This is a genomic window from Porphyromonas sp. COT-052 OH4946 (assembly GCF_000765965.1).
Classification (GTDB): domain Bacteria; phylum Bacteroidota; class Bacteroidia; order Bacteroidales; family Porphyromonadaceae; genus Porphyromonas; species Porphyromonas gulae.
The window spans coordinates 1-115,343 of the sequence record NZ_JQZY01000024.1; the positions used below are offsets into that span (position 1 = coordinate 1).

96 protein-coding genes (1 of these 96 running past the window's edge) are annotated in these 115,343 nt (G+C 48.5%); 28 read left to right on the forward strand and 68 right to left on the reverse strand.

The features are described from left to right. On the reverse strand, positions 1-2,075 hold a 2,075-nt coding region (locus HQ50_RS12215), incomplete at its 3' end, for a DNA methyltransferase (protein ID WP_039417990.1). A gap of 8 nt (positions 2,076-2,083) precedes the next feature. After that, positions 2,084-5,377, reverse strand: coding sequence for a helicase-related protein (locus HQ50_RS08210; RefSeq protein ID WP_039429647.1), 3,294 nt, complete (start codon positions 5,375-5,377; stop codon positions 2,084-2,086). A gap of 1,195 nt (positions 5,378-6,572) precedes the next feature. On the opposite strand from HQ50_RS08210, the gene mltG reads away from it, so the two are divergent. Genes mltG through HQ50_RS08235 form a run of 5 tightly spaced genes read left to right on the forward strand, consistent with a single transcriptional unit; the run spans position 6,573 to position 10,414 of the window. Beyond that, positions 6,573-7,667: an endolytic transglycosylase MltG gene (gene mltG, locus HQ50_RS08215; RefSeq protein WP_039429649.1), complete on the forward strand. Its 1,095-nt coding sequence runs from the start codon at positions 6,573-6,575 to the stop codon at positions 7,665-7,667. Further along, positions 7,664-8,413, forward strand: coding sequence for a ThiF family adenylyltransferase (locus HQ50_RS08220; RefSeq protein WP_039417994.1), 750 nt, complete (start codon positions 7,664-7,666; stop codon positions 8,411-8,413). The genes mltG and HQ50_RS08220 overlap by 4 nt, the downstream gene beginning before the upstream one ends. Next, on the forward strand, positions 8,410-9,069 hold the full coding sequence (locus HQ50_RS08225) for an ABC transporter ATP-binding protein (protein WP_081960071.1): 660 nt from the start codon (positions 8,410-8,412) through the stop codon (positions 9,067-9,069). Before HQ50_RS08220 ends, HQ50_RS08225 begins: the two co-directional genes overlap by 4 nt. Before the next feature lie 31 nt (positions 9,070-9,100). Next, on the forward strand, positions 9,101-9,805 hold the full coding sequence (locus HQ50_RS08230) for a ComEA family DNA-binding protein (protein ID WP_039429652.1): 705 nt from the start codon (positions 9,101-9,103) through the stop codon (positions 9,803-9,805). 6 nt (positions 9,806-9,811) lie between these two features. After that, positions 9,812-10,414, forward strand: a complete 603-nt coding sequence (locus tag HQ50_RS08235) for an L-threonylcarbamoyladenylate synthase (RefSeq protein WP_018965999.1) — start codon at positions 9,812-9,814, stop codon at positions 10,412-10,414. A 15-nt stretch (positions 10,415-10,429) separates the two neighbouring features. Here HQ50_RS08235 and HQ50_RS08240 read toward each other — a convergent pair whose 3' ends face one another. The 19 genes from HQ50_RS08240 to HQ50_RS08330 form a co-directional block, all read right to left on the reverse strand. Further along, entirely contained in the window at positions 10,430-12,730 is a 2,301-nt protein-coding gene (locus tag HQ50_RS08240; protein WP_039429654.1) for a GH92 family glycosyl hydrolase, read from the reverse strand. A 24-nt stretch (positions 12,731-12,754) separates the two neighbouring features. Continuing rightward, positions 12,755-15,100, reverse strand: coding sequence for a GH92 family glycosyl hydrolase (locus HQ50_RS08245; RefSeq protein ID WP_039429657.1), 2,346 nt, complete (start codon positions 15,098-15,100; stop codon positions 12,755-12,757). A gap of 89 nt (positions 15,101-15,189) precedes the next feature. After that, on the reverse strand, positions 15,190-15,594 hold the full coding sequence (locus HQ50_RS08250; RefSeq protein ID WP_033317196.1) for a rhodanese-like domain-containing protein: 405 nt from the start codon (positions 15,592-15,594) through the stop codon (positions 15,190-15,192). Positions 15,595-15,630: 36 nt separating this feature from the next. After that, entirely contained in the window at positions 15,631-16,275 is a 645-nt protein-coding gene (gene pdxH, locus HQ50_RS08255) for a pyridoxamine 5'-phosphate oxidase (RefSeq protein WP_039418002.1), read from the reverse strand. 165 nt (positions 16,276-16,440) lie between these two features. Further along, positions 16,441-17,091 (reverse strand): hypothetical protein, encoded by a 651-nt coding sequence (locus HQ50_RS11720; protein WP_052074926.1) that lies wholly within the window; start codon positions 17,089-17,091, stop codon positions 16,441-16,443. 437 nt (positions 17,092-17,528) lie between these two features. Continuing rightward, on the reverse strand, positions 17,529-18,803 hold the full coding sequence (locus HQ50_RS08265; protein ID WP_039429658.1) for a DUF4010 domain-containing protein: 1,275 nt from the start codon (positions 18,801-18,803) through the stop codon (positions 17,529-17,531). Between the two features lie 425 nt (positions 18,804-19,228). Then, the gene (locus HQ50_RS08270; RefSeq protein ID WP_039429660.1) at positions 19,229-21,376 is read right to left on the reverse strand and encodes a peptidylprolyl isomerase; all 2,148 of its coding nucleotides are present in this window, start codon (positions 21,374-21,376) and stop codon (positions 19,229-19,231) included. A gap of 106 nt (positions 21,377-21,482) precedes the next feature. After that, positions 21,483-22,736 (reverse strand): hemolysin family protein, encoded by a 1,254-nt coding sequence (locus HQ50_RS08275; RefSeq protein WP_018965821.1) that lies wholly within the window; start codon positions 22,734-22,736, stop codon positions 21,483-21,485. After that, positions 22,733-23,386: an LPS export ABC transporter periplasmic protein LptC gene (gene lptC / locus HQ50_RS08280; protein WP_230623969.1), complete on the reverse strand. Its 654-nt coding sequence runs from the start codon at positions 23,384-23,386 to the stop codon at positions 22,733-22,735. Before lptC ends, HQ50_RS08275 begins: the two co-directional genes overlap by 4 nt. Before the next feature lie 81 nt (positions 23,387-23,467). Beyond that, a complete protein-coding gene (locus HQ50_RS08285; RefSeq protein ID WP_026292329.1) occupies positions 23,468-24,820 on the reverse strand; it encodes a lipopolysaccharide assembly protein LapB in 1,353 nt (450 codons plus the stop codon). Positions 24,821-24,861: 41 nt separating this feature from the next. Next, positions 24,862-26,166, reverse strand: coding sequence for a hypothetical protein (locus HQ50_RS08290; RefSeq protein ID WP_018965824.1), 1,305 nt, complete (start codon positions 26,164-26,166; stop codon positions 24,862-24,864). Continuing rightward, positions 26,159-26,893 (reverse strand): type III pantothenate kinase, encoded by a 735-nt coding sequence (locus HQ50_RS08295; protein WP_039429663.1) that lies wholly within the window; start codon positions 26,891-26,893, stop codon positions 26,159-26,161. Before HQ50_RS08295 ends, HQ50_RS08290 begins: the two co-directional genes overlap by 8 nt. 62 nt (positions 26,894-26,955) lie before the next feature. Further along, positions 26,956-27,663 (reverse strand): HesA/MoeB/ThiF family protein, encoded by a 708-nt coding sequence (locus HQ50_RS08300; protein ID WP_052074931.1) that lies wholly within the window; start codon positions 27,661-27,663, stop codon positions 26,956-26,958. Between the two features lie 135 nt (positions 27,664-27,798). Further along, positions 27,799-29,016, reverse strand: coding sequence for a peptidase T (gene pepT / locus HQ50_RS08305; RefSeq protein WP_039429665.1), 1,218 nt, complete (start codon positions 29,014-29,016; stop codon positions 27,799-27,801). 16 nt (positions 29,017-29,032) lie between these two features. Continuing rightward, positions 29,033-31,012 carry an OPT family oligopeptide transporter gene (locus HQ50_RS08310; RefSeq protein WP_039422967.1) on the reverse strand — a complete coding sequence of 660 codons (1,980 nt, stop codon included), beginning with the start codon at positions 31,010-31,012 and terminating at the stop codon, positions 29,033-29,035. 188 nt (positions 31,013-31,200) lie between these two features. Next, positions 31,201-32,217: a DUF6261 family protein gene (locus tag HQ50_RS08315; RefSeq protein WP_039429667.1), complete on the reverse strand. Its 1,017-nt coding sequence runs from the start codon at positions 32,215-32,217 to the stop codon at positions 31,201-31,203. A gap of 598 nt (positions 32,218-32,815) precedes the next feature. Beyond that, positions 32,816-35,449, reverse strand: a complete 2,634-nt coding sequence (locus HQ50_RS08320; RefSeq protein WP_235317966.1) for a carboxypeptidase-like regulatory domain-containing protein — start codon at positions 35,447-35,449, stop codon at positions 32,816-32,818. A 3-nt stretch (positions 35,450-35,452) separates the two neighbouring features. Further along, positions 35,453-36,328, reverse strand: a complete 876-nt coding sequence (locus HQ50_RS08325; protein ID WP_081960072.1) for a GLPGLI family protein — start codon at positions 36,326-36,328, stop codon at positions 35,453-35,455. 20 nt (positions 36,329-36,348) lie between these two features. Continuing rightward, entirely contained in the window at positions 36,349-37,221 is an 873-nt protein-coding gene (locus tag HQ50_RS08330; RefSeq protein WP_080733540.1) for a GLPGLI family protein, read from the reverse strand. A 259-nt stretch (positions 37,222-37,480) separates the two neighbouring features. Between HQ50_RS08330 and HQ50_RS08335 the strand changes: the two genes are divergently transcribed. Genes HQ50_RS08335 through php1 form a run of 3 tightly spaced genes read left to right on the forward strand, consistent with a single transcriptional unit; the run spans position 37,481 to position 41,538 of the window. After that, positions 37,481-38,284 (forward strand): polysaccharide biosynthesis/export family protein, encoded by an 804-nt coding sequence (locus HQ50_RS08335; RefSeq protein WP_039418017.1) that lies wholly within the window; start codon positions 37,481-37,483, stop codon positions 38,282-38,284. An 18-nt stretch (positions 38,285-38,302) separates the two neighbouring features. Beyond that, a complete protein-coding gene (gene ptk1, locus HQ50_RS08340; protein WP_039429676.1) occupies positions 38,303-40,771 on the forward strand; it encodes a polysaccharide biosynthesis tyrosine autokinase Ptk1 in 2,469 nt (822 codons plus the stop codon). A gap of 8 nt (positions 40,772-40,779) precedes the next feature. Then, a complete protein-coding gene (gene php1 / locus HQ50_RS08345) occupies positions 40,780-41,538 on the forward strand; it encodes a polysaccharide biosynthesis protein-tyrosine phosphatase Php1 (RefSeq protein WP_039437970.1) in 759 nt (252 codons plus the stop codon). A gap of 254 nt (positions 41,539-41,792) precedes the next feature. Here the strand turns inward: php1 and HQ50_RS11490 are convergent, their stop codons facing one another. Then, positions 41,793-41,867 (reverse strand): DUF1661 domain-containing protein, encoded by a 75-nt coding sequence (locus tag HQ50_RS11490; RefSeq protein WP_152566925.1) that lies wholly within the window; start codon positions 41,865-41,867, stop codon positions 41,793-41,795. Between HQ50_RS11490 and HQ50_RS12660 the strand changes: the two genes are divergently transcribed. The 3 genes from HQ50_RS12660 to HQ50_RS08360 all read left to right on the forward strand — a co-directional run bounded on the left by HQ50_RS12660 (position 41,854) and on the right by HQ50_RS08360 (position 45,960). Beyond that, positions 41,854-41,913 carry a DUF1661 domain-containing protein gene (locus tag HQ50_RS12660; protein WP_235317537.1) on the forward strand — a complete coding sequence of 20 codons (60 nt, stop codon included), beginning with the start codon at positions 41,854-41,856 and terminating at the stop codon, positions 41,911-41,913. The genes HQ50_RS11490 and HQ50_RS12660 overlap by 14 nt on opposite strands. A gap of 342 nt (positions 41,914-42,255) precedes the next feature. Beyond that, positions 42,256-42,984 carry a nitroreductase family protein gene (locus HQ50_RS08355; RefSeq protein ID WP_039429679.1) on the forward strand — a complete coding sequence of 243 codons (729 nt, stop codon included), beginning with the start codon at positions 42,256-42,258 and terminating at the stop codon, positions 42,982-42,984. A gap of 150 nt (positions 42,985-43,134) precedes the next feature. After that, positions 43,135-45,960, forward strand: a complete 2,826-nt coding sequence (locus HQ50_RS08360) for a pitrilysin family protein (protein ID WP_039429682.1) — start codon at positions 43,135-43,137, stop codon at positions 45,958-45,960. 357 nt (positions 45,961-46,317) lie between these two features. Here the strand turns inward: HQ50_RS08360 and HQ50_RS08365 are convergent, their stop codons facing one another. From HQ50_RS08365 to HQ50_RS08410, 10 genes are all read right to left on the reverse strand, one after another. Next, complete coding sequence (locus HQ50_RS08365) at positions 46,318-46,755, reverse strand: DUF695 domain-containing protein (RefSeq protein WP_039429685.1); 438 nt, start codon at positions 46,753-46,755, stop codon at positions 46,318-46,320. Then, a complete protein-coding gene (locus HQ50_RS08370) occupies positions 46,752-47,663 on the reverse strand; it encodes a transporter (RefSeq protein ID WP_052074927.1) in 912 nt (303 codons plus the stop codon). The genes HQ50_RS08365 and HQ50_RS08370 overlap by 4 nt, the downstream gene beginning before the upstream one ends. Next, complete coding sequence (locus HQ50_RS08375) at positions 47,663-48,214, reverse strand: NUDIX domain-containing protein (protein WP_039429690.1); 552 nt, start codon at positions 48,212-48,214, stop codon at positions 47,663-47,665. Before HQ50_RS08375 ends, HQ50_RS08370 begins: the two co-directional genes overlap by 1 nt. After that, on the reverse strand, positions 48,199-49,158 hold the full coding sequence (locus tag HQ50_RS08380; protein WP_018965110.1) for an ROK family protein: 960 nt from the start codon (positions 49,156-49,158) through the stop codon (positions 48,199-48,201). The genes HQ50_RS08375 and HQ50_RS08380 overlap by 16 nt, the downstream gene beginning before the upstream one ends. A 239-nt stretch (positions 49,159-49,397) precedes the next feature. Further along, a complete protein-coding gene (locus tag HQ50_RS08385) occupies positions 49,398-52,619 on the reverse strand; it encodes a choice-of-anchor J domain-containing protein (protein ID WP_081960073.1) in 3,222 nt (1,073 codons plus the stop codon). Between the two features lie 217 nt (positions 52,620-52,836). After that, entirely contained in the window at positions 52,837-53,868 is a 1,032-nt protein-coding gene (locus HQ50_RS08390; protein WP_039429696.1) for a phosphatase PAP2 family protein, read from the reverse strand. Continuing rightward, a complete protein-coding gene (locus HQ50_RS08395) occupies positions 53,865-54,773 on the reverse strand; it encodes an exopolyphosphatase (RefSeq protein ID WP_039429698.1) in 909 nt (302 codons plus the stop codon). The genes HQ50_RS08390 and HQ50_RS08395 overlap by 4 nt, the downstream gene beginning before the upstream one ends. Before the next feature lie 146 nt (positions 54,774-54,919). Beyond that, positions 54,920-56,347 carry an aspartate ammonia-lyase gene (locus HQ50_RS08400; protein ID WP_004583923.1) on the reverse strand — a complete coding sequence of 476 codons (1,428 nt, stop codon included), beginning with the start codon at positions 56,345-56,347 and terminating at the stop codon, positions 54,920-54,922. Between the two features lie 245 nt (positions 56,348-56,592). Next, the gene (gene kdsA / locus HQ50_RS08405) at positions 56,593-57,411 is read right to left on the reverse strand and encodes a 3-deoxy-8-phosphooctulonate synthase (protein WP_039429701.1); all 819 of its coding nucleotides are present in this window, start codon (positions 57,409-57,411) and stop codon (positions 56,593-56,595) included. A 1,084-nt stretch (positions 57,412-58,495) separates the two neighbouring features. Next, positions 58,496-60,160, reverse strand: coding sequence for a nucleoside kinase (locus HQ50_RS08410; protein ID WP_081960074.1), 1,665 nt, complete (start codon positions 60,158-60,160; stop codon positions 58,496-58,498). Positions 60,161-60,250: 90 nt separating this feature from the next. On the opposite strand from HQ50_RS08410, the gene HQ50_RS08415 reads away from it, so the two are divergent. The 3 genes from HQ50_RS08415 to HQ50_RS08425 all read left to right on the forward strand — a co-directional run bounded on the left by HQ50_RS08415 (position 60,251) and on the right by HQ50_RS08425 (position 62,756). After that, positions 60,251-61,378 (forward strand): hypothetical protein, encoded by a 1,128-nt coding sequence (locus tag HQ50_RS08415; protein WP_018965103.1) that lies wholly within the window; start codon positions 60,251-60,253, stop codon positions 61,376-61,378. A gap of 137 nt (positions 61,379-61,515) precedes the next feature. Beyond that, positions 61,516-62,016, forward strand: coding sequence for a co-chaperone YbbN (locus HQ50_RS08420; protein WP_026292198.1), 501 nt, complete (start codon positions 61,516-61,518; stop codon positions 62,014-62,016). A 200-nt stretch (positions 62,017-62,216) separates the two neighbouring features. Then, entirely contained in the window at positions 62,217-62,756 is a 540-nt protein-coding gene (locus HQ50_RS08425; RefSeq protein ID WP_039429708.1) for a DUF805 domain-containing protein, read from the forward strand. Here the strand turns inward: HQ50_RS08425 and HQ50_RS08430 are convergent. The 9 genes from HQ50_RS08430 to HQ50_RS08465 form a co-directional block, all read right to left on the reverse strand. Next, positions 62,709-63,377: a TatD family hydrolase gene (locus HQ50_RS08430; RefSeq protein ID WP_018965100.1), complete on the reverse strand. Its 669-nt coding sequence runs from the start codon at positions 63,375-63,377 to the stop codon at positions 62,709-62,711. The two genes, HQ50_RS08425 and HQ50_RS08430, sit on opposite strands and share 48 nt — an antisense overlap. A 28-nt stretch (positions 63,378-63,405) precedes the next feature. Next, positions 63,406-63,636 (reverse strand): membrane protein insertion efficiency factor YidD, encoded by a 231-nt coding sequence (gene yidD / locus HQ50_RS10870; protein ID WP_021662452.1) that lies wholly within the window; start codon positions 63,634-63,636, stop codon positions 63,406-63,408. Positions 63,637-63,641: 5 nt separating this feature from the next. Next, on the reverse strand, positions 63,642-64,055 hold the full coding sequence (gene rnpA, locus HQ50_RS08435) for a ribonuclease P protein component (RefSeq protein WP_039429710.1): 414 nt from the start codon (positions 64,053-64,055) through the stop codon (positions 63,642-63,644). Then, on the reverse strand, positions 64,052-64,798 hold the full coding sequence (locus HQ50_RS08440; protein WP_026292195.1) for a uroporphyrinogen-III synthase: 747 nt from the start codon (positions 64,796-64,798) through the stop codon (positions 64,052-64,054). Before HQ50_RS08440 ends, rnpA begins: the two co-directional genes overlap by 4 nt. Then, complete coding sequence (locus HQ50_RS08445) at positions 64,789-65,496, reverse strand: DUF4271 domain-containing protein (protein WP_039429713.1); 708 nt, start codon at positions 65,494-65,496, stop codon at positions 64,789-64,791. The genes HQ50_RS08440 and HQ50_RS08445 overlap by 10 nt, the downstream gene beginning before the upstream one ends. A 50-nt stretch (positions 65,497-65,546) precedes the next feature. Further along, on the reverse strand, positions 65,547-65,765 hold the full coding sequence (locus HQ50_RS08450) for a hypothetical protein (protein WP_018965096.1): 219 nt from the start codon (positions 65,763-65,765) through the stop codon (positions 65,547-65,549). A 32-nt stretch (positions 65,766-65,797) separates the two neighbouring features. Beyond that, a complete protein-coding gene (locus tag HQ50_RS08455; protein ID WP_039426760.1) occupies positions 65,798-67,378 on the reverse strand; it encodes a peptide chain release factor 3 in 1,581 nt (526 codons plus the stop codon). Between the two features lie 201 nt (positions 67,379-67,579). Beyond that, positions 67,580-68,230, reverse strand: a complete 651-nt coding sequence (locus tag HQ50_RS08460; protein ID WP_039429715.1) for an NYN domain-containing protein — start codon at positions 68,228-68,230, stop codon at positions 67,580-67,582. A gap of 732 nt (positions 68,231-68,962) precedes the next feature. Beyond that, a complete protein-coding gene (locus HQ50_RS08465) occupies positions 68,963-69,343 on the reverse strand; it encodes a hypothetical protein (protein WP_018965093.1) in 381 nt (126 codons plus the stop codon). Between the two features lie 54 nt (positions 69,344-69,397). On the opposite strand from HQ50_RS08465, the gene HQ50_RS08470 reads away from it, so the two are divergent. After that, positions 69,398-70,183 (forward strand): formate/nitrite transporter family protein, encoded by a 786-nt coding sequence (locus tag HQ50_RS08470; protein WP_039429719.1) that lies wholly within the window; start codon positions 69,398-69,400, stop codon positions 70,181-70,183. 94 nt (positions 70,184-70,277) lie between these two features. On the opposite strand, the gene cbiD is transcribed toward HQ50_RS08470, so the two are convergent. Genes cbiD through cobJ form a run of 4 tightly spaced genes read right to left on the reverse strand, consistent with a single transcriptional unit; the run spans position 70,278 to position 76,581 of the window. After that, on the reverse strand, positions 70,278-72,086 hold the full coding sequence (cbiD, locus tag HQ50_RS08475) for a cobalt-precorrin-5B (C(1))-methyltransferase CbiD (RefSeq protein ID WP_039429722.1): 1,809 nt from the start codon (positions 72,084-72,086) through the stop codon (positions 70,278-70,280). Next, positions 72,083-73,927, reverse strand: a complete 1,845-nt coding sequence (gene cobM / locus HQ50_RS08480; RefSeq protein WP_039429725.1) for a precorrin-4 C(11)-methyltransferase — start codon at positions 73,925-73,927, stop codon at positions 72,083-72,085. Before cobM ends, cbiD begins: the two co-directional genes overlap by 4 nt. Before the next feature lie 13 nt (positions 73,928-73,940). Further along, a complete protein-coding gene (locus HQ50_RS08485; protein WP_039429727.1) occupies positions 73,941-75,182 on the reverse strand; it encodes a bifunctional cobalt-precorrin-7 (C(5))-methyltransferase/cobalt-precorrin-6B (C(15))-methyltransferase in 1,242 nt (413 codons plus the stop codon). Then, positions 75,175-76,581 (reverse strand): precorrin-3B C(17)-methyltransferase, encoded by a 1,407-nt coding sequence (cobJ, locus tag HQ50_RS08490; RefSeq protein WP_010955951.1) that lies wholly within the window; start codon positions 76,579-76,581, stop codon positions 75,175-75,177. Before cobJ ends, HQ50_RS08485 begins: the two co-directional genes overlap by 8 nt. A gap of 223 nt (positions 76,582-76,804) precedes the next feature. Here cobJ and HQ50_RS12665 point away from each other — a divergent pair, with 223 nt between their 5' ends. From HQ50_RS12665 to HQ50_RS08515, 6 genes are all read left to right on the forward strand, one after another. Beyond that, positions 76,805-76,897, forward strand: a complete 93-nt coding sequence (locus HQ50_RS12665; RefSeq protein ID WP_161781409.1) for a DUF1661 domain-containing protein — start codon at positions 76,805-76,807, stop codon at positions 76,895-76,897. Between the two features lie 233 nt (positions 76,898-77,130). After that, entirely contained in the window at positions 77,131-77,631 is a 501-nt protein-coding gene (locus HQ50_RS08495) for an RNA polymerase sigma factor (RefSeq protein WP_039418335.1), read from the forward strand. Further along, positions 77,628-78,116 (forward strand): hypothetical protein, encoded by a 489-nt coding sequence (locus HQ50_RS08500; RefSeq protein WP_039426778.1) that lies wholly within the window; start codon positions 77,628-77,630, stop codon positions 78,114-78,116. Before HQ50_RS08495 ends, HQ50_RS08500 begins: the two co-directional genes overlap by 4 nt. 54 nt (positions 78,117-78,170) lie before the next feature. Then, on the forward strand, positions 78,171-78,623 hold the full coding sequence (locus tag HQ50_RS08505; RefSeq protein WP_039429854.1) for a DUF6108 family protein: 453 nt from the start codon (positions 78,171-78,173) through the stop codon (positions 78,621-78,623). A 33-nt stretch (positions 78,624-78,656) separates the two neighbouring features. Next, positions 78,657-79,550, forward strand: coding sequence for a hypothetical protein (locus HQ50_RS08510; protein ID WP_039429728.1), 894 nt, complete (start codon positions 78,657-78,659; stop codon positions 79,548-79,550). A 13-nt stretch (positions 79,551-79,563) separates the two neighbouring features. Then, positions 79,564-80,421: a hypothetical protein gene (locus HQ50_RS08515; protein WP_039418340.1), complete on the forward strand. Its 858-nt coding sequence runs from the start codon at positions 79,564-79,566 to the stop codon at positions 80,419-80,421. Between the two features lie 127 nt (positions 80,422-80,548). On the opposite strand, the gene HQ50_RS08520 is transcribed toward HQ50_RS08515, so the two are convergent. The 9 genes from HQ50_RS08520 to HQ50_RS12670 form a co-directional block, all read right to left on the reverse strand. Next, positions 80,549-80,986, reverse strand: coding sequence for a hypothetical protein (locus tag HQ50_RS08520; protein WP_039429731.1), 438 nt, complete (start codon positions 80,984-80,986; stop codon positions 80,549-80,551). Between the two features lie 17 nt (positions 80,987-81,003). Continuing rightward, positions 81,004-81,345, reverse strand: a complete 342-nt coding sequence (locus tag HQ50_RS12230) for a DUF6122 family protein (RefSeq protein ID WP_081960075.1) — start codon at positions 81,343-81,345, stop codon at positions 81,004-81,006. A gap of 509 nt (positions 81,346-81,854) precedes the next feature. Next, the gene (locus HQ50_RS08525; RefSeq protein WP_039429734.1) at positions 81,855-82,322 is read right to left on the reverse strand and encodes an HU family DNA-binding protein; all 468 of its coding nucleotides are present in this window, start codon (positions 82,320-82,322) and stop codon (positions 81,855-81,857) included. Between the two features lie 675 nt (positions 82,323-82,997). After that, the gene (locus tag HQ50_RS08530; protein ID WP_013815458.1) at positions 82,998-83,489 is read right to left on the reverse strand and encodes a 3'-5' exonuclease; all 492 of its coding nucleotides are present in this window, start codon (positions 83,487-83,489) and stop codon (positions 82,998-83,000) included. 3 nt (positions 83,490-83,492) lie between these two features. Next, positions 83,493-84,131, reverse strand: a complete 639-nt coding sequence (locus HQ50_RS08535) for a MarC family protein (RefSeq protein WP_018965079.1) — start codon at positions 84,129-84,131, stop codon at positions 83,493-83,495. A 183-nt stretch (positions 84,132-84,314) separates the two neighbouring features. After that, the gene (locus HQ50_RS08540) at positions 84,315-87,008 is read right to left on the reverse strand and encodes a transglutaminase domain-containing protein (RefSeq protein ID WP_039429736.1); all 2,694 of its coding nucleotides are present in this window, start codon (positions 87,006-87,008) and stop codon (positions 84,315-84,317) included. Between the two features lie 60 nt (positions 87,009-87,068). Next, positions 87,069-88,454: a DNA repair protein RadA gene (radA, locus tag HQ50_RS08545; RefSeq protein ID WP_039425555.1), complete on the reverse strand. Its 1,386-nt coding sequence runs from the start codon at positions 88,452-88,454 to the stop codon at positions 87,069-87,071. A 46-nt stretch (positions 88,455-88,500) separates the two neighbouring features. Next, complete coding sequence (locus tag HQ50_RS08550) at positions 88,501-89,424, reverse strand: arginine deiminase family protein (RefSeq protein WP_039429740.1); 924 nt, start codon at positions 89,422-89,424, stop codon at positions 88,501-88,503. Between the two features lie 129 nt (positions 89,425-89,553). Continuing rightward, on the reverse strand, positions 89,554-89,703 hold the full coding sequence (locus tag HQ50_RS12670) for a DUF1661 domain-containing protein (protein ID WP_369794178.1): 150 nt from the start codon (positions 89,701-89,703) through the stop codon (positions 89,554-89,556). Between HQ50_RS12670 and HQ50_RS12675 the strand changes: the two genes are divergently transcribed. The 3 genes from HQ50_RS12675 (at position 89,672) to HQ50_RS08560 (ending at position 91,855) form a co-directional block, all read left to right on the forward strand. After that, entirely contained in the window at positions 89,672-89,767 is a 96-nt protein-coding gene (locus tag HQ50_RS12675) for a DUF1661 domain-containing protein (RefSeq protein WP_369794179.1), read from the forward strand. The genes HQ50_RS12670 and HQ50_RS12675 overlap by 32 nt on opposite strands. A 130-nt stretch (positions 89,768-89,897) precedes the next feature. Then, on the forward strand, positions 89,898-90,560 hold the full coding sequence (fsa, locus tag HQ50_RS08555) for a fructose-6-phosphate aldolase (protein WP_018965075.1): 663 nt from the start codon (positions 89,898-89,900) through the stop codon (positions 90,558-90,560). After that, positions 90,557-91,855, forward strand: coding sequence for an exo-beta-N-acetylmuramidase NamZ domain-containing protein (locus HQ50_RS08560; RefSeq protein WP_039429743.1), 1,299 nt, complete (start codon positions 90,557-90,559; stop codon positions 91,853-91,855). Before fsa ends, HQ50_RS08560 begins: the two co-directional genes overlap by 4 nt. Positions 91,856-91,934: 79 nt before the next feature. On the opposite strand, the gene HQ50_RS08565 is transcribed toward HQ50_RS08560, so the two are convergent. The 4 genes from HQ50_RS08565 to HQ50_RS10395 all read right to left on the reverse strand — a co-directional run bounded on the left by HQ50_RS08565 (position 91,935) and on the right by HQ50_RS10395 (position 97,777). After that, positions 91,935-94,400, reverse strand: a complete 2,466-nt coding sequence (locus HQ50_RS08565) for a M14 family metallopeptidase (protein ID WP_039429747.1) — start codon at positions 94,398-94,400, stop codon at positions 91,935-91,937. Positions 94,401-94,681: 281 nt separating this feature from the next. Beyond that, a complete protein-coding gene (locus tag HQ50_RS08570; RefSeq protein WP_039429750.1) occupies positions 94,682-95,542 on the reverse strand; it encodes a head GIN domain-containing protein in 861 nt (286 codons plus the stop codon). A gap of 273 nt (positions 95,543-95,815) precedes the next feature. Next, positions 95,816-96,673, reverse strand: coding sequence for a GIN domain-containing protein (locus tag HQ50_RS08575; protein WP_039429752.1), 858 nt, complete (start codon positions 96,671-96,673; stop codon positions 95,816-95,818). A gap of 282 nt (positions 96,674-96,955) precedes the next feature. Beyond that, the gene (locus HQ50_RS10395; protein ID WP_235317967.1) at positions 96,956-97,777 is read right to left on the reverse strand and encodes a leucine-rich repeat domain-containing protein; all 822 of its coding nucleotides are present in this window, start codon (positions 97,775-97,777) and stop codon (positions 96,956-96,958) included. A gap of 743 nt (positions 97,778-98,520) precedes the next feature. Here HQ50_RS10395 and HQ50_RS08585 point away from each other — a divergent pair. Further along, positions 98,521-98,865, forward strand: coding sequence for a DUF4878 domain-containing protein (locus HQ50_RS08585; protein WP_018965069.1), 345 nt, complete (start codon positions 98,521-98,523; stop codon positions 98,863-98,865). Further along, complete coding sequence (locus HQ50_RS08590; RefSeq protein ID WP_039429754.1) at positions 98,846-99,505, forward strand: YiiX/YebB-like N1pC/P60 family cysteine hydrolase; 660 nt, start codon at positions 98,846-98,848, stop codon at positions 99,503-99,505. The genes HQ50_RS08585 and HQ50_RS08590 overlap by 20 nt, the downstream gene beginning before the upstream one ends. A gap of 36 nt (positions 99,506-99,541) precedes the next feature. Here the strand turns inward: HQ50_RS08590 and HQ50_RS08595 are convergent, their stop codons facing one another. Further along, entirely contained in the window at positions 99,542-100,381 is an 840-nt protein-coding gene (locus HQ50_RS08595) for an alpha/beta hydrolase family protein (RefSeq protein WP_039429860.1), read from the reverse strand. A 165-nt stretch (positions 100,382-100,546) separates the two neighbouring features. Here HQ50_RS08595 and HQ50_RS08600 point away from each other — a divergent pair, with 165 nt between their 5' ends. Beyond that, entirely contained in the window at positions 100,547-102,925 is a 2,379-nt protein-coding gene (locus HQ50_RS08600; protein WP_039429757.1) for a TonB-dependent receptor, read from the forward strand. Here the strand turns inward: HQ50_RS08600 and HQ50_RS12680 are convergent. Then, the gene (locus HQ50_RS12680; protein ID WP_369794181.1) at positions 102,909-103,139 is read right to left on the reverse strand and encodes a DUF1661 domain-containing protein; all 231 of its coding nucleotides are present in this window, start codon (positions 103,137-103,139) and stop codon (positions 102,909-102,911) included. The two genes, HQ50_RS08600 and HQ50_RS12680, sit on opposite strands and share 17 nt — an antisense overlap. Here HQ50_RS12680 and HQ50_RS12685 point away from each other — a divergent pair. Beyond that, positions 103,120-103,194, forward strand: a complete 75-nt coding sequence (locus HQ50_RS12685) for a DUF1661 domain-containing protein (protein ID WP_235290048.1) — start codon at positions 103,120-103,122, stop codon at positions 103,192-103,194. The genes HQ50_RS12680 and HQ50_RS12685 overlap by 20 nt on opposite strands. Before the next feature lie 107 nt (positions 103,195-103,301). Here HQ50_RS12685 and HQ50_RS08610 read toward each other — a convergent pair whose 3' ends face one another. The 8 genes from HQ50_RS08610 to HQ50_RS08645 all read right to left on the reverse strand — a co-directional run. Next, complete coding sequence (locus tag HQ50_RS08610; protein WP_152566923.1) at positions 103,302-106,448, reverse strand: efflux RND transporter permease subunit; 3,147 nt, start codon at positions 106,446-106,448, stop codon at positions 103,302-103,304. 39 nt (positions 106,449-106,487) lie between these two features. Beyond that, positions 106,488-107,861 carry a TolC family protein gene (locus tag HQ50_RS08615; RefSeq protein ID WP_052074932.1) on the reverse strand — a complete coding sequence of 458 codons (1,374 nt, stop codon included), beginning with the start codon at positions 107,859-107,861 and terminating at the stop codon, positions 106,488-106,490. Between the two features lie 94 nt (positions 107,862-107,955). Next, positions 107,956-111,027, reverse strand: a complete 3,072-nt coding sequence (locus HQ50_RS08620; RefSeq protein WP_039429762.1) for an efflux RND transporter permease subunit — start codon at positions 111,025-111,027, stop codon at positions 107,956-107,958. 34 nt (positions 111,028-111,061) lie between these two features. Then, the gene (locus tag HQ50_RS08625; RefSeq protein WP_039429765.1) at positions 111,062-112,162 is read right to left on the reverse strand and encodes an efflux RND transporter periplasmic adaptor subunit; all 1,101 of its coding nucleotides are present in this window, start codon (positions 112,160-112,162) and stop codon (positions 111,062-111,064) included. Between the two features lie 19 nt (positions 112,163-112,181). After that, complete coding sequence (locus HQ50_RS08630) at positions 112,182-113,138, reverse strand: TolB-like 6-bladed beta-propeller domain-containing protein (protein ID WP_235317970.1); 957 nt, start codon at positions 113,136-113,138, stop codon at positions 112,182-112,184. 237 nt (positions 113,139-113,375) lie between these two features. Beyond that, positions 113,376-114,434 carry a BF3164 family lipoprotein gene (locus tag HQ50_RS08635; protein WP_039418405.1) on the reverse strand — a complete coding sequence of 353 codons (1,059 nt, stop codon included), beginning with the start codon at positions 114,432-114,434 and terminating at the stop codon, positions 113,376-113,378. Between the two features lie 106 nt (positions 114,435-114,540). Beyond that, complete coding sequence (locus HQ50_RS08640) at positions 114,541-114,828, reverse strand: hypothetical protein (RefSeq protein WP_039418363.1); 288 nt, start codon at positions 114,826-114,828, stop codon at positions 114,541-114,543. Continuing rightward, a protein-coding gene (locus tag HQ50_RS08645; RefSeq protein WP_039429771.1) for a DUF1573 domain-containing protein crosses the window boundary here: on the reverse strand, positions 114,825-115,343 show its 3' portion. 399 nt of this gene lie beyond the right edge of the window; only the last 519 of its 918 coding nucleotides appear in the window; its start codon lies off the right edge, out of view; it ends in the stop codon at positions 114,825-114,827. The genes HQ50_RS08640 and HQ50_RS08645 overlap by 4 nt, the downstream gene beginning before the upstream one ends.

Sequence of the window (115,343 nt, forward strand, 5' to 3'; positions counted from 1 at the left end):
GGTGGATTACCGATGACAATGTCGAAACCGTTGCGTCCTGAGGGGCGATTGAAGACATCGTCAAACCAAGTGTGCCAAAGGAAGAAGTATGGATTACCCATGATATCAATATTGGAGATATCTAAGACTTCTTGTTCTGCCACTTTTTTTCGTTTAGCCTCGACTTCTTCATGTAAAGCTCTCTGTACCCCCTTCTCTAATCTAATGTTCTCGATTTGCCGATTAATAATGTCTTTAATTTCATTTTTTAGGTGCTGCTTTTCTTTGCTATCATGGCAACCATAGTAGGCTTCGAGTTTACGACGCAGCAAAATTTGGTTTGTGCTGCTTTCATCATCGGCAAACTGTAAATATAGCTCAGCCTCTTGTGGATAGACAATATTTGAACTATCTAATATCTTGCTCAAATCATGTCCCTTGTAGCTCTCAAGGAGGGAGTTTCCCTGCATAATCTTGTAGTCGAGGTTGGGTAGAGGATGAGGCATATCCTCATCCACAACAAGAGAGAGCCAAAAGCGTAGGCGAGCTATGTCTACAGCCCCTTGCTCAATATCTACACCATAGATGTTGTTTTTGATGATTTGACTTTTGATTTCAGAGGGAGTAACAGACAACTCCTCCAAAGCTATACGACAATGGTAGAGTTCGCGTAATAATCCCATAGGGAAAGCACCTGACCCAATAGCAGGGTCGCAAATTTTAACTTCCTTAAGTCGTTCTAATACTATAGAGGAAAGATTATAGGTCTCCTGTCCGGCTTCGTATTTCAGAAGGCAATTAGCATCATTGCTACGCACAAAATCAGCAATGGCTTGGCGAGCCTCGCTCTGTTCATCTATATCTGTTTGTAGATAAGCGATGAGTGATTCTCTACACATATACTGCACAATCTCCTTAGGCGTGTAGTATGCTCCTTTCTCTTTATTGTCCTCCAGAAGACTCTCAAAGATACGCCCAAGCATCTCGGGGTCTACTCCGACTTGAGCATCATTAGGATCATTTTCATCAATGGTAAAGTTGTATTGTGAGAAGAAGTCGAGCAATCGTGCGAAATATTCACTGGGAAATTTGACGGTAAGTAAATCATTTTCATCCTGCTCAAATAATCCTCCATTGAGATAAGGGATGCGCACCGTAGTACCAATGTCGGGGAAGTTTACACCTGTGTTAAAAAGGTCACCCTCTACTGTACGGTCTGTATTGAGAGCACCATAGAATAGAGGCTCTAAGACGACTTCTACAAAGTTTTCTTTTTGCTCAGGTGTAGCAAATTCTAAGAGATGTTGCATAAACCCAGTATCACCTTCGCCCCAATTTTTACCATCAGGGACTCCCAGCCACCCCTTGCGTTGCAGATAGTGCAGGAAGACAATACGCCCAAGCAGTTTCTTAATGTAATCTCGGACACGCTTTTCATCTCCTATAAATTGGGCCATCAGTTGGACATGTGGCTCACTTATCAGTTTCTCAATCCACTTCCCTCCTTGCTTCACATAACGCTTTCCCGTAATATATTGTACAAAATCTGCGTAATGCTCTCTATACTTATCAAAGAATTCTTTGTTGAGAGCTTCTACAGAGAAGGCTTCCTTGATTGTGCTGAAACTAACTCCTGCCCCTTGAAGCTTAACAAAGCGACTAACAGCCGTATTATAGCAATTCGCAGCTTCACCAAAAACGAAGGTATATCGTTTGGGAGCAGTACTGTCTCCTTTGAGATCACTGATAAATGACAAACGCCAGTGGTTGCCATCATCGAAAACGACAAGAGCGGCATCAAATTCCCCCCAAGTTGGATTGATAAAGGACTTGACAAGATTGCGAAGCCCTACACGCTTGTTGACAACAGAACCTTTCTTGATTTTGTAATGAAACAAGCCTATACGATAACTATCAGTGGTATCGATGCTTCCCAGGTAATAACCCTCATCAGCTGAATCACCGATGATCCTTTCGGGCTTTTCTTTCAATTCACTTACGTGGAAGAAACCTTGCAGGAACGAATACCATTGTTCCAAGTTGAATGACGATTGAAACAGGATTCTTAGAGCATCGGGGGTATATGCGTTTGCCATAATAATTCTTATTTGAAGTATTCAGATATGATGATTTGTGGATTGGAAACATCTTGAGCATTGTGGCGTTGTTCCTTGTTCATTGTCTGATACCCCACGATCAACTTGTCGATTTCCATTTGCAGTTTATACTCTTCCTGCTTCATTTTGAGGCGATCATTTTTGTACTCTCGAGACAAAGATTTCAGATAACGAGGTAATTGGGAATAGATCCCCTCATTGATATATCTGATGAGAGTATCGCATTGCAACTTCAATTGGGTATCAGTCGTAATCTGCTTGATGGTACGTAGGAATTTATTGGCTTCAAGCGAAGTCTTATCAAGATCTACACGATTAATAGATGAGGTATCAGCAGCCTCTACATATTCCGTAGTGTATTGATCCAATGCACAATTGACGTGCTTGTAGTGCTCTATCTCGTTGGTGAATGGTATAGGCAATTCTTCCGGTTTTGCCTTGAGATATTTTACAGCATCCAAGAAATCAATCGCCTCTACTCCCTTGGACGTAGCCAAGTAGAACTCCATTTTCACATTCGAAGAAACAAAGATTACGGACTTGCCTCTATGCTTATCTTTTTCACGCATTACACGGCTTTTCATTGGCAATGCTTTGATTTTGTGATAAAGCTTACGATCACTATTATAGACGTCTCTTACCTCCCGAAGAAGAGCGATCTTCTTGTCGATACTATCCTTGACATTGTTGTCGAACATTTTGAACACCTTCACGATTTCCTCTTTGGAGTAGATTTGTGCATCCTCACCAAATGCAGAGTGGAAACCTTGCAGCTTAACAAGTGCATTCTTATACAACTGAATTTCCTTATCTCCCTGCTGCGAGGGGTAGAACATATAGTTGTAAATGCTGGGAGCAACTGATCCGATACGGTTTACACGACCTATACGCTGCATCAAGCGGGTGGCATTCCATGGCGAATCGTAATTGACAATTACATTGGAACGATGCAGGTTTACCCCTTCGGCAAGCACATCTGAGGTTATAATAATATTGTACTTCGTTGATTCGTTCTCGAAATTGGCGTCGAAGTTTTCTTTGATGGTTGGCATCAAACGGTTACGGTTAGCTGCTGTTACCATAAGGACGTCAGTACGGCCAATTTCTTTTGTCAGTCTTTCATAGAGATAACTCAAAGTGTCTACGCTCTCGGAGAAAAGCACCAGTTTACCTGATGGATTTATTGCTTTGTCAAAGAATTTATGAGTAAGATTTTCACGGAACTTGTCAAATTTGGGGTCGTCTTGCTCCTGTTCCCAGTCGGAATTGAGGCGTTGCAATATCTCCCTGTCGTGATGGAGCATATTTAGAAATATGGGATCGAAGCAGTCGGCGGTAAAAAGAATATCCTCTCGAACATATCCTTTTGCAACTGCATACTCGATAATCTGGTCAAGCTCCATATTTTTTGCTTGGAGGTCTTTCACTTTCAAATCGGGGGCAATGATAACCTTGTTCTCCTCAAACATCTTAATCATATCATTAGTGATACGGAGAAGAGTGCGAAGTGATCTTTTGAAAGCATAGAAGCTGCTCTCCAATCGCTTAACCATGTGCACACGATAGATACCTGCTAATGTTTGACCGATGTGCACCGCATTTTTGTATTTGCTACGGTATTCGAGTTTCAAAAACTCAACGGCACGATAACGAGCATAGTCAAGTCCTTTGCCCCGGGGATTGTTTTCAGAACGACCATCTGTGAGTTGTTTGAGAGTCTCGTAGAAACGCCCTCTTGTATCAACATCCATTTCATACTCCAGCTCATTTGGGGGTAAGATATTGGGGAATATAATACCCTGCGATTTAATATCCGCCTTATAGTCGGGATCGTTGAGAATATTGTTTCGGGTACGGCGGACAGTAATCTTATCGATTACTTTACCACGAATCTGCTCATATATTTTATCAACCTCGGAAGTGACATCACGCTGAGCACGTTCACGCATCAACTTCTTGTACTCATAGATGAGTGGGGTAAAAAAGCCTTTGAGATTGGGAATACCATCAATAGTACAGCCTTGACTGTTTTGGAACAACAGCAACTGATTCAGCAAATCATCCGGGCGATTGTTCAATGGAGTTGCTGAAAGAAGCATCACTTTCTTCTGTAAACTCTTGAGGAAACCCAGATTGGCACATGGCGACTTACATATCTTCTGCAATTCATCATACTTGCCGGAGCTATCGCTACGGAAGCCATGCGCTTCGTCTACAATAATCAAGTCGAATTCTTCCTTATCCTTATATTGGTCACGTCCTTCAAGGATCTTTGAGAGGCTGCCATTGGTAATGAATTGTGCTTTCTTGTAGATGCCGAACAGCTTCAGTGTATTCTTCCAGTTATCTTCGAGAGCCGGAGGATAGACTACAAGGATATTCGTATTTCTGCCATTTTCCTCCACAAAGCGTTTGGCTATCATTGTGGCTATCATTGTCTTTCCCAAACCCACCACATCGGCAAGGAACAAACCATTATGCTGCATCAGCATTTGATAGCCTTGGATAACAGCATCTTTCTGATACTTCAAATCCTTAACACCATCAGGCAACTGAATAGAAAAATCGTCTTCTATTTGATCACCAAAGGTGTCAATCAGTACCTTGATATATAGTTCATAGGGTGTGGGCTGATAGCCCAAGTATGTTTCCGTTGTATAACCGCCAATGTCTTCTGCTGTCAGCGGAATCGCTTCGCTCCACAAAGCCCAAAATTCATCGGAGCAATATTTGACCTCATCGAAGTCTTTCATTGCCACATTAAGCTCATATTGGGGTGGCTGCTTGATTCCCAATCCGGAGTCGGATATGTTGGAAGATCCCATAATCACCCAACCGTCACTATGCTCACTGTGGTTTTCCGGCAAACATAGATAGAACTTCGCATGCAGGTTCTTCGTAGCATGGATACGCATTTGCAAACGTCCGGAGACGAGGTCTTCACACATCTGCAAAATGCCTTCTTCCACTTCGCGTGAGTACAAAGCATTGACGATATCTTCCTTAAATCCACTGTGGTAAATCTCTTTGGCTTTTTCTTCATCGGCCAACATCAACAAAGCCTTGTTGTGCTTGCGAAAAATATCATCGATATTGATTCCTACCAGAATCTTAATCTCAGAAATATCGCCCAATTCTTTTCGTAGCTTAAAGTATCCCGAAGAACGGAAATAGCCTACTACAGCTAAAAAAGAATGGAGATTTGGCATACCCTCTGCAATACCCTTAAATTTTTCGAAGAGTGTATTACCATGATTGTTATTGAAAAACTTAGTACTCATACTGTCTTTATTTCACTAAATCCCCTGAGTTTGCATCAATCAAATCTGCCACACTGAAAAAAGTAGAGAAGCTTGCGTGCCTACGATTGCAAGCATAAATATAGGCGAGACTAAAATCCATGCTCAACCGTTTGTTGAACTGTACCTGTAGCACCTCGCTTTGCTAAAACTCCTCTTTGATAGAATTGCTGTATATCTTTTCTCTCTTCGGATTTCTGTATAGCGATTTTGCCTACAAAGATATGAAGTTATAGCAAGCGAAATAAACACATATTAGGGGAATTAAGGAATTGACATTCTATATATTAAGCGGAAATCTTGGAAAAATTTATGATAAGCTTTTGAAAGCAGCCACTAAGGAGATGCTTTTTCTGCTGTCAAGTGCGACAGATGGGATAAACAGCAGAGATTTCGGGGCATCGGGGTTGGGCTTTTTTGCTACATTTGCAGAGCGATAGGCAACTCGCAAAAGTATAAACAGAATTATATAGGAGAGGACTTATACACCGGATATAATCACCTGAATGACAGATATATGGCAATAGATATGCATACGGATTTCTCTTTTAGCAACAATCCATTGAGACGATTCATGGGGGCTGATATAAGCGTCTTTCATCGCAGTATTCGGATGAAGAGCTGATACGCCTATGATGAATAGTGAGATGTAGCTCTGCTGTAAGTCTCCAAAACATATACGACACCCGCTCGATTCAAGAAGAAATCGGGTGGGTGTCGTCGTTTTATTACCTTACGAAAAGGTTTTTAGAAGGATGGGATTTATATAGAAAACGTTTTCGATTTATATATTTATTGAAATCGTTTTATATATAAATGGAAAATGATTTATATATAAATCGAAAACGTTTTATATATAGATCAGCATTCGATCTTTTGAATAGAGGTTTTTTACTTCACAAAGGTCGATTTATGATTTTTCCGACTTCAAAATCCACTTCTTTTCAGATGCTTATTTGGAATGATTCTAAACTCAGCTTCGTTGTTGAAAACTTTTTTGGCACGTAATTTTAGAGAGGGCTTATGGTATGAAGAGAGGGCAACTAAGTTGCTCAAAGAAAGGGTATGCCTCGCATGCTTTTACACCTATATGAAGCTATGCACGCTTTGAGATTTATGGAGAGCCGTAACGATTTTGACGAAACTCCGGAGCAGGATAAATGCTTTATCTTTGGGCATGGTTCAGAAAAAACGCAAGAAAACGACCTCCGGCAGATCCGCCTCCCACAGAAAAAGAAGGAGTCGCACGCGCAGAAGAGCTTTCATCCTTTGGGTCACGGCACTGCTGCTCATACCGATTGCCCTTGTCTCGCTGGGAGCTTACCTGCTGCTGTCTCCTGCCGGCAATGCCCGGGAAAACACCTATATATACGTCCGACCAACTACGAAACTGACCGATGTAGAGCGACAGCTCCAGCAGAATACCCGACTGCGAAGGCCTTCGTTTTTTCATCTGGCAGCTCGCTATTATAAATTAGGAGAGAAGCTCCGCCCGGGCCGCTATGGGATAGCTCCGCGAATGAATACCAAGCAGATATTGGAGACTTTGGCGCACGGGAAACAGTCGGCTGTACGCTTTCACCTTCGCCACGTCCGCACACAGGAGGATCTCGTCGGAAGGATGACGGGCAGACTGATGATGAAGCCGGAAGAGCTTTCGTCCCTGTTGGCCGATTCCGCTTTCTGCGATTCGCTGGGATTCGATCCACACTCCATCCGCAGTCTTTTTCTGCCTGAGACATACGAAGTGGATTGGGACATCAGGCCGAAAGAGTTGGTGCTGAGGCTGAAGAGATACTACGATCGCTATTGGACAGCTGAGCGGCGGAGTCTGGCCGACTCATTGGGGCTGACGCCGATCCAAGTATCCGTTATCGCATCCATCGTGGAGGAAGAGTCGGGCAAAGCTGATGAATACCCGCAGATAGCCGGTCTCTATATCCGTCGCTTGCGTGAGGGAATGCTCCTGCAGGCCGATCCGACGGTGAAGTTCGCAATAGGAGATTTTTCCATCCGCAGGATCCTGCATGTCCATTTGCAGACGGACTCTCCGTACAACACTTATAAAAACAAAGGACTGCCACCGGGCCCGATCCGGCTACCGAAGACCTCGACCATGGACAGCGTGCTCCGAGCGGATCGGCACGGCTATCTGTATATGTGTGCCAAGGAGGACTTCTCCGGCCGGCACCGTTTTGCCCACACCTATGCCGAACACCAACGCAATGCGGCTCTCTACCGCAAAGCACTCGATGAAAGGGGGATCAAATGACCGAAGAGACGGAAAAGCTCCTCATGGGCGACAGTTGGGATGAGAGGACGGAGCTGCTCATAGGCACGGAAGCAGCCGACAGGCTGCGTCACTCGCATATACTGATCGTCGGCACCGGCGGAGTAGGTGGCTATGCTGCAGAGATGCTCTGCCGAGCAGGAGTGGGCAAACTTACTTTAGTAGATGCCGATGTAGTGAATCCGTCCAATATCAACAGGCAGATCATAGCCCTGCACAGCACCGTCGGCCGGCCTAAAGTAGAGGTATTGGCCGATCGTCTGCTGGATATCAATCCTCGGGTAAAGGTCTACCCCGTTGCCTCCTTTCTAAAAGATGAGGCCATGGAGGAGCTGCTGGATGCAGCCAAATACGACTTTGTGGTCGATGCCATAGATTCGCTCAGCCCGAAAGTATTCCTCATCGCCCTAAGCAAGCGGCGAGGCCTGCCGGTGATCAGTTCGATGGGAGCAGGAGCCAAACGCGATGCCTCGCTTATCGAGGTGGCGGACATAGCCCGATCGTACAACTGTACGTTGGCGCGTGCCGTCCGCAAACGGCTCCGCAAGCTAGGAATATCACGTGGCGTGCCGGTTGTATTCAGCAGCGAATTGCCGGACGAAAGTTCTGTGATGGAGATCGAAGGAGAACGCTGCAAACGCTCCACAGCCGGTACCATATCCTATATGCCGGCTATTTTCGGTTGCAGGATAGCCGCTTATGTAATAGAAAAACTGACCGAACAATGATTATAGAAGCTCGCAACATTCGCAAGAGTTTCGGCTCACTGGAAGTACTGAAAGGGGTAGACATTGCCATCGATCGCGGAGAGATAGTCTCCATCGTCGGCACAAGCGGTGCCGGAAAGACTACGCTGCTGCAAATCCTGGGTACGCTCGATCGGGCAGACAGTGGAGAATTGTGCATCGACGGCACCGATATAATGAGTATGAACAATCGGAAGCAAGCCGAATTTCGGAATAGACGGCTGGGATTCATCTTCCAATTTCATCGGTTGCTGCCCGAATATACAGCTCTGGAAAACGTGATGATACCGGCTCTGATAGCTGGAAAGAGCCGAAAAGAGGCTTCGCAAGAAGCCGAACGACTGCTTTCCGAGCTGAACCTCAGCAGCAGAGCCTCGCACAAGCCTTCGGAACTCTCCGGCGGTGAGAAGCAGCGAGTAGCCGTGGCACGTGCTTTGGTAAACCATCCGGCCATCATCCTTGCCGACGAACCGAGCGGCAGTCTGGACTCAACGCACAAGGAAGAGCTGCATGCTCTCTTCTTCCGTCTGTGCCGAGAGATGGGACAGACCTTCCTGATAGTCACCCACGATGAGAAATTGGCAGCCGGCACCGACCGCATCCTCCACATGCGCGATGGGCTGCTCTTCTCCGAATAAACCAACCACAAGACAAGCTCCCGACACGTAGATGAAAGATTTCTTCCACTTCGGCAAATCGGAAAGCATTATCAGCGCTCTACTCCTGATGATGGTCATCATCGGGCTATTCATCTTCAAAGCAAGGCCGGCCAGTGGCAGCGCACCCTTATCCGAAGCTGTTCAAACGCAGGCCGATCAGCCGATGGAAAAAGAGGAAAAGAAGGATTACGTCAGATCTTATTCCCCTTCAAAGCGATCCCCCAAGAAAGTCCGGGACAGCATCGTCACCGATGCAGACTACGTGGGGCCTCCTGTCAGAGAAGCCTATGCCCGATCGACCGACAAATTTCCCCGTGGTACAGTGATCGACCTGAATGCAGCCGACTCGGCCACACTCACACGCATACCCGGGATAGGGCCTACATTCGCTCGGCGCATCGTATCATACCGCCGACAGCTTGGTGGCTACTATACCGTGCTACAGCTACAGGAGGTTTATGGTATGGACTACGAACGGTTTTGCAATCTGAGACCGTGGTTCAAAATAGGAATCAAACCGGATCGTATCGATCTAAAAGGAGTCGTAGGGGATAGTATCCTTCGGCATCCATACATCAACTATAAGCAACGGGCCGAGATCAAACGGCTGCTGCGTAGCAGCCAATGGCAGGGTAGCTGGGTACAACTACTGAAGCTACCGACCTTCACAAAAGAAGACAGTATAAGACTTTCACCCTATTTCGATATACACTGAAATAATATGATCATCAAGATTTACCCCGACAACCCCAACAGACGAGAATTGGAGCGTGCCGTATCGGCTCTTCGCGATGGCAAAGTGATTATCTACCCCACCGAAGTAGGATATGCCTACGGATGCGATGCTCTCCAGAATCGGAGCGTAGAGCGGATATGTGAGCTGAAAGGTGTGGATCCTCGGCGCAAAAGCCTCTCGATCATGTGTTCGGATATGAGCATGGCAGCCGAATACTGCCGTATAGACAACGAGGCATTCCGCTATATGAAGGACAATCATATGCAGAAATATACCTTCGTCCTACCGGTCGGAAGTTCGCTGCCCAAGGTATTCAAGAATCGGAAGCAAGTAGGTATCCGCCTGGCTCTTCATCCGCTGACCCGTCTTCTGGCCGAATCGCTCGGCAGTCCTTTGCTGACCGGCTCGCTCCCCCTCGATCCTGAAACGCCCGAATACGCTTCGGATCCCGAGCTGATCGAAGAACGCTATGGCCTTACGGTAGAAATGGTACTCGACGGAGGGATCATCCCGTTCGAGCAGACCACCGTAGTAGACTGTACCACCTCGCCCTACACCATCCTTCGCGAAGGCGGAAGCAAGCTTTAGGGTTATAGAAACAGATCAGTCGCCCGGATAGGGATCGGCAGAAGGGGGAGGCGTATCGACTCCCCATAGTTTGTTGGGGCGCGGTCCCATCTTCAACTCCAGCGTGCCGCCTTGGGCTATGTCGCTGTGCTGGAACCATGCTTTATCCAAAGTTTTCCCGTTGAGCACAGCCTTTTGGATGTACTTGTTTTCTGCTCCGGCACCGTTGGCGATGATCGTAAGGTGGTTGCCGCCACCGAGATCGATCGTTATCTTACTGAAGAAAGGACTACCAATCACATAGACCGGTAAACCCGGCGTGACGGGATAGAACCCCATCATCGAAAAGACAGCGAATGCACTCAGTCCTCCGCCATCTTCGTCTCCGGGGACTCCCATCAGGTCGTTTCGGAACCATTCGTTTACAAGCTCATGGATCAACTTCTGCGTTCGCCATGGCTGACCGGCATAGACATATAAATAAGGTATATGCAGGCTCGGTTCATTGGCCATGGAAAACTGACCTACATTGCCTGTCTGGTCAGGCAGCTTGGAATAAAAGTTGAACTTCCACGTGCTCATCGGAGTGCGGAAAGTCTCGTCCAAGAAGCGGACAAACTGCTCCGGTCCATCCATCAAGGCGATCAGATCATGGAAGTTGTGCTGTACGTCCCAGCGATAAGTGTAGGCATTGTTCTCATCGTAATAATCACGTGCGCCGGGACCTCCATCAAATTCGTAATCGAAAGGCTGAATGAAGCGTCCCTTCTCATCTTTGGGATGAAAGAATCCCGTCTCCGAATTGTATAGATGCCGGTAGTCGTAGCTCCTACGCAGAAACTCACGCGCTTCGTACTCATGCCCTGAGAACTGCGCCAACCGGCTCAAGCACCAGTAGTCATAAGCGATAGCAAGCGTAACGGCTACAGCCTGCCGCTTTTCCCAAGAGTGTATGGTAGGGTCTGTCTCCTTTTGCCCCTGTGGCAGTGCAGGGTAGTAGCCTTTCTCATCGAAAAAACGATCGAGTGCACCTTTGGGCATACGCTGCCAGGGTGCATACGTCTTCTCGGCCATCACTTTTTTGGCTACCGTATACGCCTCATTCAGATTGAATCCCGTAAGACCTTTGGCATAGGCATCGGCAAGCATGGCTATAGCATGATTGCCATTCATACGATGACTGTCACCCGTGACTTCGGGGAAGGTAGGCAACCATTTTTCGGGGCTCAGCAAGGCCATACGAATGTAGGAATTGACCATGTGGGATTCCATCTCCGGCTCCAAAAGAATACGCAGCGGATGTACAGCCCGATAGGTGTCCCACACCCAATCGTCCGTATAGAAAGGAATGCCCCTGTCCGGATGCACAGCATGATCTTCGGCACTGTAGAAATGACCATCCTCCGAGATATTGATCATCCGTTCGTAGGTACGATAAAGACTGGTGTAGAATACCTGTCGCTGAGGAATCGTACCTCCTTCGATCCGAACTTTTCCCAAAGTTTTATTCCACTCGTTCCGTCCCATTTTAGAGACCACTTCCACATTGTAAGCCTGTATTTCCTGACGAAGATTCTTTTTGGCTTGTGCCACACTGATGTAAGAAATACCATAGCGAAGGAAAAGATCCGATCCGACCGGATCGTAGTTCAGTACGAGAGTTTTGCCCGTTGCCGTCCCCTTATTCCAGATGTACTCGCCCTTTTCCGAACGGCGGGCGTAGGCCGCAGGCTGCTGCTCCGTCTCCATGTAGAGGAATACCCGCGTACTGTCCTGAAGATACCGATAGCCGGATATGGCATTGCCTTCGGCTGTCAATTCTCCTTTCTCAGAGTGAACGACGAGGTAATGCCGGCTACTGTCGGCATTGAAGCGCAAGCGGTAAATGGCACTGCGAAAAGAAGGAGCAAAATCCACCTCTACATCCTCCTCATCGAGCAAAACAGAATAGCGGTAGGGACGTACCGATTCATTGTCATAGGTATATCTCGCAACTGTAGGGATGGAATCCGGCAGTTGATTCAACGGACTGAGGCGGAACGCATTTGCTCCACGATGGGAGGTCAGCAGCAAGGGCAGTCCGTCCATCAACTGGGAGGTATAGTCAGCCCGTGCCGGACACATGCGCAACATGCTATTGGGCAAATGTACAGTGGGGAAAGTGGGAACGAGCAGATGGCTGATATTGCCCATATAAGGATTCACATAGTCCACCGGATCCTTGAATATGTCCGTCTGGACATCGTCTTTACATCCGGCAGAGCTTAGTGTAAGAATCAAGAAGCCAAGCAGGCTCATCAGTACAGATCGAGGCGTAAATGCTTTGTTCGTATTCATAGTCCGAAGAGGGGAAATGTATGATTAATTACTGTGATTAACGTGGGTCTGTTGCTCTATAGAGAAGGAATAAGGTCTGTCGCTTTCTTTCGTACCGCGGCTATAATCGGGCTTTGCATCCATCGTCCACCGAATGGATGCAGAAGAGCGAAGCTGTTCGTGAGTCAGGTAATTGCGGGTCCATTCTTTTCCATCTACGCTGATCGACCGAACGTAAGGTGTATCGGCACTGTTGGCGGGAGCATGCAACACCGTTTTGTGTCCGTCGGGAAAAGAGAGTATTACCTTAGAAAAAATCGGTGAACCGAGTACATACTGATCCGTAGCGGGTGTAACAGGATAAAAGCCAAGAGCGGAGAAAACGTACCAAGCCGAAGTCTGTCCGTTGTCCTCATCGCCACAATACCCGTCCGGAGTAGGACGATAGAGCCGCCCCATCACTTCGCGTAGTCTCTCCTGCGCTTTCCACGGATAGCCGGCATGATTGTACAGATATATCATATGCTGTATGGGCTGATTGCCATGAGCATAATTGCCCATATCCGTTATCTGCATCTCTCTGATTTCGTGGATGACAAACCCGTAATAGCTCTCATCGAACATAGGAGGGGTATTGAATACGGAATCGAGCATAGACACGAACAGGCGATCGCCTCCCATCAGGTCGATAAGCCCCTGCACATCATGAAAGACCGACCAAGTGTAGTGCCAGGCATTGCCCTCCGTGAATACATCTCCCCATTTGAAAGGGGAAAAAGGTGTTCGGAAACTGCCATCCCGATTCCTGCCACGCATGAGTTTGGTCTCCGGATCGAACAGATGACGATAGTTCATCGAACGATGAGCCAATGTGTCCAACGTAGCTCTATCCAAACCCAATGTGCGCCCAAGTCGGAAGATGCACCAATCGTTATAAGCATATTCGAGCGTACGGGCAGCACTTTCGTTGATGCCTGCATCAGCCGGAACATAGCCTAAGGAGTTGTACCACTCCCAACCGCTACGACCCGTGGAGGAGATTTTCGGATGGACGGCTTTCGTAGCATGCAAGAGTCCGTTCATCAGCGTACGGGTATCTCCTACCCGAACGCCCTTGAGGTAGGCATCGGCGAGGACAGAAGCAGAGTTGTTGCCTATCATACAATCCCGATGGCCCGGACTGGCCCATTCGGGGAAGAAACCGCTCTCGCGATATGCATTCAGCAGACCTTCCTGAATTTTAATGTTTTCATCGGGATACAGCAGATTGAGCAGGGGGAAAAGGGCACGAAAAGTGTCCCAAAATCCGGTATCGGTATAAAGATAACCGGAAAGCACCTCTCCATTGTAGGGGCTGTAATGCCGAGGATTGCCGGAAGCATCCTCCTCATAGAAGCGACGGGGAAAAAGCAGACAGCGATAGAGGGCGGAATAGAATGTAGTACGCTCGTCCTCCGTTCCTCCCTCTACGTGTATGCGTCCGAGTACCTTATTCCAAGCTTCGCGACCGGCGAGTTTGATCCGGTCGAAACTCCGCCCTTTGACTTCTGCAAGATTTCTTTCGGCCTGCTCGGCACTGATAAAAGAAGATGCCACCCGAACGGTAACCTCTTGCGAATCGAAGCAGCAGGCTGCCCACGCCCTTGCACCCTCGCCTGTCTTGCCGGCATCTGTCTGAAGCAGGACATCGACCATAGGAGTATCGGACTGCAAGATGAAATAACAGGCGAAGTTAGCCGGCACACCTCCACTATTCTTGCGAGATATGCCCACTACGGTGTACGGATCTACGACGCTAATCTCCGAACCATCGCTAAAGGCATCGAGACGGAGCCATCGACCGGAGCTGCTCGCGGCATTGCCGGAATAACGTATGCGAAAGATAGCTGCCCGCTCGGTCGGAGCCATCTCCACACGTGTGTCGTAATCGGCCAAATAGACACTATAATAGTATGGTGTCGCCGTCTCCGCTTTGTGCGAGAACCACGAAGCCTGTTCGTCCGAAAAGAGTTGCTTGCACCACTTAGTCAGAGCCACGGAGTCACTTGAAGACGGCCTCGACGGTGCTGTAAGAGGAAGGAGAGAGAACTGGCCGTAGTCGTTGATCCACGGACTGGGTTGGTGAGTCTGTTTGAATCCGCGAATCTTGTGTGCCGAATAGGTATATTGCCAGCCGTCACCGGGTATACCGGTCATCGGAGTCCAGCTATTCATCCCCCACGGCATACCGATGACCGGATAGGTATTGCCCGCGCTCAATTCGAAAGAGCTTAACGTACCGATCAGCGGATCGACATAATCCACATAGTTCTGCGCAGACAAAGGCCTGCCGACAAATAAGCAGAGGATGGCTGCTATTCGAACGATATATGAGGACTTAGGGCAATCCATTGGCGGAGAGAAACTATAAAAGGAAAGAAACATGAGCCATGGGGCATTGCTTCGTGGCTCGCTCTTCCCCATGGTTCTCAGACGATTAATCACTTGTACGGATAGCCTTTGTATCCGCCGAGAAGGTTGTAAACAAAATAGCCTCTACGCAAAAGAATATCGGCAGCTTTGGCACTTCGTCCTCCGCTCCGGCAGTAAATGGCTACGGGACGAGCCTTGTCCAACTCCTGATCGGCCTGCTCCTTGAAGTTACTGTCCGTGACGGGCAATAGCTTGGCATTGGCAATATGACCCTGGGCATACTCTTCCGCAGTACGAACGTCGATCAATTGTATGGCGGGATCAGCCAATAATTCGCGGAAGCGATCGGCATTGACATTGTTCACGATCGACTTGTCCGCCGAGGTATCTGTCTGCGCTGCATTTTTGCAGGCACAACCAAAGAAAGAAACGAAAGACATAAACAGTATCGCAAGAGTTAGTTTTTGTTTCATTCGAATGGGATAGTTTTTGTATTGAGTGACGAAGAATTATGGAGCTAAGCGGTGAACAGACCAAGAACCATCAGGCTGGAGTTCGTACAGGAAGCGATCGTGCAAGCGACTTTCGCGCCCTTGCCAAAATTCTATTCGTATCGGTTTTACGGCAAAGCCTCCCCAAGTGTCAGGACGTGGCACAGTGCGACCGGCATATTTGAGCGACTCTTTCATGAACTCCTGTACGATGAAAGAACGTCCCGGTATGGGACGACTCTGTGGTGAAATGCGTGCCCCTACCCGACTTTTGTACGGGCGTGTGGCAAAGTAAGCATCGCTAAGCTCCGGCTCCAAAATGCGTACATCCCCCTCCACATGTATCTGACGCTCCAGTTCATGCCAGAGGAATGTGAGACAGACGTGCGGATTGGCAGCCATTTGCTGTCCCTTGCGACTCTCATAGTTGCTGTAGAAGATAAATTCGTTGTTCATAAACTCCTTCAGCAAAACGGTACGCGTACTGGGACGACCGTCAGGAGTAGCTGTCCCGACGATAACGGCTGTAGGCTCATATGTCTTGGCTTCGACCGCATCTTGCAGCCATCTGGTGACAAGGTCGAAAGGAGTAGGTGTCAGGTCGCTGGCGGAAAGGCTTCGTTTGTCGTATTCCCGCCGGATATTTTCGAAATGTAAATCCATGCTTTTGTGGTTTTTATTGTCCGGACAAAGTTATGCCATTTGAATTGTCGTTCCAAAAAAGCCATGAATCACCGACAGCAGGCCACAAGGACAAGTCCATCACCCTACTATTCTACGATAGACAAGTGGGACAGACGGCTCCCATCGGGCAAGCCTTTTTCTTGATTAGGGAATATCGACAGCAGAGGAAGAGAAGACCATTTCGAGCAATTCCTCACGTGGTCTATCCAACAAAATCTTTACCTCCTCTAAGGCAAAATTTTCTATCGATTCATCCTCAGAATAGCCTTGGGAGAGAGCTTGCAACAAGCTATCGGCTTCGGCCTGCCTTCCCAGAAGCTTCAGGTTCCCTACTCTACTCGTGACTAAAGCGATATATGTATTTGATTCGGGAGTGATCGAATCGGACATAACCCTGTATAGCCGATCCGCTTCTTCATACTTGAGCATCGCTCGCCGTATATCTTTCGAGTAGCGTTCATAGCAAGCTCCAAGCATCGTTTTGGTATAGGGATCCCGGGGTCTGATCCTTTCCATCTCTTTCATAGCAGAAAAGAGACCTTCTATCTGTCCGACCTTTCGCAAGAAAGCGGCCTTATTCCGGTACGCGATGTAGTAATCGGGATCGATAGCCGTAGCCTCGTCAAGCAGTCGAATGGCTCTCACGACTTCGATCGAATCCCCAAGCAATGCCATCCTTACGGCACTGTCGTTCAGGACAATAGCCTCTTCTCTACCCTTTCCTTCTCCTCTTTGGGTTTGACAAGCAGAGAATGGCAGGAGGAAAACAAATAACAGATAGACGAGTTTTCTCATTCTCAATGGATATATCAGAACCGAACAATCATTATATCGAGCTGAGTTTGCCTCAACTCCAGAGCACAAAACTACAGATTATCTCTTCTCAAGAGATAAGATAAAAGACTTTTTTCCAAGCACTTGTATTGTCACTCAAACGGATTCATGCCAAGAGGAAAGAAGATGAAACCATTGGAAGGGATCCACTTATTTGCGGGTTTCCGATTGAGGTCTTATAGCCTCTGTTTCAGGGATGTAGATGCTGCCGATAGCAAGGGTCTAAAGGGGGCTAAACCAAAGTATATAGTTTGGCTTTGTCAAAGTATATAGTTTGGTTCGACCAAAGTATATAGTTCGGTTGAACCAAACTATATAGTTTAGTTTGACCAAACTATATAGTTTGATCGGGGCATGTTTTTAGCTTGGGCAAACCGGGGTTTTAGGAGGCCGATGCATCACAGCATATAGAGCAGGAGGATGACGACCAGATTCAATGCTATAATAAGGCCAAACCCTCTCCACGTCCATTTGGTGGTCTCCGGCGTACTCCACACTTTCGTGTATGCAGCCTTCAGGATATTGTTGCTGGTCATGACCTGCATGGTGGCGATCAGTATCATTGTGGACGTAATCTCATAATGCCCCTGGAAGAGGTTCAGCAGGAAGGGGGTAATATCCGTGAACCCAACGATAAAGGAGAGTGTAGTCAATCCGGCCGATCCGAACTGCGTGATCATGAATTGCGTTAGTGCCGAGAAAACCAAATAAAGGATGGCAAAAACCAAAGCGACCTTAAACTCCAACGGATTATCGTTGGCAGCATCGAGCGTGTCGAGGGTTTTGGCCTTTTCCCCTTTTTTATAAAGAAGATAACCCACAGCAGCTGAGACAAGGAAGAGGAGCAAGAAATAATGCCATGAGCTGAGGGCAAGGCTTCGATTGAAGATAAAGAGCAGGATATATACGCGGAAATACATCATGGCGGAAGCGATAATGATGGATCCGGCATACATGCGAGGGCTATGCTTGCCCTCCTTGCTTTGCTTGGCCAAAATGACTGTTGTGACCATACTGCTGTAAAGGCCTCCGAGCACTCCCGAAAGGATCAGACCGGCCTTGGGAAACATATACCGGCGAAGCAGGTAACTGAAGTACGATACCGCAGAAACGACGACTACGGCCAGCCAGATTCGATAAGGAGAGACGGGAAGCAAAGCCGAAATCTCCTGATCCGGCAGCATGGGTAAGACAATAAAGGCAATGATAATGAACTTGGCCAGTGTGATAAACTCATTCTCCCCTACCTGTGCACTGAAGTTCTGGAGGGGCTTTTTGATCTCGGCGAAGATCAAAACCACGACGAAAACAAGAAGAGCTATCCAAAGAGGACAACGCTCTATGACAAGGGGGAAGGTATAGACCAAAAGTCCCAGCATCACAGTCGTCAGTCCATACTGTCCCTCTTCGCGGATTCTCATCACATAGAAGATCATCATGAAACAGGCAATGACGATAAAACCTATGAGAAACGGCCACATCTCCTCTTTCGATGGGAGCAGGAGGATATAGCCCAATAGGCCGAAAAAGGTGAAAGTGCGGTCTGTTCCGAAAATCCTCTTCTCCGTATTGGCCTTACTTTGCTTGTGCTGCTCCATCCCCATACTGAAAGAAAAAAGTATGACGAGCATGAAGTTGATAAACTCTTTCGGTATCGATTGCCAAAGTTCCATAGCGAGTGATCCAATTTTATTATTTCCAAAGGTATATAAAACCCCTTATGCTACGGCATGGCGAAGCCTAAAGACAGACACTAATCCGTGTGAATTTGGAGCGACAGAGTCCTTTCATTGCTTGTTCAGATGATGAGATCCGGAATGCGAGAGGATGAATTCTTTTCGTCAAAGGGCCATTTTGCCTTAGACTATTCTCCTCCCTCTTTATGAAAAAGGGAAGGTTCTCCTACTGTAGTACAAGGCAGATTTCTGACCGTATTATCCCTACTCTCGTAAAATAAAAGGGCTCCGGCCAGATCAATTCTTATGCGGACTACAAAGTATTATTCCTTCTCATGTAAAATAAAAAGCCCTGCTCCCAAAAGGGAACAGGGCTACAAACAGTAAGAAATACAATAAGGTATTACATCCCTATGTATGGCTTAGTAGAAACGGGCACGGTTGTCTGTGACAGGCACCTGGTCAAGCATTTTGCGGAATGCACGGTATGCTGTCTGCTGACCGAGGGCACGACGTTTTTGAGCTACCTGAGCTTCTACACTCTGACCGGCAGCTTTTTCATTTTGCGTCAAAGGCTTTACTACCATCACGTAGTTGCGAGCAGCAAAAGGTTCGGACAGCTTAGTCAGCGGCGTAGACATGGAATATCCGGCCAATTCGGCTGCTTCACCTCCACGCGGAGAGTAGCTGATTCCCGCAAGCGTGTCGATTTTTGTGTTCATCGCAGAAGCATAGGCTTCGAGATTGTCCAGTTTCTTGGCTTTCAGATCAGCCACCAGTTTCTCGCCTTGCTTTTCGACACGCAGCTGATTAGCGATTTGCTCTTTGATCTTGTCCATAGGACGATAGCCGGAGGGGATCTGCTCTTTTACGGCAGCAATCACCAAATAATCGGTACCGCAACGGAAGATCTTTTCGTTTACCTCATCCTTCTCTGCTTTGAGAGCCCAGCTAACGATCTCACGAGAGGAGGGGATATTGCCTACGTGATCCGAGAATACCGTCACTTCGGCATTTTCCTCTATACTCAAGCCCTTGCTGCGTGCCTGTTCCGCGAGTTTGGAGAAAGGATTGCCGGAGTTCAACATCTCGTTCAGCTCCGCAAACTTTTTATTGTATGTCTCATCAGAGAAGTTAGCATCTACTCCGATATAGGCAATTCTGTATTTTTCTACAGCCGGCTTGGGGTTGAACGCCTTAGCCAGGAAAACGAACTTGTCCTGATTCATTTTGATCACTCTATTTACCGGAACGCTGAAAAGAGTGTCGAGGCGCAGCTGCTGAGCCATAGCCTCAGTAATGGCACTATCCGGCATTTGGGTGAACTGATTGGGGAATGTCAATACACCCCCTACTTCGCGAGAGCTGGGATCTGCACTGAATGTACGAGCCGCAGCAGCGAAGTCACCGCCTGCATTGAGAGCATCGCAAAGGCTATCGGCCTTAGACAGATTGGCAGAGTCCAATGCTATGACAGCCATATTGAGCGACTCGAAGCCGGACTTTTTAGCCACTAATTTTACCAAAGAATAATGGTTATTCTCCAACATCGGCACATTAACCTCACCCGGTGTCGTGGTCTTGATAAATTCGGTGATGTTTGCACCAAGATTCATACGATCGAGTTCGGCAGAAGTCAGGAAGGAGGGAGAAACGAACTTATCCGAATAGTTGCGGGCAAGAGCTTCCATATCGCTTTGCTGTTGCATCTCGGTGCGTACCTTCTGCATCTCCACTTCTGCATTAGCCATGTCCTGAGCACTCGGTACTACTTGAGAACTAATATATTGGACGATGGTAGAGGGATATTTCTGCACGAAGAACTCTTTGTGCTCGTTATAGTATTTTTTGATCTCCTCGTCTGTTGCACGAATAGAAGTATCGCCAAGCACCGATATAGGAGCTTGTGCTACGGCTATTTCGCGACTGGGGACTCCCGCTTCGTATTTGGCGTCAATATCATTAATGGCATAAGATCGGGTTAGCAGGGCTCCCAACTTTTCCTGCATACGCGTATCTGCGATTTGCTTTTCCACGTTCTGCCACTCGCTTTGGATTTCGTACAAATAACCTTGCTGGTCGGCAGGGAGAGTTTTAATCTGTTTTTCGCTGATTTGATTGAGAAAATCGTTCACAGCAGCCTTGTCTGAACTATTGATGCCAAATTGAGAGAAAAACTGTTGGGCGAACATCGAGGGCTGAACACCATCGCCGATAATCAAAGCCAATAACTCCTCAGGGCTTACCGTAAGTCCCAACTTCTCAGCTTGCTGCTGGAGTACATAATCTTGTACATACTGCTGTGCCAGCTGATTGTTCAGAGAAGCACGCTGTTCGTCGGTGATCTTTGTTCCGTTGCGTTCGGCGCGTTTCTCCATCACTTTGAGACGCTGTTGATAATCGTAGATTTTGATTTTCTCTCCGTTAATGTCCAAGACTACTTCTTGACTCTGACGGAAGAAAGTAGATCCGGATCGGAGAAAGTCTCCGATAATAAAGGCAAAAAGAGCCAGACCCACCACTACGATGAGTAAACCGGCTTTACCCCTAATTTTCTCTAATGTCGCCATTTTGTTATTATGTTTTCTATTTATTATGCACTATTAAGAATGTGTTTATTAAGCCACAAAGATACAAACCGACTTCAAAATGCCAAGCCTTTCAATTGATTGTTTTTTAGTTCGATTGGTCGTCGATGGACATTTTTACCAGTTCGATCTTCGTAGAAGAGGATCTAAGAATAGTAAAAGTATAAGAGCCGATCTCCACGACTTCGTTGGTCATCGGGATGCTCTGATGGGTGTTCAGAATAAATCCGGCCACGGTAAGGTAGTCGTCAGACTCAGGCAGGGACAAGCCAAAACGCTCGTTTACATCATCTATTTCCATACGACCGCTAAACAGATAGGTATGGGGAGCGAGCTGTTTGGCTATGATCTTGCGCGTGTCATGTTCGTCCTCTATGTCACCGAAAATCTCTTCTACCAGATCTTCCAAAGTGACCATCCCGGCCGTGCCTCCCAGTTCGTCGATGACGATCGCAATGCTCTTCTTGCGCTGCATGAGTAGGCGCATCAGTTTATTGGCATACATACTTTCGGGTACGAAGACAGTAGTATTGATACGCTTCTGCCAGTCCTGCCCACGAAACATTTCGCTCGAATGAATATATCCCACTACGTCGTCGATATTCTGCCTGTAAATGATGATCTTGGAGAGACCTGTATCAATAAAAGTTTTTTTGAGTACCTCGATGTCCGTTTGAAGTTCACATGCGATCATTTCGTTGCGCGGAATCATGCAGTCACGTACCTGAATACCGGAAAAATCCAAAGCATTCTGGATGATTTTCACTTCGGTAGTCAAGTCGTTCTGTTCGTTTTCTCCGGACATATTTTCAGCCAAATAATGATCGAGGTCTACACGCCCCAACCCTACTGTTGTAGGCACATAATTCTTGTCTACCAGACGAATAAAAGAGCGAGATAAACCGGTGAAGAGTTTAGACAGAGGATAAAGCAGATAATAGATGGCCACGATAGGGAGAGCAAATACCCTCATCATCATATTGGCATTGGTCTTGAAAATGGCTTTGGGTAGAAATTCCCCGGTAAACAGTATGACGATAGTGGATAAGACAGATTGGAGAATGACGATCATAGCATCGTTATCAATCCATTGTGTCAAAGGTGCAGCCAGCAATCCTGCCATCAGCAGACCATAGACCACCAAAACGATATTATTACCTACAAGAAGGGTGGTCACCAGTTGGTCAGGATGTCGATACAGCAAGTTCAATGCTCTGCCCGTGAGATCGCCTTTATTCCTGTCCAACTCAAGACGCAGTTTGTCCGAAGAAAGGAACGCAATCTCAGCACCGGAAAAAAAGCCGGAGAGTAAAAGTGTAATCAGTATGTACAGGTAATTCATTTTTGCTCTTTGGTGGTTGGAGAGGCCGATGGTCTCGGCATGAAAGGAGAAGTGGTAGGCCTTGCCGTCCGATCTCCTCTATGAATCGGTATAGTGTCGGCAGATTTGTCCTCCTCTTCACTCACATAGTAGTCACCGGAATGATTGAATATGGTGTACTCACCCATATCTTGAGTTGCGGTGAAAGATGTTCCTCGGAGTATTTTGTCGGGGCTTTGAATGTAGACCGTATCATCGGAATAAACGATGGCGTTCTTCTTATCCCATATAAATCGGGGGGAATGGAAGTTCTCATCATTCATATTGCGGATATGTGCATGACCAATGAGAATAAAGCGATCATCATCGATCATATAATAGGCAGTATCCGCCACGATAGTGGCTAAGATGTGATTCAGGGTGTCGAAGCGTTCTACATAGATCCCATGGGGAAATAGCCAGTGAGGTTTTTCACCCCTGTCATATATGAACCAATCTTTGGTTTTCATCCTGAACTGTACCAATCCGGAATCGGATATTAACGTATTGACATCAGTCGTGTGCATCGAATAGGCCGAATCCAGATTCAGATCATGTTTGACTACTTCCGTTTTACCCCTCCGGCAAGCAGCGAAAGATAAGAAACAGAAAAACACAACGACTGCTTCCAACAGAAGCAGTGTTGTGTTCTTGATAGTTGTTATTCGTTGGCCGGGGTCCATGCGCAAACGAATTTGTGTACCGGAATGGAATTAGCGAATGACAGTAGATTCGCCGATCCATCCTCCGACAAAGAGGCTCTTACCTTTTTCCAAATCCGGATGCATAAACACATCGGCCGGTGAAGGGAAGTTGCGGCTATACTGACTGATCAGACGATTGGCTCTGGGAGCACAAGAAGGATCGATACTCTTGGCACGCTGGAGCTTGTCCACTGCCAAGAAATATACACAGCGTGCCTTGATGGCATCACCGGGGAAGACAGTATTGGCCGTTGCTGCATACATCTGGGCAATCAGGATAAGAGCATCGCCCATCGCAGGATCTTCGGCAAGAGCTTTGTTACAATACGAACGTGCCGTAGAGTAACTACCCTGCTTCATGGCCAAGAGACCCAACGTATAGTTGCAGGCTGCACGGTCTTTGGCATTCTTACTCAGTTCGATAGCCTTTTGGAGATAGTCACTGGCCTCATTATATCGATTTCCTTCCATTGCTTCTTTGGCAAGACCCATAGCTGCTATAGCTGAGGGCTGTACGGCAAAGAGGTATTTATTGGCTTGGAAATAAAGTGGGTGAGTCTCACAATCAGAAGCATGGAACATACCGAGCATATTCTTCAAGAAAGTCGTATCCGTCTTGTTCTCCTCCAGCTTATCACCATACATTTTCACCAAAGTATTACAGTCTGCAAGACCACTTTGAGCAAAGAGTTCGTCGATCTGGGTCTTGAGCGGCTGAATAAATTCTTTGCCCTGCTCATCCACTACCTCCAACTGCTTCTCCATAGCCTGGGATGCAAACGTATAATCCTTAATATAGGTTTCATGCCATGCCTCATTTCTGATAGCCTTGTTCAGAGAAGAGTAGGCATAATAGAATAGAGCACGAGGCGTAGCATTCTCTCCATGCTGATCGATGGTCGGCTTGATCCATTCATAAACCTTGTCATAATCCGTTTTATCGCCCATGTATTGCATGTAGTCCGACACCTTGCTGGCCATTATATAGTCCGTTCCGTACTTGGGATCCTCTCCGAAGTATTTGGCGCGGTCATCATACAGCTTTAGAATTTTATCGATGATCTGCTGACGTTTGGCCGGATCCTGTTCGTTTTGTAAGCGCCATTCGCTAATCTTCACACCGTAGATATAGATATTCTTCGTGGAAGCCGGGCACTCCTCATAGGCTTTCTCCCAAAAATCGTAAGCGTCCTTGTAATTACCCGTTTTCGCATAAGAGGTAAAGAGACTTATGTTTTGGCGACAGCGGATACTGTCTTCTCCACTACCGAATGGGGTATTTGTTTGGGCTCCGGTTTGAGCAAAAGCAGTGCTTGCGGTAAAAAGCAATGCTGCCGTTGCAAACAAATTTCTTGCATTCATTTTCTTCTTTATTCTTTTAATGTCCAACATTTTTCCTTCTATTAGTTCAGTTTCAGCTTTTTAAACCATGACTCGTTGAACGTGAGGCCGAAGGTCAATTTCAGAGCATTTTCTTTGATCATACCCTCCTTCGGGATCAACCGGTCATATTCAAGAGAGACATTTACGAACGAACGTCTGTCATTGAGCGGGATTCCTATACCGAATACAGCACCTACGATATGGTATCCTTGATACACACCGCCTTTAGTCGGCACTTTCAGGTAAGAATTTTCACCATGTACACCGAAGCGATAGCGAACTTTAGGCCACATCCCAACGGCATTTATATCCGGTATGATCTCTCCGCCGAGAGATACCCGTATTCTATCTTGGAATTTGCAATCGGATTTATAAAACTTCTCACCTTTCCATTTACTATATTGGACGTCTGCTCCTAAGAGAAGTTTATCTTTCTTTTCATAAGAAAAACCTATACCCAATGTGTGAGGCAGGGTATAGTAGTCCGTGCCTTTGATATATTCTTGCGTTTCGCTCTCCACTACTACACCGTTCTGAACCTGATTCTTAATCTGAGTCAGCTCGCTATGCATCTTCACCCGTGGAGAATAGACGGCACCGATAACGAGCGAACGATCTGCTTTGAGAGGAAGATGATACTGCACACCGAAGTCGAACTTGGCAGCCTTCAAATACAGTGTCGAGAGATGTACGGGATTGTAAGGAGCCTCCGTGGAGAAGATAACCTGCCTGCTGTGAGTGAATCGTCCAAAAAGGAATGAAGCATTGGCTCCTATTGAGAAGTTTTTGAACGGAGTTGCACCTATACCGACATAGAGGTCGTTCAGATTGCCTGTTCCCAGATATTTACGGGTGTACTGGACGCTACCTCCTTCTACTTGATCAACGGATCCGAACTGGTACCCGGATGCAGAGTAAGGAAGCACTCCTGCACTCATAGCAATGGATTTGGAAATAGGGAAAAGCATGGCGAAATACTCAATGTTTCCCATTTTCCTATTGTCCTTTTTTCCGTTCTCGGCATACCATGTAATTCCGGTAGATGCACCGAAATCGAAGATAAATGTCATTGAATCCACGGCCGAATATGAAGCAGGATTCACGGCATTGACATATGTGCCCTGACGCAGACCTACGCCGAGTCCTCCCATGGAATGTCCACTAATAGTCGTCCGTTCTCCGAGACGACCAAGACCAAAACGAGTGTAAGGCGACTCGGTAAAGTTGTTGTTCTGAGCCTGTATACCGTCTGCTGCAAATAGCAACCCAATGATCAGGGTACACCACCGAAGCGACGCATACAAACCCTTATAATCTTTATACATTATATTCTAAAATTCTATTTAGGCCCAAAAGTACTAAATCGGGATGAATTAGTATTCTGCTTTTTATAATCTGTGCCAAATAGTTGGCATCTCCTCCGGTCAGTATAACGGTAGACAGCCCTTCTTTAGCGTGCAGATCGTCAATATATCTGTCAATCTCCCCTGCCAGTCCATGAATTACTCCGGCTGCGATAGCTTCTTCGGTCGAGGAGCCATACTCGGCTATTTTCGGAGAGATACCGGAAGGATCGATCAAGGGAAGCCTCCCTGTAAAGTGATGAAGAGCCCTGAAGCGCAAGTGGAGACCGGGTGATATATTGCCACCGAGATAGATCCCATCAGCAGATACTCGTTCATAGGTGATAGCAGTACCGGCGTCGATCACCAGCAATTCAGCATTCGGATAGAGACTATAGGCTCCTACCACTGCAGCCAGCCGGTCGGCACCCAAAGTGCGGCGATCGTATTGCAGGCGAATGGGTACGGGTGTCTCAGCTCCCATAATTAAGGAATCAGCTGCACAGCCTCTCACAACGGCTTCGGCATCTTCGTCAGGAAACCCCACGGATGAGTAGATAGCTTTATCGAAACGGTGGGGAGCGATGAGGGGTACGAGTGCCTGTCCGGCTTTTCCCTGCAGGAAGGAAATGCTCTCTATGCTGTTATTTCGGACGAAAGCAACCTTACAAGCAGAATTGCCTTGATCGACGATCAGATTGAAGGACATGGCTTTGGGGAGGGGAATCGGAATTATTCTGACTACTCGGATTACTCAGATTACTCAGATCGCTAATAGCGGATGGTGTGCGACTCGCCATGCAATAGATCCATGAGGAGGAGACGGCCGCTGAGAGTTTCTTCGGTGGGCCGTCCTAAGAGGATTTTGATGGCTTCGGCCGCCATCATAGCCCCAACGGCACCGGGCAAGGCTCCGATAACGGCGGGAGGTACTTCCTCGGAAGCGGCTTCGCCGGAGGGAAAAAGATCCGAATAACGCACCGGATGGCCATAACCGAAGACAGTGGATTGTCCACTCCACCCGGCAATGCTGCCATACACCCAAGGGATTCCGAGTGCAAGAGAAGTACGATCTATCAAGTAGCGCGTCGCGGCGTTGTCCGAAGCATCGATAATAAGGTTGCACTCGCCGGCCAACATCTCGGCATTCAGCTCTGTAAATCTTTCGGTGAAGGCTTCCAATCGGCAATCGCTATTCATCGCCTGCAAACGAGCTACAGCCATAATGGCTTTAGGCTGTTCCAAATCGGCTTCGGAATAGAGCACTTGACGCTGGAGATTGCTGATGCCGACACGATCATCATCGACAACGCTGATATGCCCCACACCTGCAGCACAGAGATATTGCAGGACCGGGCAACCAAGGCCTCCGGCCCCTATGACAAGGACATGCGAGCTACCTAATCGCTGCTGTCCCTCGGCTCCCACTTCGAGAAGAGCCGTTTGACGAGCGTAACGTTCGGAAAAGTTTTGTTTCATAACCAAATGAATCGGACGGAGGAAACGCCGGAGGGAAAAACCATTGTGCAGGCTTTCCCTCCAAGCTTTCAAACCATTCTCTATCAATGATCGTAAGAAAGGAAAGAATAGATCGTCATTTGTTTTGTGCGACGACTATTCAGCCCAAAGAGCAGCCAAATGGCAAATCGTGTCCACCGCCCGCTGCATGGAATCGAGCGAGCAGTATTCGAACTTGCCGTGGAAGTTCATCCCACCGGCAAATATATTCGGGCACGGGAGTCCCATATAAGAGAGTCTGGCTCCGTCCGTACCGCCGCGAATAGGCTGTACCTTGGCCGTCACACCGGCAAGCTTCATGGCAGCGATGGCTTTTTCGATAATCTCAGGATGAGGCTCCACCATCTCCCGCATATTGTAATACTGGTCTTTGAGTTCGAGCGATACGACGTCCGAGCCGTACTTGCGGTTGATGTAGGCTACGGCAGCCTTGATCAGCTCTTTTTTCTCTTCAAAGAGTTTGCGATCATGATCACGGATGATATAAGACACCGACGCTTTCTCCACCGAACCGTTGATGCCGATAAGGTGGAAAAATCCTTCGTAGCCGGCAGTAGCCTCCGGTCGCATGGCCTCGGGCAGAAGAGCATGCAGATCGCATACTACTTGCAGCGAATTGATCATCTTGCCCTTGGCATATCCGGGGTGGATATTGCGGCCGTTTACGGTCAGTTTGGCCGAAGCAGCATTGAAGTTCTCATACTCCAGCTCTCCTTCTATACTGCCGTCCATCGTGTAGGCGAACTTGGCACCGAACCGCTCGACATTGAAGTGATCCACCCCCCGACCGATTTCCTCGTCGGGAGTAAATCCGATGCGAATCTTGCCATGCTTGATTTCGGGATGCGCGAGCAGATACTCCGCAGCCGTCATGATTTCGGCCACACCGGCTTTGTCATCGGCACCGAGCAGGGTGGTACCGTCCGTAGTGATCAGTGTATGTCCTTTGAAGAACGCCAACTCGGGGAAATCCGCCACACGCATTGTCAGTTCCTCGTTCAGACGGATGTCACCGCCGTGATAGTTCTCGATGATTTGTGGCTTCACGTCCTTGCCGCTCATGTCGGGAGCCGTATCCACGTGCGCAATGAATCCGATCACGGGCGCATGCTCACAGCCCGGAGTGGCAGGGATGCTGCCCATGACATAGCCGTACTCGTCCATTTCGACCTCGGACAAGCCGAGGGCTTTCATCTCTTCTGCCAAATGACGCAGCAGCACCAGCTGCTTGTCCGTGGAGGGGAAAGTGGTGGAGGATTCGTCGCTCTGCGTATCGAAGCCTACATATTGGAGAAATCTTTCTTTCAGTTTCATATTCTTTGTTTCGTTGTTATGCTTCGTGTTTCTTGCCTCTGACGCTATCGACGATGAAGTAGAGGATGATCAGCGCATACATGCCGATGGCCAACCATTCGGCACCTGCCATGGCATGCCATTCTTCGGCAAAAGCATCGAACTCCATGTATTTGAGGATAGCACTTACCACTCCCATCAAAGCTCCTCCGGCGATGAATCCGGAAGCGATGAGCGTACCGCGCTCCTTGCGGAATTTATTGACAGAGGCATCCTTCGAGCGGGTGCTGACGAACCAGCTGATGAGTCCGCCGATGAGGAGAGGCGTATTCAGTTGCAACGGGATAAACATACCCAGGGCGAAAGGCAGGGCCGGCACGCCTATACTCGTCAGGATCAAAGCCAATATAGCCCCTACGCCGTAGAGAATCCAAGGCGTTTCGCCGCCTTCCATCAGCGGCTTGATCACGGCTGCCATGGCATTGGCTTGCGGAGCCACGAGAGCCTGATCGCCGGTAAAGCCATAAGTTTTGTTCAGGATCATCATCACACCGGCTACGGTGACCGATGCCACCAGAACGCCGAGGAACTTCCACTTCTCCTGATTCTTCGGCGTGGTGCCGAGCCAATAGCCGATCTTGAGGTCGGTGATAAATCCGCCGGCCGTGGACAAGGCCGTACATACCACACCGCCGATAATCATCGCAGCCGTCATGCCCGGCTTGCCGCTTACGCCCACTCCGACGAGAACCACGGAGGTCAGCAGCAGCGTCATCAGGGTCATGCCCGATACGGGGTTGCTACCCACGATGGCGATGGCATTGGCAGCCACAGTGGTAAAGAGGAAGGTAATGACGAATACGATCAGCAGGGATACCAGCGTATGCCCCCAGTTGAACAGCACGTTGAACTGGAAGAAAAGCATCGTCACCACCAAAGCGACGATGACGCCCAGCGTGATGAACTTCATCGAGAGATCGCGCTGTGTGCGCGGCTCTTCGATGGCACTCGTTCGCTTGCCGGTCAATTCCCTGCCGGCCAGCTTGACGGCCTGACCGATAATGCCCGACGAGCGCAGGATCCCGATGATACCCGCCATGGCGATACCTCCGATACCGAGAGGACGTGCATAGACGGCAAAAATATCCTCCGGACTCATCCGGCCGATAGTCAGCGACACACCGTCGCCCACGGCCTGAGTCATACCGGGGGCGAAGTAGCCGATAAGGGGCACGATAACGAACCAAACGAGAAACGAGCCGGCACAGATGATCGTGGCATAAGGCAGACCGATGATATAGCCCAGACCGAGGACGGCAGCACCGGTATTGACCTTAAAGACCAGCTTGTACTTCTCGGCCAGTACGGCTCCCCAGCCGGCCAGCCGGGTGGAAACGTTCTCCGTCCACCAGCCGAAGGTGCCCACGATGAAGTCGTACAGACCGCCGATGAGCCCGCTGGCCACCAGCAGCTTCATCTGCTTGCCCGCGTTCTCTCCCGTGACCAGCACTTCCGTCGTAGCCGTGGCTTCGGGGAAGGGGTACTTGCCGTGCATATCCTTGACGAAGTATTTGCGGAAAGGGATCAACAGCAGGATACCGAGACAGCCGCCGATGAACGAGGAGAGGAAAATCTGCAGGAAACTGGCTTCGAGACCCAGAATGTAGAGAGCAGGAAGCGTAAAGATGGCACCGGCAACGATGACGCCCGAACAGGCTCCGATGGACTGAATGATCACATTCTGCCCCAGCATATTCCGGCGTCCCGTGATCGTGCCGATACCCACGGCCAGAATGGCGATCGGGATGGCAGCTTCGAATACCTGTCCCACTTTCAGCCCCAAATAGGCTGCCGCAGCGGAGAAGATAACCGTCATCACCAAACCCAGCAGGACGGAATAGGAAGTAATCTCACGCGGCGTACTGCCGGCAGGCATCACCGGCTTGTACTCTTCGCCCGGCTTCAGCTCCCGATATGCATTTTCGGGCAGCTTGCTCGTTGTCTGTTTGTTTTCCATATAATATATGTGTTTGATTGGATTGCTCTTTGTATCGCCCTCCCGTCGCAACAGGGAGCCGAAGGGTCGTACCGAAACGAAACGCCCAAATATATACAACTTCCGTTGAAAATCAGCCCTTTCGATCGGGCACGAAGTCCGATCTTCCTCGACTGCATATCCGTACGATGCGCTTCGGATTCGATCGACTACAGACCGCCGCCTCCGCTGCCTTGCTCACCGCCGCCTCCTGTCGTATCGTCATCGGGCTGGGACGGGGGGAGGGACGGAAGGTCGGGTAACTCGATCGCAGTATTCGAAGAAGAGGAAGAGGACGGTTTTTTCTTCGCTTTGTAAGGAACCAGCGTGATCATATCATCCTTCTTGCCGAGGCAGTACCAGCGGCGTTCGGCCGGATGGAGGATACGCGTGCCGGCAAAAAATCCATAGTCCTGCTGCCCGGCAGGTAATGGCCAACCGAGATCGGAAGCAAGACTGCGCAATACGGCTCGCTTCGCTTGGATCGACTTCGTTCCGATGGAAGCACGAAGAGCAAAGAGCGTTTTCATCTTGGCCACTCGCTCATTGTGACGACCCACAAATCCCTCTAACGGCTTATCCGGATGCAGGACAAGCAAGGCTCCTATGATTTCAAAAAGTCGGCTGTAGTGCAGCTTTATCCTATGGCGCACTTCCCGGTTGTTGATGACGGGACGCTCGCCCTCCGTATTGTCTCTCAGGTCGAACAGCTGATCGAATGCCTTATTTGCCTCATCCATCTTATCAATCCAAGCCGTTACCTTTACGGTCTGCACATCGGAAGCATATTTGTCGCTTCGCAATACCTCCACCAGCTTGTACATCAGCTCGGTTTCGTTCCGATAGCTCTTTCTATTCAGGTTGCGATAGGGTTTGAGCAGAATAATCAGACGCCTTGCCGCTTCGCGATGGCTTTCTTCAGGCCGATAGGTCTCACCCTGTATGCAGCCCATAAAATTCCGAAATGCTTCACCACGAACGGCATCGAGAGCAGCTACTTTAGCTGAGTATTCGCTTGCCTTGTTCATGGCAATACCTTTTTTGAAAACAGCCAATACCTTATCCAGCTCATCCAAAGTAGGAATAATCTCATTTTTTCCAAGAGTACGGGCATCTTTGACCTCATCAATCATAAAATTGAGAAGCTCGGCATTATGAAAGGCAGTAATCTGTATGGATTCGATCATATCTGAAAAAGTTTTTGAGAATAACAATATCGTTTACTCTGATAAAGATAGTATATATTTTTGTTACGGAAAGAAAACCAATACAAAACATACATTTTTCATCCTTTACTCTATCTGATAGTAATCGTACGGTCATGATAACGGGTGTATAGAGGCATTTTCTTGCTAATCATGTATATTGGAGTAAAGATCAATAGAGGCATATATCGACTTTTGCGTCAAATTTTCTTGTTACTGTTCGGCAATAGTCATTTTATGCACAGGGATTTATTGTTATGAGTTTATATTTGAGAATTATTCCATCGAAATTCTTTGTTGCAGGCTTGCAACATATCTATTTTACAGGAAAATTCCTTTATGCAAGATGCAGCAATGAATTTTTTCCAAGAAATCGGTATTTTCAGGTTGTAACAAAGAATTTATTCCATTAAATTCCTATTTGCAAGTCTGATTCTATGAATTTTTCCTTGTAAATTTTACTTTACATGGCTGTGACAAAGAATTTTTTCGATGAAATCACTCGCCGAAAAGAAAAACAGTATCGAAACTCAGGAAAATCTTCAATACGATCCCCGGTTCCTATACCGAATCAAGAATATCAGTAGCGAAAGAAGACTGTAGCGATCAGTTCACGACCGCGAATGGGGATACTCGTAGAAAAAGCGTTATACTCCGTCAGCTGACGGATAAGATACGTACGACGATCGAATAGATTGCGCATCGAAACGGTTATTTCCCAAACCTTATCGATACTATAGCGAGCTTCGCAGTCGAAGAATACATCCTCATGCACATGCCCCGGCTCCAATGTCGTGGCATTATATTCGCCGGCCATGCGCAGCGTCAGACGGGGGATCGGCAGGAAGGTCAGATTGGCCGCATGCCGGTAGTGGGGCAACCAACGATGGGCATTGGCTCCCGTCTCCATCCAAGAATAATTCGCCGCGAGGTTGTAGGAAGCGGAAAGTCTCCCACCCCACCGCTTGCTCAGCGTAAGCTCGGCGGAGAGGCTGTTGCCACGTCCGCCGATGAGGTGTCCGGACTGTTTCAGCAGCGATTCCGAACGGCTGTACCTCACATTCAGCACCGCATTGGCCTTGACGGGGAAGAAAAATTTGCTCAGACGCATATCGGCGAAAAAAGCATCGAGATCGTGCCAATAGCGTTCGTAACGGATGATATTACGTTCCTCTGAGTAGTCGAAATGCGGCAATTCGTTGGAGCGGCTGCGCGAATACCCCGCTTTCAGATGCAAGTAGAAGAGGTGCAGCACATCGCCATAATCGACCGAAAAGTTTGCCCCCGAATACCGCCTTTCGCTCATGAAGCCCGAAGGAAGCAGATAGGTGCGGTAGTCCCTGCGCGTATAGCCGGAGCAAAATCCCTCCAGACTGCCATACGAATGACCGTGGCGGACGGAAGCGTTCAGTTTCCATGCCGCCCCCAACTCCCAATGCAGGGAGAGAGCCGGCGAAAAGGTGGCGCGACTCGCCTGTCGCCGTCCCTCCTCGGACTCATCGTTCAAGGTGAAGAGATGCCACGCGACAGGCAGGTCCAGACGGTGATAGGTGCGGCCGAAACGATAGGAAAACGAAGGTGTCTCGCTCAGCTCCCAATGACCGGCACGGTAGCCGTAAGTGCCGCCGAAGCCCTCCACTTCGGGCTGTGAGAGCGAGGAGCGGTAATCGACCTGTCCCCCTCGGTAGCCCATCGTCGTGGTCGAATGCAGTGCCACGCGGCCGAAATGGAAATCGGATTCGAGGCCGTTGCGCGTGACCCAATCGCGCATCCGCACGTCGGGATCCATTTGCAAAGTCCCCGTTGCCGGCTCGCTCAGCAGCACATTTTCATCCCGAGCCATATACTTGCCGAAGGAAAAGAGACGATAGCTGCGCCGGTCGTCTTTCAGCACCGCCGTCAGATTGTTCTGCACGATGCGGGGGAGCGACTTGCCCGTCTGCAAGTAGTCGGCCGTATTTGTAGCCAGCCGCACCTCCTCCCGATCAGAACCGAGGGTGAGCTTCAGATCGTCTTTCAGATAGAATCGGGAAGCATTGTTCTCGAACGAGAAGTCGGCTTGCGCACTGCGAGCCTTGTTCTTCGTATAGCGATCCTCCCGAACGGATACCTCCTGCGGCGTACTCAGATTATAGGTCTGCTCCTGCAGGATCGTCTGCTCCCGTCTGTCGGTCAGCAGCGAGGCATTGGCCGTAAGGGTCATATCCGCCCCCAAAGGGATCGCCGTGCTGAAGCTCCCCGTCCCCGACCGATTCATCAGATAGCGACTTTGGCTCATGGGCAGAGAGCGAAAGCCGGCATGGGTCAGCACCTCTTCGCGATCGGATGCGTTGTACATGATGCCGTCTATATCCAAGAGCCGGATGGCCTCTTCGTTCACGGAGTGGCCCGTATTGTTGCCCTTGACCGTGAGCAGGGCTTGCACCTTCCGGCTTATTTGCATCCCGAAGAGGCGACCCGTCCACAGCTCCGAGAAGCCCCCTCCGGCCGTTACCTCTCCGAAGGGACGCACCTTGAAGCGTTCTTTGAGTTTGATGTTGAGTGCAGCCCTTTTCTCCGGCACCGTCTCCCGTAGCGTCTTGATATGCTGATGCCCCTCCAATACCTCCACGGTTTTCACCGCCTCTTGAGGCATGTTTTGGGATGCCAGATTGTAGCGACCTTGCAGCATGTCCACGCCTTCGATATACATGTGCGTGATAGGCTCGCCCTGATATTTGATGAGACCGTTGGCCGAGACCTCTATACCCGGCAACTTGCGCAGCAGATCGGCCAGATAGCGATCGTCCGGCCCCACGAAAGCCGCTGCCGAATAGGCAATCGTATCTCCCAGCTTGCGTACCGGCTCGGCACGCACCACCACTTCCTTCAGCTTGACGTCGGCCGGCACCAAAGCAAAAAGCAGGGAAGAGACAGCCGCATCGATGGCTTTGCTCATCTTCCTGTACCCCATATGCCTTACGCTCAGGAGTTTTCCACCGGCTTTTTTCTCCAGAGAGAACGAGCCGTCGGCTTTCGAAAGGACGAAGGCAAGTGGCTTGCCGGAGGCATCCAAGAGCTGGCACACAGCTCCGGCAAGAGGCTCGCGACTCTCGGCATCTATCACACGACCGGCAAGCATTTGCCCGGCCGCCCCCTGAGCAGCGACAGGCAACAAACCCGCCAAGCACAGCCACAAACCCACCAAAATCGAAGAGACGGCCCTATTCATCATTCTCTACTCCTTCTCCAAGGGATTGTACGGCAACGGTCTCACAAATGAGAAGTCTGCCGGCATGGGCGAAGAGACATTGAACGAAGAGTTTGTCAGTGCTTCCGCATAGTTTTCGTGTGCAGCACGAATAGTCTTTCGAGCATTTTGTCTTGACATCACCGTCGTATGGACTTGCTTCTTTAGGAAAAGAAAGGACGGAAAAGTTATCTCTTGCTGCCCGTTTATTTCAAAGATGTATTCCCCGTCATCCGAACGAATGTCAAGAATCAAGCCCGGCAATCCTCGAAAAATGTACGGCCCGTCCGAAAGGGCAATATCCTCGGCATACCAAGCCGTATAATCCCGTCCGCTGTGGTGGCAGGTGGCCTTTCGACAAGTGTATCCCATGATCTCTTTGGTCTCATCCCCTATATCCCATCGGAATAATGGCGATGGACAACTGTATTCGAACGTTCCGACCAAAGGGACTTCCTCTTGATGATAATCCTCTCCGACGGGATATCCCTTGAGAACAGGTCTTCTCCACTCCACCTTCCGCATATACCCGTAGCATTTGGAGAAAACCTCCATCGAGGAGCCATTCCTACGAGCGATGTCATCATTTATGGAGTCCGAAGCAAATCCATAGAAGTCTTTGAAACAGCTTCCTTTTTCTCCGACTTCCAACGCACACTGCGCTTCAGTCTTTTTATCCCGTTTTAAAGTGTCCGCCAAAAAAGTTACTTTATAGAAAAATCGTCTCTTAGCAACATCTACAATCTTTTTGGGCACAGTATCTACCGGCATTCCTTCTACACCCACCACACGTGGTTGCTGTGCCTGTATGAATGTCATGCTCATGAAAAAGCAAGATGCCAGGAAGAAAAAGGTCCTTTTCATGCTGAGTATTTTATTGGTTTTTATTCTTTCTCCAAGGGATTGTATGGCAAATTTCTGATGCGTTGAGCATCTTCCGGATTCTTAAACCTGATTCTTCCCTGATTGATAATGGTCTCGGTATAATTCTCCGAAATGTTCCGAACGATCTTGCGCACTTCTTCGCGCGAACGCCTTTGCACTTTTTTATTGTACAGATATATAGGTGAGGGGAAAGTAATCTCCTGCATGCCATTCAGTTCGAATGTATATTCCCCATCCTCCGAAGCGATGGCTACAATCAGGCCCGGCAATCCTCGAAAAATGTACGGCCCATCCGAGAGGGCAATATCCTCGGCATACCAAGCCGTATAATCCCGTCCGCTGTGGTGGCAGGTGGCCTTTCGACAGGTATATCCCATGATCTCTTCGGTCTCTTCACCGATCTGCCAATCGAAAGATGGCGACGGACATTGATACTCATACCGACCTGTCAATGGCACCTCTTGTTGATGGCGGTCCGCTCCTTCAGGATACCCTTTCAGCAGGACTATTCTCCACTTTACCTTTTTCATCAAGCCGGCACCCTCTGTGAATAGCTCCATCATCGAACCTTTTCGTCGGGTAACGGCATCGCACAAAGAATCCCAGGCCAACTGATACAAATCCATGAAGCTGCTGCCACGCCGTCCGATCTCCAATACACACTGTGCCTCGGTTTTCTTTTCTCGGTTCAGGGTATCTTCCACAAAAACCATCTTATAAAAGAACCGCCGTTGGGCATAATCCTCTATTTTCTTAGACACAGTGTCCATACGCACTCCTCTCATATCACTGATTCGTGGCATTCCCACTTGCGCCATACCGAAAGAGGATAAAACACAAAAGAGGATTACCAACGATAATATCTTTTTCATAAGCAGAGCTGTTAATGATTGAGAATGAACAAAGTTAACAAAATCCACTCGGCATTTTCCGGTATCAAACACAACGTAGTGACCACCCCCAATCCGCGCAAGATTCTCTTCCTCGAATAATCATTCAAAAAAACTATCATGAATATATATCGAGATAAAAGGAGTTTTTATGAGTCGACCAAATATTTGGATTGTGATTATCTTTGCATCGCTGTACTATAATGTACATCAACAACCCTTTTTAAACCACCTACCAATTATGCGCACTCTTGGTATTTTTTTGTTCGTTTCTTTTTTCGTTTTGCTTTTTACCTCTTGTCGTTCCCAAAGAGAAAAGGTTGTTTATTTACAAGATATCCAAACTTTTAATCGGGAGATCATTGCTAAACCATATGAGGTAAAAATAGAGAAAGACGATGTGCTGAATATCCTTGTCAGCAGTATGGATCCAGAACTTTCAACGCCTTACAATCAAGTGCTGACTACACGAGCATTGGCCAGAAACGGCTACGGAGCCAATACAAATGAGGGATTCTTAGTCGATTCGAAAGGATATATCAATTATCCGATTTTAGGACAAATCTATGTAGAGGGTCTTACTCGTACCGAACTGGAGAAAGAGATCCAGAAGAGAATTATTTCCAGTGGATTCATTAAAGACCCGACAGTGACCGTACAGCTCCAAAACTTCAAGGTATCCGTCTTAGGAGAGGTAAATCATCCAGGGTCGATGTCTGTAAAGGGAGAACGAATAACTCTTTTGGAAGCTATTGGACTAGCCGGAGACCTGACAATCTATGGCCGTCGCGATAGGGTTTTTGTGATCAGAGAAACCAATGGTCATCGCGAGGTTTTCCTGGCGGATCTCAGGAAGGCGGACTTGCTGACAAGCCCGGTGTATTATCTCCATCAAAACGATGTCATTTACGTAGAGCCGAACAGCAAGAAAACACAGATGAGCGAAATCAATCAGAACAATAATGTGAATGTATGGCTCGGGGTAACATCCACGCTCGTATCCATTTCCACGCTTACGATTACCATAATAGATAAGTCTAAATAATTTAAACCGAGAATTAGAATGAACTTGAACGAAGACCCTCAAAACACATTTACCCAGCAAGGCAGATCCTATATTTCCGATACGGAAGACTCCACAATCTTTTCTTTAGAAGAGTTTTTTCTTGGTCTCCTTGCATCTTGGAGATGGATTGTAGCGAGTGTATTGGTCTGTTTACTCATTGCCTATATATACATCCAACGCCAGCCCCCAATATACAATGCACAGGCTACAGTACTAATTAAAAGTGCTGAAAAAAGTGGGGCAACAAGCGGCCTACAGCAGTTTCAGGAACTTGGCTTGATGATGGGCAATTCTGAAGTAGAGAACGAAATTCTACTTCTCAAATCCAAGCGTTTGACCGCTATTGTAGTCGATAAACTTGACTTAGATGTATCCATATCCAAACAGGGCTTTTGGCGCAATGAATCATTGTATGGCAACAGTCCCGTAAGTATACAGATTACTGACAGGGATTCTACCGAAAGCTACTCCTTTAGGATTCGGATCAAAGATGCGCGTTCTTTTGAGCTGACCCATTTTGAGCAGAAAGAGCGCAATGGAATAGGCGATATTAAAATAGACGGTTCTTTTGGGAAGCCGATTGCGACTCCTGTTGGAGAACTAAAATTGGATACCACACTCTTCTTTGCAGATTCATGGAAGGGAGAGGTTCTATATGTAAAGAAAGAAAATACTCGTAAGGTCGCAGAGCGTTACAATCAGGACCTTCAGGTGTCTTTGGCCGACAAGAAGGCTACGATAGTCAATTTGTCGTTGAAAAACGAAGACTTGGACCGTGCAAAGAATTTTATCGATGCTCTTATCGCTTCATATAATGATGATGTCATGAACGATAAGAAGAGTGTCGCTATCAGTACCGCGTCTTTTATCGATGAGCGTTTGGCAATGATCGGTGGAGAACTTGGTTCGGTAGATACGGAGATCGAAACGTTTAAGAAAAGGAATAACATCACGGACATCTCCACCGATGTAGGTGCATATCTCAAGAGCAGTGCCGACTTACAGAAAGATCAGCTTATCGTAGAGCGAAACCTTTCTTTGGCCAAGTACATCCAGTCATTCTTGAGACAAACCAGCACCGATAATGAACTCATGCCGGCCAATTTGGGCTTGACGGAAAGAGGAATTGACAATAGTATAACGCTGTACAACGAACTTAAGCTCAAATATGAAAGATTGAAACAAAGTTCAAGTGAAAATAGTCCTGCGGTACAAGAGGTAGGTATGCAGCTCGTAGCGATGCGAAAATCGATCAATGCAGCTGTCGACAATTATATTAAGACCTTGAACTTACAACTCCGAGAGGTCAACAAAGAAATGTCTCGAACCAAAGAGCAGATCAGCGCTGTACCTACTCAGGAAAAGATCATGTCCACGATCCTGCGTCAGCAGAAAATCAAGGAAGAATTATATCTGTACCTTCTTAACAAACGAGAAGAGAATGCACTCCGGTTGGCTATCACCGAGAGCAATGCTAAGACCGTTGATTCTGCTGATGGTTCTTTGGAGCCCATCTCTCCTCGTAAGCCGATTGTCTTTTTTGCAGCCTTCCTGCTTGGATTGATTTTCCCAGCTGTCTATATCTACGCCAAAATGCAACTGAATAAGGGTGTGCGTGGGCGTAAAGACCTCGAAGGATTGTCTATCCCATTCTTGGGCGAAATACCTGCCTATCTAGGGCACCGAAACGAAGAAGACTTGGATGTGGTGGTTAGTTCCGGTAGTAGAGACTCCTCGAGTGAAGCTTTCAGAATACTGCGTTCCAATATGGAGTTTATGCGTGTAAAATCAAGCAAACTCAAGACTGTGATGTTCACCTCTGCCAATCCTGGCTCGGGGAAATCTTTTGTGACTATGAATCTGGCTATTTCGCTAGCACTTACGGGCAAAAAAGTCATAGTAGTGGATTTGGATATCAGAAAAGGATCCCTCTCCAACCGATTGACTCAGAACAATACCGGTGTCACGGATTTCTTATACAACGAGAGCGTTTCGATCGACAGGCTAATTACACATTCGCCTCATAGCGAGAATTTAGATGTAATTCTGGCCGGTCCTGTCCCACCGAATCCTTCTGAACTCTTGCTATCGGATCGTTTGGAGTATCTGATAGATGAGCTTAATCGTCGTTACGATTATGTTTTCTTGGATTCAGTTCCTGCTATGGCCGTAGCAGATGCCATGATTACCAATAGAGTTGCCGATCTGACCATCTATGTCATACGTCAAGGACTTTTAGACAGGCGCTATTTACCTGAAATAGAACGTTTGTATGTTGAAAACAAGTTTGCGAATTTGTGTCTCGTTTTGAACGGCGTCACCTACTCAAGCTCAAGCGACCGATATACTTACGGCTATAACTATGGCTATGGCTATGAAGCCTATGACAAACAGGAAAGGAAACATCATCGCCACTCTGCTTCAAAAAGGAAGATGAAGTTTAAGAGCCCGATGAAGAAGAACTAAAAGAAGGGGTGTTTTCTATTTTTAGGAGGAAAACGAAGCAAGTCAATCCCTTTGAACAGGGATGGTTCGCCGAGATGATAGATATGCACTGTCATCTGCTGCCTGCAGTGGACGACGGATCAAAATCTATCGAAGAGACCCTCTCTATAATCGATTTACTGGAAGAGATAGGCGTCAAGCGGCATATACTCACTCCCCATATTATGGAAGAGTATCCGTCGAATGATGCTCTCTTCCTTCGTGCACGCTTCGAAGACCTTCTTGCCGCAACATCTACTGATAAGGCTTCACGCCTGCGACTTGCTGCAGAGTATATGTTGGATGCCACTTTTCCTGATCGGTTGGCAGAACCACTCCTGACGTTGGGGGATCGGCACATTTTGGTCGAAACCTCCTATATGGCCCCCCCCATGGGATTGATGGGGTTACTTGCAGATTTGCGACTCAAAGGCCTTTCTCCCGTGTTGGCCCATCCCGAACGTTATGTGTACATGGAGGAGAAGGATTACGTGATGATCAAAAAGCAAGGAGTGTTGTTCCAACTGAACCTTTTTTCCCTGTTCGGGGCATACAGTTCATTTGTGTCAGAGAAAGCCTATGCACTGCTTGAGGCCGGCTATTACGATCTCATAGGGACGGACATACACCACCCGCAACCTATAGTCCGATTACTCTCCAAAGCTTCTTTGCCTCGGGATATGGAGGGAAAAATCAAGTATTTGGTCGAAAATAACGCTCGATTGTTGTCTTCCGTTGCTGTTCGATAAAAGCATTTGTGTAGGAATGAAAAATATGGGCTGATTCCGACTTCTGGAGTCAGCCTATATTTTTTATTTCTTGTAGCTCTTGAAAAGGCCATGAGAAGAGCACACATTTCATCAGACAGCCTCTTCATTATCCGGGTATCAATCAAAGGTTACGCATTACAATTCATGATCCATGCGGGGCATCTTAGGCCTAAACGATTCATCAGCTCGATAAGACTCCCGGCCCTTCAGATCATTTACGTCTGGAAAGTTCATCAATTCATGACTCGGAAAATGTGGCTTGAGATTTTTTTCGTTAAGGCGCAGGAATTTTTTATTTCTCGAGCCAAAACGAAAAAGTTGACGCGCCACTTTTTTAGGGCTGACGTGTACTGAAAAAAGTTGACACTCGAAGAGGTCTAGTTCGTGATTAAAACTACAGTGTCTCTTCTAAGGCCCATTATCAGTTTACACTCCGGCCTATACTAATAAGAGACGGCAGGGACGAAGATTCAACTTTTGGGGTACGGACTTGAATCTTGATTTCGGTTGAGATTATTTCTACCGGAAAGCATATGTTTCATTTTGTTTCTCGAACCAAGAGGCTAAGTGCATAGTTATTGAATTACAGGCGATAAGCATATACTTGGATAAGCAAAAAGACACACATCAGATGTCTTCTCTACAGGGCTTATACGTCAACTATGTAAAAAAGTGACACTTCATAAAAAACAGACGATGAATCTTCAAGATATATTGCAGTACAGACGCTCCGTGCGTCATTATGACAGTCAAAAGACGATAGATGCGGATCGGGTCAAAGAGTGTATCCGACTAGCCACTCTGGCTCCTACCAGCTCCAATATGCAGCTGTGGGAGGCCTACCATGTAGTCAACCCCCAAAAGCTGAAACTACTCGGTCAAGCCTGTCTCGAACAGAAAGCAGCTACCTCAGCTCCGCAGATGGTGGTTTTTGTGGTTCGCCCCGACTTGGTAAAGAGGCATGCCGAGGCGGTACTCTCCTTTGAGCGTGGTAATGTGGAGCATAACAGTCCGGAGGAAAAGCAGTCTAAGCGAATCAAACGGCTGGAGTCCTATTATCGGAAACTGATACCATTTTTATATGGTCGTTGCTTCGGTTTGCTGGGAAGCCTGCGCAAGATTTTGGTACAGGTGATCGGATTGTCCAAACCAGTACCGCGACAAGTATCCGAGGGAGACATGCGTACGGTGATGCACAAGAGCTGCGCATTGGCTGCACAGACCTTTATGCTGGCCATGGCAGAGACCGGCTATGACACCTGCCCGATGGAGGGCTTCGACAGCCTCCGTGTGAAGAGAATACTAGGGCTGCCGCGTGCTGCTCAGATCAATATGATCGTTTCATGCGGTATCAGAACGCCCGAAGGCATTTGGGGCGAACGTTTTCGGATTCCTTTCGAAGAGACCTACCGCCGTGTGGACTGATCTGTTTGGCAGATCCGTCCGGCTAATTCGGCTTGTCTCAGCTCCTGTCTCCTGTCTATCTTGCCAAACTGACAGGAGGCTGATTCAACGAAAAAACCGTACTTTTGGCCGGAATTACTTAACAACCAAACAAGTAACCTAAGAATACTTATGGAATTGAAAAGATTTTTATCACTTGGCCTTTTGCTTGTGGCATTCATCCCGATGAAGCTTTCAGCCCAACAGGCTCAGCCACTCCCTACTGATCCGGCTGTTCGTGTCGGTAAGTTGGACAACGGATTGACCTATTTCATCCGTCACAACGAGAACCCGAAAGATCGTGCCGATTTCTTTATCGCACAGAAAGTGGGTTCTATTCTTGAAGAAGACAGCCAGTCCGGTTTGGCTCACTTCTTGGAGCACATGGCTTTCAACGGTACGAAGAATTTCCCCGGCAAGAACTTGATCAACTATCTCGAAACGATCGGTGTACGTTTTGGCCAGAACCTGAATGCTTCTACCGGATTTGACAAGACGGAATACACGATCATGGATGTGCCGACTACACGTCAGGGAATCATCGACTCCTGCTTGCTTATCCTACATGATTGGAGTAACAATATTACCCTCGACGGGCATGAGATCGATGAAGAGCGCGGTGTGATCCACGAAGAATGGCGTGCTCGCCGCAATGCTCAGCTCCGTATGTTCGAAGCTATCCTTGCCAAAGTTCTGCCGGGCAATAAATATGCAGAACGCATGCCCATCGGTCTGATGGACGTTGTGCTCAACTTCAAGCACGATGAGCTGCGCAACTATTATAAGAAATGGTATCGTCCCGACCTGCAAGGTCTGGTGATCGTGGGAGATATCGATGTGGACTATGTGGAGAACAAGATCAAAGAACTCTTCAAGGACGTTCCTGCTCCCGTGAATCCCGCAGAGCGTATCTATACGACCGTAGAGGACAACGATGAGCCTATCGTAGCCATTGCTACCGACGCCGAGGCCACTACCACGCAGCTCTCTATCAGCTTCAAGGCCGACCCCACTCCTCAGGAAGTACGTGGTTCGGTATTCGGTCTCGTCGAGGACTACATGAAGCAGGTGATTACTACAGCCGTGAACGAGCGTCTGGCCGAGATCACTCACAAGCCTAACGCTCCTTTCCTCAGTGCCGCTGCTTTCTTCTCCAACTTCATGTACATTGCCCAGACCAAGGACGCATTCAACTTTGTTGCCACGGTTCGTGAGGGTGAAGTAGAGAAAGCGATGAACGCATTGGTAGCAGAGATCGAAAGACTTCGTCAGTTTGGTATCACCAAGGGCGAATACGATCGTGCACGCACGAACGTATTGAAGAAATACGAAAACCAATACAACGAGAGAGAGAAGCGTAAAAACAATGCTTATGCCAACGAATACTCCACTTACTTCACCGATGGTGGCTATATCCCCGGTATCGAGGTGGAATATCAGACGGTGAACGCTTTTGCTCCTCAGGTTCCTGTGGAAGCATTCAATCAGGCTATCGCTCAGATGATCGATCCCGTGAAGAATGCAGTCGTTACGCTCACGGGGCCATCAAAGGCTGAAGCCAAGATCCCGAGCGAAGCAGACTTCCTCGCTGCATTCAAAGCTGCTCGTCAGCAGAAAGTAGAAGCCAAGAAGGACGAAGTTTCCGACCAGAAATTGATGGAGAAAGCTCCCAAGGCCGGAAAGATCGTTTCCGAGAAGAAAGACCAGAAGTTCGGTGCTACAGAGCTTACGCTCAGCAATGGCATCAAGGTTTATCTCAAGAAGACCGATTTCAAATCGAACGAGATCCTGATGAGTGCTGTCAGCCCCGGTGGTATCCTCTCCGGAAAGAATGCTCCCAACCAATCTGTGATGAGTTCGTTCATGAACGTGGGTGGCTTGGGCAACTTCAATGCGATCGAGCTGGATAAGGTGCTGACAGGTCGCTCTGCTTCCGTATCTCCCTCTTTATCTCTGCTTACCGAAAGCCTTTCAGGTAAAACGACTGTAGAAGACATGGAAACTTTCTTCCAGTTGATCTATCTCCAAATGACTGCTAACCGTAAGGATCCCGAAGCATTCAAGGCTACACAGGAGAAGCTGTACAACAACCTGAAAAACCAGGAAGCCAATCCGATGGCTGCGCTTATGGACTCTATCCGTCATACTATGTATGGTGATAATATGCTCATGAAAACCCTGAAGGCTGCTGACGTGCAGAAAGTGAATTACGATCAGGTAATGGCTTTCTACAAAGAGCGATTCGCTGACGCCGGCGACTTCACGTTCTTCTTTATCGGCAATCTGGATGAAGCCAAGATGAAGCCTTTCATCGAAACTTATCTTGCTTCATTGCCCAATCTCAAGCGTGGCGATAAGATGCACAAGGCTCAGGTACCCGCTGCCCGTTCCGGAAAGATCGACTGCAAGTTCAACAAAGAAATGGATACTCCTTCGACTACTATATTCGATGTCGTGTCCGGCAATGTGGAATACACGCTCAAGAACAGTCTCCTGATGGAGGTTTTCTCAGCTGTAATGGATCAGGTGTACACGGCTACCGTTCGCGAGAAGGAAGGCGGTGCATACAGTGTGGCGGCATTCGGTAGTGTCGAGCAATATCCTCAACCCAAGGCTCTGATGCAGATCTATTTCCCCACGGATCCTACTCGTGCCGAGGAAATGAATGCTATCGTATTTGCTGAGTTGGAGAAGCTTGCCAAAGAGGGCCCCAATGTGGAGTACTTCAAGAAGACTATCGAAAACCTGAACAAGCAGCACAAAGAGAGTCTGCGCGAGAACCGTTTCTGGCTCGAAGCCATGAAATCGTCTTTCTTCGAAGGAAATGACTTCATCACAGACTACGAATCTGTACTGAACAGTCTTACTCCTGCTGAATTGCAAAAGTTTGCGGCAGACATCTTGAAGCAGAACAATCGGGTTGTTGTCATGATGGCTCCTGCTGCAAAGGCTCAATAAGCAAACATAAACGACACCCTGAAAATAAGGGTGACTAAAAAGCAGAGGGCGCGTCTTACCGATGCGCCCTCTGTGTGTTTTCAGCCGAGGAATAAGGCCAAAAAAATAGAGATAAGAACGTCACTTCAAGCAGACTTTGTGAAGACTTATTTTTCAGTGCCTCCAAACCAAATATTAGTGGCGCAAGAATCTACTAGTGGTTTTGACGAAAACTACTAGTGGTGGCACCAGAATCTACTAGTAGTTTTGAAGTAATCTAATAAATAGTAGTTTTGGCGAAATCTAATAGTAGTTTCAGACAGAAGCTCTAAAGGATCCAAGAATAGCTCCGGTCGGCACAGGGACGGGACATAATGGTTATATCGAATTTTCATCTTTCATCGAGAGCATATCGAGATACTCTTCCCAGTCGGCATCGACTTCGCATTCTATCTCCAGCGGCAATGTCTCGTAAGGAGCCAACACTTCATTGAGCCGTTCGCCGAATACTCGTTCCGTACGGGCATAATAGACCCAGTACTTGATTCCGCCTCCGGTATAATTACCGGTCATGATGGCCAGCTTATCCTTTTCCATAGCCTTGCGAACGATTTGCTCGATCTCTTCGATCTGTTTGCCTGCCGATTCCGTAGGCAGACCTTGCTCGTCGGCTTCATAAGGCCAGCGTATCTCGATTCGGATTTTCAGCTTGCCGCTTAGTCGGAATTCGTCAAGCTCCAAGCGCCCATTGACGAATACAAGGTTGCCCTTCTCATCCTCACTGATGGAAGTAAACCATTGGTCTGTTAGTTTCATTGTCGGTCGATTTTATTCTTTCGTTTATCGTATAGCCAGATTTGGATGGAATTGATTGAATTTTGCCATACCACATAGCTTGCAGGAGCGATAGAAGCTATAGGATTCAGGTAGGTGAGCGACATCCAAATGGCAAGTGACGTGTTTTTCTGTCCCAAAGCCTGACCGGCCGTCACACTTTCGTTCAAATATCGTTTGCTCAGCCACTTGCCCAATCCGAACTGCAGCAAACAGCTTAGCAGACCGCCCAATGCCAACAGCAGCTCCAAACGGATGCTGTCGGAGCCTTGTTCCATCACATAGCCTGTCGTTTTGGACATGATGATAGCCAGCGAGACGACCCACAGCCAAAAAGCTATTTGGGGAATGCGCAGGAGCCGGGCATGTGTCCGAGGAGCAGCAAAGCGTATAAGCCAAGCAGCCAGCAGAGGCACTGCCAGCAGAGGCAAGACTCCCCAAAGAATATGGATGACGGAAGACCAAAACGGCATATCGGCATGTGCCGTACTCAGCGAAGAAAACAGTAAAGGCCCCAATACCGCTACTCCCATGTGGGTCAGTAGCACATACGTAGCACCGAAGGCGATATTGCCTCCGAGCATTCCGATGATGACAGACGAAGCCGTGGCAGCAGGACAGATAAAACAGATCATAACGCCTTCTGCCACGATGGGATCGAGCAACCTAAAAGCGAAAAATCCTCCTATAGCGAGCGTAATTTGTATAAGGGCTAATAGCAGATGCAATCGGGAGAAGTGCATATCCCGAGGGGAGATCTTCAAGAAAGTAAAGAACAGCATCAGAAAGATCATGTAGGGTATCAGAAAAGCCAGTGGCGACAGCAGAGGCCATGCCAATACGCCCAAGGCCATGGCGATGGGTAGTGCCAGATTCTTCAGTGTCTTCATTAGTCTCGATTCTTTTTGTGAGCTAACCATAGCCCCATAGCCCGACGAATGGATTCCAATCCGAAGTCTTCGGGGTTTATATCCTCCGGAGCCAATAGCACCAATTCGGCTGCATCGTCGTTCGCGATGGCTGAGGAAAAATCAGAAACTTGAGCTGCAAAAAACAAATCGGCCGTATGGACACGCATCCCTCCGTAGGGATAGATATTGGGAAGCGAGAAGAGATAAGATACTGCATCGACTTCTATTCCCGTCTCCTCACGGATCTCTCTGATGATACCCTCTTCCGCTGTTTCGTCCATATCCATAAAGCCGCCGGGCAAATGGAGTGTGCCTTTGGCCGGATCTTTGGCTCGGTGCACGGCCAATAGTCTGCCCGCGCTATCGGTGATGAAGCAAGCTGTCGCAGCGGAAGGATTGGCATAATAAACCAATCCGCACTGCGGACACGATTTGGCTTTCGAGTTTCTCTCCACAAAACCATCGTATCCGCAGCGCGGACAGTATCTGAAGGGTGCGAGCGGATGCTCAGCGTTTATTTGGCCTCCCATCCCAAAGCACTTGCTCCGAGCACAGCGGCATCGCTCTCTTTGAGCTGAGAGAAGAGCAGCTTGGTCTTCCCTCGGTAGATATTCAGCACATTCTTTTCCATGTGGTGGCGGATCGGATTCATCAAGAGATCGCCTGCTTTGGTCAGGCCACCGAAGAGGATGATCGCTTCCGGACTGGAGAAAGTGACGAAGTCTGCAAAAGCCTCTCCAAGGATCGCTCCCGTAGTCTCAAATATCTCCTGTGCAAGGCCATCGCCACTGATAGCCGCATCGTATACATCTTTCGAAGTGATCAGATCGGGCTGAATGTTCCGGAGCAAACTCTTGTCCGATCGGATATCCAAATATTCGCGAGCCGTACGGGCCACTCCCGTCGCCGATGTATAAGTCTCCAGACAGCCTTGTCTGCCACAGCCGCACATGCGACCATTGCGGCGAACGATCATATGCCCCAGCTCACCGGCAAAGCCGTCATGGCCATATACAAGGGTACCATTGACCACAATACCGCTTCCTACTCCCGTGCCGAGCGTGATAACGATGAAGTCTTTCATCCCGCGTGCAGCACCGTAGGTCATCTCGCCGATTGCCGCTGCATTGGCATCATTAGTCAGTGTCGTGGGGATACCCAATGAATCGGTCAGCATTTGGGCAAAGGGTATTTTGGTCTGCTTCCAAGGCAAATTGGGCGCAAACTCGATCGATCCGGTATAATAGTTTCCATTGGGAGCACCTACACCGATACCCTTTATTTTCTCTTTCCCTCCTACCTGTTCAATCAACTGGTTGATACCGGCAGTCAGATCTTTGATATAATCGTTCAGATCGTTGTGCGCTCCGGTCTTGATGGACGAACTTATAACCAAATTGCCACGAGCGTCTACCACTCCGAATACGGTGTTGGTACCGCCCACATCCACTCCTAATACATAAGGCTTTTCCATTGAAACAGCGTGTTTTGATGTTCTACTTTTAGCGATTTCCACAAAGATATTTGTTTTTCTGTCTGTTATGTCCACAAACTGTTGTTGCGGATTTCGACGATAAGTGCATTTGGGACGACATCCATCGCACAAGTCGATCCTTCGGACAAGGAAACGATCCACCTCCTCCAACAAAAGCAGAAGCCACAACGTAAGGATAGCTCCTGACGTTGTGGCTCCCTTTCTTGGGGGGGGCGCTTTTAGCGGACGCTTATTTTTTGCCTAATGCCTCCTACCTGCACAACGTATAGGCCGGCAGCGATCGCGATCGTTGTTTCGCCCGCTATTTTTCCGGTCAGCAACATGCGTCCCTGCAAGTCGAATAAGCGCATCGTCTCAGGCTGAGAAGTCGCTATTCTGATCCGCCCCTCTTCTCCACTGATCTCTATCGTCTGTGCATCCGGCACAGCGAGGGCTGTCATCTCCACGGTCACGCACGCAGGATCGCTTTCGACGCCATCAATGACTGCGCGGACGCAGTATTCGCTCGTTTGGGCCGGAAGAGGTGTCGTAAAACTCGTTCCCTCAACATTGGCTTGAAGCAGTGAGCCGTCTTTGTAGATGTTGTAACACGGGGAAGCCTTTCCATAGACCCGGACTTGCGTTACTACCACGGCGAACATTTCCGACGAATCGTAATGACGGAATGCTACGTATTTGGTCCCTTCCGGCAGAATTAGTTCGCGCTCCTGGAATTGATACCAACGTCCATCTTTCATAACACCCTTTGAGCTTGGAGCAATAAGCATTTCGTCGAAGAGGTGGACAAAGTCCGCTGCCGATGTTCCCGCTTTAGAGATGAAGACACCATAGTGGTCCGGCCAATTATAATCGCCCGGTGTGACCAAATAGGTAATCCGGTTTGCTCCCGAGACCTCGGGCGTAATCAGGTAGTTGTCGGGATTAAGATCGGCGAGTCCATTCCATGATGAGAACGAAATGGCAACATGCAATCCGTCGTACAGATAACTATTGCCTCCCGCACGCCAACCATTCCCGTCCTCGTCAGCATCTATGGCTGTCCACCCGGTGGGTAGCAGAGAAACAGGATCGTACTCTGTAAAATCTTCTTTCACGAGTAGGATCTCCCCGTTAGTTTCCGAAGCTTCCCATTTGAGGGTCAATTGATCACCGTCAATCTCGTATGTCAGATTTTGAACGGGGGATGACTGTTCCGATTGGTCAAAATTTAGTTGTCTCTGGGATTGAGAGCCTCGAATTTCTTGACATATCTGTACGACATTCCCATCTACGATCTCACCACTATTGGTATCCTTAAGAAGAACAAGATAGTCGTACTTGTTGCCATTATTGTAACCTTCTGTAAAATTGAAGTGTAAGTGTATTTTGCTGAATGATTCAGGCGATAAGTCTAAACCTCGTAAGGTTGCATGTGGATCAATAATTCTGAATCTCCCTTGAGCATCTGGGATAGATCCCATACCTACAACCTCTACTGTTCCCTCAGATAATTGACATTGAAGATCGGGACTAAGGGTCATGGACACTTCACATTCATTTATAAGAGAGTTAACTCCTTCTTCGGAAATGAACTCTACTTGGTAATTCCTGTACTCATTTGTCATCGAATGCAAAAAAACAGTAACATCATTGATATTGGGTTCCTCTCCATTACGAAGTGTCGCGCTCGGAGGCAAACTTAGGATATTGCTCTTTTTGCAGATGAAATTATTGTTATTCTTAATCGTGTTATATAGGGCAAGATCCCCAGAATAGTTTGTTTGAGTTGAATCACGTGACGAAGTAATATTGGCAAACAATGCAAACTGCATCTTCTCTGTCGAGGAAATTTCTTCAAATAAATTAGGATTGGGAGTATTCCACTCAATAACGAGTACTACACTATCTCCAGGGTTTATCTGCGGAATAGCTATTTCTCCTATGTTTCCTCCAAAACTGCCATTCGCGGGATCTATGCCCAATGCATTAGGTGTCCAAGACAAAACGACTTTGTCTTGTCCGGAAGAGACAAGAGTCCCTCTATTATGTACCTTGACATAGACAAATGCTGGATTTTGACTATATATAGGATTCTCATGTTGTTCTACCGAATCATTTTGATTGCGTATCCATAGATCATTACTATTCCAATAATTCATTTTATGTGAAGTCTCCGGTTCTCTTCCTGTATCTTTGGGAGAATCGTGCGAGTACAGATCGTATACACCATTAATGAAAGTCCTTGTTCCTAGCATTGCCGGAATACTGGAATATTGTTGGGTTTCGCTATCCGAACCAAGAGCAAGACAATTCTGACGAGTTTCTTCCATAGAAATTACACCATCGTTATTCAGATCGGTACTAGCAAAATTCCCATAAGGAGACATTTGTGCAATACTCTCCATCCAATTATATAGAAATCCTTCGTACATATTATCTGCATTTGCGTGTGTCGCTTGGGAAGAAGAAGACGCTGTCATGATGATGCGATTTTCTCCTTGTAGGTCATCTACAAATCCTCCAGAGAAGCATTGACCCATTACGACAACCATACTTGCGACATTGATTGGAGCAAGCATTTCTTTTAATTCGTAATCTTGTAAAAAGAAAGAAGGTATATCTTCGAGTGCGGGTTCTTCATTTTCCATCCATAGGACAATAGAAGATTCTCCATCCTGATCTCCTTTATCTCCATGATCAGTCACGAAAATAATTAGGTTGTCTTTTGGACTGAGTTGTTTAGCCAAAGAGTCGAATACAGACCCAATAGCCGCTTTTGTCGCAGGATACTTGATATCAGGTATACCATCTCCATCCAAATCCAATGGAGAAGATATATAGCTATTTGGTCCAATAGCAAGGTCTTCTCCAGGATCTTGTCCATCAGACATGATTACAAATATATTTTTGTCTGGGACTTGATACTTATGCTTAAGAGTGCAATACATGTAAGAGCAATCGTTCCAATAAGTGGACCGATTTTTTTTCTTTGGACCTCCTCCGCTAATAATGACTGCATAGGTGTGGGATTGAGTGTTCGGAGGTCCGACAATGGTCCATCCACTATGCATTGTAGGAATGTTGAGAGAGCTTATATTCCCTCCTGTTTGAGACTCATAAACGAGATCAAAAACTGGAGCCATTGATTTTTCGAATCGATGAATAAGCCCACTATTACACTCAACAAAAACATATTCACAAGAGTGTGTCCAACCTTTCTTAGGCTCTTTATCCACAAAAACGAACCATGATTGGACACTTGGGGAAAGCAAAAAATCTTTCCCTGAGAACACACGAGTCTGAGGTGGGATGACATCCTCTTTGACAGCGAAATCAAAGGTTGAGCATTGCTCCCCATAAATGTTTTTCACTCGGGCGAGTGCTTCTGCTCGGGTCAGGCCTTGTGCAAGTAGAGACAGAGGCAGTACCAGCATAACGAGAAATGGAAGTAATCGTTTCATGACTATTGCATATTATATAGTGATTATGTGACTGATGCTCCCCCGAAACCAAGGGGAATCGAAGAATTGCGTGAATATAGATAAAAAAATCTTTTCGGCAAAATCGATGTAAGATTACGGATTCTGCACATTCCGGTAGTCGCAGGCGACAGGGAGAATTATCTGTACGCTGTAGACAGGTTCCTCCCTTGTTTTTGCCATTGTGAACTATCGGAAATTACACGCTTCCTGCTTGATGGTTACGACTCCATCTACCACTTATCTTGATGTCGATCCACGAATAGAGCTTATTTCCTCCGTAATAGAACAAAAGTCCCGTGGCCAATCCGGCCAATACATCGATGAAATAATGTGCCTGTATATAGACGGTCGCCAGTGTCAGGCAAATACCAATGGGCAGGAGATACCAGAATAACTTCCTGCTGCTTCGGTGGAAGAATGCGAAGATCACCGTCGTGATGCCCACATGACTACTGGGAAAAGCCGCAGTGGGGCGTTCGCCCATTTGCTGCGACATATTGACCAGACGATAGAACAGTCCCTGATGCGCCACCTCCATCTCTTGCAGCTCCGGGTGTGTGGCAAAGTACTGACCGATGGGTGGAAATCGCCCTGCCGCTACGCTATCCCAGCCGATGGCGGGGAAGTAGAATTGTGGCCCGGCTACCGGCAGGAGGGTATAGATCAGATAGTAGACATAAAAAGAGCCGAACAGCACGAAAGCCACACGTTCGGCCTGCCTGTAATTGGAGATATAGTAGAAGAGAATGACTCCGACGATAAGTGCATAATAGATGAAGTAGCCGAAGTGGAGCACTTCGCTTATTATCCAGTGAGGGAATAGCCGGCTGAACCAAATAGCCGGCTGACTGAAGCAAACGATCTGTTCGGCCCGGGCGAAGATATGATCCAGATTGTCGAAATGCTGATTGAAGAGAAAGGTCTCCGGATACCAATAGCTGAGCAGCATTAGCTGAAAGATGATACGCAGTGCCCAAGTGAATCGAGAAGGAGAGCGATAATAGAGCAGTGCGAATATGCCTGTTCCTACAAGTATTTCCGCCCGATTGAGAAGCAGTGTGTCGGCATCGGGCATGGTGGGGCGCATGATAAGGAGGATGATCCCCGTGATGATGACGTAAAGCAAAGCCAATACCTCTGTGAGGATCAGTAGCCGATTGGCATAGGCTTGCCCTACGGTGGCAGAGATTGTCCCTGCTTTCCTCCGCTGTTTCTGCTGTCGTTTCATGAGGGTCGAGACTGGTGGCGTGTATAGAGATCTTCGATGATACCATCTGCCAATCCTACGATAGGAGCAATGATGGTTTTGGCTTCGGTAATGTCCGCCACCTCAAGGAAAATCTCGGCTGCCGGGATGATTACATCCGCGCGGTCGGGTTTGAGGTGGAAGCGCACCATTCGTTCTTCTGTGGAAATAGGCTTGAGCAGGTCGTAGGTCTTGTGAAGTGCTTCTACCGGCATGATGCTATAGCGAGAAGAACCCCTGTCCGATCCGCTCAGACGGACAAGGCGATTGATATTGCCTCCCGTACCGATGATCGTAATGTCGGTATATTCTTTTGCAATGGCCATGAGTTCCGAGCGGAATGCTTCCCGGACATGGGGGCGAACCTTTTCGTTGAGCAGACGTACCGTACCGATGTCGAACGACTGCGAATGCTTGACATGAGTGTCGGAGAAAAGTGTAAGCTCGGTACTACCTCCACCGACGTCCAGATAGATGTAATTGCCTCCGTCGGAAATAATCTGTTCGATATGATTGTCCGAGACGAGGCGGGCCTCCTCATCCCCATCGATGATGTCTATATGGATACCCGTCTTCTCTCGGATCTGTGCTATCACGGCTTCGGCATTCGATGCGTCTCTCATGGCGGAGGTGGCACAGGCACGATAGTCCTTTACCCGGTATATCTGCATCATCTCATTGTATGCCCGCATGAGCCGTACCATGTTGTCTACCTTTTCCTCTCCTATGTATCCTTTGGTAAAAGAGTCTTCGCCCAGACGGATGGGGACTCGCATGATCAGCACCTTGCTGAGAGGTTCCTCCATCCCTTCGCTATTGACACATTTGATCAGCAGGCGCACGGCATTCGAGCCGACGTCTATGGCGGCATAATGTACCTTTTCCATTCCTTAATGCTTAGTCGGGCAAAGATAGTCGTTAGCGTTCATTCCCACATCCATCTCTCCGCATGGTATAAAGTCAAACGAAAAGGGCTGCGCGAACAGGAGTCTCTCCTCCTCGCACAGCCCCGTTTCATATTTCGCTAAAGGGGTCAGCGACGCGGTTTGATGTCGAGCTTGACCGGCTTGATCATATTCTCCGGTGAGAGTATCGTATCCAGATCCTCTTTCGACAGGATGTCGTGCTCCAAGACGAGGTCGTAAACGCCGCGTCCCGTTTCCATCGCTTCCTTGGCGATCTTGGTCGAATTCTTGTAGCCGATGATCGGATTCAGAGCCGTCACGATACCGATGCTGTTGCGGATATACCCGCGGCATTCGTCTTCGTTGGCCGTGATGCCATCGATACAGAGCGTACGCAGCGTATCGAATCCGTTCATGAGCAGATCCGAACTTTCGAAGCAGCACTGTGCCATCACAGGCTCCATCGCATTCAGCTCCATTTGGGCTGCATCGCCTGCCATCGTTACGGTCAGGTCGTTGCCCATCACCTTGTAGCAGATCTGATTCATTACTTCCGGAATCACAGGATTCACCTTACCCGGCATGATGGATGAACCCGGCTGCATGGCGGGCAGATTGAATTCGTGCAGACCGCAGCGAGGACCACTGGCAAGGAGACGCAGGTCGTTGCAAATCTTGTTCACCTTCACGCAGATACGGCGCAAGGCAGACGAATATCCTACCATCACGGAAGTATCGCTCGTAGCTCCCACCAGATCGGCACTGAGACGAATGTCCCAGCCGGTGACTTCGCGAAGGGCCTCTATGCAGTATTCGGCATAGTTCGGCTGAGCGCAGATACCCGTGCCGATAGCCGTAGCACCCATGTTCACGGTCAGGAACTCTTCGGCAGCAAAGTCGAGATTTTTGATTTCATCCTGCAAGATGGAAGCAAATCCGCCGAACGTCTGTCCCAGAGACATGGGCACAGCATCTTCGAGCTGAGTACGTCCCATCTTGAGTACATGGGCAAATTCGCGACTCTTGGCACGCAGCGACTCGATGAGATCCAGAAGATGGGGGCGGAACTTCAGATATGTAGCGTAAAGGCCGAGGTGGATAGCTGTCGGATAAGCATCGTTGGTACTCTGCGAGCAGTTCACGTGATCATTGGGCGAGAGGTGGGCAAACTCGCCGGCCTCGTGTCCCATGATCTGCAACGCACGGTTGCAAATCACCTCGTTGGCATTCATATTCGTGGTCGTTCCTGCACCACCTTGGATCATATCCACGGGGAAATGCTCGTGGTGCTTGCCTTCGAGAATTTCCTTGCAGGCTTTCACGATGCCGTCTTTCTGGGCATCGGTCAGCAGACCGAGGCGATGATTGGCCACTGCAGCCGCCCATTTCGTCATGGCCAAGCCATTGATAAACAGGGGATAATCGTTCAGATGAAAATTGCTGATAGGGAAGTTTTCTATACCACGCAGCGTCTGTACGCCATATAGAATATGGCCGGGTATCTCGCGTTCTCCGATAAGATCGCTTTCGATACGTGTAGTCTTTTTTAATTCCATAAAAGGGGAATAGTATTTGATTCTTTTTTATAGTTGCACAAAGATACAAGTTATTTATGTACAGCCAAGAGAGGGATGCTGCGACTCTCGCTATGGAAAGGGGAGTTCACCGGTTGGGGATATAATGTCGGGATCTCTAAGGAAGAGCGAATAAGCCTCGTTTCCTCCTCGATCATATTTCTTTTCGGTTCCCGACAGCACCTTCCTAATATGTGTGATCGGCCGATAAGAGGCTGCTTGCAGGCTCAATCCCTGATTGCTGCCCGTATGCGCATCAACTTCGTGAGCAGCCCTTCGAGCAGATCCAGTCGGAGCATGTTGGCTCCATCGCTTTTGGCCGAAGCAGGATCAGGGTGGGTCTCGATGAAGAGACCGTCCGTACCTACGGCTATGGCAGCCTTCGCGATGGTCTCTATCAACTCGGGTTTTCCCCCCGTTACGCCACTACCCTGATTGGGTTGCTGGAGCGAGTGGGTCACATCCATTACCACGGGAAAGCCCAGCGAACGCATCGTGGGAATATTCCGGTAGTCCACCACCAAATCCGTATAGCCGAAGGTATTGCCACGCTCGGTCAGAATCACTTGGCTGTTGCCGCTGTCCAGGCACTTTCGTAGCACGAAAGCCATGGCTTCGCCCGACAGGAACTGTCCTTTCTTCACATTGACGATTCGCCCTGTGCGGGCAGCCGCCACGATCAGATCCGTCTGTCGGCAGAGGAAAGCCGGTATCTGGAGTACGTCCACGTACTCGGCGGCCATAGCCGCTTCGTGAGTCTCATGTATGTCCGTGACCGTCGGAACACCGAACTCCCGGCCTACCTTGCCCAGAATGCGAAGAGCCTTTTCGTCGCCTATGCCGGTGAAGGAATCTATACGCGAGCGGTTGGCCTTGCGGTACGATCCCTTGAATATATAGGGGATGCCCAGTCGGGAAGTCACCTCTACTATTCGCTCTGCGATGTGCAGTGCCATGTCTTCGCTCTCTATGGCACAGGGTCCTGCCATCAGAAAGAATGAGTCCGCTGTCTGTAGTCTCTCGTATAAGGAGTTGGAGTTCGTCATCGTTTCGGAAGTTATAAATCGTTTCTGTCAGCCAAAAGTACAAAAAGCCCTTCCTTAATCAATAGAGAGTAGCTGATTCCGTCGATCGGCCGGCCAAGAATCAAGAGGAAAAAGTGCTCAGAACAAGTAAAAAATGACCGTCACGGCTATGGATGAATGAAGAACGGCAACCTGTTTTCTCTTTCGTTATTATGATGAGTATAAGGTAAAAGCAAAATCTTTCGGCATGGGTCATTTTCGAGACTAAAAAAACGGAATATTCACCGAAAAATATGCGCCAAAAAAGTTTTCAACAACGAAGAAATGTTTGGAATGATTCCAAATAAGCACTTCTGAGAGATCGGAATTCGAAGGAAAAGGGATCGCATGACAGCCTTTTTCAGATCGAAGAGCTCTTTTTATTAGTTCGATGAACAATCTATATACAAATCATTTTCGATTTATATATAAATCGTTTTCATTTTGTATATAAATGATTTTCAATAAATATATGAATCGAAAATGATTTGTATATAAATTGCAACTCCCCAAAGGCTTTTTCTTGAGTGGATAAAACAGAGGCACCCGTCGGATTTTCCCTTGAATCCGACGGGTGCCTTATGTATCAGGTGAGCTATCGAAAGACTATACGGCCTTACTCCTCATAGAATACCCCCCTTGTCCGCATGCTGCGATGGCATATGCTTATACAGGCAGGACACGATAGACCTACGACCAAAGGTGTAATATAGGAATCGGAGTACATATCTGTTTTCATTGGGTTGCGAGTAAAGTATTTTCGTTGATAAATTAGCTTTCTCCAATATATGGACATACATTCATGAGGTTTTTTTCATCGCTCTGCAAAAGTAGCAAAAAAGCTCCATCCCGATGAGTCCGATTCGGATACTCAATCAGGTGTACAAATAAAAATACGAACCAATGGCTTTCGCTCTTGGTTCGTATTTTAATGAATTGAGGTCGGTTATATAGCCCGACTACGTCGTTTCGTTTGCTGAAAATATGCCGAGATATGACTCAGCCGATGTCTTCAAATGTTAGCCAAGTCTCGGTTTGTTTCCTGCTATTAGGGCCTGATTCGGCATCAGTAGTGGAATGTGCTTCCTCCGAGGAATTCACGCATCAGAGAGTTGTTCGGGAGCAGACGTGCCGGTATCATGCGGAAACTGCTCAAAAAGCGTAGTAATCTGCGGGCTTCAGCATATTCCGGTTCGTTACGAGGGATTGCCTGTAAGATCGGCTCCGCATAAGCTCGCAAAACTGCCAACTCGTAGAGCATAGCACTATTGAACATGACATGTGCATTCTCTTGGAACGGGAATACCCATTTTTCCTCTCCTCGCCGGACACTCTGCCAACGACGCAATGTATCCAGACCGGAGTAATTGCGATAGCGATAGTCACGCACCAATCGCCTGATCAGTCGGTTGTCTGTACTGGGGATCCGATTGTGTGCATCCAATCCTATTGCTGTGAGAGCACTCACATAGATCTTATACGTACTTGATTCTGGCACACCGGGTATCAGTTCCGGATTCAGTGCATGAATGCCTTCGAGGATCAGGATGTCTCCGTCTTTCAGCTGTATGGTATTTCCTTTGTACACCCTCATGCCGGTTGTGAAGTCATAGGTGGGCAGACTCACTTCCTCGCCGGCGATCATCTGCTTCAGATCCTTATTGAAAAGAGGTAGATCCAATGCGTAGAGCGATTCGAAATCATAGTCTCCGGATTCATCCCGTGGCGTATCCTCGCGGTTGATGAAATAGTCATCAAGCGAAAGTCCGTAGGGGCGAATATAATTGGTCAGGAGCTGCGTTTGCAGTCTTTTGCAGAAAGTAGTTTTACCCGAGGAAGAAGGTCCCGATATCAGTACTACCCTGACGCCTTCCTTATATTTATGTGCTATATCATCAGCTATAGCGGCGATCTGCTTCTCCTGCATAGCTTCCGACACTTGTACCATCGTGGATATGTCGTTTCGGTCGATAGCCTTGTTCAGGCTGCCCACGTGGGTCACTTGCAGAATATCCAAAAGCCGATCGTGGTCGGCGAATACCTGCCTCATCATCGGTTGTGGCACGAATGGTGCCAGCTCCTCCGGCTTGTCCCGTCTCGGTATACGAAGAAGTACGCCATCCAGATAAGGCTCCAATCCGAACAACCCGATATAACCGGTCGAGGGAGTGAGGCTACCATAATAATGATCGGGGTAGCCATCCAAATCATAATAACGCGAATAAGGCATACCGCTGGTCTCCAGCAAATCGGCTTTGTCCTGATAACCCATCGAACGGAACATGGCCGCCACCTCTTCGGTGCGCTCGCAATGTGCTTGGAAGGGTATGTCTGCGGCTATAAGCGACTCCATTCGCTCCTTGATCCGCACGATCTCTCCGGGTGTGATGATGTGGGCATTTTTGATCTGACAATAGTAGCCGTTGGACAATGAATGCTCGATGAAGAGCTTACTTCCGGGCAATATGTCTGCAACAGCCTTGCTTAGTATGAAGCTGAGCGTTCGGACGTAAGTTCGCATACCCGATTCGTCCGAAAAAGAGGCGAACAGGACATCGGACGGTTCGTATAGTCTGAAGCCGAGATCTCGGGTACAATGATTGACTTGTGCATTGAAGGGACGAAAGCCCAAATCGTCTTGAAAGTGCTCTGCCACTCGCTCTAAAGATATGCCATGGGGAAACTCTTCGTAGCGATCGAGATTGTCACAGTAGATGCGGATTTTATCCATAATGATTAACTATTTCAGTTATATTTGTGCGTGAAAGGTACGAAATCTGGCGTAACCTTCGACTACTTAGGTAAACCAAACACAAGTTTTATGGCTGTAGAAATAAGAGAAGTATTGGACAAAGCCGAACTGAAGAAATTCGTTCAGTTCAATATAGATCTCTATAGAAATAATCCCTACCACGTGCCGGGGCTGATCGATGATGAGATGATGACCTTGGACAAAGATCGCAATCCGGCTTTTGAGTTCTGCGAAGCCATCTATTTCTTGGCTTATCGTGAAGGGCGGATCGTGGGACGCATCGCCGGTATGATCAATCACCGTGCGAATGAAACTTGGAATCAGAACAACGCTCGCTTCGGATTCGTCGATTTTATCAACGACAATGAGGTCGTAGATGCCCTTTTCCATGCCGTATCCGAGTGGGCGCGCTCCAAGGGAATGGATATGCTGCAAGGGCCAATGGGATTCACTGATATGGACCACCAAGGGATGCTTATCGAAGGCTTTGACCAGCTGGGTACGATGGCTACCATTTACAACTACGCTTATTACCCCAAACAGCTTGAGCGTCTGGGATTCATCAAAGATCAGGATTGGAAGGAGTATAAGATCTTCGTACCATCGGAAATTCCGGAAAAGCACCGTCGCATTTCCGAGATCGTACGCCAAAAGTACGGACTCAAGACACTCAAATTCCGGACACGCAAAGAGGTCATGCCCTATGCCCACCGCATATTCCGCACCCTCAATAAGGCTTATAGTCAGCTTTACGGCTTCTCCGAATTGTCCGAAGCTCAAATAGACTACTATGTCAATATCTATATCCCGATGGTGCGGCTCGACTTCGTGACGGTGATCGTCCGTGAAGAAGACGACGAAGTGATTGCTTTCTCCATCACCATGCCCAATCTCAGCCGAGCACTCAAGAAAGCAAAAGGAAGTCTCTGGCCTTTCGGATTCGTCCATCTTCTCAAAGCTCTCAAGGGTAGACCTCGTGTGGTCGATCTGTACTTGATCGGCGTATTGCCGGAATATCAAAACAAAGGTGTGAATGCCCTTATCTTCGATGATATGATCCCTATCTTCCAAAAGAACGGAGTGGAGTATGCAGAGAGCAATCCCGAATTGGAAACCAATATGGCCGTACAGATGCAGTGGAACTACTTCGAACGTAAACACCACAAAACGCGTCGGGCATTTATCAAACGGCTCTGAAAACACAGGCTGATATGGTGTCGGCAGTTGCCGATGGCAGTATTTTTTGAGGAAGCGGCCGGAAAGGAAATGAACTTTTTGGCTGCTTTTTCGTTTTTATAAGCAAGTAGAACAAGAACAAACTCAAACGAAACAAGATGAAAAAGAACATTTGCACAAAAGCCATCCTCTTGGCTTCTCTGCTGCTCCTCTCAGTCGGGACAATGACTGCATCCTGTACTTCCAAGAATGACACTCGTCAAGAAGAAACCGTCTCTGCCGATAGCAAGGGAGAGAAAGGAGGCAAAATCATCCATATCACGGCTGAATACATGCGCGAACATATATATGATTACACAGCCAATCCCCAAGAATGGGTCTATAAAGGTGATAAGCCTGCTATTATAGACTTCTATGCCGACTGGTGTGGCCCGTGCCGCAGCCTTTCGCCCAAATTGGAAGAGGTGGCCAAGAAATATGCCGGTAAGCTCACCGTCTATAAAATCAATGTGGACAAAGAAAAAGAGTTGGCAGGGATTTTCGGTGTCAGAAGCATTCCGATGGTTCTTTTCGTACCGGTAAAAGGAATACCGACACAAACGATGGGCAATCTGCCGATGGAGAACATCGAAGAGGCTATTGCCAAGATCATGCAATAATCAGAGTCTCACCACAAAGAGACCATAAAGACAAAAGCCTGTCCGTGTATGCCCTATCGGCAAAGCATGGACAGGCTTTTTCGTGGCTAGTCCTCAGCCACCGTTATATGAGATTTATATTCGCAGCTTCTATCTACCCGCCAAAAAGATATATTTTTGCCGATGAAATAATTGTCTCCCCTTTCTTATCTTTTACCACTATGCGTTGGTTCATACTTTGTCTCCGCAAATATGTCGACTTCAAGGGCCGTGCCCGTCGGAAAGAGTTCTGGTTCTTTACCCTGTTTTATCTCATTGCTTTGATTATACCGCTGGCAGTGGCCATCCCTCTTGCTGTCATTTTTCGTCATACGATCGATACAAATCTTGCTGTAAGAATATTCACGGTCGTGGAGGTCTTGGTGTATCTTTCCCTCTTGTTACCGGCTTATGCCGTAACGGTCAGACGTCTGCATGACACGAATAGAAGCGGTCTATGGGTACTGGCATCGATTGCCCCAAGGGTTTTAGCAGAAGGTTTAACTGCAATTTTCGGTCAGCGATGGCTTCTTCAGATTATCGATGGAGAGTTTCCGACCTTGTTGATGATCAACATGTTCCTGGGCCTTACCAATCTTTGCGTCTCTATCCTTATTCTGATCATGATGTGCGAAAAAGGTACAAAAGGTGAAAATCGCTTCGGCCCCGATCCCCTATCGGACGGAAGCGAAATGCTTATGGAGGCTGAGTCGGGGAAATAGGCCTGCCCCCAATGCAAGAGTATGGCGTTGAAGCTCTTGCAAAGAACAGCCGATACACTCAGCTGCCTCATAATACCATTCCCGAATATCCTTGATATTCTCATCGGTTTCCAGCAGAGCGATACCGGATTCATAAGAAAGACGAAGAGCCTCGGGACTGAACCGGCAACCAAAGCTCAGAAATAGACCCGCATGAATAAGCTGCCGGGCCTGTTCTTCTCCTCCCCGAAAACCATGAACGATCCACGGCTGTGAAGGCTTTACCTGCTTTTTGATCGCCAAAAGATCATCCCATGCTCGTACTATGTGCAGTAACACCGGTATGCCAAACTCTTCGCTCAGATCGATTTGATCGAGGAAAGCCTTTCGTTGCCTTTCGTACGGTGTACTGCACACCTTATCCAGCCCACATTCTCCCAGAGCAACAACCTCGCTGCAGCCCAATCCTTCACGAACAGCAACCAACTCTCCGCTATAATCCTCGGATACACTCCACGGATGAATGCCGATGGAGCAAAAAGTATTCGGAGATATGGTTTCATTCGGTTGTAGATTCCGAATTCGAATGATCTCGTTATCATTGCGAGCCGACGAATGGGTATGAATGTCGAGAAATACCATATACCAGAGATTAAGTGAAGAAAACTTTTTACGGAACGGGGTCATAGCCGCTTCCACCCCACGGATGACAGCGGAGAATACGCTTGATGCTCAGCCATAGCCCTTTGCCCGGGCCATATTTGCGTAAGGCTTCGATGGCATAGGACGAACATGAGGGGGTAAACCGGCATGAAGGCGGTGTAAGTGGCGATATAAATCGCTTGTAGAAGAAAATGGGGAGTAGTAAGAGTTGCACGAGAAAAGCCTTGATCAGTCGCATGGTATTTATTCGCTTTTCAATGCCGATGAAGGTATATTTCCGGCAATTCTGATCAGACTCTTTTGCATCGCTCTCTCCACTGTACGAAAGTCGGGAAGCTCATCCGATACTATCATAAATGCAATAGTAGCATAGATCTGTCTCTCCTGGAGGACATCGTTCAGGAGGTGTTTGTTGAGCCGATACGCCTCCCTGACCAAACGCTTGGCCCTATTGCGCTTCACGGCTCGCCTAAACCTTTTCTTCGCTACGCTTACCAGCATGGAGGAATATGCAGCCCGATGCTCCGATCCCAGGCGGTAGACTACGCGTAGGGGATAAACGACAAACGCCTTGCCTTCGCCAAAGACCGTATTGATCTCATCGCGAAGATAGAGGCGTTCGCTTTTGGATAGGCCGAATGTAGCCGGAGAGGTCATTTCCCGTTGAGGTAATCCTCCAATGCCATAGCCATAGAAGGATATTGCTCGGTCGGCGCAGACAGATCGAGCCGCAGACCTGCTTCTTCGACGGCCTTGGCTGTCGTGGGACCGAAAGCTCCGATCTTGGTCTTACCCTGCTCGAATTTGGGGAAGTTTTTCAGCAGGGCCGTAATACCCGAAGGACTGAAAAATAATATCATATCGTGATCCAATGCCTCATCCGGTCCGAAATCATTGCTGACCGTACGATACATAATGGCTGGACTGAAACTTACCTTTTTGGCCGTAAGCATATCCAGCAAGTCGTGCTTATGCTCCTCAGCCAAGGGGACGAAGTAGGTTTCTTTGTTATGTTTGCTGATAACCGTCAGGAGATCTTCCAGTTTGCCCGTTGCTCCGAAAAAAATCTTCCGTTTGCGATAGACGATATGCTTCTGCAGATATACTGCTACCGATTCGCTTACGCAGAAGTACTTCATCGTCTCAGGTACGGTGACTCTCAATTCTTCGCACAAACTGAAAAAATGGTCGATAGCTGTACGTGCAGTGAAGATGATGGCCGAATGGTCCAAAATATTCACTTTCTGATTGCGAAATTCTCTGGTACTGACGGATTCTACTTGGATGAAAGGACGAAACACGACCTCACAGCCATGTTTCTGAGCAATATCGTAATAAGGCGACCTACCCGCTACGGGTTGTGGCTGTGAAACGAGTATCTTCTTTACTTTTACTGCCATAGAGCCATTATCTCTTTATTGTTTACCGACCACTCCAATAGGGCAATCAAGTAAACCAACGGTAAAATTTCGTGGGCACAAAGGTACAAAGAAAGGTGGAAAAAACCTACTTCCCTGATCGAGAAGAATCGTATCGTTTTAGCGATAAGCACCAATCTCCACAGTATAAAAATGACTGGTAATAAGTAGCTTAGCCAGTATAATTGTGGCATATAAAGATAGATGACCGCAACGGGAAAAAGGAGCATCCCCCACATCCATTCGAGCAATGCGTAGCCCCCTCTCCAGATCATCTTAGTCTCACGATCTGCAAAGAAATAGCACCACAAGGCATAAAACATCCTCCACAGCCAAAAGAAAAAACAGAACAGGAAGAAGAGCAAAGCCAAGAAAAAAAGACTTTCCCACAAATCTAAATCGGTGAGTTGCCCCTTGTCGTCCAATATAAGGAAACAACAGATCGAGAGCAACAACGTGCTTTGGATACGGCCGATAAAGACGAAAAGTCGATAACTGATATACCGTGGCATACGAGCCAGAAAGACTCGCTCCTGACCATACAAAACGGCATTGGACAAGCGGAGGAAAAAGTGTGGAATACGGGTTGCGACCACGCCCAGAGCACTGAACAGCAAGAGTATCAGGCTGATCAATACGTCGTATATGATCTGTCCGGTCCAAAAAGGTAGTCCTGTCATTGCCTTCTCCTCATTGATTACTCTCCGGCTCAGCTGCCACTCCCTACCGGTTAGGATTCGCCCGCAGCATCGTTGCGATTGTTCCTCTTCCGGATCAGCTCTCCTATAAGACTGGCACCTACGGCTCCGATAGCGATCCAGAGAGCCTCCATCTTGCTGCTCAAAAGGCCTGCCCAAATCAGGATGAGGCCAATGAAAAAGACAAACAATCCAAGGATCAAGGATGCAATCGCATGCGCCAGTATCTTACGTCTTTTGTTCCTGTCCATCTGTTTTTCCGATTTATCCTGTCTCAATCATCCTAAAACTCGGATGTGAAGTGGAAACGTATATCGGGAAAATCCTGCTGTGCCATGTTCAGCACATAGCCCGAGTCCGCCAAATATACATCTCGTCCAGCAATATCTTTCGCCATATACTGCGATTTTCGCTTCTTGAAAGCCTCCAAAGCCTCCGGTTTGTCACTGTCTATCCAGCAGGCTTTGTACAGGCTGATCGGTTCCCAACGACACTGCGCTCCGTATTCATGCAGCAGACGGTATTGGATCACTTCGAACTGCAGCTGCCCCACGGTCCCGATAATCTTGCGTCCGTTGAACTGGTTGGTGAATAGCTGTGCCACGCCTTCGCCCATGAGCTGGTCGATCCCTTTGGCCAACTGCTTGGCTTTCATCGGATCCTGATTTTCAATGTACTTGAATAGCTCCGGCGAGAAGCTTGGCAAACCGCGGAAATGAAGCTCTTCGCCGGCTGTCAGCGTATCCCCAATCTGAAAATTGCCGGTATCGGGCAGACCGATAATATCACCGGCATAGGCTTCGTCCACTGTCTCCTTGCGCTGCGCCATAAAAGCTGTAGGACTGCTGAATCGAAATTGTTTGGCGAGACGGATGTGCTTGTAGTTCGTATTTCGTTCGAACCGACCGGAACAAATCTTCACGAAAGCAATACAGCTGCGATGGTTGGGATCCATGTTGGCATGTATCTTGAAGACAAAACCCGTAAATCCCTCCTCATGCGGATCCACTTTCCTCTCCACGGCAGTCACCGGCTGGGGGGAAGGAGCAATCTCGACGAAACAGTTCAGCAGCTCCTGTACACCGAAGTTGTTGAGTGCTGAGCCGAAGAACACCGGAGCAAGCTGTCCAGCCAGATATTCCTCTTTGTCGAAAGGTGGATAAACGCCATCGATCAATTCGATGTCCGCACGCAACTTATAGGCCTGACTCTCACCGATATATTGTTCCAACTCGGACGAACTCAGATCCTTGAAAGCCACGCTCTCCGTGATGCGCTGCTTGTCCGGGGTAAAGAGATTCAGCTCCTCCTCGTATATGTTGTACACGCCTTTGAATCGGGCACCCATATCGATAGGCCAGGAGAGGGGCCGCACACGGATCTGAAGCTCTTCCTCCACCTCGTCCAGCAGATCGAAGGGATCCTGTCCCTCACGGTCCAGCTTATTGATGAAGACGATAACGGGAGTCTTGCGCATGCGGCAAACCTCCATCAGCTTGCGCGTCTGCGTCTCGACCCCCTTGGCGCAGTCGATGACGATGATCACACTGTCCACAGCAGTAAGCGTACGGAAAGTATCTTCCGCAAAATCTTGGTGGCCGGGCGTATCGAGGATGTTGATTTTGTAGTCCTTGTAGTTGAATCCCATGACGGAAGTTGCCACCGATATACCACGCTGACGCTCTATCTCCATCCAGTCGCTGGTAGCCGTTTTCTTTATCTTGTTGCTTTTGACCGCTCCTGCCACATGGATAGCACCTCCGAAGAGCAAGAGTTTTTCCGTCAGAGTCGTTTTCCCCGCATCCGGATGACTGATAATGGCGAAAGTACGCCGAGCGTTTATTTCTTCCGAGTAAGCACTCATATTTCGGCTGATTCTATATTTAGGTCGCAAAGGTAGTCAAACTTGTCCGTAGGGCAGGAAACGGCTTTTTTATTTTCTCGCAAGGGATGATACCCAAATAGGAAGGGAGGCATCCGAATTGTTCGGTATACCTCCCTTTATTATTATTTTAGGTGTCATAGCCGGTAGTGCATAATTATTTTAGCTTCCCATTTGCGAATTTCATTGATACTCTTTCCATTCTTTCGGTATTTGCAAGTCATAGTTGGATAGTGTAAGGTGAACGGTATCAGGGAAAAGGCTGTTGCGGAACCGGCTTTCGTAGCGTTTCAATTGAGTCGGTTGTCCAATTCCCATTGAAGCTAAATTGCTTGAGTACTGATTGGGTGGAAAATAAACAAACACTTTTTGTCGCGCCTGTGTTGCAAGCTCTATAGCCAGAATCATATCACTGTCGGCGGAAACAACGATAGCCACATTGCAAATCTTTTCATAGGCATCTGCAACAATCTGTGTCGCAATTCTCACATCCGTTTCTTTCTCTTCATACGTATGAATAATGTTCCCACACTTAAAACAGGTGATCTCTTTCTTCAGATATTTACCTAAGATTAAACGGAATTTCGGATTCTCTTTATTTGCTTGAAAGAAAGCATTCTGACGGCGACTCTGTTCCAGATCATCAGGCTTGGCTGAAAAATATTTGACTGCGATCAATTCCTGATTAGGGCGCATGAAACTTTCAAATAACTTGACTATATCAAGCCAATAGTATTTCCGCCACCGTTTGGTGGATTTCAATCCATAGTAAAAGTTGAAACCGTCAATGTAGACAATAACCTTTTGTTTTTCTTCTGTTTCCACAACTATCATAAAAGATAAGCCACCCCATTACTGAGGTGGCGAGCCTTAGTATTTTCCACCTAAGGGCGATAATCTAATGCAAACTTAAACATTTCTTTTTGTTCGGCAAAACTTTACACATGCTATGCAATTTTGCGCAAGTTTAAGAGACATGAGCAAACCTCCGATCTGTTTTGGATTCCCTCGAATGGAGCTTTTTGCTACATTTGTATGCCGATAGCCACTTGCATGCAGCAAGCAGTTATATACACGAATAGAGACTTCGGCTCCCTTGTAAAACTCTTTGATAAATGATTAAATGACAATGAATATCTACACTCAACTCCCATACTCATCCATCACCGGATCCGCTTCCCTGTATAGTTCTGTACGGTCTTGTACTCCTCGTCTCTCATACTTCCAAGAAGGCGATGCTTACCCCCATGATGAATAGCATGGAATAACGTCACTATCATACTCTAAAAGCATAAGGCACGCGCCCAATTCGGCCACGAATCGGGTGCGTGCCTCTTTTATTTCAGCTCCTACATTGGCCCTTCTCAAGCTACAATTTCTATATAAATCATTTCCGATTCATATATTTATTGAAAATAATTTATATATAAAACGAAAAAGATATATATACAAAACGAAAACACTTAATATATAGATTGCTATTCGAACTAATGAAAAAGGCTTTTCGATCTGAAAAAATCTGTTTCCCTTTCTTTTTTGTCTTGCTTTCGGCTTCCTTACGGGTGCTTATTTAGAACCATTCCAAACACTTCTTCGTTGTTGAAAACTTTTTTTGCGCGTGTTTTTGGGGGCAAAACTTATGGCTTTTGAGACCGCCGGATTGTGAACGTAATCCTTGACTTTGACGCTTTTGGGCTTATTCATTATCTTTGGCGGCTCCAATTCCTCCTTATATATAGCAAAAACTGAAAGTAAGGGGGAGTCAATTGCAGAGGTCAGACCTTGCTGTACATCAGTGAAAATACGGATGAGGTAGTTGCCCCTGTCGGTTCGCAAGGCCTTTTTGATGCTTACCGCTTCGATGGGAAAGAGTTTGTCCTCTCCGATAGCAGTTTTAATTAGATACTGTATTATTTTCGTAACAGGTAGTAAAGCGTATTGCTTCATACCGAAAGAGATACTCGTTTTTTCAATACAACATCATATAAAGAGATCAGAGAGATGGTAAGGAATCCGAAAGAAGTACTCGAACAGACCTACAGCATGGCTGCAGGCAAATATGCCAAGACATGGTATCAGATATTTTGGTTGGGCATCATGGCCGGAGCATACATTGCTATCGGAGGTTTTTTGTCCCTGTTGGTAGGCAAAGGTTTTCCCGAGATGGCCGAAGCCAATCCGGGACTGGCCAAACTGCTGAGTGGGGCGATGTTCCCCGTCGGCTTGATTCTTGTGGTACTTACCGGAGCCGAGTTGTTCACCAGCAATAATGCCGTACTGATTCCTGCCGCCGTCAAAGGTCGCATCCCACGTCTCTTCCCACTCAAGCTCTGGACGGTGGTCTATGTAGCCAACTTTATCGGTGCTTTCTTTTTCACCTATTCCCTTGTCCATTTGGCCGGCTTCGTCGATGCGGATCCTTGGCATAGTGCCATTGTCCATCTGTCGGAAGACAAAACCTCTCTGCCTTTTCATGTAGCATTTCTTAGGGGAATCGGTGCTAACTGGTTAGTTTGTCTGGCCGTTTGGCTGGGGCTTTCGGCTCATGACTTTACGGGCAAAATGTTCGGTATCTGGTGGCCGGTGATGGCATTCGTGGCTATGGGATTCGAACACTCCATTGCCAATATGTTCTATATTCCACTCGGCATACTGCAAGGGGCCTCCGTCAGCTGGGGCAGCTTCGTGATCGACAATCTGCTGCCCGTCACCATCGGAAATATCGTCGGCGGTGCACTCTTTGTCGGCTTCTTCCACGTCCATATATTCGATAGAGGAGGAAAGTAGAAAAAAGGCTTTGCTCCAAGTGGCATATCAGACACCATCTTGCCTGATGTTTCAAGAGAGGATTGGCTGAAAAAAAGCTGACGGCTTACCGGAGTTATTCTCCTTTGATACGAAAACGAATCGCTCCGGACTCATCGATCAGCAGGAGTTCTAATTCGGCCGATGGTACCGATGGGCGGCAAGTCTCCCAAGATCGTTCGGCAATCTTTCGTAGCAGTCGATCGCTGTCCTCCGCACTCGGCATAGTCCATAGCTCACGAGCCAAATTCAGGCTGTCTATTATGGCATGGATGTCTTCCGAACAATCTGCCTGACGAGCCAGTTCGTGCAGGAAATCCCGATTCATCACTACCTTTTTACTGTGCGTGTCCAGATAGCCTTCGGCGAGTTTCACCGCTTTGCCGAGCATGATTCCTACCGTTACCGAACGGACGGAAGGGAAGGAAGCTACACAACTGAGTGATTCGCCGACGAAATTGCCATACTGCACAAAGGCCTGCGGAATGAGTGCCGGATAGGCTCCTTTTACATAACGCTCACTCTTGGCTCCCGAATTGAGGACGATATGATCGGCTCCCAAGGCGGTGGCAATACCTACTTGCTTACGGATGGCACCAACGAATGCTTCGGCCGAAAAAGGTTTCACTACTCCCGATGTTCCGATAATAGAGATGCCGTCCCGTATGCCGAGTCGGGGATTGAATGTCTGGGTGGCAGCCTTTCGGCCTTCGGGTACGCTAATCGTAATATCCACACCTCCCTGCGCATAGAGTCGGCGTACCTCTGCTGTCATCATTCGTCGTGGTACGAGGTTGATAGCCGGGCCTCCGACCTCCAGACCGAGGCCGGGGAGCGTCACTACCCCCACCCCTTCACCCTGCAGGAAGCGGACTTCCTCATGTTCGGGATTGAGCCTGACCGTAGTGCATACCGCCATACCATTGGTCACATCCGGATCATCACCTGCATCTTTCAGGACTGCGGATACGACAGCATCTTCTTCCTCTCGAATTTCCGCTATGGGCAGGCTGACTATTTCGCCCGAAGGCAATTCTACGGGAGCTTCGGCAAGAGAGCCAAGCCCCATCAGTCGATGCATGGCTGCTACTACTGCAGCGGTAGCTGTGGTGCCGGTAGTGAATCCGCTTCGGAGTGAAAAGAATCCCGGCACGAGGCGTTCTACCGCCCGTCTCAAACCGACAGGCCCGCCTACGGGAATGAATGAAGGAGGCAAAGAGGGACGGACGACGGCATATATGCGGATGCCCATCCGTCGGGCAGCTTCTATCTTTTCTCGGAAGTAACCGCTCTCTCCGCTTTCTTTTGTGATAATGGCATCGGGGCGAACGGCTTGCATCAGTTCCTCGTCCGCATGCGGTTCGAAGAAAACGATGCGCTCCGCAGGAAAGCCGTTCTTCTCTGCCAAAGCAACCGATTCGTCTCGCTTCAATATGCGGCAAAAGGTGGTGCGCTCTTTCCAGAAAGCAGCCAGCTTGGGGATCGTATTCACTCCCGTGAGCATCAGCAGACGCTGCACGCCATCGCCAAGCATCCGCTCGGCAGCCGTATCGTAGTTTGCACACCAGACGATACCTTCTTCGCGTGGAGGGTATTGTCTCTCGTATCTTACTACGGGGATACTTGTTTGTTCAGTGGCAGAAGCCACTGAAGCGTGCAATTCTTCGGCGAAAGGATGAGCGGCGTCCACGATCAGCCGGATCTCTTCTTTCCGACAAAACGAAACCATGTCGGCAACCGTCATGGCTCCTGTCAGACGATGGCCGTGGCTGCACCGGATCTCTTGCAGATTGCCTTTGGTGGAGTAGAAAAACGGACTTCCCGCTTCATCCAGCACGCGAGCTGCGGCACGGCCTTCCGTAGTACCGCCGAAGAGTAGGATCATGTGCGGAAGAGGTGTTTGAATTCGTCGGCATACAACCGTGACAGCCCTTCCCGATTGTCTATGGCTTCTCCCACGACTATCATCGTTGTCAGGGTCAGGTTGTTCCCTTTTACGATTTCTGCCAAATGCCGGAGCGTACCTCGGAAGATTTTTTCATCCGGCCAGGTCAGTCGATAGCAGGCCGCTACAGGCGTGTCGGGAGAGTAGTGCATCATCAGTTCGCGCTGTACATCGTCCACTATGCCGGCACTAAGGAAGATACACATGGTGCTTTGGGACTGTGCCAGCAGATGGAGTTTCTCTTTCTCCGGCATGGGAGTGCGCCCTTCGCCACGGGTGAGGATAATGGTTTGTGTACGTTCGGGAATGGTAAACTGTGAGCGCAGAGCTGCGGCCGCAGCTTGAAACGAGGAGATACCCGGCGTGATATGATAGCGCATGCCGTAGTGGTCGAAGAGTGCCATTTGCTCTTGGATAGCACCGTAGATGCAGGGATCGCCCGTATGCAGGCGTACCACTAATTTGCCTCGGCGGTAAAAGTCCGACATGATCTCGAACTGTTCTTGCAGATTCATCGCAGCCGAACTTCTGACCGTGGCACCGGCTTTGGCACAAGCAGTCAGTTCGCGAGGGACAAGGCTGCCGGCATAGAGAATCAAATCGGCCTTTTCCAAGAACTGTCTGCCTCGCACCGATACCAGATCGGGATCGCCCGGACCCGCTCCCACTATTTCGATATGGCCGGCACGGGTGGAGTCGGCTGTCTGTGCCACGGCAAAGGTAAAATCGTTACCCTCCGATAGCTGCCCTTTCTGCTTCTCTATCACAAGACTTCCCATATCCGCTGCTTTCCGTGCCGAGGCTTCGGCTACTCCGTAGCAACCCGTAACGGCAAATACCTTTTCCGAGGGGTTAGCTACTTCCACCGGCTGTAGGTCTTGTCCCGTATATATATGTAGCGGTATCCCTCCGAGACGATGTACGAGATCGGCCACAAGCGGCTCTTCGGCTTTGATGTCGATGGTGGCTATCCGGCCGATGGCTTCGGGAGCATACCCCAATCGCCGTATTTCAGAGAAGATGTGCTTCGCAATACCTTCGGGGGCGCATAGCCTGCGACAACCTACTCCGATCGTAAGAACGGGAGGATAGTAGCAGATCATCGGCAACCGGCTCTCCAAGTGCCGGGCAGAAACAACCAAAATGAGGTCGAACTCCGCCTGATCGACAGCTTCGAATGAGTAGAAAAGGCGGACATGAGGCGGACAAGACCTTTCCAAAAAATCTTCTCCTCGCCCCGAAGTCTCCAATACCAATGCCGTACGTGCTCCCCCCACGAAGAGCGAAATGGGACGATTCATGTCGCCTGTATTGGAAACGGCTTTCCATCCATAGGTCGAAGCCAGCGTATCCAATGCCCAGAGTCCTGTTCGGTCGCTTTGGGTGGTAACCACCGGTTCGCCACCGATGGCAGAGGCGATCAGGCGTGTCAGATCGTTAGCTCCACCCACATGACCGCTCAGAACGGAAACCACGTACCTGCCCGTGCTGTCTACGTTCACTACGGCCGGATCGTGATGTTTGTCCGCCACATAAGGCGCAATGCTCCTTATACAGATTCCCATGGCACCGATGAAAACCCAAGCATCGTATCGGGCAAAAGATTTGGCCATCAGCTCCGCAATGGAAGAGATGCAGGAAACATCCTCCGTGCAGTCGGTAAAATTCGTGCCGACGGCAAAAATCTCTTTCTCTCCCGATAGTTCGGATGCAATGGTCCGCGCCAATGCCAGACCGGCAGCGGATACACAGATTATAGCAGTACGATTCGGTTTCGACATGATTGGGTAGTGTCTATTCTTTTTTTCTTGCTTGGAGTATGTCGATAGGGTTGTTGCCGTCAGCCGTCAGTCGGACGGAGGAGAGCAGCTCCATCCCACAGGCTTCTATTCCGGTGAGGAAGAGGTGCCGACTCTCTTCCGATACGGAGTTGAATACCAGCAGGCCGCCTTTTGTCATAACACTGTGCACCTTAGCGATCATTTCTACAAGACGGCCTCCGTGGCCGCCGATAAAAACGGCATCGGGCGGAGTGAGGGAAGAGAGATCCTCTTCCATAAAATCTCCGATCCGGTAGGCTATGCCGGGTGCACCGAAGCGGCGGCTGTTCACGGACATCAGTTCGGCGCCTTCGGGACGGATCTCAAACGCAGTGATATGCAAATGAGGAAAGTTCAATTTGGCTTCGATGGAAACGGATCCCGTACAAAAACCTATATCCCAAAAGGATGAGGCTCGGTGCAGTTCGAGACAACTGAGCGAAACGAGTCGGAACGGCATCTTCGTAATCATCTTCGTTCGCCCGTTGAGCGGCATGAAAGCACTTTCGGACAGTCCGAGCGGAGCACGACTGCAAGCGAATGGCCGAGTAGCCGAGAGTATCAAGCAGTTGGGGCGTTCGAAGTCGCGATCGGCTGCCTCCTGCAGGGAGAACGTGTCCAAGCATTGTTCTTGGGGGTTTCCCATCCGAGTGCCTACGGACATGGTATAGTCCTCATAGCCGTAATCGAGCATTCGCATTGCGATAGCGGAGGGGGTATGCTCTTGGTCGGTCAGAATGCCGATCTTCTCTGCCCGCTCGATCAGTGCACGGTCGAACTCATGCCATGGCCTGCCCGTAAGCGATACGATACGCATATCGTGGTACGGCATGCGAAGAGCATGAGCAAGCATCTGCAAGCTGTTGAACGTGGGATAGACCGTAACCTCGGCATCGGGTAGCCGATTCATCACCGTATTGGCAAAGCCGAAGAAAAGCGGATCCCCCGAAGCGAAAACAACTATCTCCTCAAACTCCCGATAACGGGCAAATACATCATCCAGCGGTACTGTAATATCTATCCACTCGGCATTCGCAGGGAGTAGTCCGCGCACGATCTCATGATGCCGTTTGCCTCCGCTGAATATCTTGCCGGAAGCAATAGCTGTCATAGCCGCAGGAGGGAAGAAAGGATGAGGGTCATCGCTCATCCCGAGTATGACGAATCGCTGTCGCCGTATCTGAGGAGAAGCACCTCCGTAAGTAGCTTCACACATCGCGCCCCGGTCTGAGTTGTTCGGCATCGTTATAGCAGAGTATGGCATTGACCAGCGTGGCAGCCAGATTGCTGCCGCCTTTACGGCCTTCGACGATAATCTTCGGAATGGAGCGGAACGGCTTCACGGCATGTTTGGATTCCTGTACGTGGACGAATCCGACCGGTGCCGCAATGATCCCGGCCGGAGAGGCTTTGCCCCGACGGATCAGATCGGCCAGTTCCTGTAAGGCTGTGGGTGCATTGCCGAAGGCGAAAAGAGCATCGGGGTGCTCCTCTACGGCCAGGCGTATACCGGCCTGCGTTCGGGTGATGCCGTGACGAGCGGCCAGTTCTGCCACGCGCGGATCATGCAGATAGCATTTGGCCTCCACACCCAGACGCTCCAGTGCCCCCTTGCGAATACCGGAGGTAACCATGGTCACATCTGTGACAATCGTGCGCAGCCGTCCGGCTTCGATCATTTCATACAGAGAAGCCACCGCACCGGCATCCGTGTAGAGTATATTCTCCATATCGAAGTCCGCTGTGGTATGAATGGCATGGAGCAAAGCCCACTTGTGGTCTAAAGGCCAATCCTGACGGTGCAGCTCTTTCTCGATCGTGCGGAAACTCTTGATCATAATCTCCTGCCCGATACCTTTGGCTTCGATCTCTTCTTCGGGGTAGTAGCCGCGAGGGGTGATAAAGTGCCCTTCGTAGCAGTACGACTGCGAATTGCCTACGAGTACGACAGTGAACATATCCACCACTTCGGGATCGAATTCGCCGAGAGTCGTCACCGTCACCTGCTCCTCTTCCCGACCTGCCTGACGGACAAGTCCGACGGGCGTATCGGCCGAACGATACTGCATGAAGATCTCTACGAAACGATAGAGCTGCCAGTATCGGCCCTCGCTCTTAGGGTTGTATATAGCTGTGACGAAGTCTGCGGAGGCTGCTGCCACTATGCGCTTTTCGATGATCGGCCAAGGGGTCATCAGATCGCTCAGCGAGATCAGGCAGAGGTCATGACCGATGGGAGCACCCAGCAGCGAAGCCGCTTTCTGAAAAGCACTGATGCCGGGCAGCACTTCGATGTCCATCTCCACGCCTTTGGCTCGTTTCATTTCATATATAAGAGGAGCCATACCGTAGATGCCGGCATCGCCGGAGCTGATCACGCAGACCGTCTTGCCGCTGAGGGCATACCCGAATGCTTCCTCGGCACGCTGCCGCTCCTTCTTCATGCCGGTATCCACGCAGTGGGTATCCGGACGGAGATAAGGTTCGATAAAACGGAAATAGTATTTATAGCCGACGACTACGTCGGACCGGCCGATAGCCGATAGCACTGCAGGAGTAATATCCGATGCTCCTCCCGGGCCTATGCCGGCTACGATGATTCGTGCTCGATTCATTTTGCTGAAAGCGGATAAAGGTATTGGATGAATGGAGATAGCGAGCGAATGGTGTTCGCCTGCGCTCCCTACAAAAGTAAAGAAATAAGACATGCAGCCATAACGCCCCGACATCGATCCGATCGCACCCATGTCTGTAACCTGCTGGCATGGAAACACGAACCAAAAATGCTCCGATTGTGGCGCGCGTTTTCTCAGAAAATGGCGCGAGAAATTTTTCGTTGTGGCGCGAGAATTTTTCAGTTCCCGAACCAAAAGCGAAAAGTTTACGCGCCACGTTTTGAGGAACGACGAATACAAAAAATCCGGCGCGTAAACCGATCCCTGTATAAGCCGATGTGCCAATGTTTTGCAGTTTGAGTTCGATAGCGGAAGGAAGTAATAGCTGTATTGGATGAGGTGTCGCTTCGGATCGGCGATGGGTGGGTTGAAAGGATGAGATTCAGGGGAACGGCAAAAAAAATGTGCCATCGGATGACAGATTTCGGTTTGTTCTGCGTCTCGTAAATAAAGACCTTTGCAACGGAGGTTTTGTCCCGATTACTTAGCATGGAAGTAGAAGCATTCGCCCATAGCGTAGCCCCTTTGGCTCCTCGGCTCAAACGAGTGGCATATAGCATCCTCGACGACGAGGAAGCTGCGGCCGATGTGTCGCAAGAGGCTCTGATGCGTCTGTGGATCAACCGAGAGCGGCTGGGCGAATACGACAGCATCGAAGCAGTGGCTGTGACCACTGCTCGGCGAATAGCCTTGGATATGCTCCGCAAAGAAGGACGGATGGAACCGCTGCCGGACAATCTGCCTTTCTCCGATCATGCCCCTACACCCCAGGGCGTACTAGAGCAGTCCGAGACCATGCGTCTGGTGGAAGCTGCCATCGAAGCGTTGCCTCCGTTGCAGCGAATGACTTTCCGGCTGAAAGAGATCGAAGGCTACGAAAGCGAGGTAATCGCCCGGCTCGTGGGCGTGAAGGTCGAAGCCGTTTATACCAACTTGAGCCGTGCCCGACGTGCACTGCGTACAGCTCTGGCTCTCCAACTCAAACGATGATGAAACGAATAGGGTTCAACAGAAAAGCTATCCCGACCGAAGCAGAAATAGGCCGGTTGTTAGATAAGTACTTCGACGGGCTTACCTCCGGTGCAGAAGAGGATCGCCTCCGTCGCTACTTCGCGACGGCCCGGCTGCCCGAGCAGTGGGAGCACTTGCGCCCCCTCTTCGGTTATGTCAGTTGCAGGCGTGCCGTGGATGGACGTTTCCTTTCCGACACTCCGAAATCTACCGGTCGGAGCCTGTCGGCAAAGCACTTCCTATGGAGTGTGGGAGGAGCTTCCGTAGCAGCGGCTATCGCTCTGACGATCGCTCTCCGATCGCCTCATGTGGCGGATCAGCCACTGCCGACTACCGGCTCCTTCGCCATGGTGAACGGCGAGCGCGTGAACGATCCCGATCTGGTACGGCAGTATGCACAGGAAGCCTTCGAAGCCGTATCCATCGATAGAGAGGAGCTGGCACAGGAGCTTTTCGACCTTTGACGGATGTACAAGCGAACACACAATCGGAATAAAACAGTATCAGCAAAAAATACGATGAAACAGTACAAACTATATCTGCTCACCCTGCTCCTGTGCCTGACGGCTCTTGCTTCGGCATACGGACAAAGCCCGGCACAGCCGCATGTACAGGGGGTATTCGACCGCTATGGCCGAGCCAAAGATGTGACGATGGTAGTGATGAACAGGGAGATGTTGGACGAATACGACATTCATCTGTACAAGAGCCTGACCATGCGCGATCCGGGCAAACGCCTGCAGAAGATACAGGATGCGGTATCCGCTGATCGAAAGTCTGCCAAAAGTATCAAGGAGGTGATAGACTCCGGTATCCTGACTTCGGGCTACTATGAACTCTCTCCGGCCAACGGCCTGAACCGATATATACTCTATCGCTACAGTCCCAAACGCGGTATCACGCTCATCTACATCGAGGGTAAGATCGGTTCCGAGGATTTGGTATCGCTCCTGATGCAAAACAAGAATTGATAATCAACTAACACATAAAATACAGAATCACTCATGAAAAAAGCATTTCTCTTTGGCCTCGCCGGTATCTTCTTCGTGCAGATGGCTATTGCCGGCAAGCCCGCGCAGGTTTCTCTCGACACGACTGTCCGAATCGATGACAAGGTAGTCGTCATCAACGAAACCGAGGACGACATCGACATCACGCTCTACCGCTACAATGCCGACGGTACGCACGGACGGAACGAACAGGTATTCAAAGGAGTGTATCTCAAAGGGCGGAGCATCGAGCAGCGTTTCCGCAATACGATCTTCGATGTACCTCTCAACCTTACGAGAAGCAGCAAGTGCACCGGCGACAAACGGATTCGTTCCATTGGGTTGGGTTCTTTCAAACTCGGATTCGTAAACCTCACGGGCTCTGCAGGCGAGCATGTCAATGCCAGCTCTTCGCTCCGCTATACGCTGGGTTTGATGAGCGTCTCGTACCGACTCAATGACTGGCTGGTGATCGCCCCCAATCTGGACATCGAGTTCAACTCCATTCACCTGAAGAACAATCATTCATTTCAGGATGTAGAGGGGCTTACCCAAGTGCTCCAGGCTGCCGAAGGAATCACTTACGACAACAGCCGACTGCACATTACCTATATGAACGTCGCCGTACCGTTTATGATGAAGAAGTGCCGCAGCTCCTTTTCTCTCTATGCCGCTCCAGTGCTGAAGTTCAAGACGGCTTCCAGCTCTAAGGTGTGGTTGCCGGACAACAAGAGTCATCAGAAACACGGTCGCGATCTGAACCTGAATCCTATCGTCCTCGAAGCCCGTGTCGGTATCAATTACAGTGCTTTCAATCTCTATGGTTCTTATACGCTTACGCCCCTGTTCCGCAGCGGAAAAGGACCTGATACACGCATGTTCGCCATCGGCTTCGGCTTTGGCTTCTAAAAACGAAAAAGCAATGAAACGTTTCTTTTTGACCACCGCTATACTGCTGTCCTCCGTGCTTGCCTCTTACGCCGACAGCCTTCCTTCGGCCGTTCGCGATACGGTGATTCGTGCCGGGGAGAAAACCATTATGATCAAGGATGGTGAGGACGATTTCGAGGTAATTATACAGGAGTCCATGCCTTCGGGAGATACGATCCGAAACGAAAAGATATTCAGAGGTGTCTATCGCAATGGTCGCAGCATCGAACAACGCTTTCGGAATACTTTGATCAATCGGCCGAACAGGGATAAGGAAATGCCCATTTGGGGTACTTACGGTTTAGGTTCTTTCGAATGGGGAGGGTTGTTTGTCGATGACTCTCATTCCGACATAGGTCGGAGTCATTCCTACCGTATTTCGCTCCAGCTCTACGGAGATATTTACCGTCTGAACAAGTATCTGGTACTGACTTATGCCCTCGGCTGGGATGCCGATCTTTACCGTGTCACCGACTCCAAAACGCTGAAGAATATCGACGGAGTGACTACCGTAGTGGATATGCCCGGCCGAGCCGAATGTAGCCTCTCTGCCGTATATCTGAAAGCCATGCCGGCACTGGTATTCAATGGGGTCGGTTCTAACTTGGCTGTCTATATAGCTCCTGTATTGAGAGCCAAAGTATATTCTGTTGCTATGACCGATGGCCCGGATATCCGGCTGGAAAAGTTGAGGAGGGTCAATCTGAACACCTTCTCGGTCGAAGCCCGTGCCGGTATCAACCATCGTAACGTAGGGATTTTCTTTACCTATTCGCTGACACCACTTTTCCGAAGCGGTAAAGGCCCCAAGCTCCATCCCTATACATTTAGTTTGTCTTTGAGTTTGTAAATACTCACCCATATCTATTCGGACAAACCACCTCAAAAACGGATGCGGGACAGAATAAGGTTTTTAATACCTCATCTGTCCCGCATGCTATCTATTGATACACAGGTATCCAATAAAAATAGTCCATCTATATCCTAATTACTCTATCACATGTCTCCCAGTAGTAATCATCATTAAATAAGTCTGGAGCAGATCTCTTCCTAAACTCTATTTTAATACCACTTGACACTAATGTTATAATTGCAGAGAAATCATAACTGTCGTAAAGTACTCCAAATCGTCCTCTGTACGAATGTGTACCACTCGCTCTAATATTATTCTCATCTATAACAGAAAAATTTGCTATTGATAATGAATTCTGTACATATGTCCTTCCTTTGAAGCAAGAATTATAACACTCTCTGCAAAAAGCCTCAAGAAATTTATTGACATCTTGTTTTTTCACGAAGCTAGAAAGAGTATTAGTTTCTTCTACAGAAGTCTTATTGATTTGTTGTGCTTCTACTTGGATAGAAGAGAAAATTGCTAAAAAAAACATCAATAGTAATGTTTTAGTCTTTTTCATAACCTAAAAAAAATGAGTTAAAAATTCCAAAAATAATAATCTTGAAAATCAGTGAACATATGGAACAGGCATCCTATCCCTATTGGGCGTATCCACCAAGGCAGATTAAATCTTTTTAGTGGCACGACACAAAGTATCGTATAAAATCCTATTGCCCAATAAGAATGCAGCGGATGAAATCCAATACTGCATCTGTTTGGGTCGAATATGGGTGTTGCCAATAAATGATCTAAATCTACCAACATTGTGCATAGCATGATTAAATAAGCCTTTATGCGTTTACCTTTCTGAAAGAATAAGGCAAACAATAGAGGTGCAAGAAAATGGAAAGAATAGTGAACAATAAATTGGATACTCATTTGAGCTTAATAATTTTATTATACTTAAAATGATGCATATTCCACTAAATAGTCTTCATTAGTTGTCTTTTTGCAGATTAGCAATAAGAAAACAAACAATCAGAGAGCATATAGCTGTCCATAAAGGCAGCTCAGTAAGAAGACCCAAACCATTGGACTCGCTCGGATCATAACGTATTTTAGGAAAGATGACTATAATCCTATATAACAGAAATTAAGTTTCAAAAATAGCCTTTTTATTATGTGTTTTTAGTTGTTTTATTATTGCTGTATGTGGAGTCAAGGTGATTTGTTAATCTTTTAAATCAAAAGCTTTACCAAGCCCATACATTATTGGTAGAGAAAGCCAAACTAAGAATGTATGCTCCCTCTACGAGTAAAATAATAAATAATATTTGATAACAACAAGGGAAATAGCACAACTCGTTTTGCTATTTTTAAACGATCTGACATAGTAATTTAATTATTATCCGTAGGCTGTCATCAGCCTACGGATGAGAAATTTGCAATCAGAGGCCTCCGCTTCCGCCGGTTTGTTCGCCACCGCCTTCGCTCGGTGTGGAGGGAGAGGTGGTGTCATCTACTTTCTGACCGTTACGGTAGACAGCCAGACGGATGTTCTCGGCTACGGCAGAGAGCGTATTATTGATATAGAAACGGATTCTGGGCTTTTTGAGGATGGAGGCATTCACCTCTTTCTCCGTTTCCACATACTTGGAAGGAACGGACACGCGGAAGGTGCCGATCTGTCCGAGTCTGACGGTATTGCCCTCGGTGAGTTCGCGCTGGAGGTAGTAGGCGAGTCGGTCGATGGCATTGCGCACATCGCCTGTGGTCAGGGAGGACATCTCTGCAATGTCTTTGATGACGTCCTCGTACTCGATTACTCGGGGTTTGTCCACTTGGGCATAGTACATGGTCTTGTCCTTGTGCTTGCCGATCTTCATGATCTGGCTCTTGACTGATAAGTTCAGCATAAGAATAATTGTTAAAGGGTTAATATGATAATGAAATGTTGTCAGTCCAAGAAGACCCCCGAGGGATCCCTATTGAGACCCCCGAGGAGTCTCCTATGGGATCCCTAAGGAGTGTCTGGTGGGACCCCTTAGGGGTCTCAGGAGGGATCCCTGAGGGGTCTTGGAGGAGATCCCTTAGGGGTGTGGATCCCGAAAGAAAGGGGAAAGGGTATGAGGTATCCTGCAAGACTTCCCGATCGAGGCCTTGCAAAGGTTGTAACAGACTGTTTGTCAGTTGTTTATAAATGTAAAACGGGGGGGGGGGGGAAAAATGCCTTTATTCGGCATTCCGACGGCCGCTACGGGGCTATCGTCAGTAGTAAGGATTTGAGGGGATTTCAAACGGAAAAAGCGCAGGGAGCGACTTGGTATGCAGTCGCCCACGAAGGTGGTTTTCTTTGCTTTTATGTCCCGATACATGGTTCCCGATAAATGTGATTGAGAGAGTCCCAAAGGTAGAAAATATATTCATACGATTGAGTTCTTTTCGGTCTTTTTTTTGTGTAAAGTGGGAGTATCGGCTCTTTTGGATTGTGAAAAAACATGGGCACTCGCATACAAGCCGGTCTTTATATTATAGAAATGCTTGTAGCGCGCAATGGATAAAAGAGGGGCATGAGGCTTCATGCCGGTTTTCTACAAGAGCTTCAGGGCGATGGCGGCACAGGCTTCTGCATCTGCCAGGGCTTGGTGGTGTTGTGCCAATATATATCCGCAGCATTGGGCTACGGTGGGCAGACGATGATCGCTGAGGTGTCGCAGTTGGCGGCGTGCTGCTTGGAGCGTGCAGAAGAACGGGTAGTCGGGGTAGTCCATTCGGTACATCCTGAATACCGCCTTGAGGCAACCTTCGTCGAACGGCTTGTTGTGTGCCACGAGCGGAAGCCCTGCGATCAGAGGCTCCACCTCGGCCCACACGTCCGGAAAGATCCGTGCCGACTCGGTGTCGGCAGCGGTCAGTCCGTGTACGCGTGTATTGTGGTAATTGTAATAGTCCGGTTCGGGGCGAATCAGGCTGTAATAACGGTGTACGATCTCGCCACCTCGTACAACGATGATGCCCACGCTGCAGACGCTCGTCCGCTCGGCATTGGCCGTCTCGAAGTCTATGGCAGCAAAGTCCAGCATCGCTTACTTCTGCAAGGCTTCGTTCATCGTCTCGATGATCTTGACGATATTGCCGGTGAAGAACTTCACCGAGATGGCAAGCAGAATGACACCGAAGAATTTGCGCAGGATATATATACCGCCCTTGCCGAAGAAACGCTCCAGCTGGTTTACGAAACGGAGCATCAGGTAGATCATAGCCACGTTGATCAGGATGGCAATGGCGATGTTGGTCATCGCTATACCGTCGGCACGCAGCGTGAGGATGGTGGTAAACGTTGCCGCACCGGCAAAGAGAGGAAATACCAGCGGCACGATGGTGGCACTGCCGGCAGGCCCGTCGTCCTTGAATATCTGCACGCCGAATATCATCTCCACGGCCATCACGAAGAGGACGATAGCTCCTGCTACGGCGAAGGAAGAGACGTCCACACCGAAGAAGTTCAGCATAGGCTCTCCGATGAAGAGGAAAGCGAGCATCATGACGCAGGAGAAAGTGGTGGCCTTGCCGCTATGGAAGGACTGGCCTCTGTCCTTGAGGCTAAGCACCACGGGAATAGCACCGATAATATCGATCGCTACGAATAGAATCACGAAGGAGCCTATGATCTCTTTCAGGTCGATAAGGCTCAAGTCCTGTAACACTTTGTCTAAAAAATCCATCGTTTCTAATTTGTTTAAGTAGTTAAGGTTCGAAGGTCAGGTTGGTTGTCACGATCTTGACAGTCGCAAAATTAACGTTTTTCACCCTATCGAAAGATAGCCCTGGGCGAAAAAGATACTGCCGGCACAGTATCGCGAGGGATGACTGTACCGGCAGCAAACACCGAGCAATGGCGTAGAGGATCAGAGGCGGCGGATCACCTGCATCATCTGCTCGCCCAGACCGATCGTATAGCCCTGACGGACGAATACGACCCGACCGAACGAGTCGGCGATGATGACGATCGGCAGGTTGGTCGCATTGGGCAGGTTCGCAGCCTCCCGTATCATGGCAGCATTGCGGCCTTGTATATCGAGTCCGAATACGGCTGTCTCGGGCAGGGAGGGGAAGTCTGCCGGTTTGTAGCGTTTATATCCGTCGGCATCGGGGAAGAGGAGGATCAGCTTGCGTCCCCACTGCTCGAAGTCGGCTTTCACCTTCTCCAAGTCTTTCAGGGCGTGGTTGGTAGGCTCCTGACCGGCTCCGAGTATGGCCATCGCGAAGTAGCCGCGTCCTGTGGTAGAGAGGAGCGAGCGGTCTTCTGTATGGGAGAGATCGTGATAGAGCTGTTCGGCATTGATGGAGCCGATCACCTGAATGTCGGTCGAGTCGTGTAGCAGTTCGAGTGGCTGGCGAGTAGTCTTGCCTGCTTCTACCGTGAACTTCCTCATGCGGCACAATACGCTGCCGCTGGCCATACGCGTACCGGTAACGAGGAAGTAATGACCTGCATTCATCTCCTTGGGGCGGTCGAAGAGCGTCTTCAGGTCTGTCGGCTCGTTTTCATCATAATAGAGCGTGCGGATGATACCCGAGGGTTGCATCTCGGCCACTGTGAAGCGGCTGTAGTAGTTGGGGTTGGGAGCCAGTGCTGTCGGCGTATAATCCAGTGCGAGCGAACCTTGCTCCTTGAGGGCCGTCTTGCTCTCACGCAGATTCACGTCGCTCCAACGCAGTGGTATCAGCTGCTTGCTGTATTGGATCTTGCCCGTCACCTCATCGTACCGGGCCGGTATGCCCAGCGTGCGCGCCATGGCTACGAAGAAGATTCCCATCGAGCGGAGGTCTGCTCGTTTGGCTCGCCATACACCGGCCGGAGTGATGGTCGTGTACTGTGTGTTGTAGAGGGTATCCAGACGAATATTCGAGCTTACCCAGCGAACCAATTCGGCCGGATCTTGGCGCATGGATTCCTGCTCCTCTGTGGAGAGGATGCCGCGGAGTGCAGGGACGAATGAGCTGAGCATCTCCGTATAGATACGGGGCGATGCCACATAGCGCAGGTGGTGCCGGTACGCTTCACCGCTTGCCGCTTCGGGAGCCGGCTCGGCCATGTCGCGGAAGAGTGCTTTGAGGAGCGACTCCGGCGTGTCGGTCAGGTCCTTGGGCGAAACGGTCTGTAGCAGATCCATTGCTCTTTGGCGTGCTTTCCCGGCTTCTACGGAGCGCAAGAAACCTTCGATGTCGGTATGGTTGCCACGGCTCGTTTGCAAGATGCCTGTCAGTGCAGGTGCATCCACACCCAACTCGGCAGCCAGTGCTGCGGACTGCTCGGCTGTGGCGAATGTGGCTTCGTAGGCTGCGCGAATGGAATCCTCACGCAGGAGACGGGCATCGTTCGTGCTGATCTGCTGCGGAGAGCAGGTCGTGGGGATGGGATCCCCTGCCGGTGGCACGATTTTGAAATCGGCCCATTCGGGCTGTGCTTCGAAGCTGTCCAGTGCGATGGTCAGCGGTTTGCGATCGTCAGCCTTGGACAGGGCATAGCCGAAGAGTCCGTCCTTGGCAGCCCAGATGAGCATGTCGCCTTTACCTACACGGAGGGAAGCCTGCCCTTGGGCATCGGATTGCTTCGTCACCACGGGATAGAACTCCGAATAGTTGTAGATGCAGAAACGAATATCGGCCCCTTCCACCACGGCACCGGAGCGGTCGGTGACTTTGACTTCGATCATTTCCGTCGGGGCATAGTTGTCGATACAGTTGATCTCCGTGTAGTTGGCCGTGCGGAGCAATTTCTCCTCCGGACCTTCGTAGCGGCCGAAGACTCGCGTATGCGTCAGCATGGCGCGGACAACGGAGCTGTTGAACCAAGCATCGTTCAGCTCGGCTGCCGGTTCGCAGGCTCCGATGAAGTGCCATTTGCCGTCTACCCATACCTCCACCCATGCGTGGTTGTCGTCCGTATGTGCCCAACGCGGCGTATAAACCTGTCTGGCCGGAATACCTACCGATCGCAGGGCAGCCACCGTGAAAGTGGATTCCTCTCCGCAGCGTCCGAGGGCATTCTTCACCGTTGCAAGCGGAGAGCGAGTACGCGGGTCGCTGGGGCTGTAGGTAGCCTTCTCGTGGCACCAGTGGTTCACCTCCAGAGCGGCCTCCTTCATGCTCATACCTTTCACTCGCTCTTTCAGTTCGGCATAGAACACCATGCGGCTGCTGTCGAGGTTCTCATTGTTCACGCGTATAGGCAGTACGAAGTGGCGGAAGAGCAGTTCGGGCACTTCCTTACCCCACGACATTTCCTCCCTTGCGCGGAAGCTCTCGCGTACATTCTGCAAGTAGAAGTCGCCCGAGTAGTCCACGATGTCCGGCAGTGTCATGTAGGCATACAGGAACTCCAGTGCTTCGCGCTCTTCGGTACGGAGCGAATCGCGCTCCAGCACTTCGAAGAGATTGCCTTCGGATAGAGCTTCTCGTTTTACTCTCAGATCTTCCTGCACCTGTTTGCGGAAGTCTGCATCGGTGATAAAATGGGTGTCGCTCCCCTTGCATCCTGTGAGCATGAGGGCGACGATCGCAAGTATCCCGATGCGGAATAGTTTGTTCTCTTTCATTATTACTTATATGTTTTTGGAAATTGTAGCTCTCCTTGGCATGTATTCTCTCCGATCTTTCTATTCTCTTCCTTTGGAAAATAGATGGCGAAAGGCTTCCTCCACCTTTCTGACCGGCACGAGTCGAATACCGAAGCGACCGGCATCCTCCTGCCGGAAGTTATCGGCCGGCACCAATATCTCTTTGAACCCTATGCGCCGTGCTTCCGTAATGCGCTGTTCGATGCGACTCACGGGCCGTATCTCTCCGGAGAGTCCGACCTCGCCCGTCATGCATACGGCCGGTGGGATAACGATGTCCAGACTCGATGCCAACACCGCTGAGATGACGGCCAGATCGGTAGCCGGATCCGCTATTTTGATACCTCCGGCAATGTTCAGAAACACATCTTTCTGTATGAGCTTGAAGCCGGCACGTTTCTCCAGTACGGCTAAGAGCATATTCATCCGCCGAATGTCGAAGCCCGTGGCCGAACGCTGCGGATTGGCATAAATGGCCGAGCTGACCAAAGCCTGCGCCTCGATGAGTATCGGGCGAATGCCCTCCATCGCTACGGCTATGGCTATGCCACTGAGGTCTTCCCTGTTGCGTGTGATGAGGTGCTCGCTCGGATTCTCCACGCCACGCAGACCGTCTTGCCGCATCTCGTATATCCCCAGCTCGGAAGTGCTGCCATAGCGGTTCTTCTGCCCTCGAAGTATCCGGTAGAGATGGTGCTTGTCCCCATCGAAAAGGAGCACCGTATCCACTATATGCTCCAGCACCTTCGGTCCGGCTATGCTGCCTTCTTTGGTGATGTGTCCGATGACGATAACGGGGATACCCGTAGTCTTGCAGTATTTGAGCAGCAAGGCGGCACATTCACGGATCTGCCCCACGCTGCCGGCCGAGCTTTCCATTTCCTCGGTATAGACCGTCTGTATAGAGTCTATCACGAGGAGATCGGGTGTGAGTTCTTCTGCACGGGAGAGTATCCTCTCTATATTCGTTTCGCAGTATACGTAGCACTCATTCATGGCTTGCCCCAGTCGTTCGGCGCGCATCTTCAGCTGTCGGGCACTTTCTTCGCCCGACACATAGAGCGTGCGCAACCGGGGCAGACGCAGCACCGTCTGGAGGATAAGCGTGGACTTACCGATCCCCGGCTCACCGCCAAGCAGGACAAATGCTCCCTTGACGATTCCTCCTCCCAATACGCGGTCGAACTCCTCATCGCCGAGGCGGATGCGCTCTTCATCGCCGGACTCCACGTCTTGCAGGAGTCTTGGCCGGTTGTCCTGCTCCCGTGGCATGAAGCTCTTGGCTGCATGCTTGCCCGATACAGGTGCCGACACCTTTTCCTCGTCGATGCAGTTCCATTCTCCACAGGCATTGCAGTTGCCTTGCCATTTGGCGTATTTGGTTCCGCACGAACGGCAGACGTAGATCGTTTTCTCCTTAGCCATGCTTCAGTTGCTGTCGTAGGGTGTGCTATATAGAGAAGAGGTCGATTTATTCGCGCACCAGTGGCATTGTGGAGCAGCGGAGCAGTCCGCCCTGCTTGGAGATCTCCGCGTAGGGCACTTCCTCTACGGTCATCCCCCATGCCTCACGCAGGTGGTTGTTCAGACGGACGAAGTTCCGTTCGCTTATTACTGTGTCGGGACTGATGGAGAATATATTGGTATTCATCATATAGGCTTCTTCGGGCGTAATCTCGAACAGGTTGTCCCGGCCGCCGAATATCTCCGTGATCAGACCGAAGCTCTCAGGGTGCAGGAATCCTTGCCGATAGACTATGGCGCGACCACGGCTTACGGGCTGGAAGGCGCAGTCGAGGTGGAGCACGGAGCGCATAGGATCGGTGTCGTGCTTGATCAGCTCTATCGGTATGATGGTCTTGTGAGGGAAAAATTCGCGGAAGAAGTCCACAGCCCGTGCATTGGTTCGGGCCGTCTTGAAGGAAGGATAATCTTTCTGTAGATAGGTGCCAATGAAAAGGATATCATCATATAGCAGGATGTCTCCCCCTTCGGCATGAATGTCTTCGCTAAGGTGTACCAGATGGCTCTCTCCGACACAATCCCAAATGGGCGAAAAGGCTTCGGACTCGCGGGCACGATCGGCTATCAGGTTCGAGACGAAGAGTTTGTCGTCGATGGCAAAAGCCACATCGCGGGCAAATATCTGGTTGTAGTTTTCTATCGGCTCGGGACGGAGCACCTCTATGCCATGACGTACCAATACATCGAGTACGGCATCCATCTCTATCTTGATATTCTCGTCCGAAGGATAAGTGCCCCGTAGCACGGATTCATAGCTCTTGGCATCGTAAGTATCGGCGAGAGCAGGTGCTCCGCCGGTCGAATCCGGCAACCCCAGTACGACGGTGCGCAAGGGAGCCGTTTCGTTGGTAACGTGTGGTAGTATCTTCATTATTAGGATTGCCTGCAAGGATTAAAAAGGTCAGGCTTCCGACAAAGATAATAAAGAGAACAGAGTATTCCGCGCCGTAACCGGTAATAAATCCGAACCCTATTTTCCTTTTGGGCATAGCCTTTTTTCTTACAAGGGGCTACTCGAACCGATGAAAAGAGTTTCCTGCTGTCGGCAGATTACGAGCCGAAAACGGTCGGATTGTGGTGCGTGTTTTGGCGAAAACACGCGTGACAAATTTTTCGCTTTGGTTCCAAAAATTTTTACTTCTCGCTCCAAAACAAAATTTTTCTCGCGCCACGTTTTTGGGAGCCATATCCCTGTTTTTTCTCGAACGACATAGAGAAAAGCTGTATACCTGCCATCGGTAACTACAGACACATGGCGGACACCTCGGCGTGTAGGCCAAAAATGCCTACCTTTGGGGCAGTTGTAAAAACTAAATATCAATATCTAACAAAGAGGATACAGCGATGAAATTCTTTATCGACACAGCTAATTTGGATCAGATTCGCGAGGCGAACGACATGGGTGTCTTGGACGGCGTTACTACCAATCCGTCTCTGATGGCGAAAGAGGGTATTAGTGGGAAGGATAATTGCATGAGGCACTACTTGGCTATCTGTGAGATCGTCGATGGAGATGTGAGTGCCGAAGTGATAGCTACGGACTACGAAGGTATGATTCGCGAGGGCGAGGAGTTGGCCGCTCTGCATCCGCAGATCGTGGTTAAGGTGCCTTGCACGGCCGAAGGTATCAAGGCTATCAAATACTTCAGCGATAAGGGTATTCGTACCAACTGTACGCTCGTCTTTACCGTAGGCCAGGCCCTGCTCGCCGCCAAAGCCGGAGCTTCGTATGTGTCGCCGTTCGTCGGCCGATTGGACGACATCGCCAGCGATGGCGTCAAGCTGGTGGAGAATATCGTAGCGATGTTCGGATTCTATCGTTACGAGACGGAGGTACTTGCTGCCAGCATCCGCCATACGCAGCACATTATTCAGTGCCTCGAAGCCGGTGCCGATGTGGCTACCTGTCCGCTCAACGCCATCAAGGGTCTGCTCAAGCACCCTCTTACGGATAGTGGATTGAAAGCTTTCTTGGAAGATCATCGAAGAGTAAACGAAGGCAAATGATCCCTCGCTTTTCCCGGAAATATTCTATCGTATTAGCCTGCATCAGCGGGCTAATGTCGTTTTCGGCCTATACCGGTTGCCAAGTTGCAGGGGCAGCGCATTCATCGAGGAGTGAGGAGGTCGGGAGTCAGACTGCTGATTCGGAGCCGGAGATTTCAGTGCCAACTCCGGGAGAGGAGGTGCGAGTGGTTGTCGGTGCGGAGAGGACAGAGCTGCTCCTGCCTCTTCTCAGAGGCAAGCGCGTGGCATTGGTGGCTAATGCTACGAGCGTAGTGGGGATGGAACGTGAACATCTTCTTGACAATCTGCTTCGGCAGGGAGTCAATATCGTCAAGGTCTTAGGGCCTGAACACGGCTTCCGTGGAGATGCCGATGCCGGGGCAGCGGTCAAGGATGAACGGGATGTCAGGACGGGAATCCCTATCGTTTCGCTCTACGGCAAAAATAAGAAGCCTACTCCTCGAATGTTGGCCGACGTCGATGTGCTGCTATTCGATATGCAGGATGTCGGCACTCGCTTCTTTACTTATATCAGTACGCTGCACTATGTGATGGAAGCTTGTGCCGAGGAGCAGAAAAAGCTGATCGTTACCGATCGGCCTAATCCGAACGACTATGTGGATGGTCCCATCTTGCAAGATGATTGCCGTTCGTTTGTCGGAGTGGATCCGCTGCCTATTCTTCATGGACTGACGATAGGAGAGCTGGCCGATATGATCAACGGCGAGGGCTGGCTGGGCAGGAAGGGAATGAAGTGCGATCTGACAGTGGTTCCGATGCTGGGCTGGAAGCATGGACAGGAGTACACCTTGCCGGTGAAGCCGAGTCCCAATCTGCCGACGGCCAATGCCATAGCTTGGTATCCTTCGCTCTGCCTGTTCGAGGCTACGATCATGAGTGTCGGGCGAGGTACGGATTTCCCTTTTGAAGTTTTGGGTTATCCGAATAAAAGGTTCGGGTCTTTTGTTTTCGTCCCACGACCTATTCGCGGTATGGATAGTGATCCTCTCTATAAAGGAAGAAGCTGTTACGGAGTGGATCTCCGGAGTGAAAAAGCTCCGCAGGGCTTGTCTCTACAGCTGCTGATCCGTTACTATCGGACTGCTCAGCAGGAGGGGATAAAATTGGTAAACAGGAGACAGATGTTCAACCTTCTGGCCGGAACGAAAGAGTTGGCTCAGCAGATCGAAAAAGGCTGGACAGAGGAGCGGATCAGAGCCTCATGGCAACCGGATCTCGACAAATACCGCAAAATGCGAAAGAAGTATCTGCTCTACCCTACATCGGCCGAATAATGCCGGATATGTTCACACGAAGACAAAAGAAAAGGGATGCCCGGCCGGGCATCCCTTTCTCGTATGGAGGCTTTTCGGATTATCCGATATGGATCTTTTCCGTGCGAGTCGCTTTCTTCGTCTTGATGCTGATGGTGTAGATACCTTCAGACAGTGCTGACAGATCTATCGTCGAGCGAAGCTCGTTGGGGTTGGTTTTGAGCACAGTTCGTCCGTTAATATCGTAGAGAACAATCGCTTTGATAGGAGTGTTAGCCTCTATGACGATTTGCTTCGTTCCGTTTTGCGGACGGATGATGATACCGGTTTTCGCCACTACGTCCTGAATGGCGTCGTTAACGATAACCTCGATGTAGTCTTCTGCTTTCTTTACATTGCTTCCGCCCTCGTTGGTAGCCGTCAGCTGTACATCGTACTTACCTGTTTCATTGTAGGTGATCACCGGATTTTGCTCTGTACTGGTGGCAGGAGAACCGCCTTCGAACACCCAAAGCCACGATGTGGGATTGTTCGTGGAAAGGTCTTTGAAAGAAACTGTCTCTCCTTTCTTTATTTTTCGAGGCGTTCCTTCGAAGTTGGCTACCGGAGCAGGGACCGGAGCTTTCTTGACCTTGATGTATTTGGGCTTCTTCTTCACTGTTTCACCGGAAGGATTGATGGCCTTGAGGGTTACATCATATTGGCCGGCTTTGCTGTAAAGCACAGTCGGGTTTTCTTCTTCACTGGTAGCGGGAGTGCCGCCATCGAATATCCATACGTAGTTGGTAGCATTGGTGGATTGGTTTTGGAAAGATACCGTCTGACCCTCTTCTATTTCCGTCGGGGTACCGACGAATTCAGCTACAGGCATAACGACATTGACAGTAATGAATTTTTCTTTCGTAATCGTGTTGGAACCACTTGTATTCCACACTTTGAGCGTAACATCGTACTGACCGGGATGATTATAGGACACGAGCGGATTCTGCTCTGTACTCATGGCAGGCTGTCCGCCTTCAAACGTCCACTCCCAATTCGTGGGGTTATTTGTCGTTAGATCCTGGAATTGGACGGTTTCGCCTACCGAGATGGTCATAGGAGAAGCAGTGAAATCAGGTACGGGCAGAGGAGCCGAGTTACCCAATGCAACGTCCATGATGACGGTCTCTTTGTCTTTGATAGTAATGGTACGGGTCGCTTCAGGATAACCCTCGGCTTTGTATTTCACCGTATAAGTACCGGCTTTGATAGGACGTGCGTAGTAGCCCGTGGTAGCGTCCGAATATACATCGGAGTTGCGCTTGTCATGGTTTTCTATCATGATCTGGCATTTGAGAGGCTGTCCGTTCGCGGCGGAAGTCACTGTACCATGTATCCCGTACATAGCCTCTTCGATCAATGCGAGCAGTGCTTCCTTGTTGTAGTTCCAATACTTTGGAAGTTGAGAGGCCGGCACCAATTTGGTGTCACTGATTTCAAGGGTAATTTCTCGCAGGCGATGGAAATAGTTCGCATTGTCCTGACGGCTTCCTCGAATCATATACCAGTCTGAACCGTTGATGATTCCCGAATTGGTTTCGGAGGTCATGTAGCCGGGGGAAATACTCTGACAAGCGGCTGCGTAGTTGCGACTGATCAGTTTGTACCACTCATCGTCTGCATGTCTTTCTTTTTTATTATCCCATGGATAGTTTACCACCTCAGTACCGCCATGTATATTGGTGCCAAGAACAAAAGGAACCCTCGCTTCCAAATCCATGAATGCGATTGCCTCCGGCTGCCAGGGTTTTCCATCGGGGTGATCGCCGGCTACATCATCCTTGAAGTTACGGTTCAAATCGACATTGTTTGCATTGTAGCGAGTAGCACCCTGGACTGTATGATTTCCTTTTCTGTATGCTCCGTCGGGGTTGGTCAAAGGGCAGATCCATACTTCCGTTTTATCCAGAATGTTCTTAATCCTCGGATCGGATTCGTAGTTCGACAGCAGATGGTCTATGAGTCGGAGCAGTACCACATATCCGGTCGTTTCGTCTCCGTGCATCGTAGAAGTATAGAGCACGCGAGGCTTTTTCCCTGTATTGGCAGAGGACGTCAGCTTGCAAATCATCAGTTTACGATCCTTCACGGACTTGCCAATGACGGAAGTAGTACAAAGTGATGGATACTTTGTTTGGAACTCTTCCATCATGCTGATATAGGCTTCATAGGTGGGGTAAGCATTCCATTCGTATTTTTCTCCTGAGCGGTAGTCGAACATCTCGACAGCGCGCTGCATGGATGGAGGAGTCAAGAATGTAGGCTTGAGCCCATAGCGCAGGAATGCCTCGAACTCCTCTTCGCTGGCATAGGCAATGGCTTCATTGGTTACGGGGTCAAACTCGTCGATGGACATGATCAGAGCCAGCTCTTGTAGAACGGCCCTATCAGACACTTTGAATGAGAAGTAGGCTTCGCCCCGTTCTTCAAAATTGAAATAATCTTTGGCCTGTTGTGCATGCATGCTGCCGATGAAAGTCAGCAAGGCAACAAAAATGCCAAGAAACAAAAAGTTCTTTTTCTTCATAAATAGGATAATTATAGTTGTTGTTTATATGCTCCCGGTATCCTTTTGCGGGAAAAAGGTGCTTATATTTAGCACAAAGCTATGGCATTGCGGAGCATTTTTTCTGGCTAAGTTGAGTCGCAAAGATAAAAATATTCTTATCCCATTATCCTTTTAAGTCCTAAAATCGATCGCTATCCTATCCGAATGAAGCAAGGGCGAGAATACTCTCCGAAGGAGTACCTCGCCCTATTGCTGCTCGCGTCTATGAAAAGTTCTAAACTATGGTGCTATTATTTCCTTCAAGGGACTGTGCTAAAAGAGGAAGAGCGACTGACCCGGTACACACCGATCGCAGGCCGACCATAGCATACGAAACCGGCCGATCCTGACAGGTTGATATCCAATTTTTCGGCAACTGCGAGTTTACCATCGCCACTACCATGGATCCTCACGTCGGCTTGGCGAGCAAGGAGATGGCGACACTCGAGGTCTCCGCTTCCATTGCATTGGAGTGCAGCATAAGCCGTCTCCCCTTTTATCTTGACATCTCCGCTTCCGCTGAGATTGGCCCGAACACTTTGAGGAAGGCCCAGCGAAACGTCTATGTCACCCGAACCGGTCAGAGAAAGGACAGCATTCATACCGGTAAAGATTTTGCCCCGCACATCGCCGCTTCCCCTAAGACTGATGTCTAGATCGTTAGCTATCGTAGCATTGGCAAAAGTGATGTCGCCGCTTCCGAACAGTCCGATTCGCAGGGATGGCTGGCGGAACAAACCGGAGAAAATAATGTCGCCGCTTCCGTGCAACTCTGCTTCTGTGAGATGTGGAGTAGTCACTCTGATTCGGACACCCTTATTAATGGAGATAGATGCCGTCGATTTCATTTTGATGATGAGCACACCATCTTCTACCGCGGTCACTACCAGCGGTAGGATGTTGGACTCTGCTTCTACTGTCAGGGGCTGCGCCGATGGCCCTTGCTGTACCTTTACCTCCATGCTACCCTTGACAATAAGCCGATCGAATCGGTCTATATGTCGCTCTTCTATCTGTACTTTTTTATTACCCTTGATGCGTTTCCATGACAGGAACTGAGCAGAAGCAAAGCTGAAGCTTGCTGCCGTCATCAGAAGAAAGAGAAGTCTTTTTGTCCACATGATCAATTAGTTTTTAGTTAGTCGTTCTATGAGTAAGACGAACAAGTCCTCGAAATGTTACATCCCGGGCCGCTTTTTCTCAATCTCTCATCCGAACACAAGCAAAAAGATTACGTCCAAAAGGGGAAAATCATTCCTTCTTCATTCTCATCATGAACTAAACACAAAAAGAAGAGTCAGGAAGCAAAAACTGCAACCTGACTCTTTCCGGCTCTTCGTCCTTACCCTAATCTAGCGAGGGCGTAAGTAGCTATTGGGCTAAGAGGTAACGACTTACGATTGCATCCTGAATGAAGAGGAGCGCCCGATTTTGTAAGAGCCAATCTTGGCCTTTCCATGGCAGGTGAAGCCGGCGGATCCTGATAGATTGACGCTGATTTTCTTGGTCACACTAAGGCGGCCACCGCCGCTTCCGCTCATTTTTATATCGGCATGGTCTGTCGTCAGGCTCTGGCAGTCGAACATTCCGCTTCCTGAACTCCTAAGCGTCGTGTTCGAAGCTTTTCCGGTGAGCTGAATACCTCCGCTACCTTTCATATTAGCCCGAATCGTCTTGGTGTCACCGACGGAAAGGATGATATTACCGGATCCTTTCAGGTTCATGCGTATGTCCTTATAGGCAAAAATGCTGCCGCGAAGGTCGCCACTGCCATTGACCGTGATGTCCAACTGCTCCACTTTTGTGTCGATGAAGTTTATGCTTCCGCTTCCATTAAGGGTCGCTTCGAGGGAGGATTGGTCAAAGCCCGATCCGAAAATCAAATTGCCGCTACCGTCCAGCGTAATCGTTTTTAGCTCCGGCACGCTGATAATGACCCGTACTGGTCCATTGGGCGATATGGAACGTCTTTTCTCGAATTCGATGTATAGGATCCCTTTCTTTACACTCGTTTTGATCAGGGGAACGATATTCGATTCGGCTTCTATGCGGAGGGGTGCTTGTATCGAAGAGTATTTGATCTGAATGTCGATACTGCCCGATGCGAAAAGGCCGTTGAAAGCTTCTGCCAAACGATCTTCCGTTACGACTTGCTCGTTCCCTTTGACACGCTTTTGAAGGTCAAGTCCCAGCGAGGCCTGCATGGCGCATAGCGCAATGATCGCCAATAGAAAAAATCTTTTTGTCTTCATAATTGACTGTTTTAAGTTGATGATTCTGTTCGATCGGCACACATATGATTGCATATTCGCACCATCCGACAGGTTCTCGTCTCTTGTGTTTAAACAGAATTCACTTGGTTAAGTTCCTATTGTGAAAATTTAGGCTATAGAGCTTATAAACTCCTGATTGAATTGGCCAAATAAATCTACGGAATGAAAATTAAAAGACAAAATCAAACGCCAGAAATAGAAAGAAATCATCTAGATATTCTCAAAATAAGCGTATCACTTATTTCTGTGTTATGTTTTGTATTAATGTATCGCCACCTTTTTTAAGACCTTATCTGTTTTCAACAGATAGGTCCCAGAGGGGAGAAAACTCACATCAATACTTGTACACAAGCTGTTAAGGTCTATTTCCAGTAGCAACTTACCAGTCATATCATATAGAAAAACCGTTTTCCCTATAAATTCTTCTGCGACCTCTACCTTCAATGTACCTTTAGCAGGAATTGGATAAACTTCAAATAAGCTTGCAGGCAAATCAGATAAACTGGAAGCAGGCAGAGGTTCAATTGTCTTGAATTTACTCCATGGTTCTGTTGTTTTGTATGCATGAAGGCTTTTTTCCGGAACCCTCAGAGGGGCTGTTTGGAGAGTATGCCAATAAAAAAAATAAATTTTTGCCTCTGGGGGCACAAGTGCATATGATTCTACCTCCTGAATAGGACACATTGCAAAAGCACTTTCTTCTATTAGTTTTAATGATTCAGGAAGTGTAACGGAGGTTAAGCCAGTCCCATAGAAAGCCATTTTGCCAATTTTTGTTAATGATTTTGGCAGATCAACCCTTGTTAGATCTGAACAAAAATGGAAAGCAGACGCTCCAATCGTCGTAATAGAGTTAGGTAAATCAATGTCTGTTAGTTCGGAGCAAAGAAAAAATGACCTATCTCCTATTGTTTGCAGAGCAGGAGGAAAGGCAACACTTTTCAAATTACTACACATGTTAAAAGCATACTCTTGAATTGATATCAGAGAAAGGGATAGAGTTATGCTTGTTAGACTGTTTTTTAGATTGAATGCTCTATCTCCTATTATCTGAACTCTTGAGAGTTTGGGATCCGCTGTCATATCAATACTTGTCTCTGAGCCAAGCCACTTAATAAGGATAGTGCCATCTTCAGAGAGTTTGTAACTGTTACTAGGATAGGGTTGGGCGGAAAGTCTGCAAATGGATAAAAGTACTACAGATGCCATTAGCCATGCAGATCTGAAAGAACGTAATTGTGTAAATCTCATTGTTAAATCATTATTAAAGAGCTAAATAATATTTGTGTCCCACAAAGGTAAAAAATGAATTTATTCAATTGCATTGACAGAGAATTTTAGTCAACAATTCTGTTTTAGTTAACTGCTCATAATTGCATATTTATATCATTCGACTCTGCCACCAAGTAGTTTAAACAAAACCAAAGTGATTAATTTCTCTATTCGGATACGTCCGATACGAAAGCTCTACGCCCCTTCGGTGTCGTCCGGGAGACGAAAAAGAGCAAAGGGGAAAGGGAACAGTTCATTTTTCCTTTTCATGCGCCGAAAAACAATCGAAATACATCCCTAAAAATATGGCTTGGTAGTTTTTTGAAAGTCGCGCCAAAAGGAAAAAATTCCCGAGCGTAAACGTTTTTGTTTTGGTTCGATTTTTCAGATTTTTTGGAACCATATTTCACTTGATTTTGCCTCCACTTTCTAGCTGCCTCATCTTGCCTTCCGGACTTTTCCGGACGATCATTAAGTTCCACCTCGAGTACGGAGATAGGGATATTTCCTACCTTTGTTAGGAAACTAACACTAAGAACATAGCGTATTAGAATATGAAAACTTGGAAAATCGGAGCGGCATTACTTGCCGCTGCCCTCATGGCCGGCTGTTCTTCCTCCGGCCCGAAAGATGCTGTAAAGAACTTTTCGGAGAACATGGCCAAACAGAAATATGAAGAGGCCAAGAAGTATTGTACGGAACGCACAAATAAACTTGTCGATCTGTATAGTGCTTTGGGCGGAGAAGCCAAACCGAACTACAAATTCACCTTCATCAAGGATAGCATTGTTAACAAGGAAGCTTGGGTCACCTATCTGGATTTCGAAGATGATACAACCACGGTGCATGTGGTGAATATCGACAACAAATGGCTTGTCGATGAAGCGATCGGGAAATAAGCCTCCCTTCGGATTTACAGTTTTGCATCTTAACGCATTCGTTACCCGATGCATTCTCTCCCTTTCTTTCCTGCTCTGTCTGAGTGCATGCTCACAGGGCAGGAAGGAAAGGCTTTTTGTACCTGCCTTCCCCGAGGAAACGGATTTGCGCGATGGCGACCTCATTTGTCGCTTAGGCACTTCGTGGTATTCTGGTCTTTTCAGGAAAAAGGCTTCTTCGGCACAAGAATATAGCCATATCGGCATCATTCTTTATACCGGTACGGATAGTTGTTCGGTAATCCATACCGAAGAAGATCCGAGCAGTGGACATGGGGGAGTCGCCTTGGAATCCCTTTCGTCATTCCTTGCACATTCGCGGCGTGCAGGTATCTATCGTCTCCATCTTCCTGATTCCGTCCTGTCGCACTTTGTCAGAGCTGCTCTCGACTATCGCGAACGTCAAGTTCCTTTCGATTTTGCTTTTGACTCGGCCTCCGATGCCGAGCTGTACTGTAGCGAATTAGTGGCTGCCGCTTTGCTCAAAGCGGATTCTCTGCTGCCGATTCGTCCTTCCACCTCTGTAGCAGGGCGGCGTGTCTATTCTTTGGACGATCTTCTTCTGTTCCCCGGTACGGAGTGCATTGCTCTCACGAATTGAGAGGCAGTGGGCTTTGCCAATATCCTTTTTTTGACCTTATTCTACCTGCTGTTCGCTGTACCGGCGGAAGTATTTTTCGAAAAATAAGATCTGATAATCTATGGCATTGTGCCAATAGGCTCTGTTGTGCCCTCCCGGGCGGATGGTAAAATCATGATCGATTTGCCTTGTCAAAAGCGAAGCATGCAGCTCTTTGTTGACATCCAGAAAGAAATCCTCCACTCCGCAATCTATTAGGATAGCAAGTGCTTCGCTTCTCAAACTGTCGAGGTTGTTGATCACAGTGTACTCATCCCATAGCTTCGGATTCTCGGCCAAAGAGCCAAGCCGTCTGCTTATCTCCCAGTTTTTCGGGAAAGGACGAATATCTGCACATCCGCTCATGCTGCCACAGGCTCCGAACGTCTCCTGATGCCGAAAGGCAATCCATAAGGCTCCGTGCCCACCCATGCTGAGTCCGGTGATGGCACGACCCTCTCTGTCGGTAACGGTCTTGTAATGGAGGTCTACATATTCGACCAGCTCGGAAGCGACAAACGTCTCGTAACGGAATGCCGGATCGATCGGACTATCCCAATACCAGCTGTTCCAGGCATCGGGGCATACGAAGATGATACCTTTTTGGTCTGCTATCTGAGGGAGATCGGGCTTTATATTGATCCACGTTTCGGCATTTCCTCCATAACCATGCAGCAGGTACACCACGGGGCAATCTCCCCCCTCGCTCGCCAAGGCTATATCCGGAAGTATTACGAGTACCGGAATCTCCTTATTCATTGAAGGGCTCCGTACCGCCAGCCTTTCCACACAAGCTGCAAATCCCTGAGCGATCGATACCGATAACAGTATGACGATCTGTAGTATTCTGTTTTTCATTCCTTCTGTTTTGCCTCTGTATTGTCTTATCCTTCCGTCTTTCTTGTTCATCACAAAGGTATTTAATTGCTCACCTATTTATCTGAAAATACAGATTCGTACTACGTTCGACTTATTTGGCATATCTTTTTCTTTTAGTTTTGTAGCTATTCAATATTTCAATTTATGAAAAGAGTTCTCATTTTTCTTTTTCTTTTGAGCTCTGTCGTTTCGATGCTCATAGCACAGCAAGTCCATCAGTTACGGGGGACTGTGATCGACAAATCGAGTAGAAAACCGCTGGAGTATGTCAATGTGATTATTTTAGGCCTGAGCAAAGGTGCCATCACCGATGCCGAGGGCAAGTTTACGATCGAGAATGTTCCTCCCGGCATCTATTCTCTGCAGGTTACGGCCGTAGGCTACATTTCGGTTGTTACGCCGGAATACATGTTGTCCAACAAAGATCTGAATATCTCTGTGGAGATGGAAGAGGATTTGACCGAGCTTAAGAGTATCACCGTGACGGCATCGACTTTCCGCCGTAGTGCGGAAAGCCCTGTCAGCCTGCGAGTCATCGGATTGCAGGAGATCGAGAAAAGCCCCGGAGCCAACAGGGATATTTCCCGTGTGGTACAGTCGTATCCCGGCGTTGCCTTCTCTCCCATAGGTTATCGCAACGATCTCATTGTTCGTGGAGGTGCTCCTTCGGAAAATCGCTACTACCTCGACGGAGTGGAAATTCCCAATATCAATCACTTCAGCACGCAGGGAGCTTCCGGAGGACCGGTCGGAATCCTGAATGCAGACCTGATTCGGGAAGTGAAATTCTATACCGGTGCCTTCCCTGCTGAGCGCAGCAATGCCCTCAGCTCGGTTCTGGACTTCAGGCTTCGAGATGGAGAGCTGGATGCCAATTCCATCAAAGCAACAGTCGGAGCATCGGAGGTTTCTCTGGCTTCCACCGGATATATCGGACAGAAGACATCCTATCTCGTTTCTGTTCGGCAATCCTACCTCCAGTTCCTGTTCGATGCGCTCGGCCTGCCTTTCTTGCCGACCTTTACCGATGCTCAATTCAAACTCAAAACCCGCTTTGATGCTACACACGAGCTTACTGTATTGGGACTGGGAGGCTTGGATAATATGAAGCTCAATACTGATGCCGATAGCGAGCAGAATGAGTATATCCTGAGCTATTTCCCTAAAATCCAGCAAAAAACATTCACCTTGGGTGCCGTCTATCGCCACTATGCAGGGGTGCACATCCGATCTGCGATTCTCAGCCACAGCTACATGAACAATCGGAATACGAAATACTGGCAGAACGACGAAAGCTCTCCGGAGAATCTGATGCTTCGTCTGCGCTCCTCCGAGCAGGAGACGAAATTCCGTTTCGAGAATCTGACCACACTGCGAAAATGGAAGATCAACTTCGGTGCCAATTTGGAACACAGCCATTACACGAATACTACCTTCCAGCGCGTATTTACCGGCCAGGCACAAACCTATTACTACGATACGAACCTCAACTTTGTTCGCTGGGGGCTTTTCGGTACGGTCAGTTCGACGATGATGGGCGGACGCGTTTCAGCTTCATTCGGTTTGAGAACCGATGCCAACAACTATTCATCTTTGATGAACGACCTGACCAAACAGCTATCGCCTCGCCTCTCTCTGTCGTACAACCTGACACGCGAACTGTCGTTGAGCGGCAATGCAGGCATATTCTACCAATTGCCTGCATACACGGCTTTGGGATTCAAGGACAAGACGGGAGAATATGCCAATAAGAGCAGCTTGCGCTACATGAAAGTCAGTCAGGGAACACTCGGACTTAGCTGGCGAAAAGGCAATGCCCTCGAAGTTTCGATGGAGGGCTTCTACAAAGGTTATAACCGCATGCCTCTCTCGGTTGTAGACGGTATTCCGCTCAACTGCAAAGGCAATGACTACGGAGTCGTCGGCAATGAACAACTGGTCTCTACTGCTGAAGGACGTTCATATGGAGCGGAACTGATGATGAAGTGGATCATAGCTAAGAAACTGAATCTGGCCTCCTCCTTTACTCTCTTCAAGAGCGAATACCGCAATGATGCTACCGCGGCATATCTTCCTTCTGCGTGGGACAGCCGCTACATCTTCAACCTCCGAGGTACCTATACTCTTCCCTATGACTGGAGCATAGGTATGAAAGTGAGTTGTATCGGAGGTGCGCCCTATACTCCATACGATGAGGAGAAATCCTCTCTTGTATCGGCCTGGAATGCTCAGGGCAAACCTTACTTCGACTATTCGCGATACAATCAGGAGCGTCTTCGCCCTTTCGGTCAGGTCGATATACGTATAGACAAGATGTTCTATTGGGATAAGTGTACCCTCGGTCTCTATCTCGATTTGCAGAATGTAACGGTCAGCAAGCTCAAGCAACCGGATGTACTCCTAAGTACGGGCATCATTGATAACCCCGATGCACCTCTCGCAGAACAACGATATAAAATGAAATGGCTCAAACAGTCAACCGGCGTCCTGCTACCCACTTTGGGTATCACGTTCCAGTACTAAGAGCGGTGAGCTTGTTCTGTGGAAGAGTCGCCTTATTCGGATAACCATAGTACAGCGTGCACGGCCTGAAAGCATCATAGCTTTCCATTGATCCGGTATCCCGGCCTACAACCTGTGATGAAGGAAACACGAACCAAAAATGCTCCGATTGTCGTCCGTGTTTTCCGGAAAAACGGCGCGAGATTTTTTTCGTTTTGGCGCGAGAACTTTTCACTTCTCGCGCCAAAACAGAAAAGTTTACGCGCCGCATTTTGTGGGACTATAAGTGAGATAATTTCGGCGCGGGAGCCGACCGGAATAGAGATAAAGCGTCCTGCAATTCGGGGCAAGTTTGTGCCGGAAGATGGCAATGCCTGTTAGCAGTCTTTTGTCGTGCTTACCTTAATACTTTTCCATCCCGACCTAAGAAACAGGGCAGGATCAGGAAGATCATCAGTGTAGAGAAGAGCAGTCCGAATATCACCCCCATCGAAAGCGAGTGCCAAAAGAGCGAAGCTCCCCGATCGACGACGAATGGGACGAAGCCGAGAATAGTGGACACTACTGTCAGCACTATGGCGAACGTTTTGTTGCAGACGGCGCGCTTATAAGCGTCGAGGAAGGTGACGGAAGGATGCTTGCGGCACTGGTGCAGATAGTCGTTGATCAGATAAATGGATGCATTGACCGTTATCCCACAGAGGAGAATCATGGCTGCGAAACCACCCTCCTCGAAGGGAAGCCGAAAGGCCGAAAAAACGATGAAGATGCCTATGAATGAGATGGGAATGATGCTGACTACGACCCAAGCGTAGTACAAAGAGTCGAACAGAATACTCGTGATGAAGAAAATCAGTACGACAATGCCGATCAAAGCCCAAATCGACCTTCCTCTCTCATCTTCCCATTCTTTGTATTCCGGCTCCATCGCCTTGTATCCTATGGGTAGTTCGGCATTGAGCCTTTCTATTTCCTTTTCTTTGAAAGCCTCTGATTGTCTGAATGTACCCATGTGATCGTACAAGAGGTACAGGACGTAGTTTTTATTTTCCCTCACGATAGCTTGCGGTTGTGGCACTACTTGCATCTCGCCATAGTCTTTGAGCTTTATCGTTTTGCCTCCGACATATAAGGGGCTATTCTCCAGCATCCATTTGCTACCGGCATGGTAGGTTCGTGCTGCCATGGCTAATTGTACGGGCTGCCCATCAAGGAAGATTTCCGGCAGAGGCTGTTCCGTCCGGCTCTGTTCATTGACGGCCGCCACCAAGTCGTGCGGACTGATGCCGTGAGACGCATGACTCCCTCCATAGGGGCTGAGGTGTAGCTCCTGCTCCTCGGACAGAGAGTAGCGGTTCGGAGCAATGCTGACATTGCGTATTGCCGCTTTGGCGGACAGTCGTGTAGCTTCGAGTCGTGCCTGAGCGAGCAGGACATCGTAGTTGTACCCCGTGAGCTTGATAGCATTCGAGCCGTATTCTTTCTCACGGATGTTGCTGAAAGACACATTTTCCAGTCCATACGTCCTGCAATAACCACCCCCGATACTCAATATCCGACCGATCAGACCTTGGTGCAGATCGTAAGGGTAATTGCCTCGAGCGTGGCTGTCTTTGAAATGGATGCCGATCGATGCCGCTCTCTCCCCTGTCACCGAGGCTTCGAAGTAAGAAATCCCGTTGGCTTGAGCGAGGAATCGTTCCAGCTTGGTCACATACTCGTTCGTAGCATCGGCGGTACTGCCTGCCGGCATTTTCACATTTACTTGGATCACGGGCTTCTCCCATTTCTTTTCCGATCCGGAGGATATTTGCATGAGGAAAGGGCGGAGAAATCCTCCCAATACAACATCAGTATAGGGGCGGATTTTCCTGTAAGCAGTAGAGCCTATCGTATCGTTGTATAGTCGGGCTAAGTCGGTATCGCCCTCTAATTCTTTAGGAAGCAGAAAAAGGGGAAGACCGAAGAGGAAGACAAATCCGATGAAAACCCATCTTCTGCGTCGATACAAGAAAGAGGAGAGAGTGCTGTAAAACGAAAGCATACGAATGGTTCCGACTTTCTTTTGTGGGGAGCGACTTGTTCGTCGGGAAGAGAAAGAGAGACGTTCGAACAGGGCCGGAACGAGGAAGAGAGCTACGATGATGGATACACAGAGGTTGATGATAATGACGCGAGCAAAATCTCCGAGGTTCTTCTGCTGTGCTTCGGGCAGGAAGAAGACGATAATCATAGCCGAGACGGTAGTAAGCGTAGCCGCCAATATGGCTGTGATGGCCGACCTGTCGCCTCTCCGAAGGAGGTGCTCGATCATGACAATGCTGTTGTCTATGATAAAACTCAAAGAGATCGTAATGGCAGCAAGCGTATATAGCTGTATTTCCAAGCCGAAAAGGTAATAGAAAGCAAAGGCTATGGCTACGTTGGCGATCAGGCTGATGGTCACCGTAGCCATATAGCGCACGTTGCGCGTGGTGATCAGTGTGAACAGCAGTAGGAGGAGGATGGTGATACCGGATCGCACAAATATATTGTTCAGTTCCAGGGTGATACTCTCGGCCGAATCGAAGAGTTTGGTTATCCGATAACCTGGAGGAAGTTCCCTTCGGGTATCATCCATGATTCGGTCTATTTGCTTGGAGAGTGCTATCTGATTGGCGGACGAAGAAGATAGGATTCGAAGATAGATGCTATTCAGCCCATTTACTCTGTAATATTCCCGTCGGGGAATCTCTTTCTGTCTTACCGTCAGCAGCCGACTGATCGGAATCAGAGAATTGTCCTTGGCAAGAACGAAAATACGGGAGAGATCGAAAGTGTCGTTCGCCTCTTCTAACAGGCGGATGCGGATATGGCTCTCTCCTCCGACGGAGTCGGGTATTCCGGCCAAACCGATGAAATCGTTTCGAAAGTGCGAGCCGATAGCCATAGCTATGTCATCGGGACTGATCCCTAAGACTCTGATTTGTTCGGGATCGTAGGCCAAAAGATACTCTTGTTTCCGGCCGCCGGTAAGAATGATGTCGCTTATACCATCCACCTCCCTGAGCAGAGGAAGGATGTGTCTCTCCACTTCTGCCTCAATATCCGAGGAGGCATGGGGTGCGCCTATGGAATAGGATAGAACGGTTTTGGCATCTTGGTCGGAGGTGCGCCCCGTGCGAATCGTGGGATAGCCGGCCGTATGAGGCAATTCGGACCGGATCGAACGGATACGGGTAGAGGCCTCGAAACGCGCTCTTTCAATATCCGCATATTTGTCGAATCTCAACCGTATCACACCCATCCCATCGCTCGAATGGGAGGATATGCCCGTAAGACCGGGGACACCGGACAAAGCCTTTTCAAGAGGAGAGGTAAGTTCGGATTCCACCAGAGCGGCCGATGCTTTCGGCATACTGAAAGAGATCGTTAGCTCCGGCATACTGTGATCCGGATGGAGTTTGACAGGAAGCAGGCTGCCCAACGCCAGTCCTATCAACGTCAAGCATACGAAGACGACTATGACGGTGAATGAAGAGGTTTTGCGTGCAGACTCTTTCATCTTTTTCTTCTCTTCTCCTTTTCTTCGATCGCCCGGTGACTACTCTTCCGATACGGGTGCAGTCAGATCCAGTCCGTCGATGAAGTCATACAGCGTCAGCATCCTTAGTTTGTAGTAGCTGAGCCAGAAGTTTTTCATAGATAGAATCGCATTTTTGCGAGCTTCGGCATTTCTGCTTCGCGCCAAGAGCATATCGTTCAGGCTCCCTTTGCCGAGGACAAATCGCTCCCGGGCATAGGAGTACGACTCCTTTGCCAGCTGCACAGCCTCCTCTGCGGCTTTGAATAGGTCGGTCTCCATTTCGATCTCGTCGATGGTGATGGCTATGTCGCGGAGGAGATCTGTTTCTTTCAATCGCATGTCGGATAGAGCTACGCGGTAGTCGCTTTTGGCCATATTATATCTCCCTCTTTTCATGCCCCAGTCGATGAGAGGAATACTCAGAGATATGGAGACCATGTCTTGTCGCAACGGATGTTTGTAGACACCGGCGAAGGCTTCCGACACCTGATTGAAGCCGATACCGGCCGATAAGTCTACACAGAACCATCGCTCCAATGATGCTTTTGTCACCGATTGTTCACACCGGATCAGATTATTCGTGGCCTGCAATAGCTCCGGATTGTTCTTGCGTGCCGATTCGATTGCCTGCTCTCGCGAGATCCTGAGTTCAGGTACGGATGCAGGCAGCATCGGATCTATTTCGGTATCCTCGGGCAGCCCCAATAGATTGATCAGAGAAGAATAGCTCTTTCTGAGTGCCGTTCGGGCATGTAGCAGGCTGTTGCCTGCATTGAGTTTGTCGAGTTTGAGAGCCAGCAAGTCCGATTTGGAAATGGAGGCTATGGCAAAACGCTTTTCCCCCAGTCTGTAGAGCGTATCGCTATTGCTCACGTTTTCCATAGCCATGGCATATTCTTCTTTTGCCATAGCTACGTCGAAGTAGGCGGCCAGTATCTTGTAGGTGTTCTCTTCCAGCGTTTTGACAAAGGTCTTGTCAGCTTCTTTGTAGCGCAGCGGAGCCAGTCTTTTCTCCCACTTGAATTCGTTATATCCCAGTAGGCTTTGGCTGTATCTGATAGCTACGGGAACGGCATTGTATTGTTTGTAGCCGGGATCTCCTATATTCTTCATGTAGGACAAATCGCTACTGAGAGAGAAAGTACCGCCAAGGAAGTCGATGTTTTGCTCCAAATTGATCCCTACCGAAGAGTTCCAAGTGGTGGATGGGCGGTATTCGTCTATATTCAATGCAGAGTTGTATCGTTTGATGTAGCTCCTGCTGTAAGAAACTGGTATGGATTCGAGAGAAACCCGTGGCTTTCGGTTGGCAAGGAATTGGCGGTATGTCCAGTATTCGGACAGAAACCGGTTGCGAGCTTGCTGTTCCCCGGGGGTATTGTGTCGACTCATTGTCACTATGTCATCTATGCTTACTTGTAGTACACCCGACCTCTGTCCCCAAGCCAAGAGCGGAGTACAAAACAAGAGGAATAGAAGGGAGAGCTTACTTTTCTTCACTGATCTCATGCGAGCGTTTGCTATAGATGAAAGCATAAATATGCGGAATTACAAAAAGACTGACGAGTGTGCCGAAAAACATGGCACTGATAAGAGCGATAACCAGAGGTCTCTGTAACGAAGAGCCGAAGTCCGAAGCGAAGAGCGTGGGCACCAGGGCAATGATTGTGGTCAAGCTGGTCATGACGATGGAGCGGAGCCGTCTCGCTCCTGCCGTATGGATGGCTTCTTGGAGGGGCATACCCTGTCGTCTCAGATTATTGATCATGTCTAGTTTCAAAACGGAGTCATTGACGATGATCCCGCATGCGACTACGATACCGATGGCACTCATGAGATTGAGCGTATTGCCCGTGAGTATAAGAACAAGCAGGGTAAGAGCTATATCGATCGGTATCTCCATTAGGACGATTACAGGTTGTAGCAAACTCTCAAACTGAGCGGCCAAAATGAAGTACATGAGCAGTAGAGAGAGCAGCAAAACGAAGCTCAGCTCTCGAAGCATTTGCCTGTTGCTGAAAAATGATCCTGCGAAGTCTACATGCCAGCCTTTCTCCTTATCGATGATGTCCCGGGTCTGCTGCATAATTTTCTCCGGAGCGTCCGGACTCTCATAGGCCAATGGCAGATATTCACCGCCCTTGCCTCCTGCAATCTCTTTCAGCCCTTTGCTCCGGTTTACGGTCATTAGAGATGCAAGTGGAATGGAGGACTCGCTTTTCTTGTCCGGGGAAAAACCCCGAACGAAGGTCATTCGCAAAATATCCTCTATGGGTTGCGATTTGTCCGTCAGGATGACGGGCAGATGCTGCTTGGAAGCCGTCAGTTCGATGATTTCATTTTGGTGAAAAGCCGTCTGCAAGGCTTGCTTCACAGATGACATATCTATGCCGTAGAGGTGTAGCAGACGCATGTCGATGGACAGATCTATTTGGTCGCTTATGCGGATGGGAGCAGCCGATTCCTTCGTGGCTGAACCTATCGATCGGGTGAGCTGCTGCACCTTCTCGACAGTCAGTTCCTCTTTCGAAGCAGGGTAAAGGCGTGCAAGCAGTTCGGGTTCGCGAGTATCGAAGATGCGGTCGAATATGGATGCCGCAGGAGTTATCTCTAACTGTGCCTTAGGATATTTACCGCCGATATGCTTGCGCAGTTCTGCTTCTGCTCGCTCGATGCCTTTTTCGTCCTCTGCTTTGAGATGAAGTACCGTTTCGGTATCTGCGATGTCTTGGCTGCCATTGAATAGAAACTGTTGTTCCCCGGCATAGGCAGCACCTTGACGCAGGAAGGGTTGCATCCGGGCAAGCAGTTCCTCGCTACGCTGCCTATTCAACTGCGCGCTTACGGGTTCTCCCCAGTCGATGGTAGCCGTTGTCTCTGTGTGAGGGAGTGCCGGCATTTGTTTCTTTTCGATCAAAAAGAAAAGTCCGGCGCAGAGGGGTATGGCTACCACGAACAAGATCAGCGGTATAGTGCTATGCCTCTGAAAAAAGGAGTGTCCCGAATCGTAGAATCGATTGAGGCCCGTGTTGGATGCAGTCGTTATACGATACAACAATGTCTCCTTTCTATCACGATAGGCGAAGGGATAGAATAGTTTGTAATTGACCGGCAAGAGGATGATGGCTGTTATGTACGAAGTGAACAGCCCGACGGAAACGGCTATGGCTTCGTCCAGAAACAACACGCCGGCCACTCCACTAAGAAATACAAGGGGGAGGAAAATCGCTATGGTGGTGAGTCCCGAACTGAGGAGTGGGGTGATTACCTCTTTTGTCCCTTTCACGCAGGCATCTTCGGTAGACAGTCCCGTTCGGCGGTAATATGTGATCGTATCGGTGACGACTATACTGTTGTCTATCATCAATCCTAATGCCATGATCAGCCCCGACAGGGAAATGATATTCAGTGTTCGGCCGAAGAGGTACAGGAAGAACAGGCTGCATACCAGCGCGACGAACATATTGATGCCGATCACCGCCGAAGAGCGAAAATCTCCCATGAACAGGAGCGTCACTGCACAGACAAGGAAGAAGCCGATCAGCAGACTGCCGGACAGATTGGAAATCGTATAATCCAGCAGTTCCGTCTGATCCCGATTGATGTCGAATACCATATCGGGATGCTTCGCCTGCAGCTCACCTGTCAATACCGATACGGCCTTGCGCAAACTCTGCATCGAGGCATCGGACTGCTTGATCACTGCAAGGGAAATAGCACGCCTACCGTCTATGATGGAGTAGCCACGAGGTTGTGCTACCTCTTCGCGGATGTCTGCCAACATGTGCAGCGGCACAAAGCGATCGCCATGATGGACATATAGTGTACGTATGTCATCGATACTGCCGAGCTTGTTGTTCAGATTCACCCTGAAAACGAGTTGCCTGTCCTCTATTTGCATCTGCGTGGCAGAGATATTGCCTCCTCTTATAGCCCTCTCTATATCGCTAAGGGTAAAGCCGAGAGAGAGCAGTTTCGGACGATCCGGGATGATCCTCAGTTCTCTGCTTACGGTGCCGGTCATATCCGTCATGGCTACTTCGGGGAGCTGCTCCAAACGGTGGCGAACCACTTCTTCCACGAACTCGCTTAGCTGTTGGAATCCGACTTCTTCGTCAGCGTCATCGCGCAAGGATATATTCAGGTAGAAAACGGGGATGTCCGAGGCATTTTCTTTGAGCACAACGGGACGCTTGATCCTGTTGCCGAGTGCACCCATAGCTGCATCCACTTTCTCGTTCACTTCGATCAGGGCAAGATCCGTATCCACTCCGTAATTCATCCTTAAGCAAATGAAAGCATGGTCATCCCTGCTTACGCTCCTGATGTCCGACAGCCCACCCACTTGGAGCAGGCGGTTGCGTAGTGGGCTGACTGCTGCGTCTTCTATCTCTCTTGCCGAATGTCCCGGGCTGTCAATCCTGACGGTTATCTCCGGAATAGCGATGTCCGGAAGTAGGGAAACCGGCAAGAAGAAATAAGCCGCCACTCCTAATATGAAACATAGGAGGAAGGACATGATGACGGAGACGGGATGCTTGACCAAAAAGCGTATCACGTAGGTATGGAGCTTTTACGATTAGTCTTCTTCTCTATCGGCGGAGTGCCACAGGAGTCTTGTGTGCCAGATTGGCATTGCCGTCTACAACTATCATCTCACCCGGCTTGAGCGTCTTGCTCACGATACAATAGTTCTCGGCATTCTCAGCTTCTATATCCACATAGTTCCATGCAGCAGTGCCATTACGAACGGAAAATACTACCGGCTTGTCCGAACGGAGTACCACGGCACTCTTAGGAATTACCATACGCTCCTCCATACGCTGATTGATCCGTACTTCTACATTCATACCGTGGAAAAGGTTCTTGGAAGGATTCCGCAGGCCGGCGGATACCTGTACCATACCACGATCGTCTACGGAGGGATTGATCTCTTGTAAAACGCCTTCGGTCGTTACGTCCCTCAAAGCTACGGGGCGGATTTCCACTCGTTCGCCTGTTCGGATGGCACTAAGCTCGCTCTCCAACACCTCGAAGACTACCTCGAAACCACTGTCTCCGATGATGCGACAGAGGGGTTTGCCAGATTCGGGTATGGTATGCTCCTGTGCATGCAGATCGGCGACCACACCGCTGATGGGTGCACTCAGACATACATGCTTTAGTCGGAGTTGGGCTTGTTTGTAATTGCTTTCGGCTATGTTGTATCCGCTTTTGATGCAGGCCAGGGCCAATTTGTCCGCAGGAATCTCGGATTTGTCATGGGGAGAATAACCCATGCCGACCAGTACATCCTGCAAATCCAGCTCGCGTTGCTTGAATTCGTCTTCACTCTTTTGCACCTCGAGCAAAGCTCTACGGTCGTCGATGGCAGCTATTTTTTGTCCTCGGACTACGTGCTGTCCGTTGCGGACGTAGAGGCGATGGAGGGGTTGCCGGCTGTCCTCGAACTGCAAGACAGCTGTTTCGCGAGCACGCAGTTTTCCATGGCTCACTATTTGTCTGTCGAAAGGCCCGAGCTTGAGTTCGGCGATCTGCACATCGATGGTATCTCCACCCGAGGTGAACAGTTCCATATCCTCACCTGATGATGTATCGGCAGTCTTTTTCTTGCCACCATTACATCCTACTACGCTCAGTGCCATCAAGAATATAAATGGCAACCATACTACTCTGTATCCGGATAGCTGCATGGCTTTTTTTTGTACTTTCTTATTTGATGTCGTATCTGTAGACCTCTGTTCCCTCTTCGTCCTGAATCAGCACATAGAGCTTGCTATCTTGATTGTCGACAGTAAAAGAACTACCCGATCGTGGAAGCTTATATCGCTTCACGGGGCGTCCTTCCCAATTGAATACGTAGATTTCTTTTTGCTCCCAATCCCCCATCATCGCATTTGGTCGATTAGTGCTACCCACATACACGTATTGATCTGTTCCTGCTATTCCCCATACATAGGAAACCCTATCTCCTTCTGCGGCTTTCTCCGGTTCAATTTTGCTGTTAAGATAAAAGTTGCGGACCCCACGGCTTTCCGTATCGATCAGATCTATACGGGGGAAGTAGAGGTTGGCAGCAAACAAGGTATGCTTAATGCTACTATATACATGTGTAGTTTGCGTCATATAAAGCGATGCCCTCTGGAGAGATTCGGGTAACTTCACAGGCGGCAATAACAGATCGGTCTCTTGCAACTGCTTGTCCGGCACAAGCGAATACAGCCCGAACGTCATCCCTTCCAAGATATAAGCTGGATAGGGTGAACGTGTGCCAAATACACGAAATACGGCTTTCCCTGTTTTCGCAAAACTCGTTTGCGCTTTCACGACAGTCTCTTTCTGAGCTGCACTGGCAGCAATATCTATTATGGAGAGTCTCGATCTATCTCGTTCCATCAGAGTCAGTGTATTCTCGTCCGCATTGTAAGTGACACTGGGAGACAAATACTCTTCCGGCCCTTCTCCCTGTGGGCACAATCCTGTCACGATAGAGAGATCAGCCTTATCAAGTAGATAATAGTGATAAGGCCTGTCCGGCACCATAGCAAGCAAATAATCGCCCACATCATCCAATGCATAGGCGGTAAACAAAGAATCCGGCAATACAAATTTTACCCCTCCTTCAAGGCTTCCCATAGTGAAGTCCTCGGCAGTAACTAATTCCTCCATCTCAGGTTTAGCTGTACATGAAAAAAGCACTGTTTGGAGCAATAAAGCAAATAGGATGTATTTTCCTTTTATTTCTTTCAACATATGCATAGCAAACGTAATCCGTAACACTTGAGATTCGATGGACTAAATCTAAGAATCAAAATACTCGGTTTAGTTTTGATATTCATAAACACATCATTTTTGCACGTTATTCAAACGTATCCCGAAAGGTATAAAAAACAAATGAGAAATTCCCTATTTAATATCGTACACGCTGATAGAGTTCGGTTGGGTCTCGCTTTCGTTTAGGGTATAGAGTTTCTTGCCGTCTTGACTTACGGCAAAACTTTTTGCCGGAATTGGAAGCACGAGATGCTTAACGGGATTGCCTTCCCAGTCGAATACGAGGATATGTGTCTGTTCCAACTCTTCCTCTTCACTCTTCCTCTCTTCCAATGCATAACCCAGATAGATATACTCTTTAGTCGATGCGATGTCCCAGTTATACCATTGGTATAATTTTCCCATGGCTTCAGCTGCTTCATTGGGCGTTTTTTTTTCATTAAAATAGAAGATTTTTAGTAACCCTTTGTCTATGCTAATAAGATCAAATCGGCGCAAGTTCTCATAAGAGACAAAAGCAACTCCTTTTTGTGGATTAAAGGTGGAAAGACTTTGGGATATATATATAGCATTGGGTTTGTATAGTTCAGCTAGCTTTATCGGATTCGAGCGTAGGTCTTTTTCTAACAACTGCTTTTCTGGCTGTATTTCATAATAAGAGAAATAGCCACTTTCTAATATATATGCTAACTGCTTTCCAGAATTAGAGACAAACAAATTCCAAATACGTTTGCCAGATTTCCTGTATGAACTTTGACTTTTGGCTACAGTGTTACCAGCCTGTAGGCTTTCGGTGATATTGATTTCCCTCAAGAGTGACTTGTCCGATTCCAGAATTAAGACATTATCTGTTGAATAGCTATATTCGCATTCAGTTGGATCGAAATACTCTTCAGGCCCTTCCCCCAATGGACAGATCGAAAGTATCTCCTGAAAATCCGATTTTCGTATCAATTTAAAGGCGTATGTCTGTTTAGTTGTGATTCTCGATAAAAGGTAATCTCCACAATCTGTCAAACCATAGAGGGGAACTTCATTTGTAATGCTGGCAACCTTATCTCCTGTAAGAGCAATAGGAGAACCAAAATCTTTTATTGCTAATATTTCATTGTAGGTATGATCTTGATTTTTACATGCAGATACAGCCAGGAAAAGTAAAGATATGGATATTAGTGTATTTTTTTTATTCATTATTTTTTTGATTTGATGTCTGTTCCATTCTAGTGAGAGTGGCAATTTAAAACCAAACGCTAAAATGGAACAGACAAAACAGGCAAACTATAGATATAATTCTTAATTATGATTCTAATTCAGTAGTGGGCGCAGGATCAACTCCAGGTATCTGGCAACTTCCTTCTTTTACATTTATTCCTTTTGCATTTCTGATTACTTTACAAGAACCACATTCTATAATGGTTTTACCTCCTGATTCATGTTTGTAATAACAACATGTCTTTTCTATAGGATCAACTCCAAAGGCCTGTGCATTAGCTGATTGCGCACTCTCTTGTTTCATTCCCTGGAAGGCGAATAGACCTACCCCTGCGATTGCAATGATTGCAATCCTAATACCTTTTGCTTTCATTTTTCTTGTTTTTTATGATTAATACTAATAACCTTTCCACTTAGTGATACCACTAAAGGAGAGGATGAAATATTCCCATGTATAGCAACAGTTCTAAAGAGGTCCCCTTCTTCTTCTGCAACCAAACGTATATGTAAACGAGCTGAGTCGCCGGATTCAACCAATCCTTTAGATATCCAAGTCGCAGTACAGTCACATGAAACTATTATTTTCTCTATCTTGAATGAATGCTCTCCTCTATTGTAGAGGAATACATCACTTTCGATAGTGTCACCTTTAGTCAGTTGTCCATACCAGATATCTTTGGTAGACAGATGAATATTGGTAATTGGAAGCCTCTCTTCTTTGTCGATTTTTTTTCTTGCAAAGGTTCCTAATTCATTTTTGTATAACTTTTCAATCTCGTGGTTATATACAGGATTTCCTATGATTTTTACTTTATTGCTTGAATCCAATAGGAATGTATGAGCTTCCTTTTGTTTCGGGAAGCGGTTCAATGTATTGGTTTTGTCACA

Bases quoted from the DNA above. Each gene is read 5' to 3' on its own strand.
- HQ50_RS08210 (WP_039429647.1), bottom strand. From the start codon at position 5,377: ATGAGTACTAAGTTTTTCAATAACAATCATGGTAATACACTCTTCGAA.
- mltG (WP_039429649.1), top strand. From the start codon at position 6,573: ATGGTTCAGAAAAAACGCAAGAAAACGACCTCCGGCAGATCCGCCTCC.
- HQ50_RS08220 (WP_039417994.1), top strand. From the start codon at position 7,664: ATGACCGAAGAGACGGAAAAGCTCCTCATGGGCGACAGTTGGGATGAG.
- HQ50_RS08225 (WP_081960071.1), top strand. From the start codon at position 8,410: ATGATTATAGAAGCTCGCAACATTCGCAAGAGTTTCGGCTCACTGGAA.
- HQ50_RS08230 (WP_039429652.1), top strand. From the start codon at position 9,101: ATGAAAGATTTCTTCCACTTCGGCAAATCGGAAAGCATTATCAGCGCT.
- HQ50_RS08235 (WP_018965999.1), top strand. From the start codon at position 9,812: ATGATCATCAAGATTTACCCCGACAACCCCAACAGACGAGAATTGGAG.
- HQ50_RS08240 (WP_039429654.1), bottom strand. From the start codon at position 12,730: ATGAATACGAACAAAGCATTTACGCCTCGATCTGTACTGATGAGCCTG.
- HQ50_RS08245 (WP_039429657.1), bottom strand. From the start codon at position 15,100: ATGGATTGCCCTAAGTCCTCATATATCGTTCGAATAGCAGCCATCCTC.
- HQ50_RS08250 (WP_033317196.1), bottom strand. From the start codon at position 15,594: ATGAAACAAAAACTAACTCTTGCGATACTGTTTATGTCTTTCGTTTCT.
- pdxH (WP_039418002.1), bottom strand. From the start codon at position 16,275: ATGGATTTACATTTCGAAAATATCCGGCGGGAATACGACAAACGAAGC.
- HQ50_RS11720 (WP_052074926.1), bottom strand. From the start codon at position 17,091: ATGAGAAAACTCGTCTATCTGTTATTTGTTTTCCTCCTGCCATTCTCT.
- HQ50_RS08265 (WP_039429658.1), bottom strand. From the start codon at position 18,803: ATGGAACTTTGGCAATCGATACCGAAAGAGTTTATCAACTTCATGCTC.
- HQ50_RS08270 (WP_039429660.1), bottom strand. From the start codon at position 21,376: ATGGCGACATTAGAGAAAATTAGGGGTAAAGCCGGTTTACTCATCGTA.
- HQ50_RS08275 (WP_018965821.1), bottom strand. From the start codon at position 22,736: ATGAATTACCTGTACATACTGATTACACTTTTACTCTCCGGCTTTTTT.
- HQ50_RS08285 (WP_026292329.1), bottom strand. From the start codon at position 24,820: ATGAATGCAAGAAATTTGTTTGCAACGGCAGCATTGCTTTTTACCGCA.
- HQ50_RS08290 (WP_018965824.1), bottom strand. From the start codon at position 26,166: ATGTATAAAGATTATAAGGGTTTGTATGCGTCGCTTCGGTGGTGTACC.
- HQ50_RS08295 (WP_039429663.1), bottom strand. From the start codon at position 26,893: ATGTCCTTCAATCTGATCGTCGATCAAGGCAATTCTGCTTGTAAGGTT.
- HQ50_RS08300 (WP_052074931.1), bottom strand. From the start codon at position 27,663: ATGAAACAAAACTTTTCCGAACGTTACGCTCGTCAAACGGCTCTTCTC.
- pepT (WP_039429665.1), bottom strand. From the start codon at position 29,016: ATGAAACTGAAAGAAAGATTTCTCCAATATGTAGGCTTCGATACGCAG.
- HQ50_RS08310 (WP_039422967.1), bottom strand. From the start codon at position 31,012: ATGGAAAACAAACAGACAACGAGCAAGCTGCCCGAAAATGCATATCGG.
- HQ50_RS08315 (WP_039429667.1), bottom strand. From the start codon at position 32,217: ATGATCGAATCCATACAGATTACTGCCTTTCATAATGCCGAGCTTCTC.
- HQ50_RS08320 (WP_235317966.1), bottom strand. From the start codon at position 35,449: ATGATGAATAGGGCCGTCTCTTCGATTTTGGTGGGTTTGTGGCTGTGC.
- HQ50_RS08325 (WP_081960072.1), bottom strand. From the start codon at position 36,328: ATGAAAAGGACCTTTTTCTTCCTGGCATCTTGCTTTTTCATGAGCATG.
- HQ50_RS08330 (WP_080733540.1), bottom strand. From the start codon at position 37,221: ATGAAAAAGATATTATCGTTGGTAATCCTCTTTTGTGTTTTATCCTCT.
- HQ50_RS08335 (WP_039418017.1), top strand. From the start codon at position 37,481: ATGCGCACTCTTGGTATTTTTTTGTTCGTTTCTTTTTTCGTTTTGCTT.
- ptk1 (WP_039429676.1), top strand. From the start codon at position 38,303: ATGAACTTGAACGAAGACCCTCAAAACACATTTACCCAGCAAGGCAGA.
- HQ50_RS08355 (WP_039429679.1), top strand. From the start codon at position 42,256: ATGAATCTTCAAGATATATTGCAGTACAGACGCTCCGTGCGTCATTAT.
- HQ50_RS08360 (WP_039429682.1), top strand. From the start codon at position 43,135: ATGGAATTGAAAAGATTTTTATCACTTGGCCTTTTGCTTGTGGCATTC.
- HQ50_RS08365 (WP_039429685.1), bottom strand. From the start codon at position 46,755: ATGAAACTAACAGACCAATGGTTTACTTCCATCAGTGAGGATGAGAAG.
- HQ50_RS08370 (WP_052074927.1), bottom strand. From the start codon at position 47,663: ATGAAGACACTGAAGAATCTGGCACTACCCATCGCCATGGCCTTGGGC.
- HQ50_RS08375 (WP_039429690.1), bottom strand. From the start codon at position 48,214: ATGGGAGGCCAAATAAACGCTGAGCATCCGCTCGCACCCTTCAGATAC.
- HQ50_RS08380 (WP_018965110.1), bottom strand. From the start codon at position 49,158: ATGGAAAAGCCTTATGTATTAGGAGTGGATGTGGGCGGTACCAACACC.
- HQ50_RS08385 (WP_081960073.1), bottom strand. From the start codon at position 52,619: ATGAAACGATTACTTCCATTTCTCGTTATGCTGGTACTGCCTCTGTCT.
- HQ50_RS08390 (WP_039429696.1), bottom strand. From the start codon at position 53,868: ATGAAACGACAGCAGAAACAGCGGAGGAAAGCAGGGACAATCTCTGCC.
- HQ50_RS08395 (WP_039429698.1), bottom strand. From the start codon at position 54,773: ATGGAAAAGGTACATTATGCCGCCATAGACGTCGGCTCGAATGCCGTG.
- HQ50_RS08400 (WP_004583923.1), bottom strand. From the start codon at position 56,347: ATGGAATTAAAAAAGACTACACGTATCGAAAGCGATCTTATCGGAGAA.
- kdsA (WP_039429701.1), bottom strand. From the start codon at position 57,411: ATGACGAACTCCAACTCCTTATACGAGAGACTACAGACAGCGGACTCA.
- HQ50_RS08410 (WP_081960074.1), bottom strand. From the start codon at position 60,160: ATGGATAAAATCCGCATCTACTGTGACAATCTCGATCGCTACGAAGAG.
- HQ50_RS08415 (WP_018965103.1), top strand. From the start codon at position 60,251: ATGGCTGTAGAAATAAGAGAAGTATTGGACAAAGCCGAACTGAAGAAA.
- HQ50_RS08420 (WP_026292198.1), top strand. From the start codon at position 61,516: ATGAAAAAGAACATTTGCACAAAAGCCATCCTCTTGGCTTCTCTGCTG.
- HQ50_RS08425 (WP_039429708.1), top strand. From the start codon at position 62,217: ATGCGTTGGTTCATACTTTGTCTCCGCAAATATGTCGACTTCAAGGGC.
- HQ50_RS08430 (WP_018965100.1), bottom strand. From the start codon at position 63,377: ATGGTATTTCTCGACATTCATACCCATTCGTCGGCTCGCAATGATAAC.
- yidD (WP_021662452.1), bottom strand. From the start codon at position 63,636: ATGCGACTGATCAAGGCTTTTCTCGTGCAACTCTTACTACTCCCCATT.
- rnpA (WP_039429710.1), bottom strand. From the start codon at position 64,055: ATGACCTCTCCGGCTACATTCGGCCTATCCAAAAGCGAACGCCTCTAT.
- HQ50_RS08440 (WP_026292195.1), bottom strand. From the start codon at position 64,798: ATGGCAGTAAAAGTAAAGAAGATACTCGTTTCACAGCCACAACCCGTA.
- HQ50_RS08445 (WP_039429713.1), bottom strand. From the start codon at position 65,496: ATGACAGGACTACCTTTTTGGACCGGACAGATCATATACGACGTATTG.
- HQ50_RS08450 (WP_018965096.1), bottom strand. From the start codon at position 65,765: ATGGACAGGAACAAAAGACGTAAGATACTGGCGCATGCGATTGCATCC.
- HQ50_RS08455 (WP_039426760.1), bottom strand. From the start codon at position 67,378: ATGAGTGCTTACTCGGAAGAAATAAACGCTCGGCGTACTTTCGCCATT.
- HQ50_RS08460 (WP_039429715.1), bottom strand. From the start codon at position 68,230: ATGATAGTTGTGGAAACAGAAGAAAAACAAAAGGTTATTGTCTACATT.
- HQ50_RS08465 (WP_018965093.1), bottom strand. From the start codon at position 69,343: ATGAAGCAATACGCTTTACTACCTGTTACGAAAATAATACAGTATCTA.
- HQ50_RS08470 (WP_039429719.1), top strand. From the start codon at position 69,398: ATGGTAAGGAATCCGAAAGAAGTACTCGAACAGACCTACAGCATGGCT.
- cbiD (WP_039429722.1), bottom strand. From the start codon at position 72,086: ATGATCCTACTCTTCGGCGGTACTACGGAAGGCCGTGCCGCAGCTCGC.
- cobM (WP_039429725.1), bottom strand. From the start codon at position 73,927: ATGTCGAAACCGAATCGTACTGCTATAATCTGTGTATCCGCTGCCGGT.
- HQ50_RS08485 (WP_039429727.1), bottom strand. From the start codon at position 75,182: ATGTGTGAAGCTACTTACGGAGGTGCTTCTCCTCAGATACGGCGACAG.
- cobJ (WP_010955951.1), bottom strand. From the start codon at position 76,581: ATGAATCGAGCACGAATCATCGTAGCCGGCATAGGCCCGGGAGGAGCA.
- HQ50_RS08495 (WP_039418335.1), top strand. From the start codon at position 77,131: ATGGAAGTAGAAGCATTCGCCCATAGCGTAGCCCCTTTGGCTCCTCGG.
- HQ50_RS08500 (WP_039426778.1), top strand. From the start codon at position 77,628: ATGATGAAACGAATAGGGTTCAACAGAAAAGCTATCCCGACCGAAGCA.
- HQ50_RS08505 (WP_039429854.1), top strand. From the start codon at position 78,171: ATGAAACAGTACAAACTATATCTGCTCACCCTGCTCCTGTGCCTGACG.
- HQ50_RS08510 (WP_039429728.1), top strand. From the start codon at position 78,657: ATGAAAAAAGCATTTCTCTTTGGCCTCGCCGGTATCTTCTTCGTGCAG.
- HQ50_RS08515 (WP_039418340.1), top strand. From the start codon at position 79,564: ATGAAACGTTTCTTTTTGACCACCGCTATACTGCTGTCCTCCGTGCTT.
- HQ50_RS08520 (WP_039429731.1), bottom strand. From the start codon at position 80,986: ATGAAAAAGACTAAAACATTACTATTGATGTTTTTTTTAGCAATTTTC.
- HQ50_RS12230 (WP_081960075.1), bottom strand. From the start codon at position 81,345: ATGAGTATCCAATTTATTGTTCACTATTCTTTCCATTTTCTTGCACCT.
- HQ50_RS08525 (WP_039429734.1), bottom strand. From the start codon at position 82,322: ATGCTGAACTTATCAGTCAAGAGCCAGATCATGAAGATCGGCAAGCAC.
- HQ50_RS08530 (WP_013815458.1), bottom strand. From the start codon at position 83,489: ATGCTGGACTTTGCTGCCATAGACTTCGAGACGGCCAATGCCGAGCGG.
- HQ50_RS08535 (WP_018965079.1), bottom strand. From the start codon at position 84,131: ATGGATTTTTTAGACAAAGTGTTACAGGACTTGAGCCTTATCGACCTG.
- HQ50_RS08540 (WP_039429736.1), bottom strand. From the start codon at position 87,008: ATGAAAGAGAACAAACTATTCCGCATCGGGATACTTGCGATCGTCGCC.
- radA (WP_039425555.1), bottom strand. From the start codon at position 88,454: ATGGCTAAGGAGAAAACGATCTACGTCTGCCGTTCGTGCGGAACCAAA.
- HQ50_RS08550 (WP_039429740.1), bottom strand. From the start codon at position 89,424: ATGAAGATACTACCACACGTTACCAACGAAACGGCTCCCTTGCGCACC.
- fsa (WP_018965075.1), top strand. From the start codon at position 89,898: ATGAAATTCTTTATCGACACAGCTAATTTGGATCAGATTCGCGAGGCG.
- HQ50_RS08560 (WP_039429743.1), top strand. From the start codon at position 90,557: ATGATCCCTCGCTTTTCCCGGAAATATTCTATCGTATTAGCCTGCATC.
- HQ50_RS08565 (WP_039429747.1), bottom strand. From the start codon at position 94,400: ATGAAGAAAAAGAACTTTTTGTTTCTTGGCATTTTTGTTGCCTTGCTG.
- HQ50_RS08570 (WP_039429750.1), bottom strand. From the start codon at position 95,542: ATGTGGACAAAAAGACTTCTCTTTCTTCTGATGACGGCAGCAAGCTTC.
- HQ50_RS08575 (WP_039429752.1), bottom strand. From the start codon at position 96,673: ATGAAGACAAAAAGATTTTTTCTATTGGCGATCATTGCGCTATGCGCC.
- HQ50_RS10395 (WP_235317967.1), bottom strand. From the start codon at position 97,777: ATGACAGCGGATCCCAAACTCTCAAGAGTTCAGATAATAGGAGATAGA.
- HQ50_RS08585 (WP_018965069.1), top strand. From the start codon at position 98,521: ATGAAAACTTGGAAAATCGGAGCGGCATTACTTGCCGCTGCCCTCATG.
- HQ50_RS08590 (WP_039429754.1), top strand. From the start codon at position 98,846: ATGAAGCGATCGGGAAATAAGCCTCCCTTCGGATTTACAGTTTTGCAT.
- HQ50_RS08595 (WP_039429860.1), bottom strand. From the start codon at position 100,381: ATGAAAAACAGAATACTACAGATCGTCATACTGTTATCGGTATCGATC.
- HQ50_RS08600 (WP_039429757.1), top strand. From the start codon at position 100,547: ATGAAAAGAGTTCTCATTTTTCTTTTTCTTTTGAGCTCTGTCGTTTCG.
- HQ50_RS08610 (WP_152566923.1), bottom strand. From the start codon at position 106,448: ATGAAAGAGTCTGCACGCAAAACCTCTTCATTCACCGTCATAGTCGTC.
- HQ50_RS08615 (WP_052074932.1), bottom strand. From the start codon at position 107,861: ATGAGTCGACACAATACCCCCGGGGAACAGCAAGCTCGCAACCGGTTT.
- HQ50_RS08625 (WP_039429765.1), bottom strand. From the start codon at position 112,162: ATGCAGCTATCCGGATACAGAGTAGTATGGTTGCCATTTATATTCTTG.
- HQ50_RS08630 (WP_235317970.1), bottom strand. From the start codon at position 113,138: ATGGAGGAATTAGTTACTGCCGAGGACTTCACTATGGGAAGCCTTGAA.
- HQ50_RS08635 (WP_039418405.1), bottom strand. From the start codon at position 114,434: ATGAATAAAAAAAATACACTAATATCCATATCTTTACTTTTCCTGGCT.
- HQ50_RS08640 (WP_039418363.1), bottom strand. From the start codon at position 114,828: ATGAAAGCAAAAGGTATTAGGATTGCAATCATTGCAATCGCAGGGGTA.